Below are 113,414 nucleotides of genomic sequence, written 5' to 3' on the forward strand. Positions count from 1 at the left end.
TGTCCGGCATGTCCGAACCGGATAGATAGGAAACAGAGTGGACCGGATAGATGGGTAACAGTTTTCTTGTCGGCCGGGAGGACCGGCGATGTGGCGAGAAACTGGCATCATGGATGAACGGCTTCGGTTTGTTGTTGAATGTTTGCGGGAGGAGGAGACGATGACGGCGCTGTGCGATCGTTTCGGCGTCTCGCGCAAGACCGGCTACAAGTGGCTTGGCCGCTACCGGGCGCTTGGTGGGCAAGGGCTGCACGATCTGCCGCGGGCGCCGCACCATCACGGGCTGCGGACGCCGCTCGCGCTTGAAGAGCGGATTGTCTCGGAGAAAGAGCTGCACCCGCACTGGGGGCCCAAGAAGATCATCGCATGGCTGCGCCGCAGCCTGCCGGAGCAGGCCTGGCCGGCGCCCTCGACAGCGGGTGCGATCTTGCGTCGGCATGGTCTGGTGAGTGGCCGCAAGCGGGTCCGGATGCGGGCCTGCGGCAATGGCCCCTGGCCGCCTGCCGACAAGCCGAATGCGGTGTGGACCGGCGACTACAAAGGCTGGTTCCGCACCGGCGACGGACAGCGTTGCGAGCCGCTGACGATCATGGATGTCGTGAGCCGCTTTTCGCTGCGGCTGAGCGCCTGCTGGACCACCGGCGACGACGAGGCCTGGCCGCACTTCAGGGAAGCGTTTGAAGAATATGGTCTTCCCGATCGGTTCCGGAGTGACAACGGATCCCCTTTCGCCTCGGCGGGCGTCGTCGGCCTGACGCCGCTGTCGATGCGCTTCGTCAAACTCGGCATTGCGCTGGAGCGGATCGCGCCGGGCAAGCCGCAACAGAACGGGCGCCATGAGCGCTTCCACCTGACGATGCTGCCCTTGGCGCAGCAACCGCAAGCCGATCACGCCGCCCAGCAGCGCGCTTTCGATGCCTTCCGCCACGAATACAACACCGCGCGGCCGCACGAGGCGCTGCACATGGACAGCCCGGCCGAGCACTACAGCCCCTCGACGCGCAAGATGCCGGACCGGCTGCCCGAGCCGGATTATCCGGCCGAGGCCGCGGTCCGGCGCGTCCGCTCCAACGGCGAGATCAAATGGAACGGCGATCTCATCTACGTGTCGGCAACGCTCGCCGGAGAGCTGATCGTCGTCGAAGAAACAGAGCACGGCGAATGGGCCTTGCGCTTCTATGACCACCCGCTCGGCTACGTCGACATGACACGACGCGTGGTGCGCCGCCACAGCGCCTTGCAACCCCGACCAGCCGACGCTGTGGCGGACAATACCGGCGGAGAACTGTAACCCATGTATCCGGTCCACTCTGTTACCCATCTACCGGCTGGACAGGCAGGACAGTGAGGGGCTTCTCGCTACCGGCCAAGATCAACGCCCATGGTACGACCGCACCTCGCCGTTGATCTGCCGCGAAGGCTCTTACGATTGGCGTTCCTCTCCACCGCCCCCGGCATGCCCTTGCAGCATCGTCATGAAAGGCACGACAGCCTTGTCGATCCGCACCCCTGAAGTTCGTTTCTTCAAGTCGATCGGCGCCGGTGCAAAACCGTCGACCCCGGCCTTTTCGGCGACCACAAGCGCGGCGAATTCGGCGGCCGCCCGCCTTATCCTGTCGGAGAGCGATGCGCCGGCCTCGCCATCGCCGAAATCCTCGGTCGAGGCGAAGACTCCGGTCGGCACGACCACGGCGCGCAGATAGCTGAAGAGCGGGCGCATGGCATGGTCGAGCACCAGCGAATGCCGCGGCGTTCCCGCCGTGGCCGCGATGACCACAGGCATGCCGTTGAGCGCATCGGTGTCGAGCAGGTCGAAGAACATCTTGAAGAGACCGCTATAGCTGGCGGTGAACACCGGCGAGACCGCAATGATCCCGTCGGCGGCGCTCACGGCCTCGCGGACTTTCGCGAGCTTCGGCGTCGGAACGCCGCCGGTCGCCATGGCGCTCGCCATATCCATGGCGAGCTCCCGCAGTTCGACCACCTGTATCTCGGCGCTCTCGCCGCGCGCGGAGATCTCAGCGCCTGCCGCCTGGGCGATCCGGTCGGCGAGCAGGCGCGTCGAGGAAGGTTGCGACAGACCGGCGGTGAGGACGACGATTCGACGAGACATGTTGCTGTCCTTGTTCGTGGCTTGGCGACGCCGCCGCGTTCAGGCGGCGGCGTCGAGATTGGTGGCGGGGATCACCTGCCGATGCTTGGACTGAGGCCCTTGCCCGACGAGGGATGCATGGCTCGGCGGATCGCTCGGAACGTCGGACGGCCGGCGCGCCTCGAATTCGCGGCGCAACACCGGGACGACCTCGGTGCCCAGCATCTCGATCTGTTCGAGCACGACGTCTTCCGGAAGTCCGGCGTGGTCGACCAGGAAGAGCTGGCGCTGGTAGTGGCCGACATAGTCGGCAAAACCCAGCGTCCGCTCGATCACCTGTTCCGGCGTGCCGACGGTCAGCGGCGTCATCTCCATGAAATCCTCCAGGGACGGGCCGTGGCCATAGACCGGCGCGTTGTCGAAATAGGGCCGGAACTCGCGCACCGCATCCTGGCTGTTCTTGCGCATGAAGACCTGGCCGCCAAGGCCGACGATCGCCTGGTCGGCGCGGCCATGCCCGTAATGCTCGAAGCGGCTGCGATAGAGCTCCACCATCTGCTGGGTATGTTCCTTGTTCCAGAAAATGTGGTTGTGGAAGAAACCATCGCCGTAAAAGGCCGCCTGCTCGGCGATTTCCGGGCTGCGGATCGAACCGTGCCAGACGAAGGGCGGCGTGTCGTCGAGCGGTGCCGGCGCCAGCGTGAAGCCGCGCAGCGGCGTGCGGAACTGGCCCTCCCAATCGACCACCTTTTCGCGCCAGAGCCGGCGCAGCAGGTGATAATTCTCGACCGCGAGCGGGACGCCTTGGCGGATATCCTTGCCGAACCAGGGGTAGACCGGACCGGTATTGCCGCGGCCCATCATGAGATCGACGCGGCCGTCCGCCAGATGCTGCAGCACGGAGAAATCCTCGGCGATCTTCACCGGATCATTGGTGGTGATCAGCGTCGTCGCGGTCGACAGGACGAGCTTTTCCGTTCGCGCGGCGATCCAGCCGAGCATGGTGGTCGGCGAGGCCGGCACGAAGGGCGGGTTGTGATGTTCGCCTGTGGCGAAGACGTCGAGACCGACTTCCTCCGCCTTGAGCGCATATTTCATCATGGCCTTGAGGCGCTCGTGCTCGCTGGGCACGCGCCTTGTGGTCGGATCCGGCGTTACGTCGCCGACGCTGAAAATGCCGAATTGCATGTTGCTTCCTGCCTTTCCTCTTCTGTCATCCGCAGGACCGGCGCACCGATGCGGCCGGCAGCTTTGCGTTCATAATAAGGAGCACGAAGCGCTTCGTTCAGGCGTCGACCGGTGAACGATCAGTCAATGGCGTGGCGCTCAGGACGGCCTGGTAAACACGAAGGCGAGGCCCGTCAGCATCAGCGCGGCAACGGCGGTCATGAGCATCGGGCCAGGGTTGCTTCCCAGCCAGAACACGAGAAAGCCGAGGCTCGTGCCCACGAGCGCAGCGAGCTTCGCCTTCTTCGGTATCGCCCCGCGCAGGCGCCAGTCGCGCAGCAACGGCCCGAAACGCGGATGCTCGAGCAGCCAGTTCTCGAGCCGGCGCGAGGATCTGGCGAAGCAGGCCGCCGCCAGGATGAGGAAGGGCGTGGTCGGAAGGACCGGCAGGAAAGCGCCGACGAAACCCAGCGCGACGAAGAACAGGCCGAGGGCGAGGTAAATCGCGCGCATGGTGGTCGATCTGTTCGGTTGCCGCATCATGGCAGGTTCGCCACGTGTCATACCCCCCTCTGTCCTGCCGGACATCAAGGGGGGAGATGTCCGGCAGGACAGAGGGGGGTGTGAAGCAGGCGCCAACCGCGCAAAGCCTAAATCCTCACTCGCTCCGGCCTGAAGCCCATGCCGATCAGCCGTCCCGTAAGATGCGGCAGAAGACGCGAGCGGGCAATGAGCCGCATGAAGGCGGGCGGCCTGGCCGAGGGGCGGCCACCGGAGCGTCGACGGCGCATCATGAGCTGGATCTTCTGTGTTGCCTTCGTCGGAAAGCTCCTGCGGCTCTGCACGGCGCGCAGATGCTCGATCCCGAGCTTTCCCTGGCGGAGGGGTGCGGCGAGGATATTGGCGGCCGCGATGGCATCCTGGATGGCGAGGTTCACGCCGACTCCGCCGATCGGCGACATGGCATGCGCGGCATCACCGATGCACAGCAGGCCCGGCCTCCACCATTGCCTCAGCCGGTCCATCCGAACCTTGAGCAGATGCACTTGGTTCCAGTCGGTCAGTTCGTCGAAACGGTCCGCGGGAAGAGGAGCGACGGAAGCCAGTCTGGCACGCAGAGCCGCGATGCCGTCCTGCTTCGTCTGACGGAACCCACCCTTGGCGATGACGTAGCCCAGCTGCCAGTATTCTCCCCGGTCGATCATCACCAGGCCCTGGTTCGGCCCGGCATGGCCCATCGCCTGGGCCGGGTCGTCCTCTCGCCGCGTCAGCTTCATCCAGAGCACGTCGACCGAGGAGCCGAGATCCTCGACAGGAAGCTTCGCGGCCTTGCGCAGGAGAGAGTCGCGCCCGTCGGCGCCGACGACAAGCGCGGCCTCGACGCGGCGCTCGTTCCCTTCGCCGTCCCGCACGATGACGCCCGCGACGCCTCCGCCGCGTTCGATGAGGCCGACCGCCTCGCAGCCCATTTCCAGCCGGAATCCGGGAAAGGCGCGCGCCTTGCGGGCAAGGAAATCGAGAAAGTCCCATTGCGGCATGAAGGCGATGTATTTGCAGCGGGTCGGCAGGCGCGCGAAGTCGGCGATCGTCCGGATTCTGCCGCCGATCTCGGCGTGGAGGGTCGGCGCTTTCTGGTGGGGAAGCTGCAGGAACTCGTCGAGAAAGCCCAACTCGCCCATCACCTCCAGCGTCGAAGGATGGATCGTGTCGCCGCGGAAGTCGCGCAGGAAATCTTCGTGCTTTTCGATGACCGTGGCCCTGACCCCGGCACGGGCGAGAAGCAGCCCCAGCATCAGGCCGGCAGGCCCGGCTCCCACGATGCAGCAATCCTGTTCCGTCATGGCTTCGGCAAACCTCGGCTCGCGCGGCATTGGACAATCGTCGACCGGGCAGCCTTGCTGCCTGGACGATCGGGGTGATGGGATAGAGTTTGGAGCCTGATGCGCCCGGCGATCAATGGGACATAGTGGCCCGCCGAGTCACGGGCGCGTGTTGTCGGCGGGAACGTATGAACCTGTTCAGACCGAACCCGGCAGGCCGCTGGTCACCAGGATAGGCGTCTTGTCCGGCACGCGTTCATAGAGATCGATCACGTCCTGGTTGATAAGCCGCACGCAGCCGGAGGAGACCGACTTGCCGATCGACCACCATTCCGGGGAGCCGTGGAGGCGATAGAGCGTGTCCTTGCCGTCCTGAAAGATGTAGAGGGCGCGCGCGCCGAGCGGGTTCTGGACGCCCGCCTCCATGCCGCCAAGCCATTCGTTCTTCCCGGGCACCTGCCGTGCCCGGTATTTTTCGAGCTCGGGCTGGCGAGCGATCATCTCTTCCGGCGGGAACCAGCGCGGCCATTTCTGCTTCCATTCGATCTCGCCGCGCCCCGACCATTCGAAGCCGGCCCGGCCGAGGCCGACGCCATAGCGGACCGCTTGCCCGAAATTGCCCACGAGATAGAGGCAGTGGGCCGCCGTATCGATGACCACAGTCCCCGGCGCTTCGCCGGTGGGGTCTGGCACGACCTGGCGATAATATCGCGGATCGATCTGCTGATAGGGAACGGCGGGGATGTTGTGCCCTTCGTCGACGACGGCGGCGTACATCATCTCGGGGCTGCCGAAGGCCGGCGTGTTGAACTGAAGACCCGGTTCGGGCAATGGCACCGTGGCTTGCGAGTAAGCCCTCTCGCCGCGAGGCCGGTAGCTCGCGCAAGCCGAAAGCGTGCCGGCGGCCACCCCGGTGGCTGCCATCGCGAGAAGCCTGCGGCGGCTGATTGTCGACATTTGGCCTCCTCACGCGCCGAACCCCGGCAGGACGAATCGAAATCCTACAACGCGGTTAACCTTTTGCGTGTTCCCACGGCTCTGTTCAAGTCTCGGGCGTGTCAACAAAGTCGTGAGCGCGCTCGCCTTCAGGGGCGGATCGAGCTGGAGCGACGTCGAGACGAGTCGTTCGGAAATTCCCTGTGTGCTGGCGCAGGACTTACACCGGCCTAGATCGACAACTAAGAGGCGAGTATCCGATATCGTACAAAAGTACTCTATTATACCCTATACTAATTCGATTTAACTAGTTGATATAAGTACGTTTTTGATTGAGCATCAACTTACGTTATCGACGGCGATCCCGCCGATCGGCCAATAATAACGTTCGGACAAGGTCCGAGCAGGGGGAAAACAATGGACATGGCTGGCATCGCCCGGCGAATCCGTGGGGCGGACGTCCAATATGTTTTTGGGCGCTTCAGAACTGTTCGTGCTGCTTACAGCGGTTACAGGTGGGCGACCGAAGGTCGCCCTTCAGCAGCGAAATCAGGCGAGGGCGCCTGTGCGACCCTCTTTCCCGGTACCGATGTAAACAAGGCGGTGCAGGCCATCAGAGACGACGCCGTTTATGTGGGGCTGCGGCTGCCGCCCGACATCGTCTCGGAGATCCTTGAATTCGCCCGCTCAGAGCCGCTTCATGCGATCTACGATCCCGACGGACCTACGTTCCGTTACGAGGATGTGGTCAACGGGCGAGCAGCGGATGGCAGACCGATGCCCGTCGGCGGCATTCGAGAGCCTTCCCGGTGTCCGGCCGTGCAAGCCGTCATAAACGATCCGGTGCTGCGCAGCATTGTCTCCCGCTACGTCAAGCATTCGCCCCGTATCGTGAAGCCGATCCTTCACTGGAGCTTCGGATCCTCGATGGAGGATGAAGAACGTCGAAGATTGAAGCACATCGTGATCGACTATCATTACGACGTCGGTGGTTTCAATTTCGTCTATGCCAGCTTCTACATAACCGACACCGACCGCTATTCGGGCGCGCATGTCATGATGAAGCGATCGCACAACAAGAAGCCGCTGCGCATGCTTCTTGGATCAGCGGTGGCCAGCGAAGAGGCGGTTCGAAAGCAATTCGGGATCGAGAATGAGATCACCATCGAGGGCCCGGCAGGAACCGGATTTGTCCAGGACACGTCCTGCTATCACCGCGCTTCATCGCCAACGCGAGGTGACCGCCTGATGCTTGCCATTCGTTTCATCAACTGACAACGGACGGCTCAGGGCAGTGGAGGCTCCGGGATCATGAGGCTTACTGAAGCTGCGGTTTCCTCAGGAAATCGCGCCGGTCCGCCGATCTGACGCGCAGCCAGCGTTCGCGGCCGTCGCGAACGATCCTCATCGGAATCTCCGCTCCCGCCGGGCCGCTTTCCCATATCTTGCGATAGAAATCGGCCAGCCCGTCGACGCGGGCATTGCGGATGTCAAAGATGATGTCGCCTCGGCGCAGGCCGGCCCGGGCGGCCGGACCGGCATCGGCCACGCTCATCACGATGACCGAACCGTTGTTTTCCGCCGAAAACGCTCCGAGCCACGGGCGCGGCGGCTTGTCCACCTGGCCCCGGGTGAGAAGGTCATCGAGGATCGGCGGCAAGAGGTCGATGGGCACGACCATGTTGATGTCCTCGCTGTGCCCTTCCCCTGCCATTTGCAGAAGCAGCGAGCCGAGGCCGAGAAGGCGCCCGTCGGCTCCGATGAGGGCGGCGCCGCCCCACGCGGCATGGGCGGGCGCGATGAAGATCGCCTCGTTCAGCAGGTACTCCCAGTAGCCGGCGAATTCCTGCTTGGCCACGATGTTTGCCCGAACGAACCCGCCGCTTCCGTCGGCGAGCACGACGGGGTCGCCGACCTGGACTTTCGCTGTATCCCCGAATTCGAGAGGTGGAATGTCGAGCGGGCTGAGCGCCTGCACAAGGCCGAAGCCGGTCTCCTGGTCGTAGCCAAGCACATGGGCGGGGACGACACGCCCGTCATGGCTCGTCAACCAGACTTCCTCGGCCTCGATGATCAGGTAGCCGATGGTGAGCACGACGCTCCCTTCCCGGATGATCACCCCGCTGCCCTCTCTCCGAGTTCCCAGCGTCGGGGCCGTGAAGGCGTCTTCCGGGATTGACGAGCGCACGGCCACGATAGAGCGAAACTGCTGTTCGATAGTCATGATCTCGCTCCTATGCAACGCAAGCTGCCTGACCCGAAGGGCCGCCAACGACAGCCAGACCATTGCATACAGCTATCTATAGCAGCCGCCGGCCGCGAGGGGAATTGACCTCGACAGCAGGCCCCAGCATCGACAGTTCGCGGCGCGCGGTGACTTTGGACATGTCGCAGTCGCCGGTGGAGCGGTTGGCGCGCTCCGGTATGGCATACCGCTCGAGGGCCTGTTCTGGAGTCGGGCTGACAGCAGGGGCGGCTCTCGATCTGCGGCAGCTTCCGCCTACCGGCCCTATCCGGCCCTGCGGTTACTACCCCTGTCCCCCCTGTAATTAACATAGCAAGATTGTTCAGGACAGGCGCCGGCATGCCATGTACATATGGGCAGACGACTGTATCGTGGAGGAGGGACCCCCGGCATGCGAATTCGTACTCTTATCGCTTCCTTGGTTGCTTCGACGGCGGTCACCGCCGCAACGGCGGCAGACCTCGGGGTCGTATCCGCGCCATCACAGCCGGTTCAGCCCGGGAGCGAATGGACCTTCGCCGCAGCGCCCTATTTCTGGGCGGCAGGGCTGGAAGGCGATGTCGGCGTCTTCGGAGTGCAGCCCGTTCATGTCGATATGAGCTTTGGAGATATCTTCGACAATCTGCGTTTCGGCGGCATGCTGGTCGGCGAAGCACATAATGGGACATGGGGCGTTTTCGGCGACCTGATCTATGTCAAGACCGAGGCCGAGGCGTCGGTTACCCGCACTGTTGCGGGCATCCCCGCGACGCTTGCCGCCAGTGTGGAGACCAGCAGCCTGACGGCGACCATCCTGGGCGAATATCGTGTCGTCGCGCAGCCGACGGCAACCGTCGATCTCATGGCCGGCGCGCGCATATGGAGCGTCGACAACGACATTGGAATTAGCCTCGACTTGGACGGACCGCCGATCAGGTCGCTCAGCGGCAGCGACGGGAGCACCTGGGTCGACCCGATGCTCGGGATCAGGGGGCGTGTCAACATCAATCCGTCCTGGTATCTGACGGGATGGGGGATGATCGGCGGGTTCGGCGCAGGATCGGATTTGACTTGGGATGTGCTCGCCAGCGTGGGCTACCAATGGAACCAAAAGCTCTCGCTGGTTGCCGGCTACCGCGCGCTGGGTGTCGACTATGACAATGACGGATTTGTCTACGACATCGTTCAGCACGGGCCGGTACTGGGCGCCGTCATTCGGTTCTAAAGCATATCGCGCAAAATTTGCGCGACATGCTTTAGCCACTGTTTTTGCATGTCGTTTACCGAAACCGCTGCACGCTTTCGGGAGACATGCTTAGCGACATCAGGGAACGATTTCCCGGCATTCGCCTGCCGCGGGCCTTGGAAAGCTGTGCCGAGACACCAGATCCCCTTGCGGAGCGCCGACGGGCGGGAACCGCCGGCTACCTTCCAGGACAAGTATCTTTCGCGCTCGCTATCTTTTGGACATCTCATAAAGATGATACAAATGAAACATAAAACCATGAGACCTGAAATCATGGAGCCACGTCTGTCGTGTAAGGAGCACGCCGGCAAAGACAGTGGAGGAGACAAGCAATGCGCGAGCCTATGCTCGACGAACTTCTGGAAGAGCCGATCATTCGCAAGGTGATGCTTGCCGATGGCTATAGCGCCGACGATATCCGGCTTCTGATCACGCAGGCGGGAGCCCGCGCCGGATTTCCGGTCCGCTCCGGGCCACGCGACTTCAAAGGCTTCGCGGCGCTCGGATGCTGCGTCAGCCGGGCCGCCGCGAGCCCCGAGCCGAATTGAGAAGGATGGACAAGGAGGGGGCTTCCTTGAGGACCTGCAAGATCGTGCGCGGCGGTGAAGCCTTTCGCGGCAAGCAGGGGCTGGACTATTTCGCCGGCATCTCGGCCGAGAGCGCCGGCTCGGAAGCGCTTTGTATGCACCTGGTCATCCTTCCTCCGGGGGCTAAGGCCAGGCCGCATTATCATGAGAGCCACGAGAGCGCGGTGTTCGTGCTGGAAGGCGTGGCCGAGTTTCTCCACGGTCCCAATCTCGAGCATCGCGAGCGCGTCGAGGCCGGCGATTTCATCTATATTCCGGCCGGCGTGCCGCATCAGCCCTGTAATCCCACGGGGCGGACCGTCAGGGCTTTGATCGCCCGTACGGATCCCAACGAGCAGGAAAGCGTCGTCGTTCTGGATTGAGCCGTGCATCTCCGGTCGAGGGTCGTTTGGTTCATTCACCCCGGAGGCACGACGCCCCTGCAAGCCCAGGCGACCGAGGTGAAGGACCTTGGTCCGTCGGGTCGGCCGCCTTCATAGGCCGCACGCACGGCCGCTTCGGTGCGCGCCCGCAAGTCCGGGTCCAATGTGGCCACATATTTGCCGAGCGGGCCTTCGCCGTCGGCGATCGGCTGCCAATAATCGTCGAAGGAACGGTAATCCATGCGGATCAGCAGCGAGGTCTCTTCGACGTCGAGAAGGCCCTGCTCGATGAAGCATTGCTTCAACTCGCCCGGCCCCATCATGGGTTGGAAGAGGTAGATGCTCCGCTGTTCTCGCGCTCTCTCGTCCAGCATAGCCGCCGTGTCCCACATCATCCGCATCGCGGACATGCCACCGAGATGATCCCAGACTGCCGCGGCGACCACGCCGCCGGGACGGACGACACGCCGCATCTCGGAGACGGCCTTTCCTGCCTCCGGCACGAAATGAAGGACAAGCAGCGACAGCGCGCGGTCGAAACGATCGTCGGGATAGGGAAGGGCGCAGGCGTCCGCCTGCTGAATGCTGATGCGGGTATCCTCGTTGCGTCGCCTCGCGGCCTCGACGAAGACGGGCGAATAGTCGATTGCGGCGACCTCACTGACGTCGGCCGCTCGCGGCAGTGCAAATGTCAGGCTGCCGGTGCCGCAGCCGACATCGAGAATCCTGTCCCCGTTCGCGAGGCCGGCGAAATCGATGAGAAGAGGTGCGAGTCTCTGGCTCCACCGGCCCATGAGCTGTTCGTAGCCGGCGGCACTGTGGACGTTGAAGTTGGACGGCATCGAAGTCCCTCCGGAAAATGGGAAGGAAATAGGTTAGGCCGTCCCTCTGTTCTTGCCAAGCTGCGAGATCATTCGCCTTGCGGTCAAATATTACATGAGTTAACTGCCTCCTGCCCTTCACGAAGTCTGCTTGCGATTTTCTTCTGACTGTCGAATTCGGCCCGGCGCTGTTCTATTTCCCCGGGTGACAGTCGTTCGATATTGCAATAGTCGAGCTTCCAACCGGGGTCGGCGCTCCAGATAAGGGGCGACTGCACGGTGGTGCGTGGGGCGGGCGCGGCTTCCAGCAAGGTCAGGGCCAAGTCCATCGCCAAGGCTTGCGATGCATGGTCCTTCGGGCGGCCCGCGGCATTGCCGAGCGGAAAATCCGAAAACAGGAAACGCGGCACGCCGACATGTTCGACGATGTCCTTGGCGCAACCCATGACGACCGTAGCGATGCCGTTTTCCTCGAGCGCCCGCGCGGCCAGGCTCACGCTCTGATGGCAGACCGGGCAGTTGGGAACCAGAATGGCAGCATCGACGCCGTCCTCCTTGCAGCGGGAGACGATCTCAGGACAATCCGTCTCCAATGTCGTCCGATGGCTGCGATTGGTCGGCAGGCCGTGGAAACGGGGCGCGACCGAGCTTATCCGTCCGGTGGCTTCGGCCTGGCGTAGCGCCGCGAGAGGGAAATAGGACGCCATGTCTTCGGCCGTCGTGTGCTTGCGATCGATGGCGACATGCGAAATGCACAAAGACGGCGGTCCCGCCGTGCTGTCCGAATAGACCTGGTAGAATTTTGCCGCCGAATTGTAGGGCGCGCCCGGCCCCTGGTCGCCCTTGCCGGGCTGGTAGGGCGCCGCCGTCGTGACGATCGCCAGGCGGCAACGCGAAAGCGGCGTCGCGAGCCGATGGAACGGCACTGCCGCATAATGCGCCCATTCGTAGGGGGTTCCGTAGCCAAGCGCCTGGTACCAGGTCCTGGTCCTTTCGAGATAGGGAACCGGCACATCGTGGCCGGGTGCAAATCCAAATCTGCCGCTTCGGTCGGTGCTCATCGATAACCTCGGCTGCCGCCCTTCGCTCCCCCGAACGAGCGAGGTGCGCGGGAAAGACCATGTTAGCCTGGGTTCCTCTCGGTGGGGAGGCCACCGTGCAAATCCTCACGGGATCGTCGGGCAGGTGGAAATGTCATCCCGATGTCAGGACCGAGCGTGATAATCTAAAGGGTTGCCCTATGATCTCTGGCGAGCCGCACTTTCGACGGCGAGGCGCGGTTTCCTCAGGAAAACCATGAAGCCTGATGAGGACTGCCCGATGACCGACCGTGTCTACAACGTCCTGTTTCTGTGCACTGCGAATTCGGCCCGTTCGATCATGGCCGAGGGAATTCTGCGCAAGGAGGGCTCCGGCCGCTTCAATGCCTATTCGGCCGGCAGTCAGCCCAAGGGAAGCGTCAATCCCTTCGCCTTGAAGGTGCTGGCCGCCCTCGACTATCCGGCGGAGGGATACCGGTCCAAGTCCTGGGACGAATATGCGGTTCCAGGAGCGCCAGAGATGGATTTTGTCTTCACGGTCTGCGACGACGCTGCCGAGGAATCCTGCCCTGTGTGGCCGGGGCAACCGATGACGGCGCATTGGGGCATCGAGGATCCCTCTCGCGTGGAAGGAGAGGAGATCGAAAAGGAACGCGCTTTCAGCACCGCTGCGCGTTTTTTGAAAAACCGGATCATGGCTTTCCTCAGCCTGCCGCACCACACGATCGACCGCATGGCGCTCGAGCACCATCTCCAGCTTATCGGCCGTTCGGAAGGCGTGTCATCCGGAGAAGACAGCCAGCCCTGAACGCATGGGTCGGTTCGTAACCGTAACGTACTCCACACAGTCCGGTTGGGGTGTATCTTTCTAAGCGTAGCTCAGGAGGATGCCATGAGACCTCATCGTCCATTGCTCGCCTTGTCGGTGCTGACCGCGTGGACGCTGCCGGCAGGAGCCGAACCGCTCACTACGATGGAAGAGGTGGGTACGAAGATCCTTTCGTGCTGGAGCCCGCCCGCCGGGGCCCAGAACTCCGTCGTTTCGATGCGCTTCAGCTTCAAGCGTGACGGATCGCTGGTCGGCCCGCCGCGCCCCGCCAATATCGACGTCGCCGGCGACGAGGACCAGCGCAAGCAGTTCATCGCCGCCGCAGCCGAAGCCATCAAGCACTGTACCCCCGTCGAGCTTGCTCCCGATCTGGCCCAAGGCATTGGCGGCCAGGTGTTCACGCTGCAATTCGCGACCGGCGACCGGGAGCAGACGCCGATGCCGCAATAGACAGGTTTGCTCGTGTCCTCGGCTCCGTGGTCGCATTGACAAAAAAATTTGTCAATGCGACCCTTGGGTATGCTCGACCTGGAAATCATCGACGACCCCGAGAGTGCGGCCCTGGCGCTCGACCCGATCAAGCGGCGCATCCTGTCGGAGCTTTCGACGCCGGCCTCAGCCGCGTCGCTGGCGGGGCGGGTCGGCCTAACCCGCCAGAAGGTGAACTATCATCTGCGCGCGCTCGAGAAGCACAGACTTGTCGAGCCTGTCGAAGAGCGCCAATGGGGCGGCCTGACAGAGCGCCTGGTGGTTGCCGCCGCCAAATCCTTCGTGGTGTCGCCGACCGCGCTCGGCCCGCTCGCCGCGGATCCGACGCGAAGCGCCGACCGGCTGTCGGCGAGCTATCTCATCGCACTCGCAGCCCGCATCGTGCGCGAGGTCGGCAGCCTGTGGCGACGTGCAAGGCTGAGCGACAAAAGGCTGGCGACGCTGTCGATCGACACGGTCATCAGCTTTGCCTCGCCTGCTGATCGTACAGCCTTCACCGAGGAGCTCGCGAGCACCGTGGCGAGCCTGGCGGCGCGCTATCACGACACGACAGCCCCTGGCGCGCGCCCGCACCGGCTGGTCGTCGCATCCTATCCCGCACCCGACGAGCATTGAAAGGAACACGATATGCCGATCAAAAAGGACGGAACGGGCAGGCGCTGGGTCGAGATGGAGTTTCTCGCACCCGGAACGCCCGAGCAAATTTGGCAGGCCATGGCGACCGGGCCCGGCAACTCCTCCTGGTTCACCAGGACCACGATCGAAGGCCATGTCGGCGGAGCGCTGCGCTTCGAATTCGGTGCGGGAATGAGCACGACCGGGGAAGTCACGTTCTGGGAGCCGCCGCACCGGTTCAGCTATGTCGAGCACGGCTGGAACGGCGATGCGCCTCCGGTCGCGACGGAGATCACCATCGCCGCCCGCTCTGGCGATCGATGCATCGTGCGCATGGTGCACTCGCTTTTCAGCTCCTCGGACGAATGGGACGATCAGCTCGAGAGTTTCGAAGGCGGTTGGCCGGGCTTCTTCGAGGTGTTGCGGCTCTACCTGTCGCATTTCGCCGGGATGAAGGGTGCCTCCTTCCAGGTGATGGCCCAGGCCGATGGCGAAGCTTTGGCGGTCTGGTCCCGCCTCACCCAGGCGTTGGGTGTCGCCGGCGCCGATGTCGGAGAGCAGCGCACAGCGACCTCGGGGCCTGAAGAATTGTCGGGCACGGTCGAGCGCCTCCACCAGGAGCGGAAGCAACGCTATGTCATGCTCCGGTTGCACGCGCCCCGGCCCGCTGTGTTGCTGGCCGGCATCTACGCCATGGGCGAACAGATCAACGCCAGCGTGAGCTTCTTCTTTTATAGCGACGATGCGGACGAAACGGCCGCGGCCAGCGAACCGCTTTGGCGCGACTGGCTGACCGGTGCGGTGCAGGCCCGGCCGGGCTGATCCCACGCCTGACGTTTGTGCGCAAAGCAGGCGTCCGAGATGGAACAGGCAGGCCAGTAGGGCGTTGGAAGGCCGGAGGCAGCCGATGCTCGATTACGAACATGCCCGCCACCGCATGGTCGAAGCGCACATCGCCGGACGCGGCGTCAGCGACCGGCGCGTGCTCGATGCCATGCGCGAGGTTCCGCGCGAGAAATTCGTCGAAGAGGGTTTCGAGGAATTCGCCTATGAGGATTCCCCGCTTCCCATTCTGGCAGGCCAGACGATCTCCCAACCTTTCATCGTCGCCTACATGATCGAGGCGGCAGAGCTCGAAGCAGGCGACCGCGTTCTGGAGGTCGGGGCGGGATCGGGCTACGCCGCCGCGGTCATGAGCCGCGTCGCCGACCAGATCCATACGATCGAGCGGCATGAGGAACTGGCCGAAGCGGCCCGGCGGCGACTCGAGGAACTGGATTACCGCAACGTCGAAGTGCTCGTCGGCGACGGAAGTAAGGGTCTGCCCGAAAAGGCGCCCTTCGATGCGATCCTCGTGGCCGCCGGCGGCCATGCGGTTCCCGCGGCCCTGTCCGAACAGCTGGACATAGGGGGTCGGCTGATCATGCCGATCGGCAAGGAACAGCGGTCGCAGCGGCTTATGCGCATCACGCGTACTGCCGCAAACAAGTTCGAGCAGGAGGATCTCGGCGGCGTTGCGTTCGTGCCGTTGATCGGAGAGCATGGCTGGGCGGAGTTTCCTGCCGGGCCCGTCGGTTCGCGGCGCTGGGTGCCTGAGCTGATTGCCGAGGCGGCCGAGGAGCTGCCGACGCCCGATCGTCCCGATTTCGGAGCGATGTTCGACCGGTTCGGCGACCGCCGCGTCGTTCTCCTCGGTGAATCGACCCATGGCACGGCGGAGTTCTATCGGGCGCGCGCCGCCATCACCCGCCGGCTTGTCGAGGAGCACGGCTTCAACATCGTGGCGGTGGAAGCCGACTGGCCGGATGCGGCCTCCGTCAATCGATATGTGCGCGGCTTGCCGCGGCAGGAGGGCGAGGAACCGCCTTTCCGGCGCTTTCCGACCTGGATGTGGCGCAATACGGAGGTGGCCGAGTTCGTCGGCTGGCTGCGTACATATAACGACCAGGCCGCCGACGAAGCGAAGGCGGGTTTTTACGGGCTCGATCTCTACAATATGAGCGGGTCCATCGCGGCGCTTCTCGCCTATCTCGACGAGATCGACCCGCAGGCCGCGATGGTGGCGCGGGAGCGCTACGGGTGCCTGACGCCATGGCAGCACGAGCCAGCCACGTACGGCCGCGCAGTCCTGACTTCCGGTTATCGCAAATGCGAGGAGGAGGTCGTCAGGCAATGTCGCGAGCTGCTCGAGAAAAGGCTCGACTATGCGTCGCGGGACGGTGAAGCATTCCTCGATGCCGCGCAGAATGCGCGCCTGATCGCGTCGGCGGAGAAATACTATCGGGTCATGTATTACGGCGGCGCCGATTCCTGGAACCTGCGCGACCGCCATATGTTCGAGACGCTCGAATATCTGCTCGCCTCGAAGGGGCCGCATTCCAAGGCTGTCGTCTGGGCGCACAATTCGCATATCGGCGACGCGCGGCTTACCGAAATGGGCCTGATCCGGGAGGAGCTGAACATCGGCCAGCTCTGTCGCGAGAGGTTCGGAGACGAGGCAGCGCTGATCGGCTTGGGAACGCATTCCGGCACCGTCGCCGCCGCCACGAACTGGGACGGTGCGATGGAAGTGAAGACGGTTCGCCCGTCGCATGCCGACAGTGTCGAGCGCTCGTTCCACGCTGCCGGCAAGCCGCGCTGCCTGATCGACTTCGCACGCCAGCCGGCGGTGGCCGAAGCGCTTGCGCTTCCGCGGATCCAGCGCTTCATCGGGGTGATCTATCGGCCGGAGACGGAACTCGCGAGCCACTATGCGGAAGCGTCGATGTCGAAACAGTTCGACGCCTATGTCTGGTTCGACAGGACCCGCGCCGTCACGCCGCTGGCACCGGCCGGGGAGCCGGGCCACGTGCCCGATACCTTCCCGTTCGGGCTGTAGAGCACCGCCAGTATCGCTTGGCGTCGAGGGGGCAGGCCCGAACGGTCAGGCCTTATGTCCCTCACAACGACAGCGGCAGCTCCAGATATTCGGCGTAGATCATGTCGCGATGCTCGAGGAGCTCGGGTTCGAGTGCCGCCCTGGTCGGGGAGTCCAGTGTCTCGAATGTTGCCCTGGTCCGCTCGTCCATCTTGCAGTTTTGGGCCGGGAGCGGCGCGAACATCGCCATGAAGGCCGCGCTGTAGATATCGACTGCCGTCAGCGCGTCGCCGACCAGGAAGCGGCTGCCGGCCTCCCGCTGGGCCTTCAGGCGCAGGGCTAGCATACCGAGCAGGCTCCTTACCCGCGCGCCCGCTGCCTCGCCCGTTTCGGGCGTGTAGCCATACTTCTTGCCGAGATAACGCGCCACGGGCTCTACGAAACCGCCAGCTCCCTGCAATCCCGAATGGATCAGCTGCAGGCGGCGCGCCCAGCCCAGCCCTTCCTCGCCGCAGATCTCATGCGCGAGGCCGAAGACCAGCGCCCGCTCGCCAGGATCGGAAGGCAGGAGAGGCGTGCTCGGGGCGTACCGTTCGGCGAAGAGCAGGATTTCGGCCCAGCCATGGCGCGGGCGTTCTTTCTCATAGATGAGCGCCGGCGCGCTACGCTGGCCCGACCAGGTCTTCAGCAACTCGCTATCATAGACGAGCCGGACCGCCGCCCAGTCGATCCCTTTGACATGCAGGATCCCCTTGGCCGCCTCAGTCCAGGGGCTCGGGAGCCCGCCGACCACGACCATGCGAAGGCCGGGCCGCTCGACGGCTTCCTCCACGCTTATGTATTCGAATGCCATGCGATCGCCTCCCTCGCTCGCGGGAAGCATAACGCCCATGCTTGCCTTCTCAAGGCTTTTGTAACTTAAGGCTGTGGAGATTGTTGTTTCTGCCTATTCGTCCACGACCGCCACAAAGCCGCCGAACACCATGCGCTGGCCATCAAAGGGCATTTCGCCGCCCTCCATGCGCGGGTCCTCCATCGCCTTGGCCATGCCGGTGTCGCGCGTCGCCTTGTCGGGCCATTCCACCCAGGAGAAGACGACGCTCTCGCTGCTCTCGGCCTTCACCGCGCGCTTGAAATCGGTCACCTTGCCGTCGGGCACCTCATCGCCCCAGCACTCGACAACCCGGATCGCGCCATGGTCCCTGAAGACCTGCGCGGCTTTTGCCGCGAGCGCAAAATAAGCGTCCTTCTTTCCCGTGGGAACCGGTACGAGATACCCGTCGATATAGGCCATGGCCTCCTCCATCGGTCTGGAAACAAAAGAAACACTTCCGTGCGGTTCCGGAAAAACCCGTGAAACAGCGGCGGTTTACAGATGGTTCGCAGAACGGCGTGCAACCACTGGAGTTCCCGGATGTCGTCACTATCGCGCAGAATGCAGGCAGCATTGGGATCGATCAAGGATTATCGGGAGCGCCGGCGCCTCGAGCGGACGCTTGCCGCCATGGAGGTCGCGCTGCTGGCAGGCATGGACGCCGGCTGGCCGGAGATCTGCGGCGAAGCCATTGCGCGGGGCCGGCGGCCGTAGGAACGGATGACAGGAGGCGGAAATGCTGGAAACGAAGTTTGCCAAGGGAGCCGCGGACACCCTCGCGCTCCGCTCCCAACGATGGGCGAAGCTGATCGGCAAGCTGCGCTGGGCGGGAATGGAAGACGAGGCGTTTCGGCTCGAGACGATCGTCGCTTCCCTGCCCACCAGGAAAAGGCCGAGCGTCTTCGCCGAACCCTGCGAGACCGATTGAGCATCCAGTCGGGCAGGGGCGAGGCGTCTTCACCATAGACGACGGCCCGTAAGCATTTCCGGAACGCCGCGGAGAGCATGCGCAGCTCTAACATTTGTCGGAACAATAGTCGTGGAGCTCGGTTCGAAGGGCGGATGCGAGCCTTTTCAATGCCGCGCTACTATTTTGACACGAATGACGGGCGGTCGCTGGCGGTCGATCAGACCGGCTTGGACCTTGCCACAATGGAAGAAGTGCGGTGGGCCGCCCTGGACGCCTTGCCGGATATGGCAAGGGATGCCTTGCCGCGCCACCCCGTGCGCGAATTGTCGGTTCACGTTCGGGATGAAGAGGGCCGGGTCGTCTTCACGGCATCATTGGTCCTGATCACCCGCCAGGACGGGAAGTCCATGGATCCCGAGACTTCCAATGGCGTGTCTCCGCCGCTAGCATCCCCTATGATGTAGCCGGGGCCGCCCGGCATGTGATCCGAGGGGACCTCATGCAGACGATCGTCAGGGTAATCTGCGCCATCGGCCAGTCAGGCCAGCTCGGGCTCGACGGCGTGCTGCCGTGGGAAGGCAACAAGTCTCCGGAATTCGTTGCCGACGTCGCGCGTTTCTTCGACATCACGCGCGGGCACGTGCTGCTCGCCGGGCCGAAAACGATCGACGCCATTCCCGGATTCGCGCGCGGCGATCGCGAGCTGTTCGTGCTGCGCTCCTCGATGGATCCCGAGCAGACACTCAGGCGCTTTGCCGGCCGTATCGTCTATATCGGCGGTGGCCCGCCCGTCTGGGACGCCTATGCCCGATTTGTCAGCCATTGGGACGTCACGCGCCTGCCTTATGACGGGCCGGCCGATCGGTGGTTCGACCCGCGTTGGTTGACCGCGTCCGGCAAGAAGCCGGGAACGTCGGCAAGAGCCGTTGGTGAACCGAAATAAAGGAAGAAATCCAACATTTGGGCAATGGGGCTGTTCCCAGTGGTGTATAGAGAAATTCGGCACGTAGCATGCCGGCGCAACACCCGCCCATCATTGATCCGGGGTATGACGATTGCAGAGACCTCTCGATCCACTTGTCGCCGCTTTCTCCAGACGCGACCGGCTGACGGAAGAGGAGAAAGCTATCCTGGAAGGACTGCCAAAGAGACTAAAGGACTATAAGGCCGGCGCCGATATCATCGCGGAGGGAAGCCGTCCCCAGGAGAGCTGTCTCATGCTGGAAGGCTTCACGGCGAGAGCACAACATCTCTCGAGCGGAAAGACGCAATTGACCGCGGTTCATATTTCCGGCGATTTCGTCGATCTGCATGGTTTCCTGCTGAAGCAGATGGATCACGGCATCGTCGCCTTGTCACCCTGCAAGGTCGCCTTCATTCCTCATGCAAGCCTGAGGACGATAACCGAAACCAACCCGCATCTGGCCCGGATGTTCTGGCTCTCCACCGTGGTGGATGGGGCCATCCAAAGGGCCTGGATCACCTGCCTGGGCAGACGTTCCGCGATCCAGCATCTCGCTCATCTTATCTGCGAACTCTATCTGCGGCTGGAAATCGTGGGGCAGGCGGAGAACGGCGAGTTCGAGTTTCCGGTCACCCAGTCGGAACTGGGCGACATGCTCGGCCTCTCCAACGTTCACGTCAACAGGACCCTTCAGGAGCTTCGCGGCACCAAGCTCATCCGCTGGCGCGGCAGCACGGTGAACGTCGATGATTTCGACGGGTTGAGAAGCTTTGCGGAATTCGACCCCCTCTATCTCAATTTGACTCAAGAACCGAGATGAAGCCGCGCTTGTGTGGCTAATGCATGTCGCCCAAAGGTGGGCAGCGGTTTGGGCAGACGACAGGCATAAACCATAGCTTAAAGCATGTCGGCCTTTGCCGGCCGCTGTTCTTTGCCGGTGCGCTCCTCGGCCACGAGTTCCCAACTCACCAGGAAAAGCGCGGCGATCACGGGGCCGAGCACGAAGCCGCTGACGCCGAGCACGGCGAGCCCGCCGATGGTCGAGAAGAGCACGAGATAGTCGGGCATCCGCGTCTGCCGCCCGACGACGACCGGCCGCAGCACGTTGTCCGACATGCTGATCACCAACGTGCCATAGGCGAGCAGGATCGCTCCCTTGATCCAGGAGCCGCCGATGATCAGGAATACGGCGGCTGGGAACCAGATCAGGGCAGCGCCGACTGCGGGCAGCACCGACACCAGCGCCATCACCGCGCCCCAGAACACGGCGCCATTGATGCCGAGAAAGAAGAAGATCAGGCCGCCCAGCACGCCCTGCGTCACGCCGACGACGAACGTTCCCTTGAGCGTGGCGATCGAGACTTCGGCGAATTTGGCGAAGAGGCGCTGCTTCTGGTCGCTGGGTAGCGGGATGATGGCGAACATTCTCCGATACATCTCGTCGCCGTCGCGAAGGATGAAATAGAGCAGATAGACCATCAGAAAGAAATTCATGACGAAGCTGGCGGCGTTCTGGCCGGCGCCGACCAGCAGCGAGAGGGCGAACTGTCCGCCGCGCATCACCGCCGTCTGAACCCTTTCGGTGATCGCGCCGAAATCGACGCCGAGCCCCTCGAGCCACTGCCAGGTCTGCTGCGGGACGAGCTGCTCCAGCCACCCGAGCGTCGCGCCGAGATCGAACTGGCTGCTCTCGATGCGTTGGTAGACCGCCGCGCCTTCCGTGACGATCATCGATCCCAGGATGAAGATCGGTATCTGCACGAAAACGAGGGTCAGGAGCAGCGTTACGGCGGCGGCGAGGCCGGGCCGCAGCCGGAATTTCGCCTCGACCCATTGTTGAATCGGCCGGAACAGGATGCCGAGGACGACCGCCCAGAAGATCGCCTGCCAGACGACATAGAGCACGATCGCAAGCGCGATCGTCGCCGCGATCGCAAGCAGGACCAACGCTGTGGTGCGATTGACTGTCAAACCGGGGCTTCCCGAACCAATGTCTCGAGGCTCGGCATATCCGAAAACATGCCGGGGCGCATCGGACAATCCAGGCAGGCAGCTGTCACGATTTGCGGGCGCGGAGGCGCCGCGCGTTGGCGCGAACCTTTCCGCGATAGCCGCTGACGACCTTGTCGAGGGATCCCCGCCGCATCAGGGTGAAGCTCGCATCCCCGGCCGCGAAAATTTTCTCCGCCACCATGCGCTGCATTTCGAGATTGGCCGAGGCGAGGTCGCCGGCGATCCTGAAGCTGCGCAGCATCATCACCTGCTGGGCCTCGAGCCCCAGCATGCCGAGATTGATCATCGATTTCAGCATGCCTGTTCCTCCTGCCGCATCGGGGCCCAATGGGGTGGCAATCAACTGCCGGTCGCGTCGAGTTGAACGTAGCACATCGGATTTCGCCTCGGGAGTAACCGCGGGTTGGTTGAAGTTTTGCAGCCCTGGGTTACCCTCGCCACTTGGCGGCCCTGTCGCCGCGCCCGGCGGGGGCGCGGCGAGCAGCGGGCAGGTCTTTCAGGGCGAAGATTCCAAGGGTGGTGACGGATGCCGGAAGACCACGGCGGCGATGTCTTGCAGCCCGGCGATCGGGCGCCGAATGTCGTTCTCGAGGCGATTACCCGCCAGGGGCGGATCGCCATCGACGACTATCGCGGGCAGCCGCTACTGGTCGGGCTTTTCAGAGGGCTCCATTGTCCCTTCTGCCGTCGCCATCTCGCTGCCCAGGCGCAGACCGACGCGATCCTGCGCGAGAAGGGGGTCGAGTGCCTCTCCGTCGTAAACACGCCGATCGATCGCGCGCGGCTCTACCTTCGCTACCATCCCATTCCCGGCCTGCTGGCGGCCGCCGATCCCGAGCGGCAATCGCACCGAGCCTTCGGCCTGCCGACTTTTGAATTCACCGAGAACGAAACCGTCTGGCCCCGGAAGGTAGGCCTCGATACGGTGCGCAGCATTGTGGTGGACATGCCCGGCGAATTGCCCGGACCGATGAATCCGATGGCTGCGGCGGAAGTGCTCAACACCAGGGACGGCTATGAGATGACCGATACCGACAGGGAAATGGCCGCGACCGGTGACGGCCAGCTCTTCGGCCAATTCCTGCTCGACCGGGAAGGCGTCATCCGCTGGAGCTTCACCGAGGTCCCCGAAGATGGACGCCGCATGTTCGCGAGGCCCAGCACGGACGAGCTGATCGAGGCTGTAGGGCGGGTCGTGTAAAGAGCATTCCCGCTTACTGTGTCTCCAACCTCGTCAGATGCGCCAAGCCTGCGAGCTTCTGCGGATTCAGCACGCGCAGGACCGACAGGATGCGTTCTCCGTCGGTTTCGAACGAGGTCGCCGCATAGGGGCGGCCGTCAAGGAAGCCGATCGCACCCGCCTTGCCGTTGACGGCAACGATGCGGAATGACAATCGACCCGACAATTTGCCGACGACGCCCACCTCTAGGCGCGCGATCCGCTGGGCTCCGATCACTGGACGCAGCGCGGCCCAGACCTTGCCGCCGCCGTCGCTGACGAGCACCGCGTCGGGCGCGAGCAATTCGGCAATCCGTTGCGCATCCCGCTCATGGACGGCCTCTACATAGCGCATGACGAGCTGCTGGTGAGCCGCCGGCGATACCTCGAAGCGCGGCCGGTCTCTGCGCACGCGCTGGCGGGCGCGATGGACGAGTTGCCGGCACGCCATCTCGCTTTTCCCGAGGGCGCCGGCGATGTCGGGATAGCCGCAGTCGAACACGTCGTGCATCAGGAAGGCGACACGTTCCTCCGGCGACAGTTGCTCCAGCACGACGAGCAGCGCCGTCGACAGGTCCGAGGCGAGTTCCGCCGCGCGAAAGGGAGGCGCCTCCTCGCCGACGAGCGGCTCCGGCAGCCAGGGTCCGACATAAGCGTCCCGCTCGGCGGCAGCCTTGCGCAGGCGATCGACACAGATGCGCGACAAGACGGTCGTCAGCCATGCCTCTGCCGAGCGGACCTCCGCCGTGTCCGTCCGATACCAGCGCAAGAACGCCTCCTGCACCGCGTCTTCGGCATCCTGGCGGGAGCCCAGCATGCGGTAGGCAAGGCCGAACAGGCGCGACCTGTGGGTTTCGATGTCATGGCCGACGAGCAAGGGAATCCATCTCCAAACCTGAACTGCAGCATATAGACGATCGGCAACGGTCGTTGTGACAGTTTCGGTCGATCCGGATTCTGCACCCTTGAACGACTGGCCGAAACGCAACGGAATGGATCCTCATATCGCCATCGCTTCGCTCGGCGTCGGCCCGAGGATCGCTATTGCAATATTGCCGGACGCCAGTCGCCGACGAATGACGGTTGGTATCGACATTGCGGCTTCGTCATCGACGGACCCGAGCGAAGCGAGGTTGATCCGTGGATCCATTCCGCAACATGGCGGCCGGCCGCCCGACGGTCCAGGCGTCGATCGCTAAGGTGGGCCTGAAAGCGGCAAGGTTCGTCGGTCGGCATCGCCGAGGAAATCGCGCAGGCTGTCACAGCGTCGCTTCTCCTTCGTCTTCTTGGGTGCTGGGTCGCGCCCAGGGCGCGTTCTCCCAGGAAGCTTCCTCCCAACCGAAGGAAAAACGACGATGAGCACCAATATCTTTCTGGCCGGCGCTTCGGGCGCGATCGGGCGACAGCTCGTACCGCTTCTGCTCGAGGCGGGCTACCGCGTCTTCGGAACCACGCGTTCCCCGGACAGGGCGCATGCGCTCGAGGCAGCGGGCGCGGAACCCGTGGTCCTCGACGTGTTCGATGTTTCCGCCGTCGACGCGGCCTTATCGCGGATCCGACCCGACATCCTTGTCCACATGCTGACCGACCTGCCCAGGGATCTGAGCCCCGAGGCAATGGTCGAGGGCAAGATACGCAACGCCCGCATCTGGAGCGAAGGCACACGCAATCTGATGGAGGCGGCGAGCAAAGCGGGAACGCGGCGGGCCATCGCCCAGAGCCTTGCCTGGTTTTATGCGTCCGGCCCCGAACCGCATCGGGAAGAGGACGCGCTCGGCACGGCCGATGCCGACCTGCGCGTGGTCCTGGAAGCCGTGCTGGCGCTCGAGCAGGCGGTGCTGGACACGCCACCCGTGGAGGGGATCGTGTTGCGTTATGGGCTGCTTTATGGACCGGGTACGAGCAGTGAACAGGCCCAGGCTCCATATTCGCTCCATGTCCAGGCCGCCGCGCAGGCAGCGCTTCTGGCGATAGAAAAGGGCCGCCGCGGCGTCTACAACGTTGTCGACGACAATGCGTTCGTTGCCGCGGAGAAGGCGCGCCAGGAACTGGGATGGAGCCCGGCCTTCCGGCGCGGATGAACGGATCGCAGTGATGTGCCCGCCGCTCCAGGTTCCCCGACGCGCCGCTTTGTGCTAGGCCCCGCCTCATGGAACATGCAGGCGAAATCCTTATCCTGACCGGTCCTCCGGGATCGGGAAAGACGACGACGGCGCGAGCGCTGGCCAGGGAGCCGGGAGCGGCGAAGGTGCATCTGCATGCCGACGACTTCTGGCATTTCATCAGGAACGGGGCGATCGCGCCCTACCTGCCCGAAGCGCAGGCACAGAATACGGTGGTGGTCGACGTGCTGGCCAAGGCGGCGGAAGGTTATGCCCGCGGCGGTTATTTCGTCGTCGTCGACGGCATCGTCGGGCCCTGGTTCCTGGAGCCATTCAAGAGAACCACGGCGCCGCTGCACTATGTCGTGCTGCGCCCGCCACTCGGCGAGGCCATCCGGCGCTGCCGCGAGCGCGGCGGGAACACGCTTTCGGATCCGGTGCCGATCGCGTCGCTCTACCGGCAACTCTCTTCGCTCGGAGATCTCGAGCGCCATGCGCTCGCGACGGACGGGTGGAGCCGGGAGGAAACGCTGGGCGCGGTCATCCAGGCCGTGCGGAGCCGGGAATTTCTCCTGGCGCGGTGACACGCGCCAGTGGGAGGCAAAACCGAGCAGCAAGACTTCCGCATATGACGCGATCGCTACTTCATGTCTCGGGACCAGAGTGCGCTGGCGTTCTCCTCGGTTATGACAATGCGATCGACACCTAGCCGAGCCCTCTGCTCTTCGGCAAAGGCCAGTGCAAAACGCCGACGTTCGAATGCATGAATTGTGCTCGCACCATCTTTGGTGATGCGGACGAACCACTCGCCTAGGGAGCCGGCGACTTCGACTGAAGTCGACGGCGGGAGGTCGGGATACCCCAGCATGGCTTTGCCCCTTTCTGTTCTCTTGGGGCGAAAGCTCAGATCGTCTCTTTCAATTGGCGGCGCCCATGTCATCAGGCCGGCAACGATCAACCATGAGGCCCTTCGTCGGCCCATACAATAAAGAATGATATAAGTTGGCAGCGGCTCTCTTGAATTGGCGCAGGACCGCCCTGGGGCGGTTGACCGAATCTCATTGGGACTGATCCAGCGCGTGAGGTGGCGGCTGCCCTGGTCCGGGCCTGTTTTGGCCGGCCACGAGCAGATAGACGACAATCGCTGCGATCACCGCCATCACGGCAACCCATAGGGCATGTCTTGGGGCCATGATCCCTCCCGTTTCGGAAGTCGTCATCTCCAGGCGGAACATCGATCCGATGGCGCGAAACAGTGGAGATGGCGGATTGTTCCCATCCGATCGTTCGCTTTTTTCCGGCAATTCTTGGGAGTATCAAGGCTGTGCGCCCGAAGGAACAACCAATCCTCAACAAAATTACCTTAAGATGTGAAAGTAAAATAGATGGTATCCTAGATTCCATAGTTGTTTTTCTATTAAGCTGAAATTTTCCTGAAATTGATTGCCATCAGAATTCGAAACGAATTACGCCTAAAATTTTGTATAGCTAATATCCATGCTATCTACCCTCCATAGTACCTCAATTAGGTAAATACTATCGAATGGCAATTTCGTTTATTCTGGGAGAATGTGTCGTCGAAAAAGATAGGATCGGAAAGATGACTGTCTTGTTCCAGTCTCATGGCGGAAAAGAAAAGGCGAGAATATTCAGGGAATTGAATCTGGAGGCCGGCCCGCCCGCGGGCACGGATATTGCCGTCGACGAGCAGGCGGACTTCGGATATCTCATGCCGCCGCTGGATGCCCCCGAACACTATCTGCCGGAAACCGGTGAAACTGTCGGGGAGTTGGACCAGCTCGGCGACCTCATGGTCGAAGCCGCGGTCGAGACGCCTTCCAACGATTCGACCCTGCCGCCTGTGCTTACTTATTGGGGGCAGTTCCTGGACCACGAACTGACGGCGCGCACCGACCGAGAGGGCGACATCACGAGCATGCTCAATGCCCATCCTCCGGTTGCGTCCTCTCTCGTGGAAAGCAAGCTGAGGAATGCGCGATCTCCCCGCTTCGATCTGGACAGCGTTTACGGCGGCTCTCCCATCGGTCCCGGCGTGACCGCCGATGTCGTCACCGTGATTTCCGGTATGCGCCATCCGACGCAAGTGAACAAGATGCGGGTCGGCACCGCCATCGATCCGGGGCCGCTGCCCGACGGTCTGGACGAACATCGGGACCTGCCGCGCTATGTCCAGGTGCAGGCGTCCGTGCGCAAAGCCGCACTTCGGCTCGCCGAGGCATCGATGAGCCAGGCCGATTTCGAGAAGTTCGAGACCGAACTGGGCCAAAGGGCGTTGATCGGCGACACGCGCAACGACGAAAACCTGGTCGTCGCGCAGTTCCATCTCAGCTTTCTGCGCTTCCACAACAAGGTGGTCGATTTCCTGGCCGGCCACAACACCGGCTGGCTTCCGGACTTCAGTTCCGCGCAGACGCTGACGCGCCTGCATTATCAATGGCTGATCGTCGAAGGCTATCTGAAGGGGCTCTGCGAACCCGCGGTCGTGGACCGGGTGGTCGAAGACCGTGCCTCGCATTTCTTCAAATTCCGTTCCGAATTCGATTCAAGGCGCCAAGGCACGAGGCTGGGCAATGCGCTGCCGCTCGAGTTTTCGACAGCGGCTTACCGCTTCGGGCATTCGATGGTCCGGGCAGCCTATGATTACAACAAGAACTTCGGACGGGGTGCCAACGCCATCATCGACAATGCTCCGCTCAACCTCCTGTTCGGCTTCACGGGCGGCGGTGGCAACATCGCCGACGAAAAAAGGCTGCCGAAGAACTGGGTCATCGATTGGGCCAGGTTCGTCGGTGTCGCGCCGCATGGTTCCGAGGATGGCCTGCCGCCGCGTGTGGCCAGGAAGATAGACACCGAAATCGCGCCGCCGCTCGGCGACATGGTCAAGGAGGGCAACGACCAGCCGGACGAGCAGCTCACCAAGCTGTTCAAGAATCTGGCCCGCCGCAATCTCCGCAGGGGGTACAATCTGAGACTTCCCACCGGCCAGGCGCTCCACAACTACCTGAAGCAGCAGGGCGCGCTGGACACGTCTCCCATAGCGGACGTATCGGCGATTTTCGACCATAAGCCGAACCTGAGAGACTTCCTTCGCAACGTTCCCTCGAGGATGTATGAACGGACGCCGCTCTGGTTCTATCTCCTGGCGGAAGCGGAAGCCGGAGGGGGCGAACGGCTCGGCGAACTCGGAAGCTGGCTCGTCGCCTCGACCTTTGTCGGCGTGCTGCTGGCTGATCCCGACTCGGCGCTGTCTCGAGGATTCATCCCCGAACATAGCCCGCTGCGCATGGCGGACGGCAGCACGATCGATTCCATCGCCAAGTGGATGCGCTTTGCGGCCGTGATGGAATAGGTCGCGACGAGGCCTTGTCAGACAGATCGCCAATGCCCGCATGACGCCGGCATTGGCGCGGCAGTGGTCGTTAGGGGCGAAAGATGGTAGTGGATCAGGAAATCGTTTCGCTGGTCTCCGAGCTTGTGTCCAAACTGGAGGCCATTTCCAGCAGGCGCGATACGGTGCCTGCCCCGGCAGTCGCCACGCCGGAAAAAGCAGACATGAGCGTTTGGCCCAACGGGCATCCGCCTGCCAAACGAGACGCGCCGTTCGTTGAAAAGGTCAATCCGACCGACCGTCCCTTCTCGGATGTGGGAGACGGAGGCGGCGTCGACGATCCCTCGAAGATGCTCAGCGGGTGGACCCTCGAAGCAGCCGTGGGCAGATACGTCACATCGCCCGCCAGCTTGCTGCAAGTGCTCGCCCAAAGGGAGCGGGCCGTCGCTATCGTTACTGCCGAAGGGATCGATTATCAGGAAAACCAGGGCCGATGGAGCGGGACGGGATTTCTTGTCGGGCCAAACCTCTTCCTGACAAATCACCATGTTCTCAACTCGGTGCCGGTCGCCCGCACCGCCAAGGTGGAATTCAACTACGAGATTTCCGCCGAGAATCTTCTGCAGGGCAATGCAGCACGACCCCGGGCGACGCAGACATTCGTTCTCGATCCAAGCCGCCTGTTTGTAACGAGTCCCGCCAAGGACGGCCTGGATTACACCTTCGTGTGGATCGAGAACGCCGCGCATGGCGAATTCGGTTCGATACCGATGGAGCGTTCTTCCTTTACGGTCAATGAGGGCTCGCAGGCATTCGTCATCCATCATCCCGACGGCCAGCCCAAGGAGGTCAGCCTCGACGACACCGACATCATCAGCATCAAAACCAGGATCATCCATTATTCCTCGGATACGATGAGGGGCTCGTCGGGCGCTCCGGTCTTCGACCACCGCGGGAGGTTGATCGCGCTCCATCATGCGAGCCGGCAGGAGCGCGTCAAACTGCGGGATGGTAACTGGACGGACGTCGTGAACGAGGGAATCAAGATCGCGGCAATCGCCCTCGATCTCGAGAACAAGATGCGGTCCGGCGGGACCGACGCCTCGCATGCGGAAACCGTTTTGCGGGAAATCGGCGGCTCCGACACCATGTCGGGCTTTTTCGGCGCTTTGGGTAGGGATCTCCCGTCTGAACGGGTCCGCCCGGAAGCGGTGGTCGACACCTACCGCGGAACGGATCAGGACATCGACATCGGCTTCTGGAACATCGAGTGGCTGGCCACGCGGTGGACGGACGACCGCAAGCTCAATGGTGCCGCCCGCATCATCGCCGACCTGAACCTCGATGCCTGGGGGCTGTCGGAAGTTTCGCCCAATGGCGTGCGGGCATTGGTCGACCGCATCGCGGAGATCTATGGCGACCGATACGAATGCGGTTTCTCCGAGCCCGATGCGCCTGACGGGAAACAGTCGACGGCCATGATATGGAAAAAGTCGTCCCTGTCGGGAAAAACGATGGCGTGGCCAAGCAATGTGGAACCGCTGCTGCGCCGGCGCAGCGACGACCCCGAGGTTGGGCCGGAGGCTCTGCACGGCAAGATATTCGACCGCTATCCCGGACTGTTCCGCTTCAGCACTGCCGGAGACATGCCGGAATACTCGTTCTATGTGGTCCCCTTGCACTTGAAGGCGATGGACGAGGGCAGCCTACGGCGCAGGCTCGCCTCGCGTATTCTGGCGCGGGCGATCGAAGACCTGAGTCAGGAAACCGGGCTCGACGTCATCCTTGGTGGCGACATGAACGCGCCGCTCGCCTCGGAAGACTTCAAGGCGATCGAGGATGCTGGCTTTGCCATTCTCGGAGCACAGGACGAGCGGGAAGGGGCGTTCACCTATCTCAAGGGACCGCAGTCGGCGATCGACAACGTGTTCCTGTCTCCAGGAATGAAGCAGACTGTCGGCTCGGTCGACTATTTCATCGTCGCCAAGGACCGGAGCATGTCGGACTTCATCGACAATATCTCCGACCATCGCCCTATCGCCATGCGGCTTTCGCTCTCCAAGAGGGACAGACCGGTGACGACCGAGGTCGGCGACATCGACGCTATCATCGACAAGCTTCTGGCGTCCGAAAAACCGAGAAACGTCCGCAAGCGCGCCGCTAGGAGGCGATCGGCATGACAAAGCCATTATCGAAGACTTCGGCCAATACGTCCGTGAAACTACCCTACAGCGAGTTCAAGCAGCTGTTGATGGACCCGGATGTCCCGGATTCGGAAATCGCCAACTACCTGACCGCCAGACCGGGGGAAAGCGGGCCGTTTGATCCGAACATCGTTCCGGACCCGTCCAAGGTCGACATGACGCCGGAGGCGGACTTCGACGTCGAGAGCGCGATCCGATGGGGAAACGCGATTGCCAGATGGCGTCGCCAGGCGCGCTTCGATCGCCGCCTCGCCCTTGGTGAGAGAAAGCCCGTGCTCGTCTCGGAAGGGGATTCGTGGTTCCAGTTTCCGTTCCTGATCGACGACGTCATCGACCAGCTCGATCCCCATTTTCTGATCTGGAGCCTGGACGCCGCCGGGGATACCAGCGACAACATGGTCAACCGCAACCCGGAGTACATGCAAGCCCTGGTCAGGCAGAAGGCCAACGGTGTCGGGGGCTTCCTGTTCTCTGCCGCGGGAAACGACGTAATCGGCGAGGATCTGCTGGGTGAACCGGTGCTGGGCAGGCTCCTGAAGCAGCACAGCCCCGGCAAGGATGCCGCGTGGCACATCGACAACGCACAGCTTGCCACCATCCTGACGACGCTCCAGGAAGATTACGCCAAGGTTGTCTCGACGATCCGCAGGGACAGTTCGTTCGCCACCCTGCCCATCTTCATTCATGGCTATGACTACGCCATTCCCGGCGGCTTCCCGGGCGATACCCGCAGGCCGGTCTATGCCAGGCAGGACGAGTGGCTCGGCGGCCCCATGAAGAAAAAGGGCATCGTCGATCCCGGCCTGCAGCGCGACATCATCCGCATCCTGATCGATGCGCTTTACGACATGTTGAGCCGCGTGGCTGGAAAGAGCACGTCGACGCATGTCCACGTCGTCGACGTGCGCGGAACATTGGCTCTCGGCGAATGGGCCGACGAGATCCATGGAACGTCTTCGGGTTTCGGGAAGGTGGCGACGCGTTTCAGAAGCGTGATCAACGGCGCTATTTGATGGTGTGCATCGCGAGAGTGATGGTGATTGGCCGTTTGCGCGAGACACCCCCTCTGTCCTGCCGGACATCTCCCCCTCAAGGGGGGAGATTGGCTGTCGTCAACGACGGCACTTGTTCTGCAGACGATTGGCGAAAGCGAACATGAAGGCCAATCTCCCCCCTTTGTGGGGGAGATGTCCGGCAGGACAGAGGGGGGCCTGCCACACGAAACGGCCAATCACCGACACATTATTCCTTCCGCTTCGCAAACCCGGCCAATGACGCGTAGCCGCGCACGACGCCCTCGCGCTCCTCGTGGGACGCAACCGCGTCGATGTCGCCGAAGCCGTCGGGTGCGCGCGCCTCGACCAGATCGATGACGCCTTCCGGTCCGCCCTGGCGGTTGGCAAGCACGATCCCGGATGTGGCAGGGCGGCGCTCCTGGTCGTAAGCGGAAAGCGCTTCCCCGATCGTGCCCGCCACGCGCAAATGCAACGCGAGGGATTTGGCATCGAGGATGGCTTGGGAGGCGCCGTTCGAACCCACCGGATACATGGGGTGCGCCGCATCCCCGAGCAGGGTGACGCGCCCGAACGACCAGCGCGGCAGAGGTTCACGGTCGCAGTTCGGATATTCGTAGAAGTTCCCCGTCGTTTGGATGATCGCCGCCGGGTCCACGAAGTCGAGGCGGAACCGGTTGCGAACGAAGGGCAGGGCTTCCTCGAGAACGCCGTATCGCGTCCAGTCCTCCCGACGCGAGGGCGATGCGCCTCTTGGGCCAGTCGTCGCCATCACGGCCCAGTTGGTCAGCCTGATGTCGGGCCGCTCCGGATCCGCCGCGATGGGATAGAAGACGAATTTCGCGAAATTGCCGCCGGCGATCGCCATCGTACGTCCGTCGCGCCAGACCGGCCATTCGGCGACGCCGCGCCACAGCATCACGCCGTTCCAGATCGGCGGTCCCTCGTCGGGATAAAGCTGGGCGCGCACTGTCGAGTGTATCCCGTCGGCGCCGATCAGCAGGTCGCCCTGGGCGCGGCCACTTCTCCCGTCATGGCCCGCGAGGCGGACCGAGACACTATCGACAGCTTGTTCGAACCCCTCGACGCGGCATCCGGTCCGTATCACGTCACGGCCGAGCTTTTCGATCACAGCCTCGTGGATCAGGCCCAGCAGCCGCCCGCGATGAATGCTGATCTGCGGCACGTCGTAGCCGGCGTCGACGCCTCGCAATTCCTGCCACACCGTCTGGCCGAAGCGGTTGGCGTAGATGAGTTCGCGCGTGCGGATCCCATGCGTGTCGAGCTCCGGCATCAGGCCCAGACCGGCGAGTTCGCGGACGGCGTGAGGCAGCATATTGATGCCGACGCCGAGTTCGCGCACCGCGTCGGCGCGCTCGAAAATCTCGACGTCGATCCCTGCTTCGCGGAGGAAGAGGGCGGTGATCAACCCGCCGATTCCGGCGCCCGCGATTAAAGCTTTCATGGTGGTCCTCCTTGTCGGGGATATTCGAGCTGCGTGGCAACGAAGTCGGCGGTGCGGGCGCCGTAGCGCTGGGAGATCGCATTCAGCGCTTCGTCCAGTGCCGTCGCCGGTGCTTGCTCCCCAACCAATGAAACGCGCCTGTCCTCGTCCCATTCCGCTGCCACCCGATCGGGAATGATGCGAACACCGTTCTTGGTCTCGATCGCGCCGCCGGCACCGGCAAAGGTCTCCGCGCGCGATCGATAGGTTCGCGACCATGCATCGGCGACCAGGGCGAGCGACACTTCGTCCAGACCAGGCGCGAGTTCGATTCCGAGCCGCTCGTGATCCCAGAAGGCAAGCGTGTTGCCGATCGCAGTCAGCGCGAAAGGACGCGTGAAGTTGAATGCGCTGCTGTCGTGACGCGCGTCCCATTCCGTCAGGCCGAGGCCCCGGGCCGCCGCTTCGGCCTTGCCGCGCCCGCCGATAGCCTCGATCAGCGTGAGCATGGCAGGCATCGAGGCGGTGATGCCGGTGGTCGTGGCGACGTTCTCGTCGGCCACCAGCCGGCGATCCCGGACGTATCGGATTGCGGGGTACCTTTCGCGCAGTTCATCGACATAATACCAATGGGTCGTCGCCTTCTTGCCGTCGAGCAGCCCGGCGGCCGCGACGATCTTCGTTCCTGCGCAGACGCCGATGATAGTGGCGCCCTTCTGTGCCTGTCTTTTGAGCCACCGAAGCACCGCCGGATCATCGTCACGGCTCATCGCGGGAACGATTACATAGTCGGCGCCCTCGGGATGGCGCGCATCGAAATCGGCGAGGGTAGCATCAGGCTCGACCCTGAGGGCGGGGTAGAGCTGCACCGGGCCTGCGCCGGTGGCCAGCATCATCACATCGGCCACGTCGGCGCGGCGCAGAATGCCGTAGGGCATGAGATAGTCGGTGGTCTCGGTGGCGTCGTTGATGCCGATGATCGCGATCAGCGGGCGGGGCCGCTTCGGCGGTTTCAAGGCGTCGATGGCGGCCTCGGCTTCTGCGCTGGCGATCACGGGCGCGGCGGCCGCGGCCGGTGCCGGCGGCAGCGAAAGGAGCCATGCTCCGCCGGCGGCCAACAAGATCGTCGCGGCGCCCAGGCCGCTCCACAGCACGAGCCTCCGCTTCATGGACGCGACCTCATTGAGGATTTCACCTTGACGTAAGCCTATCGCCCCCGTCTTCTGTCCGAAATGACATATAACGGGCAAAAACTGCCATGATCCGTACGGTTGCCATCGTCATCCATCCAGGCTTCCAGCTTCTGGATACGGCCGGTCCGATGACGGCTTTCGAGGTGGCGGAGCGGTTCCGCCCAGGCAGTTACGAGATCAGGCTTCTCGCGCCGGGTGGCGGCGAAGTAGAGAGTTCATCCTCCTTCAAGCTTTCCGCCGAACCGCTGAGCGACGGCCCGTTCGATACGGTCGTCGTGTCGGGCGGCGAGATCGTCCGCTCCATGGCGGCCGCGAGGGAGATCGTCGCCTGGGTGAAACGCATCGGAGCGCGTCGCATAGCCAGCGTCTGCTCGGGAGCCTTCCTGCTGGCCGAGACCGGGTTGCTGGACGGCCGGCGCGCTACCACGCATTGGGGCAATGCGAGCGATCTCGGCCGGCGTTATCCCAAGGTGAGGCTCGAGGCGGATTCCATCTTCGTCAGGGACGGCGATATCTGGACATCGGCCGGCATTTCCGCCGGCATCGACCTGGCGCTCGCGCTGATCGAGGACGATCTGGGGCCGGAAGTGGCTCGCCGGACGGCCCAGCAACTCGTCGTCCATCATCGACGCCCGGGTGGACAGTCGCAATTCTCGGCGCTCGTTGAACTCGGTGGCCGGACGGGCCGCTTCATCGACCTGATCGAGTGGATGCGGGAGCACCTGGCAGAGCCGCTCACCGTCGAACGGCTCGCCGACCACGCCGCCATGAGTCCACGCAATTTCGCGCGGGCTTTCGTCGCCGAGACCGGGACCACGCCAGCCAAGGCCGTGGAACGCCTGCGGCTGGAAACCGCGCGGCTGGCGGTGGAAACCGGCCACGCATCTCTCGAACGCATTGCCGAGAAAGCCGGCTTCGGCGATGCAGGCCGCATGCGGCGCGCCTTCGTCAGGAGCTTCGGCCTGCCGCCGCAGGCCCTGCGCCGGCGCGCGAAATCATCGCTGCCGATACATCAGAAAGAGGTCCGCATTAATCTTAAGATGTAGTTCCACTACAAGTGAAGCACTGAATAGAATACAACGCCTAAGGGGTAGTTGGGTGCGAGGCGGGGATGATCGCGATCATAGTAAGCGAAAGTACGTTCATTCTTAGCGCTCTGGAGCGCAGCGTTCAGGGCGAGTTCAAAGAGATCAGGAAGCTCCGCAAGCTGTCGCTGCTTCGTGCAGCCGAAGGTTGGTCGGATGCGGTGGTGATCTTCGATATGGCGCATGCGGCGCGCGGCATCGATGAGCTCTTTGCCTTCGGCGCCGACAAGCTGACGCGCTGTATCGTGTTGATCAGGGAGGCGGACGATCTCCACGCGCTGACGCCGCTCGTCGGCGTGGTCGGAGCCATAATACTGGACTCGAGCAGCCTGGAGGAGATAGCCCAGGCCGCGCGCATGGTGCGCAACGGCCTCCATATCCTGCCGATGCAGATGATGCCCATGCTGGTGCGGCCCCACGTGCCGGGACGGCTGCCGCGAGAAGCGGCCGCGTCGCTCACACAAAGGGAAAGCTCCGTGCTCTCCCTCATTACCCAAGGCTGCAGCAACAAGATTATCGGCCGAAGGCTGCAGATAAGCGACAGCACCGTCCGGGTCCATGTGAGGTCGCTGCTCAAGAAGCTAGGGGTTCAGAACAGGACCCAGGCGGCGCTTGCGGTGCTCGAAAGGCGAGGGACCCCAAGGCCACAGCTCATGCAGGTCGAGCCTGGCCTGCAGGCTTTTTCCGAAACAGGCCGCCTGACGCCGGCGCATTAGAGCATTTGCAGCCAAGTGAATGACTCGGGCATTGCACAGATGCGGCTAAACAAAGGATAGAGCGCCGTCTCCACGTCAAGGGCGTTGGTCTTTGACCGGTCGCGGGGGCCTCACTGTCCTGCAGGACATCTCTCCTCGTTCAAAAAACCTATGATATTCACACATCTGGAAAGATGCCTTGCTCGTTTCTTGGCAGTTCCCCCTCTCCGTCTCGGCTTCGCCGAGCCACCTCTCCCCCGCGCTGCGCGCAGGGGAGAGGAAAGACGTCAAGCTTGCGGCCGGCGTTTCCTCTCCCTCACGAAGTGGGGGAGAGGTGGCTCGGCGAAGCCGAGACGGAGAGGGGGCCCCGCCGCACACGCCACCCTCATCTGCAAGATCAGCACCGCGCGGGAATGCATGAATCCAATAGGCGAAATACGCGGGGAGAAAGACGACGGCCGCTTGAGTTTCGCCAGTCGCCAACGGCGCGCGATTGGCAAGAGCGAAGACGAAATCGTCCTTCTCGCCGTGGAAAACGGGAAGAAGGTGCAGGCAGGTGGATGAGGGCTTGCCCAAAGGCTAAATCCTGATTGCCGCCGGTACTATCGGCTCACGGCGATCTAGACCGCCTCGGCAATGACCTGTGCTGCGGCATCGAGAGCGCCGGTTCCGTGCGATATCCCAAGCGCGCGCATTCCCGCCTCCATCACGGACAGGACACCGAGCGTCATGTGGGCATTGACATAGCCCATATGAGCGACGCGCAGGAAATCGCCATAGGAGGGCTCGTTTGGGGCTGCCATGCCAAGTCCGATGCCCAGCGTGACGCCGGCGTTCTTCTCCGACCATTCGCGCAATCGAGCGGCGCCACCGCTCCCTATGCGCATCCCCGTCACCGAATGAGATCGCGAAGACCTGGCGGGAACGTTGAGTGCGATGTCGCCTTCTTGCGACCAGGTTTCCACGGCGGCCCACACGCTGGAGGCCAGCACCGCATGGCGTCTCCAGGCAGCTTCCAGCCCTTCCTCTTCGAGCAGCAAGGTCAATGCTTCTCGCAGGCCGTATAGATGGTGGGTAGGTGCGGTCCCGCCGAAGTAGCGATAGAATTCGGTGCTGAGGCTGCGCAATCTCCAGTCCCAGTAAGGAGTGACGAGGTCGGAGCCTTCCGAGGCGGCAAGCGCCTTCTGGGAAAACCAGACGAAGCCCAGACCCGGGGGAGTCATCAGGCCTTTCTGGCTTGCGCCAATCAAGACATCGATTCCCCAATCGTCGAAATACAGTTCGTCGCAGCCGAGGGACGCAATGGCATCCACGACGAGCGCGGCCGGATGCCGGGCGGCATCGATGGCTTGGCGAACCGCTTTGATGTCATTCCTGATCGTGGTCGCGGTATCTGTATGGGTGGCGAATACCGCCTTGATGCGATGCGCCCTGTCGTTCGCCAATGCCTCCTCGACGCGGGCGGGATCGATGGGCTCCTTGCCGAAATCGATCGTCTCGACCTCGATGCCCATGTTCTCCGCGCTCAGGGCCCATGTTCTCCCGAAATGCCCCGTTACGGCGACGAGGATCTTGTCGCCCCGGGAGAGCAAGTTTGCGTTGACGGCCTCCCACGCACCATGGCCGTTGGAGATATAGATGGCGACGTTGGCCCCTTCCGTTCGCGCCACCCGCCTGAGATCCCGCAGCAGACCGGGCATCATCTCCACCAGTTCGCCCTGGTAGATGTTGGGCGCCGCACGATGCATCGCGCCGAGTACCCTATCTGGGATCACGGAGGGGCCTGGTATTGCCAGATAGTGACGGCCGAAAGCGAGGCTCATTGGCGGACTTCCCGGGATGGACGTTGAAAGAGAGATGGCTCGGGCAAGCCGAGCCATCCTATCTCGTTGGCAGTTGCTAGCGTGAATTACATCGTCCACGCCCCACGCCTGTGTGATGCCAGGTCAGCTCAGGATCCACTCCTCGAACCGCTCGGCCAATTCGGCCGGATCGACGCCGAAGTTTTCGATGTCCTGTTCGACGACGGAACTCGCGTAGCGCGCATTGGTGGGCATGCGCTCGGCCTTGGCCGGATCGATGAGTTCCAGAGCCGCCGGATTGAGCGGCCCGTCCTGCTGCGCCGTGGCGAAGCCGGCGAGCGGCTTGGGAGAAGTCGCGAATTTCACGAACTGCTTGGCCGCATCGAGGTTGGGAGTGTCCTTGGCCACGACCCAGTAGGCCTTATCGAGAATGCAGCCGTCCCAGGTCATGGCAACCGGTGCGCCTGCATCTTGCGCTGCAAAATAGCGGGTGTTCCAGATGCCGATCATGTCGACCTCGCCGTCGCGCAGGATCTGCGCCGACTGCTCGCCGGCCGTCCACCAGACGACGACCTGCTCCTTGATGCGATCGAGTGAGGCAAAAGCCCGATCGACGTCGAGCGGATAGAGATCTTCCCTGGCGACACCGTCCGCGAGCAGCGCGATCGGCATGACGCGCGCGGCATAGCGTTGCAGCGAACGCTTGCCGGGAAAGCGCTCGACATCCCAGAAGTCGGCCCAGCTCTTCGGTTCGTTGCCATATTTGTCGGTGCGCCATGCCATGAGCGTACCGAAAGCATGCGAGCCGATGCCGTTCTGCAAGAGTCCGCCCGGATAATATTCCTCGATCTCTTCCAGCAACCCGCTCTGGTTGGCGCGCAAAAGCTCGGCGGCGCCCAGAGTCGTGACGTCGAATTCATAGACGCCGGTCTTCACCTGGGCGGCGAGCTTGGCGAAGGACACCGGCGAAACCGTCTCGACCTTGATGCCGGTTTCCGCCGTGAACGGATCGAAGAGATTGGCGCGTGCAGAATCCAACCACGATCCGCCCCAGGAATTGACGGAGATGCTCCCCGTCTGGGCACGGGATATCGCCGGCATGGCCAAGCCGCCGGCGAGCGCGGCGGAACCGACGAGGAACTGGCGGCGGTTGGATCTGAGGTTCAAAGGCTTTTCCAAAGTAGGTACCTCCCTGGTTGAAAATCCGAGTGTCGCAGTCTTCCCGAGCTTGTCGTGTGGGCTCGGTCGACCGCATGATAGTGTGGTGATTTGCCGTTTCGGCCTTGGCGCGGTTCGCCTATCCCGCCGCGCAGACCATGATCATCTCGATCTTGAGCGCGGGGCTGGCGAGACGAGCCTCGAAGCAGGCACGGGCCGGCGGCGCGATGTCGGCCACCCAGCCGTCCCACACTTCGTTGACGGCGGAGTAGTCGGCCATGTCCGCCAGGATAATGGCGACGAAGATGAGCTTGTCCTTGCCGCTGCCGATTTCCGCAAGCCGCGCGTCGGCCTTGGCGAGCAGCTGCGCGGCCTGGTCCGCCGTGCTCAGTTCGGCATCGTAGGGCGCCTGCGGCGTGACGGCGAAAAAGCCCGTGCCGTTGTGGGTGACGGCGATGCTGGCGCGTTTGCCGACACCGAACCGATTGATCATGCCGGCGATGTCGCCGGCTGCGATGGTCGAGGTCATGAGCTGCTTTCACTGATTTACCGCGGGATCACGCGGCGATGACGTAGACGGAATCGCGCGTCCAGCTGATGCAGCATTCCTCGCCTTCCCTGATGATGACGACGTCCGCGCCAAGGACGCGAACACGCATCGCCTGGTCGCCGACCTTGCCGATGACGAGGGCGTTGTCGCCATAATTGACGATCGTTTCGACCTTCATGCGGACGTTCTTGCGCCCATCTATAGGATTGCGCGACAGCTTGATGTGCTCCGGGCGGATCATCAGCGTGACCGCCGCGCCGTTTGCCGCCTTGTCGGTCTGCGCATATTCGACCGTACCCAAGGCCGCGTTCCCGGCCTCACCCGCGGCGGCATCGGTGATCGTCGCATCGACCAGATTGCTTTCGCCGATGAAGCCGGCGACGAACTTGGTTTCGGGCTTATGGTAGAGTTCGAGCGGCGTTGCAACCTGCTGGACGCGGCCCTGCTCGAACACCACGATGCGGTCGGACATCGACATCGCCTCGGTCTGGTCGTGAGTGACGAAGATCGTGGTCACGCCCAGGGCACGCTGGATGCGTTTGATCTCGATCTGCATCTGCTCGCGCAGGTTCTTGTCGAGTGCGCCGAGCGGTTCGTCGAGCAACAGCAGCGAAGGTTCGAAGACAAGTGCGCGGGCCAGCGCCACGCGCTGCTGCTGGCCGCCGGAGAGCTCCTTCGGGTGACGGTGGCCGAAGCCCTTCAGCCCGACGAGATCGAGCATTTCCTCCGCACGCTTGAGACCTTTCGCCTTATCCCAGCCGCGCATCTGCAGTGGGAAATAGACGTTCTGCGCCGCCGTCTTGTGCGGGAACAGCCCGTAGTTCTGAAAGACGATGCCGATGTTGCGCTCGTGCGGAGCCAGGCCGAATAGCGATTTCCCGGCAACATCGACCGAGCCGGAGGTCGCGGTCTCGAACCCGGCGATGATCATCAGTGTCGTCGTCTTGCCCGAGCCGCTGGGGCCCAGGAAGGTAACGAACTCGCCCTTTTTGATGTCGAGGTCGACTGCTTCGAGCGCAGTGAACTGACCGTAGGTTTTCGAAATACCGGAAAGCTGAAGATAGCTGCTCATGGGATCTCCTGGGGCATGGCAAGCATGCCGCGAATTGTTCTAGGCGGTGCCGAGGCGCGCGCGGCGGCTGCGCCAGCGGGCAAGCAGCAGCGGTGCCGTCAGGCCGATCAGCACGGCCGCGAACAGAAGCGTCGAAATCACGGCGATGACCGGATCTGCCTCCTGCCGGATGCTGTCGAACATCTTGCGCGGCAGCGTCTCGGCGCCGCGGCCCGAGATGAAGATCGCGACCACGGTCTCGTCGAACGACTGGATGAAGGCGAAGAGGGCGCTGATGATCAGGCCCGGCCGCAGGATCGGCAACGTCACGTGGATGAACGTCCTGGTCGGGCTTGCCCCCAGGCTCTGCGCCGCGCGCTCGAGGGTGCGGTCGAAGCCCTTGAGATTGGCCGAGAGCACCAGGAAGGCGATCGGCACGGACAGGCAGGTATGGGCAAGGATGACGCCCAGATGGGTGTGCACGATGCCCATGTCACCGAAGTAGGAATAGTAACCGACGGCCATGACGATATGCGGTACGGCGAGAGGCATCAGCATCATCAGGTCGGCGATGCTCTTGCCGCGAAAGCGGTGGCGGACCAGGGCGAAGGTGGCGGGCACGACGAGCGCCATGGTCAGCACCGTCGTGGCGCTGGCGATGAGAATGCTGTTCCATGTCGGACGCAGCCAGGTCATGTCGGTGAAATAGGCGGTATAGTAGCCGAGCCAGTATCCGGGCGGCGGGAACTGCAGGGAGCGCGCCTCCGAGAATGACATCGGTACGACGATTACCAGCGGTGCAGCGATGAAGACAACGACCGCGATGCCGAGCCAGCGCATGAAGCGATTCATGGTCAACCCCACAGTTTGTCCAGCCCGAAGCGACGATGGTAGATGGTCAGGATCACCAGCGTCACAAAGAGCAGCACCATCGCCATGGCGGAACCCATTCCGAAGGCCAGGAATTCATCGATCTGATTGCCGATGAGGCCGGCGATCATCTGCTCGCGCGGGCTGCCGAGCAGCACCGGCGTCACGTAGAAGCCGAGGCAGATGACGAAGACGAGCACCGAACCATTGGCGATGCCGGGTGCCGTCAGCGGCAGATAGACATGGCGGAACAGCGACAGGCCGCGCGCGCCAAGGCTTTCGGCCGAGCGGATCAGCGTCGGGTCGATCTTCTTCATCACGGAATAGATGTTCATCACCATGTAGGGGGCGAGGATGTGGACCATTGCCAGTGTCGACGAGAAGCGCGTGAACAGCATCTGTGGCGGCTGCTCCATGCCGAGCGCGCGGAGCAGCCAGATCAGCGGTCCATTGTTGCCGAGCAGAACCATCCAGGCGTAGGTGCGGACCAGGAACGAGGTCCAGAAACTCATCGTCACCAGAAGCAGGATAAGCATCGCGGTCCGCGGCTTGCTGTTGGCCATCAGATAGGCCAGCGGGTAGCCGACGAGCAGGCAACAGAGCGTGACGATCGCCGCCGTGGCGAAGGTGTTCACGAAAACGCGCTGATAGAGCGCCGTGGTGAGCACCCGTTCGTAGTTGGCGAGCGTCGGGCGCGGTTCGGTCACGCTCATGACGGCCACGTCGGCGAGCGGCACCAGGAAGAACACGGCCATGTAAATGGCGAGCGGCGCGAGCAGAAGCCACGGCCACAGGTTCTTTCTTGCGCTCAGTGTTGCGATGCTCAGAGCCATCGCTCTTCCCTTTAACTATGCCTTGGTGCTCTGCCGCGCCGTTCGGCGCGGCAGAGCACCAAGGTGACTCGATACCTGATGCCGAAGGGGCCTCAGCCGGCGATCCATTCCTCGAAGCGTTCCGCCACGGCTGCCGGATCGTCGCCGAAATTGGCCATGTCCTGCTCGAAGGTCTGGCTGTAGTTTTCGGGCGATGTCGGCATGCGCTTGGCGGCATCGGCCGGCACGAATTCGTTGGCGGCCGGATTAAGCGGGCCGTAGTCCGCTTGCATCGTGAAGCCCGCCAGCGGCTTGCCGCTGACTGCGAATTCGATGAACTTCCTGGCGTTCTCGGCGTTCGGCGTGCCCTTGGCGACGACCCAGTAGGCGCGTTCGATTTCGCCCTGGTTCCAGGTCATGGCGACAGATGCGCCGGCCTCCTCGGCCTCGTAGTAGCGGCCATGCCAGATGCCGATCAGGTCGACTTCGCCGTCGCGCAGGATCTGGGTCGATTGGGCACCGGCCGTCCACCAGACGCGGATGTGATCCTTGATACGGTCAAGCGAGGCAAAGGCGCGGTCGACGTCGAGCGGATAAAGGTCCTTGACCTCCACGCCGTCGGCGAGCAGCGCGATCGGCAGCACGCGGGCCGAATAGCGCTGCAGCGAACGGGCGCCGCGGAACTTCTCGACGTCCCAGAACTCAGCCCAGGTCTTGGGGCCTTCCTTGATGCGGTCTGTGCGCCAGGCCATCACGGTCGCGAAAGCGTGCGAGGCGACGCCGTTCTCGAAGAGGCCGTCGGGATAGGGCGCTTCGAGATCCTCGATGATGCCTGCCTGGTTGGCGCGTACCAGTTCGCCGCCGCCGAGCGTGGTGACGTCGAATTCGTAGGTGCCGGTCTTGGTCTGCTGGGCAAGCTTGGCGAAGGACACCGGGGAAACGGTGCGGATCTCGATACCCGTTTCGGCTGTGAACGGATCGAACAGATGGGTGCGCGCAGCTTCTTCCCACGGGCCGCCCCAGGTGTTGATGTAGAGCACCTTTTCCTGCGCCCTGGCCACGTAGGGCATGGCGACGGTCGAGGCGAGCGCGGCGCCCGCGCCCTTCAGGAACATGCGGCGATCGGGCGTCCAGAAGCCCTTGTTGATGCGATCGGTCATTGCTTTACCTCCCTTGGCCTTCAGGCTCTGAATGTGGCTTCGTAGAGACGGAGCCAGTTCTTGTGAGTGATCTTGGCGACCTCCTCCTCGGAGAAGCCGACGGCCCTCAGACCACCGGGGATGACGCCCATGTCTTCCACTTTCTGGAACCAGTCGGGTGGCGGGGCCTTGAGCGGCCGCCCAGCGGCGCTGGCGCCATAATCCGCGCCGCGGGTCCAGCGGCCCTGGCGCATCCAGGCATAGTCCGGCGCGGTGAAGTTGTGGCTGCGATCCGTGCCGATGGCGACCGAGTCGACGCCCGCGATCTCGGCCGTGCGCGCGACCATGCCGCACCACGCCTCGATCGAACTGCAGTACTCGTCTCCGGTGATATTGCGGTAGGCGGCGCAGCCGATCACGCCGCCCGTCTGGCCGAGTGCCTTCAATACGTCGTCCGACTTGTTGCGCTTGTGGTCGAACAGCGAGCGCGCATTGGCGTGCGTCACCGCGATCGGCTTGGAAGAAGCTTCGATGGCGTCGAGTGTCGAGCGGTCGCCGACATGGCTGCAATCGACCAGCATGCCGGCGGCATTCATTTCGCGCACGACTTCCCTACCGAAACGCGCGAGACCGGAATCCTCGGCCTCGTAGCAGCTGCCGGCAAGTTCGTTCTGGTTGTTATAGGTGAGCTGGACGACCCGCACGCCGAGTTCCGCGAAAAGCTCGACGAAGCGTATGCGGCCCTCGAACAGATTGGCGTTCTGGTAGCCGAGGATCACCGCCACCTTGCCCTCGCGGCCGATGCGTTCGACTTCGGCAGCCGTGGTCGCGATCTCCGCGACATCGGCGTTCTCGCGCACCAGATCGCGCCAGCGACCAAGCGAATCCAGCGATTCCACCGCGCCTTCCCAGAATCCGCAGGTCACCACGACGCCGCCGACCTTGGCTGTCTGCAGGGACTGAAACGCCTGCCGGTCGAAGTGACCGCATTGCAATCCATCAATGATCATGAGTTGGTGCTTTCCGTTCGAGTTTCGGCGCGGGGCGCTACGAGGAAGCCGACGTCGGTATCGTCATCATTGTCCTTGCGGCCGATGACGGTACCGTCCTGATTGACGATTATCGGACCGGCGTGCCGTCGCGAGACCACGCTGTCGGCGGCAAGCGCCTTCTTGGCCTGATGGTAAATGCGCCACCACAATTCCGCCTGGACCTGCAGCCCGTCCTCGAGCAGCGACCAGAGCAATGGATCGTCGTGCCTGACGTCACCGGAAAGCGCCCGAGGTTTCGCCGTCAGGACTGCCTCGCCGCCCAGGGTCATGGCCACGGACAATCCGTTGCGGTTAGCGAATGCCTCGGCGACCTTGAATTCCTCAGGGTCGAGCGCGTCCGCGACGACGACCTCGGCCTCGCTGAAGCGCGTGGCGAGTTCGCCGAGCAGGTCGATCACCGCCGGCAGCACGAACCAGGCGTGCTGGCCGTTGCCGTCGAGACGCAGCCTGGCAGCCTCCTCGGAGACGATGGCGATGTTTTCCGGGCGCATCCGGCAGAGCTCGTCGAAGCGCTTCTCCAGCAGCGCGAAGCCGCCGAGGCCGAGTTTCTGCGAATACATGGGCACGTCCTGGACGGCGAGGCAGAGACCCTTCGGCTGGCCCGTCAAGGACAGGATGCGTTGCGACATCATGCGCATTTCGCGCGGCATGACGCGCAGGATCTGATCGGACTGGCAAACGCTCATTGGATCGGCTCCGCGGGATAGAACCATGTGCCTGCGAAGCCGGAGCGAATTTCGTCTGGGGTCGGGGCGCCATGGTAGAGCACGCCGCGCAGGTTGCGGTTGAGGAAGTCTCGCGTCTTGTCGACGCCGTGGATGCCGCAGTTCATCAGCCGCACGAGATCGATCGGTACGAAATTCTCTGAATTGATGTTGGCGTGCGGCGTGTGGAACTGCTCATCGCGCAGGCTTTGGATGCGGGCGACGAGATGGCGATGCTCGGGATGCTTCAGCAGCAGCCGCGCGACCGTGGTCGACGGGTCCACCGCCTCGATGTCGGCCATCAGCGCCTGGACGCCGCCGCAGACATCCAGGCCGAGATCGAGAGCGTCCGGCACTTCTTCGCGGGCGCCGCGGCGCGGCTCCTCAGCGGTCTCGGATTTGTACCAGACATATTTATAGGCGCCCGCCGCCGCCATGTCGGTGTCGAGCGCCCAGCGATAGTCTCGACGGATCAGCTCGGAAAGGCTGGCGACCGTCTCGGCGGGCGACACGGTGAACTCGTCGGGTGCGTCTATTCCGGCAAAGAGCGCGTCGGCCTCCTCGGGGACGAGCTCGATGAGGAGCACGAGCAGCGTTTCGAACGCCTCCGGGCTGGCGGTCTTCTCAAAGCGCGAGACCAGCACGTCGAGCGGCGCCGCATGTGTCTCGCCGTGGATGCGGCCGCTGTCGCGGAATGCTGTGAGCGCGTCGAGCGCCTGTGCGAGATCGTCGGCGATGTCGGCGCTGGAGGTGAAGGCCTCGTAGACCATCCGGTCCTGGCGCCGGAATGTGATGGCAGTCTGCAAAAGGTCGATCAGCTGTGCAATGCGCGTGTCGGTAGCCTGGAGTTCGAGTCCGCGCGCCCTGGCGATCGCCGTTTCACGGGCACGGATCCAGGCGTTGATCAGGCGGGGGTGGTTGTGGATGAAGAAGATCAGGCCGAGGGCGGAACCGTTGCCCACGCCGAGATAGCGACGGATCGAGGGGTCGAGCGGCACGGCTTCGTCGGATTGGAGGCGGGCCAGATGCTCGACGAGGTCACAGGAATATTCGCGCATCATGTAGGCGGTGAGCAATTGCGCCTGCAGCACCCCGCCCAGCGGATGGTCGCGGCCGAGCGACGGGAACGAACGGGTGCCGAAAGTGCCGTTGCCGTCGAGGCCGGTGTTGCGCATGAGATAGCACACCTTGGAGAGGTCCTCCATCGCCGGCTGGCGGCCGGCTGCCAACGCCTCGAGCGTCTGGTCGAAGACGCGCATCGAGCGGTTCGAACGGCACCAGATGAGCGCGTTCGGCGTGGCTCGACCGGTGTAGAGCTTCGGCAGCTCGCGTCGAGCCGCTTCGATGTCGGCCTCATCAGCCGGTCCTTCGTTGAGCGTGCCCATCATGTCCCAGGCCTGCCCGATGATGCGGCCGGTGCGAGCGGTCCGGCTCGGCGGACGCGAGAAGGCTATGAAGCTGAATTCGCGATCGGGGGCCTTGATCGAATAGACGACGGTGCCCTCCGCATTCGGCTCGACGTCGAAGCGGACGATCGAGATGTCCCAGCGCTCGCGCAGCATCCTGTTCATGAAGGCGCGCGCCCCGCTCAGGCGCGACGGTTGGCTGGCGGCCAGGCTTTCAGGCCTCATCACTTGCGATCCCGCGCGCATGCGCGCGGTCACGTCCGGCCCGTTGGTGGGCTGCGTCATGTCGGTCATCTCACCGATGTTTTCCCTGCTGGATGCTGGTAATTTCCCCGGCCGCCGCGATCAGCGGCTGCTTGAAAGTATCGAGGACGAAACGCGTCTCCGGCATGACGAGCGATAGCGTCGCGAAACACCTGCCGTTGAGATCGAAGACCGGCGCGGCAATGGCGATGACGCCGCTCTTGGTGTAGCCGCTGGAGACCGCGTAACCGTTGGCGCGGGCCTCGACGAGGATTTCTTCCGGGGCGAAGTCTTCCCCGCTTTGGCGCAATCTTGCCAGCGTCGCCTCGTCGGCGAAGGCGGTCAGGATGCGGCCGGAAGCCGAGCCGCTGAGCGACATCGTCGTGCCGAGCTTCTGCTCGGCCCGCAGCAGGCTTTCGGAATCGACGCGAGAGACGATGAAGGGCAGCCCCCGGTCGATGACCGCGACCGATGCTGTCTCCTTGACCTTGGCTACGAGGGCCTCGAGCACGGGCTGGACGCGTGTGCCGAGGTCGGCCTGTTCCAACGCGGCTCCGGCGAAGCGGCAGGCATGCATGGAAAGCCGATAGCGCATCTCCTGGTCCTGCTCGACCCAGCCCGCCTCGATCAGGGTCAGCAGCCGTTGGTAGGCGGTAGGTCGCGACAGCTGCATGGCGGATGCGATTTCCGGCAACCGCATTCCGCGCCCGCTCGCGGCAAGAACGTCGAGCACGGCCAGCGTCTTGATGACGGTGGACAGCGGCCTGACGCCGCTGTGCTCTTGTATTCTATTCGAATATGACGTATCCATAAAAAATATAATTCAGCCAAGCGTCGGAGCTGTCAACCGCGGCGGCGGTCACTTCGGTCTGTCGAAGAGGCCGTTTTCCGGCAAACGCTTGGAACTACTGGGCAATATTTTTTGGTTTCAGACACGCCGATCGCGTTCTTTTGGCTAAAATTATGGCCACGCATAGGCGGTCCGGCCAGATGCATTTAGGTCGAATCGGAGAACGAGGCTTCGCAAGTCAGGTCGTTTATTCGGTTCGCAATGCTACCGGCATTCGCTTTGTGAGCCGCATGACCGATGCGAGCGGCGTTATGTGTAAAGCGCCAATGGCGAGAAGACAGAATCGGCCCCCTTATCGGCCTTACAGAAATCCCTAAGCGGGACTGAAGTCGGCATGCCCACTTTCCCGGGGCGGGAAAGTTCCTCGGCCCGGAGCTGATCAAGAGGCTGCTTCAAGGTTGCTCAGAATAATGAGCGATGATAATGCTCGCGAACGGGGATGGCAGGCTGCGAGGAGGGCGCTCGTGCCGGGAAATGGCTCGAACGCCCGCAGCGCGCTGCCGGTCCCTCTCTTTTGTTCAGCTAGACAAGGACGAGTGCAGAATGAACGGCGCCGACATGCTTTGCGACGTGTTGCTGGTCAACGGTGTGGACGTCTGTTTCGCCAATCCCGGCACATCGGAGATGCACTTCGTGGCGGCGCTCGATCGCAAGCCACAAATGCGTTGCGTCCTGGGCCTCGCGGAAGGCGTGGTGACTGGGGCGGCGGATGGCTACGCCCGGATGGCCGACAAGCCGGCGGCGACGCTGCTGCATACCGGGCCCGGCCTCGCCAACGGCCTCGCAAACCTGCACAACGCACGGCGCGCTCGGACGCCCATGGTCAATATTGTGGGTGACCACGCCAGCTACCACCTGCGGTATGACGCACCGCTGACCAGCGATATCGAAAGCTTGGCGAAGCCGATGTCGCACTGGGTCGGCCGTATCGCAACTCCCGCCGACGTTCGGGCGAAGACGGAGGAGGCCTATACGGCCGCCTTGATGCGGCGCGGCGTCTCCACCATGATTCTGCCTGCCGACGCTGCCTGGGGCGAGGTGGCGCCCGAAAGCTTATCGGCCGTGACCCTGCCGCCACGGCCGGCAATTGCCGGCGACGCGTTGGCTGCCGCCGCAGAGGCTTTGCGCAGCGGCAGGCGCGTAGCCATCATCCTTGCCGGACGGGCGTTGCGCGCGCATGCGTTGGAAACGGCGGGACGGATTTCGGCGAGCACGGGCGCTGCCCTGTTTTCTCAGACCTCGGATCGCTCAGAACGCGGTGCGGGCCGCGTCGCAGCGCGCCCCATTCCATACATTATCGACCAAGCGGTTGCGGCGTTGGCCGAGTTCGACGTTGCGATCTGCGTCGGGGGGAAGCAGCCGGTCGGCTTCTTCGCGTATCCGGGCAAGCCGAGCACCACGCTTCGGCCCGACTGCGAGATCATAGAGCTGGCGGGGCACGAGAACGATCTCGCGGAGGCGCTTGGCACGTTGGCCGAGGAAATCGGCGTTCGCAAGGATTCGGCCTTCCCAGCCAACCGCTTCACACAGCGCGAGATCGCCGCGCCTGTCGGCGATCTCAACGCCGACAGCGTTTGCGTTGCCGTGGCGCGCGCCTTGCCGGAAAACGCGATCGTCTGCGACGAATCCGTCACTTCCGGTCGCAGGCTGGCCGCACTCGCGCCGGGGCTGGTTCCGCATGACCACATTCCTCTCACAGGTGGCGCGATCGGCGGCGGAATTCCCCTTGCCGTCGGCGCCGGCATCGCTTGCCCGGACCGCAAGGTGGTGGCCATGCAGGCCGACGGCAGCGGCATGTACACCGTTCAGGGTTTGTGGACGCAGGCCCGCGAGAATCTGGACGTGGTGACAGTCATATTGTCCAATCGCGCCTACGCTATCCTGCAAGGTGAGATGCGCAATGTCGGTGTCAATGAATTCGGCCGCAATGCCCGTCGCATGCTCGATCTCGATTCGCCCGAACTGGATTGGTGCTCATTGGCTCGCGGCATGGGGGTCGAGGCGGCCCGTGCCGATACGATCGAGCAGTTCACCGATCTGTTCGGCTCGGCCCTTTCGCGCAAAGGTCCCTTCCTGATCGAAGCCCGGATCTAGGATCAAGTCGCGTCCTGCCATAAGGCCTCAAAAGAGGCGCGGATCGAGCGAGAAGGGTTCCAGGCCAGCGATGCGGATATCAGCCGCACCGGGATGGCCGTGGTTTATCAGCACGTTCAGATCCGAAGAGTTGGCGACAGGCACGATGGCGGAAGGGACGCGCAACAACAGCGTCGAGCGTCCTTCGTGCCATTCATCGCCCCTTTTTTGGCTCCAGGCCTCGTGTCGGCGCCAATCCGACGGAAGGCCTGCCAACCCGACGTCCTCTATCGTTACGGTGTCCGGTAACTCATATGTGACCATGACGAGTTCCGGCAGTAGCGTCGGATCCTCCACATGGACGAGCTTCTCAAGAACACAGAGGGCAGGAGAGGTGGCGCAGTAGGTAACGGCATGGCCAACTGTGTTCCAGCGCCCGTCAAAATGAAGGCCGTAACCGCCATCGAGCGCCTGTGCGTACTGTGTGCCCGACAGGCGCCAGAGCAACATCAGGCGGCAGCACCCCAAGCGATCTTGCCAAGGATGGTCTCGACCACGCGCGCGCCGGCTTCGGTTTGTGCCACAACGAGCGGTGTTTCGCCGGCGAGTTCGATGAGCGGACGACGAAGCCACCGGTTGGCCTTGCTCTGGTCCCCGAAGGTCTGTTCGGCCAGAGACTGGACGCGAAGGAGTCGGACCGCGCGATCGGACTCTTCCACCGTCAGGGGCTGCTGCTTATTTGCGCGGTGACGACGAGTGCGCTGCGGGATCACGAGCCTTTCGATTTCCTGCTCGGTCATTCCTGCCCGGCTAAGGCCGAGAAGCGCAGTGAGTGGAAGCCTGCTGCGGACGGCCAAGGCCAGGTCCGCTTGCGAACGCACGGCCCTGCCGAGCACGCTCTGGCCACCAAGCTTTCGTGCGACCTCCTCGACAATGGCAATCGACATGACGGCCTCCTGCTGATCGGCAATCTGCCACAGATATAAGCAGCAAATTGCCGATCAGCAAGAACAGCAATCCGTCGGGGCCGTGGCGCGTTGGAAGTATGGCGGGACTGAGCCAGCATTCCCCGGATCGATGCGGACGGCCACCCGAGTGATCGGCGCAATCGCCCTGGCAGCGAGCACAACTCTGTTCACGTTTCGTATTCTGCTGCCCGCTCGGCGGATGATCAGTGTGCGACGCCTCTCCTTGAGCGCCGAGCAGCATCAAATACATTGCGGTAACGCTGGGGAACTTCCCGTTTTGTTTATATAAACGCTGGTCCTACCACATTTTGTCCCTGCCAACGCCGGTTTTGACGACTCCTCAGTGCTCGCGTTGCACGCCAACATAGCTAACGAACGGTAAACGGGCGGTCTTTTCGCGGACCGACCTAGGCTTGTGGCCGTGCTCACAGAAGCACACGGGAAGGGGCGGTATGATGGAATTGGACTCGTTTTCAGGCGTGGGCGGTTCTGCGGACGATCAGCCGACAACAGTGGTGGATCTCGTTCAAAGCGCCGGCATGGGCTCGCGCGGCCTGCAGCGTTCGTCCGAGTTCACGGTCTCCATTCCCGAAGCCGGACAGCATGACTTGGTGATCAAGTTCGCCAATGGCTGGAAGCAGGAGCGCACCGCGATCCTCGAAATAGCCGGCCTCGGGGCGAGCGAGCTGAAATTCCCTTCCACGGGCTCGTGGAGCAGTTGGGAGACCAAGCTGTTCACCGTCGATCTGCCCGCAGGCGAGGTCGTGCTTTCCATCGTCAACGTGAACGAGGCTGGCCCGGACATTGCCGATGTGCATCTCAATACGCGTAGCGCTCTGTCCCGCGGTCTTGCGATAGGCGACGACGCGATCACCGCCATGAGCACGGCGGGCATCGCCGCCTTGGCGCTCGCCCTTAAAATGGACGAAGTCCATTCGAAGCAGGAGCCGGAGCCGGACGCCAATGAAAGTCGCGCGGTCTCGGAAGAGCTTTCCTCTCCTGAAACCGACCAGGACGCCCCCCGATACGTTCAGAATCAGAACGCGACTTCAACCTCGGCAGAAGGCTTGTCGGAAGACCCCAACCTGTATCCGGGAAGCTCGTCTCCCATCGTCGCGCGTACAGCTACGAATTCCCCCGATTCCTCGTCGATGGCGTTCGCGAGGATGGCGAATCCGGAAATTCCCGATCTCGACTTCGCGCCCCGCAGCGGAATGCAGCGCGGCTTCGGAGCCCCGTCCGAAGATGGAGGGTTCCAGCCGATGCAGCTCGGATCCGATGCCGGCACGGATGGCACTTCTGACGGTACGCAGACGCCGCCGAACATGATTGCTCCCGAGGGGCCGGGCGGTATCGACCCAGATACGAATGCGCCGGCCGTCGATGGAGCAAACGCGGGATTCCAGCCGATGCGGCTCGAGGCCGAACTTGCGACGCGCGGCAATTCCGGCGGCACCCAGACGACGACGCCCAACATCATAACCGCCGGCAATCCGGGCAACACCGCAACCGACAACGCCAATGCCGACGCAGCGAGCGGTGACGCCTATGTCGATTTTGCCGGCGTCGGCAGCAATTTCAACAGTGGATCGGGCGAATATATCGAATGGACCTTCGAAGTCCCCGAGGCCGGCGTTTACGACCTGGCTTTCGGCTACGCCTTCAATTCCAGCGCGACCGCCGACCGTCCGATGAATCTGAAGGTGAACGGGCAACTCTGGGACCGCCTGTTCGAGATGCCCGCGACCGCGTCGAACACGACCTATTCCGAAGCTCTTACCAGGGTAACGCTCCAGGAAGGCGTGAACACGGTGCGGCTCACGGCAACCGGCTTTAGCGGCGCTAATCTCGACTATCTCGACGTGCGTCCAGCCGATCCCGGCCGCATCGTCATCCAAGCCGAGAGTCTCCTGCCAGCGGCGACCCCGAATGTGGGAACCACCGTCAACCGTCCGATTACGCTGCCTTACCTTGAATCCAATTCGGCGTCCGAGCAGTTCCGCGCGGGCGCCGAGGGCGATTCCTATCTCGACTGGGGAAGCGCTGCCAACCTTGTCACGATACCCGTCACCGCGGCCGTCGCCGGCACGTATGAGATCGTGATCACCTATGCCAACGGAGCCGCGGCGGCGCGCAACCTGCAACTGCTGGCGTCGGACGACCAACTGCTCGGGACGTTCAATTTTTCGCCGACGGCGGCGCTGCCGGCCTATTTCGACGACTACCTCGACATCCCTGCAAATCTCCGCCCGACGGACGGATCCGACGCCGGCACGGTTCCGGATCCGACCGGCTGGGAAAGCTGGCGCAAGGAGAAGCTGTCGGTCAACGTCCATCTCGAAGCCGGTGCCAATCTGTTCAAGCTCTCCGGTACCAACGGTCCGAACATCGACAAGATCGAATTCGTTCTCGTCGACGCCGACAACAACGCGCCGGAGGCCGAAGCTTTCATGATGGCGGCAACCGAGGACACGACAATCGTCATCGACGTGGCCGATCATATCGGTGACATCGATGGCGATGCATTGACCGTGCTGGCGGAAGTGCCTCTCAGCCAAGGCACGGTCAGCGTCAGCGGCACGGTGATCACCTTCATCCCCGCCGCCCATTTCAACGGCGAAGCCACCATCTCCTACACCGTTCGGGATCCGAGCGGCCTGGCGAGCACGGCAAACATCACGGTCACGGTTGCCGCCGTGAACGATGCTCCTGCTATCGCCGGTGTCCTGGAGGACGCAACCGTGTCCGCCGAGGGCGGCTCGATCGACCTGTCGGTTCTCACCAAGGCCGATGCCGACGGCGATGCGACCACATTCGGAATCAGACTTGCAGGCGGAGGCGCGTTGCCCGCCGGCATCACCGTGTCCGGCGCAGCCATCCTGGTGGATTCCTCGGTCGCGGCTGGCGAATACGAGATCGAGGTCTTTGCCAGCGACGGCGCGCTCGAATCCTCTCCCATCTCCTTCACGCTGACCAAGCCGGAAGCCGGGCCAGAACCCGAACCCTTCGACGCGATCGTACTTCAGGCGGAGGACGGCGTCCTCACGGTCCTGGATAGTGACAGCAACACCAACGACACTGTCGTCCGGGATCCGTCGAATCCGGAAGCCGGCAATCTCAACCTGCCGAATAATCTGCGGCCGGGCTTCACCGGTACCGGCTATCTGGATTTTGGCGACACGCCGGGCGACAAGGTGACTCTCAGCTTCACCGTTCCTGCCGGAACCTACGACATCCACATCCGCTACGCGTCGAACACCGCGCGGCCCCTGGCGTTCTCCCTGGATGGCGCGAGCGCCGTGAACCTTCCCTTTGCGAGCACCGATCCCGATGGTGCCGGCCCGCAGGAAGGCTTCAACAATTGGCTCATCCAGAAGACGACGGTCACCGTCGCGGCCGGAAACCATACGATTTCGCTCGCCATACCGGCCGGCGCGAACACCGGTCCCAATCTCGACGCCATCGCCATAACCGCGCCCGGCGAAGTCCCCTCCTTCTTCGTGCCGGTCTTCACCGGTCCCGCCACGGCGAGCTTCGCCGAGAACGGCGTCGGTGCCGTGCTCGACATCGAGGCCACCGACGGTGACGGAGCGGCTCTTACCTACGCGCTGAGCGGCAATGGCGCCGATGATGCGCTGTTCGATATCGATCCCGTGACAGGTATTCTCACCTTCAAGGCGTCGCCCGACTTCGAGACGGGCGGCGACAACGCCTATTCCGTCGAGGTCACTGCCACGGACGGCGTGTCGAGGGTGATGCAGACCGTCACGATCACCGTCACCGACGTCAACGAGGCGCCGACCTCCGTCACCGTCGACGGCATGCTCACTCTCGCCGAAGATGCGGCGGCAGGCACCGTGGTCGGCAGCGTGTCCGGCGTCGATCCCGATGCGGGCGATACGCTGACCTTCACGGTCGACGACCCGCGCTTCACGGTCAACGCCAGCGGCGAAATCGTGGTCGCGGAAGGCGCGCAGTTCGACTTCGAAACGGAGCCCGGCATCTCTCTCACCGTCACCGCGACGGACGGGAGCGGGCTCACCAAGACCCATGACGTAACGCTCGGCGTCACCAATGTCGACGAACAGGTGGGGCCACTCAACGTGACCTTCAGCCCGGCCGGGCTCACCTCCTACAGCCCGCAGGATGTCGGGACGGGAGCATCGATTTCCGATGAAGGTGGCACGCTCAATCTGAACGGCAATCTGTGGAAGCGTGCGGCACTCGGTCAAGACTACACGATCACAGCCGACACCAAGCTGGTGTTCACCTACACGATCGGCCAGTTTCTTCCCGAGATCGTCGCGATCGGCTTCGACGACGACAATTCGCCCTTCGAGAGCACCGACAGGTCGGTCTATCAAATCGCGGGTACGGAGACGCAGCCGGCTTTCGTCGATCTTCGCGGCGGCGCTTCCGGCGCCCCCGGCACGACGGCGACGATCGTGATCGATCTTTCCGCGCACGCCGGCAAGACGATATCCTCGCTGGTCTTCATCGCGGACGACGACTCGCCGGGCAACGGCATAGGCTCGGCAAGCTTCAGCAATGTCCAGCTCACCGAGACGCCCACCGAGGTGGAGAACGTCGCGCCGGACATCGTCGGCGGCGGCATAGCCGATCTCATGGTCGACGAGCGTAGCAGCGTCGAGATCGACCTCCCCTTCGTCGATGCCAATGGTGACGAGCTCACTTATACCTTCGCTGTGACGGATTCGCTCGGCAATCCCGTTTCCGGCTTCGAGGCCTTGAGCGTGGAAGGCGGCGTCTTGGCCGGGCAGATCAACGCAGCGCCGAGCGATGTCCCTTATGTCGTGACCATCACCGCCGACGATGGCAAGGGCGGCACGACCAGCCTGAGCTTCGATCTGACGGTCCAGAACGTCAACGAAGCGCCAGTCATCGACGCTGGTGTGGCCTTCGAGCCCTATTTCGGCAAGATCGGCACCGAGATCCCAGGCATCGACCTGAACCTGTTCAAGGATGCCTTCTCGGATCCCGATGGCGATGCACTGACCTTCACGGTCGAAGGCCTGCCGGCGGGACTGCAGCTCAACAGCGAGGGTGTGATCGTCGGCACGCCGACTGAAGCCGGCACCGGTTCCTTCAAGGTCGTCGCGACCGATCCCGAAGGCCTGCGGACCGAGCTGGTGATCCAGCTAGAGATCGAGGGGGCGGGCGTCGGCGATATCACGGTCATCGAGGCCGAGCACTTCACCGGCCTTTCCTCCGCGACCAACTTCTACCTCGCGGCGACCGCCGGCGCCTCGGGCAACCAGATTATCCGCACCGATGCCAACGAGGCGGGCGCCATCTCGACCAACCTCGCCCAGAATGGGCTGACCGAAGGTTGGTACGAGGTCTCGGTCACCGTCTATGACGAGACCGACGGCACCGCGCATTTTTCGCTCCAGATCGGCGATACGCTCCTTGCCGACAATGTGAGCTTCTCCGAAGGCACGTTCGACAACAGCCTGCCGAGGGGCAATGCCGGCCAAGCAGGCAATCTCAAGACCATCACCTTCACGACGCCCGTCTTCGTCGACGCCACGACGATCGCACTGCTCACCGGCCAGGCCGACGCGGGCGAAAACCTGCGCATCGACAAGCTGTCCTTCACACGGGTCGCCGCGCCCGAGCTTCCGCCATCGGCCGTGGCACTCAGCCCTGCCGCGATCGACGAGAACGTCGTCGCCGGCGTGATCGGCACGCTGTCGGCAAACGATCCGGATGGGGACGAGTCCGCCCTGGTCTACACGACGACCGATGCGCGCTTCACCATCGTCGGCAATGAATTGCGCCTCGCCGACGGGGTCAGCCTCGATCACGAGGCCGGCGAAACGGTGACGGTCGCGATCACCGCGACGGATGCACAGGGCCTCTCGACAACCACCGACATCCAGGTGACCGTCGGCGATGTCAACGAGGCGCCGGTGCTCGCTCCTGGCGCGGCCATCGAAGACGTCACGCTGACCCAAGGCGTATCGCAGACGATCGATCTTGCGACTGCACTCGGCGCCACGGATCCAGATGCCGGCGATGCCGTAACCTATCAGGCGAGCCTCGTTGGCGGCGGCCAGTTGCCTGCCGGCATCTCGCTGATCGGTTCGTCGCTGCAGATCGGCGACACGGTCGCACCGGGCACCTATGAGATCGAGATCTTCGCGTCCGACGGCGATCTGGACTCGGAATCCGTCTCCTTCACGGTGACCGTCGGGGAAGAGGGCGAGCCGGAGCCGTTCCTGCTGACGATCCAGGCCGAGACGGGGGCTCTCACCGTCCTCGACACCGACGCCAACACCAACGACACCACCATCCGCGACCCCAGCAATCCGGAGACCGGAAACAATCCGCAACTGGTCGACGGGCTGCGCCCAGGCTTTACCGGCTCGGGCTATGTCGACTTCGGCGATACCGTCGGCGACAAGGCCACCTACACGTTCGACGTTCCGGCCGCGGGGACCTACACCGTCAATGTCCGCTACGCCAGCAACGGCGCGCGTCCTCTCGACCTTTCCGTCAATGGCGGCGCAGTGCAGCAGCTTCCCTTCGTGGAGACCGGCACCAGCGTCGCCGGTCCCGATGAGGGATTCAACAATTGGGGTATCCAGACCTTCACGGTCGTCCTGCAGGCCGGTACCAACACCTTGTCGCTGGCCATTCCGGCGGGCTTCACCTCCGGGCCCAATCTGGACTCCCTGGAGATCGTCGGAGGAGGGGTGGCGCCCGACACTTCGGCCGACGCGGACGAGCAGCCGCTCTTCCTCAGCGGACCGGATGGTCCGTTGTCGGGCGCGGCCAAGGATTCGATCAATTTCCAACTCGCAGGCATCGATTCGGATATCGTCAAGGTCGAGTTGAGCTTCGACGGAGGGGCGACCCGCGTCGAGGTCTTCCCGGACGCCGACGGCGATTTCACGGTCGACGGCACCGCGCTGAATGCTGGCGACTACGTGGTCACCGCCTTTGTGACCGATGGCGCCGGCAACGTCGCCAGCAAGACCATGGACATCACGGTCGCCGGGTCAGCAGAACCTTTCTCGGTGACGATCGAGGGCGAAACCTTCTCCGCGACAGACTCCGAAGCGACGCCCGACACGGTGGCGCGTACGCCGGCAAATCCGGAACCGCAGGCGACCCCGACCAACAGCGGTCCCGGCCTCACCTTCGATGCCAGCGGCTTGCGGCCGGGCTATGAAGGCACCGGCTACATGGATATGGGCAACGATATCGGCGACAAGGCGTCGTTCACGATCGATGCTCCCGAAGCCGGCACCTACCAGCTCACGATCCGCTACGCCAATGGCGGCACGACGGACCGCCCGATGACGCTGACGGTCGGATCCACGACCCAGACGATAGCCTTCGCATCGACCGCACCGGTCGGCGCAACGACCGATGTCGCCTGGTCGACCTGGGGCGAGTTCACCATCGACATCGAACTCGCGGCCGGCACCAACACGATCTCGTTCACCAATACGATCGCCAATGGCCCCAACATCGACAACGTCACGGTCAGCCGCGATGGGATCGACCCGGTCGACCCGCGCGAGCAGATCCGCTTCGAGGAGGTCGTCAAGATCAATTTCCAGCCGCCTGCCAGCCAGTCTACGCAAGGATTGCCGGCGGGCTACCAGACTCCGGACGGCTATCTCGCCGATGTCGGTCTCGGCTATGGCGAACGCGGCAATGGCTTCAGCTACGGCTGGGTGACCGAGGAGAGCGTCGCCGACGGCACGGCCAACGGCACCATCGCGGCGGCGCAGCCCGCCAATGCCCACTGGTACAAGAACACCGTTTCGGGCGCATCGGACCTGCAGAAAACCTATGCCCATTTCGAATATCCCGGCGGCGGCGTCTCGCGGGCCTGGGAACTCGGCCTGGAGGACGGCACCTACCAGGTGACGCTTTCGATCGGCGACACGGCAGGGGCCTTCGACAGCCTCTATGCCATCAATGTCGAAGGCCAGAAATTCATGCCCAACTGGGTTCCGGCCAACGAACCGACCGATAACACCAATGGCGGCGGCTTCCGGTCGACACTGGTCACCGGCATCGTCACGGTCACGGACGGCAGGCTGACCATCGACTCAATCGGCGGCACCAATACCGAAATCCAGTATCTCGAAGTCGAGAAGATCGAGGATCTGACGCCGGGCGACGGTCGCACCGCAGACCAGGATTATTCCTACTTCGTGGCGCCGGTGGCCGATACGCTCGAAGGCCAAGTGTCGATAGCGCTCGGCCCCAACGGGGAACTGCCCGTCGGCATCGATCCGACTGCCATGTTCGTCATCGGCGTCACCGTCCAGGCGGACGGGAATCGCGGACCGAACATCGCGCATACCGAGAACATCAAGCTGGTCGAGACGCTGACCGGCATCGAAGTCGAGATCGACGTCCAGATAAGCGGCGGCGCGGATTCGCTCACGATCCGGCCGCTCCAGCCGCTGAAGGAGAATACGAGCTACACGCTGAAGGTCCAGGACGTCATGGATCTCGGCTCCATCACCGATCCGGACGCGCCGCTTCGGCAGATGCAGGACCTCACCACGACCTTCGTCACGGGCGAGGCGCCGGAGGACGTAGCGCGCGAGGTCGCCTTCACGACCGATGTCCTGCTCAACGGCTTTGCCGATGGCGCCGGCGGCTACACCTCGATCGAGTTCGGCCCGGACGGCAAGCTCTACGTCGCGACGATCACCGGCGAGATCCATCGCTGGAACGTCAATCCGGACGGCACGATCGACAAGAACTCGCAGGAGACCGTCGCGCTCGACTATCTCGACGCGGGCGGCGGCGAACGCCGCGGCATCGTCGGCTTCGTCTTCGATCCCAACGATCCCAACACGATCTGGATCACCGACAACGCTCCAATTCCGCGCGAGCAGAAAGCCTTCGACACGCCGGAATTCTCCGGGCGCGTCAGCAAGATCACGCTCGGGGCGGGTGGTTCGCTCGAGGACGCCACGGCGGAAACCTATATACGCGGCCTGCCGCGGTCCGGCGCCGACCACCTGTCGAACAGCCTGGAGTTCCGGAGGAACCCTGACTTCGGGGAGCCGGGAGAGCCCGAATATCTGCTCTACATGAGCCAAGGTTCCAATTCGGCCGCCGGCGCGCCGGACGGCGCTTGGGGCAACCGGCCCGAACGCCTGCTCAATGCCGCGATCCTCGAGATCGACCCGACCCGTGAACCACCGGCCGGCGGCTTCAACGTGCAGACCGAGCCGATCTCGACACCCACGACGCAGAACCCGGCCTCGGCCTTCAACGAGGATGGAACCTATCCAGGCTTCTACAACCCGTATGGCGAAGACGCGGTGCTCAAGATCTACGCGACGGGTGTCCGAAACGCCTACGATCTGGTCTGGCACTCCAACGGCCATCTCTACGTGCCGACCAACGGCACCGCCTCGGGCGGCAAAACGCCGAACGATCCGACGCAGCCCGGTCTCGACACGGTGATCGCCAACTCGCCGAAGCAGTACGACTATTTCTTCAACATCGACGAGGGCGGCTATTACGGCCATCCGAACGTGCTGCGCGACGAGTATATCCTGAATGGCGGCAACCCGACCTCCGGCCTCGATCCGAACGAGGTCGTCGGCGGCAATGACGGCAATCCGGGAACCGACGGCTACCAGGTCGGTGTGGATCCGGATCCGGATTACGACCTCGATGGGGTCTACAATCTCGGCTACAACCGGTCGCCGAACGGCGCGATCGAATATACCGGCAATGCGTTCGGGTCGAACCTGAAGGGGGCGATCCTCTTCGCCCAGTTCTCGACCGGCGACAATGTGCGCATGATCCGCGTCGACGCGAACGGCAACATCATCGGCGACGATGTGCTGCGCCGTCCGGACGGCTCGGTGATCAACAACTACATCGATCCGCTCGACATCATCCAGAACCCGGTGACAGGCCAGCTCTACCTGATGACGCTGAACCGCGGCACGGGCGCCAGCCAGCTCATCCTGCTGACGCCTGCGCCTGGCGGCGTGACGGAGGACGTCACGGCGAACGAGGGCGGCGATCTCGCGCTGGTCGCCTTCGACGTTTCCGATCCGGCCGCGGCGGTCTTCCAGATCAACGGGCTGGACGATGATATCACGGCCATCCGCGTCCGCTTCAACAACGGCCCGGAGACGACCGTCACGCTCGATGCCCAGAACCGCTTCACGATCGACATCTCCAACCTGACCGGCCCCGTCACGGCGACCATCCGCGTCACCGACGACGACCTCAACGAGGCGACCACCTCGGCGACCTTCACGCCGGGCGAAGAGCCGGAGGAATACGTCACGCTCGTGACTATCCAGGCGGAGGACAAGACGCCTGGCGATGGCACGGCGGTCACCGTCCCGACCGGTTCGGCCGCGCAGATCCAGATCCGCGACGCCGGCAATCTCGAAACCGGAACCGGCCCCGGCTATGTGAACGGCCTGCGTCCCGGCGCCGTCGGCCTCGACGGCAATACCGACAATACCGACGGCACGCCGGGCGGCTATGCCGATTTCGGCTCGACCAATGCCGATTACCTGACCTTCACCTTCGACGTGCCATCCGGCAGTGCCGGCTCGGCGATCCTGCGCTTCCGCTATGCCAACGGTGCAACCACCGATCGGCCCCTGCAGCTCGAGGTGAACGGCACGATCGTCAACGTGCAGTCGTTCCTGCCGACCTCGCCCGGCGCGACCGTCGACGGCTGGACCGTCTGGGCGACGGTGGAGATTCCGGTCTCGCTCGTGGCCGGCCAGAACACGGTCACGCTGCGTTCGGTCAACGCGACGGGTCCGAATATCGACCAACTCGAAGTCCTCGTGCCCAACGAGTCGGATCCCGGCACGCCCAATGATGGAGAGGCGGTGATCGACGGCGTGACCTACGTCCTCTACGAGGCCGAGAATGCCGCCTCGACCGGCGAGCCTGCCATCGTCAGCGAGGATCGTAACCAGTCGGGTGACTTCGTCGACTTCATCGGCCCGGACAGCGAGACTCTGACCTGGACCGTCGAAGTGTCCGAGGCCGGCGTCTACGGCATCGACATCCTCTACGCGCTGGCCTCCACCAAGGCAGCGCGGCCAATGGGTCTGTCGGTCAACGGCAACCCTGTCGAGACCTTGCCCTTCGTGCCGAACAGCTCGGCGGCGGAGGACGTCTGGGGACCGCAGTCGGCCACGTTGCAGCTCAATGCCGGGGTCAACACGATCACGATCACCGCCCCAGGAGGCGTGGCGCCGAATATCGACCTCCTGCGCATCACCAAGGAGCCGCTGTCGCCCTTCGAGCCGGACTACGTCGAAATCGACGGCAGCGGCCGCATCGAACTCGAGGCGCAGGATGGCTCCGCGCATATCGTCAACGGCAGCACGGTCGAGTTCTACTTCACCGTGGGTACCGATGGCGTCTACAAGATCGACGCGGCAGCCAACGCCAATGCGGCGAACGGCCAGGGGCTCACCTGGTTCCTCAACGGCGTCGAGGTCGACGAGAGCGACTTCCCAGGTGTCGGCCTGGCAGGGGAGGAATCCGTCTATCTGACGCTAGAGGCTGGTACCCAGTACCAGATCAAGATCGTGTCGGACGCTCCGGGAGCCGCAGGCATCGACTATCTCGACGTCAGCCCCGCTGCCGGCAATGCGAACGCCGACATCGCGGTGCAGAGCCTGGATCCCGCCTATCTCGACGACCGGCTGCATTTCAGCTTCCTGGAGAACCCGAGCGCGGTCGACCCGGATGCGCCGCCGCGGGACTTCAAGGACAGCGGGACCGTACGCATCAGCAATACCGGTACGGAGCCGCTCACCTTCACCGAGACCGAACTCAGTGGTCCCTTCGTGCTCGCCAACCCGGCGATCTTCGACGGGCTGACGCTGGCGCCCGGCCAGTCGATCGACGTGACGGTGCTGTTCAACCGCGCCGCCTACACGCCGCCGACCTCCAACGTCGACGCGACTTCGACGATCTTCACCGGGGAACTGACGCTCGTCACCAACGACGCGGACAGCCCGGTCATGACCGTCGATCTCGCCGGCTTCTGGCAGGCTCGCGACGAGGGCGGCCACGAGCCGAACGTCAACGAGATCTGGCGCATCTTCGGCTTCGGCAACGTCATCGAGAACCTGACGACCCGCGGCGGTGGCGAGAACTCGGCGCTCAGCACCAACGACGTCTTTGCCAAGACCGATCCGACCGAGGTGCTGTCGCCCTACTGGCGCATCGCCGACGGCCACACCAGCGCCAAGATGACCCAGCTCGCGGCCTTTCACGGCACGGGTGGCGCGACGATGGGCATCCACAATCCCGGCAACAAGGGCCAGGGGGTCACCTTCTGGAACCATGAGGGCACGGACAACCAGCGACTGCTGCCCAACAGCGGCAACGACACCAGCTTCTCGACCCGCACTTTCACCCGTACGGACGTGCCGGACGGGTGGGCAGGCAACGACGTCTTCGGCTTCACGGTCGCTGGACTGTCGAGCGATCCACGTCTCAATCCGACGGGCGGCGTGATCGTGCCGGGCGCTCAGCAGGGCCACACCGTCAAGATATTCCAGGCGCTGGACGAGGATGGGAACATCATCCCCAACGTGTTCCTGGGGATCATGGACTACACGGGCATCAACTATGACTATAACGACAACATCTTCGTCATAGAGGGCGTCGAACCCGTCGGCTTCGGGCAGGACCTGCGCATTGCCGGTCTCGACGACGCGGCGGCGGACGAGCGTCTGGTGTTCACCAACATCGACAATCCCGCCAATGCGCAGCAGGCCTTCCGCAACGAGGCCGTCCTGACCATCGCCAATGACGGTTTCGCGCCGCTCAACATCAGCTCGATCGTTCTCGGCGACACCGCGAATTTCGAGATCGTCGGCGCTATTCCGTCGACGATCGCGGCCGGCAGCAGCGCGCAGATCACCGTGCGCTACATCGGCACGCATGCGGGCACGACGGCCGGTGCCGACCTGCACACGACCACGCTCACCATCAATTCGGACGACTACGCCGAAGGCGTGAAGGTCATCCAGCTCGCCGGCCTCGCGCAGGAATTTTCCGAGAACAATTCCGAGCCGACCGTGGCACAGATCGTCGAAGCCTTCGGCTACGGTACGGACATGGCTCAGGGCGAGCTCGCCGGAGGCGGCGTGGTCGAGACGATCGGCGACGAAGTCTTGATGCCGTACCTGCAAAAGCTCGATGCGGGTCAGCCGATCCAGGTGATCCAGATCGCCGCTTTCCTCAACCAGGGCAACGTCGCCCGTCTCGGCTACCATCAGCTCAACTCGAGCGCGGTCACGAACCTGTTCGCCAATGACGACCAGCAGGGACAGACCGTGTTGCCGGACCAACTGGTCGCGGGCAGCGGCTCGGGAGCGAGCGTGGCGCGCGGCACCATCACGCAGAACGGGCCGTTCGGCCTCTATATCTCCGTCGATGGCCGGCCTACCTATTCCTCCTGGTCCGACCCGGAAGCGAACAAGATCGATCCGAATTTCGGCCATCTGGTCGGCGACAATCAGGGACACCTGATCCGCTTCTTCCAGGCGCTGGATGCCGACGGCAACGTGATCGAGGGCACCTATATCGGCATCCAGGATTATCCCGGCGCCGGCAATTACGACTACAACGACCACATGTTCGTCATCAAAAACGTCAAGCCTTACGAGCTGACGTCGACAGATGATGCGAATGGCGACGGCGTCAACGACGCGTTGCAGAACGACACCGACAATGACGGCACGGTGAACTTCTTCGATCCGAACTCGAATCCGCCGGGATCCGAACAGCAGCCCTTCGGTGGCGATCCCTTCGTGGTCGACGCCGACGGCGTGGTCATCGATGCCGACGACTACGATATCGGCGGCCAGGGCGTCGCCTATAACGACACGCCGGGCTTGCAGGGCGGCAGCAATGGCGGCCGAACTGGAAGCGACGTGGAGGTCACCGGCAGCGGCGACATCGGCTGGATCGACCCCGGCGAATGGCTCGAATACACGATCGACGTCGACCACGCGGGCGTTCACGATATCGGGCTGCTGCTCTCCAACGGAGGCGGGGCAGGGCGCTCGGCGGTGGTCAGCTTCTACCGGCCAGGCGAGACGACCCCCTATGCAACGAGCGGCACGATCGCCAATCCGCAGACGGCGACCTGGTCGACCTTCGTTAACCGCCCCGGCACCGTTACGCTGGAGGAGGGCGAGCAGATCGTGCGTGTCACCTTCAGCGGCGGCAGCCAGGACTTCCGCTCGCTGTCGCTGAAGCCGGTGATCGTCCAGACGCCGTATGGCGGAACCGCGCCGAGCTTCACCAATGGCACGCTCACCGTCGACGCGACCAATTTCGACGAAGGCGGCCAGGGGGTGGCCTACAACGACAATCCGGGCCTCGATGGCGGCGCTACCACGCCGCGTCCGGGCCGGGACGTCGAGTTCGTCGGCGGCGGCAACGATATAGGCTACGTCAAACCCGGCGAATGGGTCGAATATACGATCAACGTTCCGACCGCGGGGATCTACACCTTCTCGGCCAATGCCAAGACGCCGGTCACCGGCGCCACCATCTCGGTATCGCTCAACGGCACGACGCAGCTCGGCGTGGTGGCACTCGCCGATGGTCACTCGGGAGGCAGCAATTTCGGTAGTGCCGCTTTCTCGCAAAGCGCGCCGATCCAGATTGCCTTGGCCGCTGGACTGCAGACCCTGCGGCTCACCTTCGACGGGCCGCTCGCATCCAACGGCTATGTTCTCGACCTGGCCTCCTTCACGCTCCAGGCGAACGGGCAGCAGCCCTTCGGCGGGATCGCGCCGGTGCTCGACGACGACGGGCTGACGGTGGACGCCATCGACTATGACGATGGCGGCCAGGGCGTGGCCTACAACGACGCGCCGGGCCTGCAGGGTGGCACCAATGGTGGCAGGGCGGGCAGTTCCGTCGAGATCACGTCGGGCGGCGACGTCGGCTGGATCGGCAACGGCGAATGGCTCGAATACACGATCAACGTCGCCGAGGCCGGACAATACGTCTTCAATCTGTCGATGGCGCTCGGCGAAGCCGGCGGTCCCAACCGTTCCGTCACGGCCACCTTCTCGAATGGCGGCAATGTGGAGACGGTGACGATCGCCACGCCGCGCACGGGAACGTGGAGCAACTTCCAGGATACGCAGGATGCCGTCGTCGACCTGCCTGCCGGCACCACGGTCGTGCGGCTGACATTCAACGGCGGCTCGCAAGACCTGGCGTCCTTCACGCTCGAGCCTGCGGCCTCCGCCGCCGCGGCCTTCGCGGTCCCGGAGACGGACGGGCAGGCCGCGATGTTCCTGGCGATGCAGGAGCAGGCCTTCGACGTACTCGATCGGCCTGGCTGGCATTTCGGCCACGAGGTGCCCGAGAACGGCGCGCCGCCGCCCCAGGATCCGATCCACGGCTACGACCTGATGGCTTGAGTGCTTGCGGCCCGGGAGGCATCCCTTCCGGGCCGTTTCGAGGGGTGCAAGGCCCGGGGGCGGAAACCAACCTGACCGACTGAAAAGGTCGGAGCTCGGCCTTGCGGGAATGTAAATGCGGGGGATAGGTCAATGTTCTTGCGTAGCAACAGCTCGGCGGTGAAAGGCGTGCTCCAGGCATGCCGCTCCGCCTTCACCGGCGTGTTTCTCATCAGCGCGGTCATCAACCTGCTGATGCTGACCGGCCCGATCTTCATGCTCCAGGTCTATGACCGGGTGCTCGCCAGCAACAGCGTGCCGACGCTGGCGGTGTTGGCGGGCATGGCACTTGCGCTTTACGTCTTCAACTGGGCGCTCGATCTCTTACGCTCCCGCGCGCTTACGCGGGTGAGCATGAAGGTCTACACCAGGCTCTCCGATCCGGCCCTGCGCGCTCACGCGATCCTGCCGATCGTGGCGGGGCAGAAGGCTGCGGCGCTTCAGCCGGGCCGCGACGTGGACGCGATCAGGCGCTTCCTCGGCTCGCAAGGTCCGGCAGCGATCTTCGACCTTCCCTTCATGCCGCTCTATTTCGTGATCCTGTTCCTGTTTCATCCCACGCTCGGGATGCTGTCGCTCGGCGGCGGCGCGCTGATCTTCCTGCTGGTGCTCGCCAATGAGATGTCCTCGCGCGAGCCGGCGCGCGAACTCAACCGCGCCAGCGGGGCGCAGTCCAGGCTGATGGAATCGACCCGCCGCAACGCCGAGGTCGTGACCTCGATGGGCATGCTGGGGCGCATCCAGGAGCAGTTCGTCGAGAGGGTCGCCGCGCATTGCGACGCGCAGCAGGTCTCCGCCGACAGGAGCAACTTCTATTCCACCGTCATCAAGACCCTGCGCCTCGTTCTCCAGTCCGCGATGCTCGGGCTGGGCGCCTATCTCGCAATCTACCAGGAGATCACGCCCGGGGTGATGATCGCCGCTTCGATCATCATGGCGCGCGCCCTCGCGCCGATCGAGCAGGCCGTCTCGCAATGGCCGTCCTTCGTCGCCGCGCGGCAGGCCTCCGCCCGGCTGGCCGAAACGCTGCGCCAGGTGCCCAAGGACAACGGCGCCCCCGGCCTGCCGCTGCCATCGGAGGAGCTTCGCGTCGAGCAACTCGCGACCACGGCGCCGGGCGAGCCGGTGGTGCTGCTCCAGGGTGCGAATTTCGCGCTGAAGGCCGGCGACGGGTTAGGCGTCATCGGCCATTCGGGGTCGGGCAAGACCAGCCTCGCTCGCGCGCTGGTCGGCGTCTGGCCCGTGGTCAGCGGCTCGGTTCGGCTCGACGGCTCGACGCTCGACCAGTGGGTGGACGGCGACCGCGGCCGGTTCATCGGCTACCTGCCGCAGGACGTGGAGCTTTTCGACGGCACGGTTGCCGAGAACATATGCCGCTTCAGCGCCGATCCGAAACTCGTCGATGTCATCGCCGCAGCAAAGCTCGCCGGAATCCATAAAATGATCGCCGGCCTGCCCGAGGGCTACAACAGCATGGTCGGCGAAGGCGGCATGCGCCTTTCCGCCGGACAGCGCCAGCGCATCGGCCTCGCCCGCGCGATCTATGGCAATCCGTTCCTGGTCGTCCTCGACGAGCCGAACTCGAATCTCGATCAGGAAGGCGAGCGGGCGCTCACAGAGGCGATGCTGGAGATGCGTCGGCGCGGCAGCATCGTCATCGTGATCGCGCACCGAACGAGTGCCCTTGCCGCCGTCAACCATGTGCTGGTGATCCAGAGCGGCAAGCAGGCTCAATTCGGACATCGCGACAGCGTCTTGGGAAATGTCAGCGTCCTGCCCGTTCCGGGCGAGAAAGAGGTGGTTCGCCATGCGGTATGAGGACATCGAGCGGAAGATCACGAGGTCGGCCTCCCGGCAGATCGTTTCCGCGCTGGCGATTTGTGCAGCGCTTGTGGGGGGTATCGGAGCGGCAGCGGCCTATGCCGAAATCGGCGGCGCCGTCCTGGGCTCCGGCATGGTGATCGTCCAGGGGCGCACCAAGCATGTCCAGCACCGCGACGGCGGCATCGTCGGCGAGATTCTTGTCGGCGAAGGCCAGAAGGTGGAGTCCGGGCAACTGCTGTTCCGCCTCGACGACACGGTGGCGAAGGCAAGCCTCGGCATCGTCGACACGCAGCTCGAACAGCTCCTGGCGCAGGAAGCCCGCCTGCTTGCCGAGCAGGCGGGGGGCGCGGTTCCCATCCAGTTTCCGCCGGATTTGACGGATTCGACCGACCCCAGGGCCAAGCTCGTCATGAAAGGCCAGGAAGAACTCTACGTTTCCCGCCGGGCTACGCGCGACGGCCAGAAGGCCCAGCTTGCCGAACAGGTCGGCCAGTTCGAGGAGAAGGCCGCCGCGCTCCAGGCTGAGCGGGCAGCCGTCGCCGACAATGTCGAATTGCTCAAGGAGCAACTCGAGGATGCGACATTTCTTCACAAGCAGAACCTGCTGGTGGATTCGCAACTCATTTCCATCCGCCGCGAGAATGCATCCCTGCTCGGCAACATGGCCTCGCTGGCTGCCGAGGTCGCGGAGGCCCGCCAGGCGATCAGCCAGGCGAAGCTCCAGCTCGCGCAGGTGGACGAGCAGTTCTACGAATCGGTGCTGGTCGAGCTCGACCAGAAACAGACCGAGATCGCCAAACTCAGGGAAGAGCGGATCGCCGCCCTGGACCGCCTCCAAAGGCTCGACATCCATGCTCCGATCGGCGGCTACCTGCATCAGCTGGAGATACACACGATCGGTGGCATCGTCGCGCCGGGCGACCGCTTGGTCAGCATCATCCCGGCCGACGACGAACTGATCGTCGAGGCCAAGATCGCGCCGAACGACGTCGACCAGGTCGCGCCCAGCCAGGAGGCGCGCCTGCGCCTGACCGGCCTCGACCGCAGGACAACTCCGGAACTCTACGCCGATGTGATGGACGTCGCCGCCGACCTGACCACCGATCAGCAGACGGGCATGAGCTACTACGTGGCGCGCCTGAGGATCAACGAGGAGGACATCGATAAGGTCGGCGCCGAGAACCTGCGTCCCGGCATGCCGGTGGAGGTTTTCGTTTCGACCGGCACCAGGTCGATCCTGTCCTACCTGGTCAAGCCGATCGCCGACCAGATCCAGCACGCGATGCGGGAGAGCTGAGAGATGCTTGACGAGGACCATCGCGATCCGGCTGCCCTGTCCAGCAATCTCGGCGCGGAAGTGCCTTTTGTTCGCCCGCCACAGCTGGGCGATGGTGCGCCGACATCCGACCAGGGAGCCGACAATGCCGGTCGCCTCCAGGATTCACGGCCCGTCCGGCTCGGACGCGCTCCGGCCACGGTCGATTCCGCCCAAGTGGGGCCCGGACCTGCGTCCGTGAAGGGCGTGCTCGCCGACATGGCAAATCGCAGATCCGCTGGGAGCGATGTCGCCAAGGGCCTTGCCGATCTGAACGCCAAGTTCGACGCGATGAAGGAATCCTTCGACCTTCTCGAAGCCCATGTCGCGATCGGTCTTTCCCGGTCGATCGCGGACACGCTCAAGGCCGAGGCAGCGACGCTGGAGCAGCAGATCGTGCTGGGTCACCGATACAGAGCCCGCTACAGGCTGGCGCTGGGCATCGCGTTTCTGCTGGCCGCCGCCATCGTCGCTGACCAGTACCGGCCTTTCATCGCCGCTTTGTTCGAACCCCTCCGGCAAGTCGCGGCCAGCGTGGGGTGATGCCGGTGCGCCCCGCTATCGGGCGGCTAAGCTGTGGTTGAAAACGGCATGCGGGGTCCCCACTTGCCTTGCTCGAGGAGCCGTCAGCCCAGTATGCGGTGAGCCAATTGACCCAGAAGCGCGCCCTGCTGCTGCGCAATCCCAAGGCGCGGCGAGGCCAGGAGCCGATCACGCCTATGCTCCAGCGCATGCAAAGCGGCGGGCTCGACGTCACCGTGGAAACCTTCGAAGCGCTGCCTGAGATCGCGCGCGATATCGTGCGCCTGCGGCACATGGCCGACCTCGTCATCGTTTGCGGCGGGGATGGCTCGGTCTCTTCGGCGGCGCTGGCTGCGATGGAAAGCGGCCTGCCTCTCGGGATCATTCCGATGGGGACGGCCAACGATCTTGCCCGGACCCTCGAAATCCCGATGGACCTGGTCGGTGCAGCCGATGTCATCATCCGTGGCGAAACGCGCCCGGTGGATGTCGGAATGGTCAATGGGCATGCCTTCTTCAATGTCGCGAGCATCGGGCTGAGCAGCGATCTCGCGCAAAGTCTCGATCCGGAGCTGAAGAAGCGTTTCGGGAGGCTGGGCTATGCATTGGCTGCCATGAAGATCCTGACCCGTGCGTCGCACTTCAGCGCAAAGATCACCGAGAAGGGGCGGACGATCGACGTGGAGACCTACCAGATCGCGGTCGGCAACGGGCGGCACTATGGCGGCGGCAATGTGGTGGAGGAAAGCGCGGAGATCGATGATGGGCATCTCGATCTCTACAGCCTCGAGATGAAGAACCTCTGGAAGCTGGCGCTCATGCTGCGCTCGTTCCGATCCGGAACCCATGGCGCCTGGAGCGAGGTTCGCACGGCGAGATGCGTCGAGTTCGACATCGCGACCAAAAAGCCCATGCCGGTCAACACCGACGGCGAAATCGTCACATCGACACCGGCCCATTTCAAGGTCCATCCGAAGGCCATCTCGATCTTTGCGCCGGCGGCGGGCAAGCCGGGCAGGACGGGGCGGCCTTCGTTGTATCATCGGTGAGTGATTGAGCGTTTGTGCAACACCCCCCTCTGCCCTGCCGGGCATCTCCCCCTCAAGGGGGGAGATTGGCAGCTTTGGTCCCGGCGTTTCTTCTGCCAAGTCAAAAGATTGGCGAAACCGTGTATGACAGCCAATCTCCCCCCTTGAGGGGGAGATGCCCGGCAGGGCAGAGGGGGGTATGACAGTCGCCGTCGCCCAACTCGGCAGTCCCGCCTTTTTCGCATTGCACAATCGGCGCGCCACGGCAAAATACCGGGATGACCGCCGGCCCCCTTCGAATCCTTGTCATCGACGAAAACCGCATTCGCGCGAGCGTCATCGAGGACGGCCTGCGCGAGGCCGGCTATGAGCGCGTCACGACCGTCCGTGACGTCACGGGCATCGCCAGACGTATCGCCGAGGTCGAGCCGGACGTCATCGTCATCGATCTCGAGAATCCCAACCGGGACATGCTGGAGAACATGTTCCAGCTCTCGCGGGTCGTGAAGCGGCCGGTCGCGATGTTCGTCGACAGGTCGGACACCGCTTCGATCGAGGCGGCAGTTGAAGCCGGCGTTTCGGCTTATGTCGTCGACGGGCTGCGCAAGGAGCGCGTCAAGCCGATCCTGGAAATGGCGATCAGCCGCTTCAACGCGTTTTCGCGTATGGCTCGCGAGCTCGAGGAGGCGCGCGGCGAGCTGGAGAACCGTAAACTTGTGGATCGCGCGAAGGGCATATTGATGCGCTCGCGCGGCTTTTCCGAGGAGGCGGCTTACGCGCTTCTGCGGAAAACCGCGATGAGCCAGAACCGCAAGATCAGCGAAATCGCCCAGAGCCTCGTCACCGCCGCCGGGCTGTTGGACGCGGGAGACGGAAAATGAGCGAGCCGCATCGCATTACGGCCGGGTTTCTGCCGCTTCTCGACAGCGCATTGCTCGTCGCGGCGCGGGAGAAGGGGTTTGCCGAGGAGGAAGGCGTCGAGCTCGTCCTTGTGCGCGAGAATTCCTGGGCGAGCATACGCGACCGCCTGGCCGTCGGTCATTTCGATGTCGCCCACATCCTGGCGCCGATGCCGATCGCTTTCAATCTGGGACTCAGCCCGCTCGCGGCCCGAACCATCGCGCCGATGGCTCTCGGGCTCGGCGGCAATGCCGTCACCGTATCGCTCGAGCTGTGGCGATCGATGCAAGGGTATGGCGCGGCCGGCAGCTTCGATCCCGCTTCGACGGGTGCCGCCTTGCGCAAGACGCTGGCAAGGCGCGCCGTGTCGGGTGCCGGCCCGCTGCGCTTCGCCGTGGTCCATCCGCATTCCGGGCACAATTACGAGCTGCGCTACTGGCTTTCCGCCTGCGGCATCGATCCCGACAAGGATGTCGAGATCGTCGTCGTGCCGCCGCCGCTTATGGCGGACGCGCTGGGCTCACGGCGCATCGACGGCTATTGCGTCGGCGAGCCGTGGAATATGGCGGCGGTAGCGAAGGGCGTCGGCCGCATCGCGACCGTCAAATCGGCAATCTGGAGATCCAGCCCGGAAAAGGTGCTCGGGGTCGCGGCAGCCTGGGCCGAAGCTCATCCGCAGGCGCTGACGGCGCTGCTGCGCGCGCTCTATCGTTCGTCCCGTTGGTGCGGGGAGGTCGCCAATCGCGCCGAGCTGGCCGGGCTGCTGGCCGGGCGAGCCTATGTCGACTGCCCTGCCGAATGGCTGCTGCCCGCGCTAAGCGGCATCGTCGCGACCGGCGATGGAAGCGCCGTCGCCGTGCCGGATTTCTTCGTCCCGCACGCGAAGGGCGCCACCTTCCCCTGGAAGAGCCATGCGCTTTGGTTCTACAGCCAGATGGTCCGTTGGAGGCAGGTCGAGGCGACCGCGGGCAAGGAGGCTACGGCACGCGAGACCTATCGTCCGGACCTCTACCGCGCCGCCTTGCGAGATCTCGGCGTGGCGCTGCCCGGCGCCAACGCCAAGGTCGAGGGCGCGCTTGTCGCGCCAACCCCGGTCGGTTCAGCCGGCGCGAGCCTGATCCTGGGACCCGACGGGTTCTTCGACGGCGCGATCTTCGATCCCGATCGGGTCAGTCCCTACATCCAGAGCCAGCGCAAAGCTTTGCCCGGAATTTAGGCGCCATTGTGCGGTGCACAACTGATGTGCATCGTCCGCCTCTATTTTTGACACCGCAGGGAACGCGCGCAAGGGAACGCGCGCATCCGTCTCCCGATGTGATCTTTGATTTCCTTAAGGAAATGCTGCCAGCTCCCCAACTGGCACGGTTCCTGCTTATTAGTCTGCAGGCCCTAAGCCGGGCCGAAGATTTGCGTCCAAAGGCGGGCGCACAAGGCAAAGCTGCCGATCAGGCCAATACGCGATCCCGGATGGACGGACGCGAAAGGCCTGGCCGGCAGCTTTTTTGTTTTCAGCAACGGACCGGCGTCCCTCCCGCGCCGAGTATGGAGCCAAAGATGAGAGAGCCCATTCCAACCGCGATTGTCCGAGATGGGTCGGCGGCCCGGGCGCTGTCGATGTCGACGATAGCTTTCGCCGTTTGCTTCGCCGTGTGGACGATCTTCTCGATCATCGGCGTGACGATCAAAGCCGAGCTAGGCCTCACGGAGACGCAATTCGGCCTGCTGGTCGGCATGCCGATCCTGACGGGCTCCCTGGTGCGTATGGTGCTCGGCATCTGGACGGACCGCTTTGGAGGGCGTCTTGTCTACACGGCCACCATGCTGGCGGCGGCGCTCGCCACCTTCCTGCTCGCCTTCGCTCATACCTACACGCAGATGCTGATCGCCGCGCTCGGCGTTGGGCTCGCCGGCGGTTCCTTCGCGGTGGGCGTGGCCTATGTCTCGCGCTTCTACGCCGCTGGCAAGCAGGGCACCGCGCTCGGCATCTTCGGTGTCGGCAATGTCGGCGCGGCAGTCACCAAATTCGCTGCGCCTTTCGTCCTGCTCGCCTGGGGCTGGCAGAGTGTGGCGCTGGTCTGGGCGGCAGCGCTGGCCGGCATGGCCATCGTGTTCTGGTTCACGACCGAGGACGATCCGGTGATCCGCCAGCGCCGCATCTCCGGCGCCGGCCAGCCGCGCAGCTTCCTGGCCGAATTCGAACCGCTCAGGGACATCCGGGTTTGGCGCTTCGCCCTCTACTATTTCTTCGCTTTCGGCGCGTTCGTGGCGCTGGCGCTGTGGCTGCCGCGCTACCTGATCGGCGTCTATGGCTTCGATATCGCCACCGCCGGCATGATCGGCGCGGCCTATTCGATCCCGGCGTCGATCTTCCGCGCCTATGGCGGCGTTCTGTCCGACCGCATCGGGGCGCGCAGCGTCCTCTATTGGACCTTCGCCGTCTCGGCCGTCGCCACCGCCGTGCTGTCCCTTCCTCAAGCTGACTATTCGGTGCGCGGCATCGACGGCCCCATCGACTTCCATTTCGAGATCGGGCCGACGGCCTTTATCGCCGTCGCGTTCGTGCTCGGCTTCTTCATGAGCCTCGGCAAGGCGGCCGTCTACAAGCACATCCCCGTCTACTACCCCGGCAATGTCGGTGCGGTCGGCGGCCTCGTCGGCATGATCGGCGGTCTCGGCGGCTTCCTCCTGCCGATCGCCTTCGGCATCCTCAACGACCTCACCGGCATATGGTCGAGCTGCTTCATGCTGCTCTTCGTCGTCGTCGCCGCGTGCTTCGCCTGGATGCATCTCGTCATCCGCAGGATGACGCGCCCGGCGCCCGCACCCGCTCTCGCCCCGGCTGCCGAATAGAACCAGGATCAACGACCATGACCGACAGACTTGTCATCATCGGCAACGGCATGGCGCCGGGCAGGATGCTGGAGCATCTGCTCGAAGCCACGCCGGACCGCTACCGGATTACGATCTTCAATGCCGAGCCGCGCGTGAATTACGACCGCATCATGCTGTCGCCCGTGCTTTCCGGCGAGAAGGCGTTCGAGGAGATCGTCATCCATGGCGACGGCTGGTACATCAAGCATGGCATCGTGCTCTATAAGGGCCACAGGATCGTCGCCATCGATCGTGAAGCCAGGACCGTGACCTCCGACCAGGGCGTCACCGAACCTTACGACAAGCTCGTCATCGCCACAGGTTCCGTGCCCTTCATCATTCCCGTGCCCGGCGCGAGCCTCCCCGGCGTCCTCAGCTATCGCGACCTCGACGACGTCAACGCCATGCTGCTTGCGGCGCAGTCGCGGGCAAAGGCCGTGGTCATCGGCGGCGGCCTGCTCGGCCTCGAAGCCGCCGCCGGGCTCAAGGAGCGCGGCATGGACGTGACCGTTCTGCATGTCATGCCGACGCTGATGGAGCGCCAGCTCGACCCCGCCGCCGGCTATCTGCTGCAGAAGGCCGTCGAGGCCCGCGGCATCAAGGTCATGACCAACGCCAATACGAAGGCGATCGTCGGCGAGGGCAAGGTCGAGGGCGTCGAGCTGGCAGACGGTACATTCGTGCCGGCGACGCTGGTGGTCATGGCGGTCGGTATCCGGCCGAATGCCGAACTCGCCAGGAACGCGGGCCTCGACGTCAATCGCGGCATCGTCACCGACGACCTTTTGCAGACCTCCGATCCCCACATCCTCGCGCTTGGTGAATGCGCGGAGGTATGCGGTCACGTCTACGGCCTCGTCGCGCCGCTTTACGAGATGGCGCGGGTTGCCGCGGCCAGGCTTTCGGATGGGGCGAAGAGGCGCTTCGTCCATTCCGACACGCCGACCAAGCTCAAGGTGACCGGCATCGACCTCTTTTCGATCGGCGATTTCGCCGATGGCGACGACCGCGAGGAGATCATCCTGCGCGACGCCTCGGCCGGCATCTACAAGCGCGTGATCCTGCAGGACAACAGGATCATCGGAACGGTCCTGTTCGGTGAAACGGGCGACGGCGCCTGGTTCAACGATCTCAAGAAGAAAGCCGTCGACATCTCCGACATGCGCGACACGCTGATCTTCGGCCAGACCTTCCAGGGAGGCGCCCTCGCGGACCCTCTGGCGGCCGTTGCGGCACTGGCGGATGATGCGGAGATCTGCGGCTGCAACGGCGTCTGCAAGGGAGCGATCACAGGGGCGATCGCAGCGAAGGGCCTGACCGAGCTGGACGAGGTGCGCGCCCACACCAAGGCCTCGGCGTCCTGCGGAACCTGCACGGGCCTGGTCGAGCAGTTGCTGAAGCTGACGCTCGGCGACAGCTACAATCCCGCCGCCGTGCAGCCCACGTGCTCCTGCACGACGCTCGGACATGATGATGTGCGCCGGCTGATCAAGGCGAAGAGGTTGAAGACCATCCCGGCGGCCATGCAGGAGCTAGAGTGGAAGACCTCCTGCGGCTGCGCCAAATGCCGACCGGCGCTCAACTACTATCTCGTCGCCGACTGGCCGGGCGAATATGCCGACGACTATCAGTCGCGTTTCGTCAACGAGCGCGTCCACGCCAACATCCAGAAGGACGGCACCTACTCGGTGGTTCCGCGCATGTGGGGCGGCGTCACCTCCGCCAAGGAGCTGCGCGCCATCGCCGACGTGGTGGACAAGTTCGGCATCCCGACGGTCAAGGTCACCGGAGGCCAACGCATCGACATGCTGGGCATCAGGAAGGAGGATCTGCCGGCCGTTTGGGCCGATCTGGGCAAGGCAGGCTTCGTGTCCGGCCACGCCTACGCCAAGGGGCTGCGCACGGTGAAGACCTGCGTGGGATCGGAGTGGTGCCGCTTCGGCACGCAAGATTCCACCGGCCTCGGTATCCGCATCGAGAAGTTCATGTGGGGATCGTGGACGCCCGCCAAGGTCAAGATGGCCGTTTCCGGATGTCCGCGAAACTGCGCCGAGGCGACCTGCAAGGATGTCGGCGTGATCTGCGTCGATTCCGGCTACGAGGTCCATTTTGCCGGCGCGGCGGGGCTCGACATCAAGGGCACGGAAGTGCTGGGCCTGGTCAAGACCGATGACGAGGCCTTGGAGGTGATCGCCGCGCTCGTCCAGATGTATCGCGAGCAGGCGCGCTATCTCGAGCGTATCTACAAATGGGCCAAGCGCGTCGGCATCGACGAGATCAGACGCCAGATCCTGGACGACCTGCCGCGCCGCAGGGCCTTCTTCGACCGCTTCGTCTTCAGCCAGAAATTCGCCCAGGTCGACCCATGGTCGGAGCGCGTTTCGGGCAAGGACAAGCACGAGTTCCAGCCGCTCGAGGCGGTCGCTTTTCAACAGGCTGCGGAGTAGGGCGATGAATTGGTTCACCATCGGGACGATCTACGACATACCTCGGCGGGGGGCACGCTGCATCGCTACGCCGCAAGGCCGGATCGGTGTCTTCCGTACCGCGGACGACCGGATCTTCGCGATCGAGGACCATTGCCCGCACAAGGGCGGGCCGCTCAGCCAGGGCATCGTGCACGGCGTGTCCGTGACCTGCCCGCTGCACAATTGGGTGATCTCGCTGGAAACCGGCCAAGCCGAGGGAGTCGACGAGGGCTCGGTCGGCGTGATCCCGGTGAGGATCGAAGAGGGCCGGATCGCAATTGCGCTCGCCGCCCGGCTCGAGGCCGCGGAGTGAAGGCGATGAACTCGCGGGCGGCAGGGTTTCCCCCTCTCCGTCTCGGCTTCGCCGAGCCACCTCTCCCCCACGCTGCGCGCAGGGGAGAGGAAAGGCGCCAGGTTTGCGGCCGGCGGTTCCTCACCCCCACGAAAGTGGGGGAGAGGTGGCTCGGCGAAGCCGAGACGGAGAGGGGGACCTGTCCTACGCACGGCCAGGTTCTTCATTCTCCACAATCGACCACCGAGGAGTCGCAGCGCCATGGCTGACCATCGCGCGGCGCCTGCCGAGGTGAGGACGACCTGTCCCTATTGCGGGGTGGGTTGCGGCGTGCTGGCCAAGGTCGCCGCGGATGGTGCTGTTTCGGTCCGCGGCGACCCCGATCATCCCGCGAATTTCGGCAGGCTCTGTTCCAAGGGCTCGGCCCTCGCAGAAACGGTGGGGTTGGAAGGGCGATTGCTCTATCCCGAGATCGACGGAAAGCGCGCGCCGTGGGAGGATGCGCTCGACCGCGTCGCGCAGCGCTTTTCCCGGGCCATCGAAGAATTTGGTCCGGATTCGGTCGGCTTCTACGTTTCCGGGCAATTGCTGACCGAGGATTATTACGTCGCCAACAAGCTGATCAAAGGCTTCATCGGTTCGGCCAATATCGATACCAATTCGCGCCTGTGCATGGCGTCGTCGGTCGCCGGCCATCGCCGCGCCTTCGGCGAAGATATCGTGCCCGGCACCTATGCGGATTTCGAAGAGGCCGACCTCGTCGTTCTCACCGGTTCGAATGCGGCCTGGTGCCATCCGATCCTCTACCAGCGCCTGCTTGCGGCAAGAGAAAAGCGCGGCACGAGGATTGTCGTCATAGACCCGCGCCGCACCGCGACCGCGGACGAATGCGATTTGCACCTCGCGCTCGATCCCGGCACTGACGTCCTCCTGTTCAACGGGCTTCTCGCGCATCTGTCTCGGACGGACGCGATCGACCGGAGTTTCATCGCCGCCAGCACATCCGGTTTCGAGACCGCTGTCGCCGTCGCCACGGCGGATGCGCCGTCGGCCGAGCACGTCGGAAAATGTTGTGGGCTCAATCCCGCCGACGTCAGGCTCTTCTTCGAGCTCTTCGCGGCCAGGGAACGCGTGGTGACCGTCTATAGCCAGGGCGTGAACCAGTCGGCGCATGGCACGGACAAGGTCAACGCCATCATCAACTGCCACCTCGCGACCGGACGGTTGGGTAAGCCGGGCAGAGGGCCGTTCTCCGTGACCGGCCAGCCGAATGCCATGGGCGGCCGCGAGGTCGGCGGGCTCGCCAACCAGCTCGCCGCCCATATGAACTTCGAGACGCCGGGCGACATCGAGCGCGTCGCTCGCTTCTGGAACGCACCCGGCATCGCACGACGTCCCGGACTGAAGGCCGTCGACCTGTTCTGTGCGGCTGGCGACGGACGGATCAAGGCTCTCTGGATCATGGGCACCAATCCGGCCGTCAGTATGCCGGATGCCGGCCGGGTACGGAGAGCCCTGAAGGCCTGCGACTTCGTGGTGGTGAGCGACGTAACCCGCACCGACACGACGCGCTTTGCCGACGTGCTGCTGCCGGCGGCTGCCTGGGGTGAGAAGGACGGGATGGTCACCAATTCCGAACGCCGGATGTCGCGGCAGAAGGCCTTCCTGCCGCGCCCTGGCGAGTCACGCCCGGACTGGCGCATCATCTGCGATGTGGCGCAACGGATGGGATTTGCCGAAGCCTTCGACTTCGACAGCCCCGCCGCCATCTTCCGCGAGCATGCCGCGCTTTCGGGGTTCGAGAATGGCGGGGAGCGCCTGTTCGACATCGCGGCGTTGGCCGGGATCGGCCAAGACGTCTACGACGAATTCGTGCCGCGCCACTGGCCGACGTCGAAGCCCGGCGCAGCCTCGGCGCGGCTTCTCGGCGATGGCCGCTTTCCTACGGGGGACGGCCGTGCGCGCTTCGTGCCGGTCCGCCAGGAGGGCACGGCGCTGGCGGTCGATGCCGCGTTTCCCATCGCCCTCAACACCGGGCGGCTGCGGGATCAATGGCATACGATGACCCGCACCGGGCGCGTGCCGCGACTGGCGGCCAATGCGCCGGAGCCGACGGTGGAACTCAACCCGGCCGATGCGGCAGGCAAGCTCGCCGACGGCGATCTGGTGCGCGTGGCGAGCCGCTACGGTTTCGCGCGGGCAAAAGTGCGCATCACCGAGGCGCAGCGCCCCGGCCATGCCTTCCTGCCGATGCACTGGAGCGGCGGCTATGCAGCCAATGCCGGGGCAGGCACGCTCTCCACACCCATCACGGACCCGTTCTCAGGGCAGCCGGAGCTGAAGCACGTCCCGGTCAGCATCACGCGCGAAGCGGTGGCCTGGGAGGGCGTCCTCGTCACGAGACGGGATCTCAGACCGACCGGCTTCGTGCATTGGAGCCGCCGCGCGGTCGATGGCGGCTGGATCTATGCCTTCTCCGGCACCGAGACGCCCGACCAGGGCATATTGCTCACGCGCAGATTCCTCGATGCCTTCCGGCGCGATCAGTTGCTCGAATATACGGACCGCCGGGGCCTCAGCTACCGTGCGGCGGCAATCGACGAGGACCGCGCCATGGCCGAGGCGCTGCTCGTCGCGCCGCCCGGGCAACTGCCTGCGCGCGACTGGATGGTGCACTTGCTCGCCTCCCGTCAATCGCTTGACCCGGCGGATCGGCTGGCCCTGCTGTCCGGCCGCTCGCCGGCACCCGTGCCCGCCGCCGGGCGCATCGTCTGTTCCTGTTTCAATATCGGCGTCAACCAGCTCGCCGCCGCCGTGGCCGCGGGCTGCGCGACGCTTGACGAGATCGGCGAGCGGCTGCGCGCCGGCACGAACTGCGGCTCGTGCCGCTCGGAGATAAGGACAATCATCGATGAAGGTCGCATCCAGGCAGCCGAGTGAGTCGGCTCCGCCCCGCATTCAACCGCTCAGCGTTCTTCCGGTGTTCTTCGATCTCAGAGGAAAGCGCGCCGTCGTCGCGGGAGGGACTGAAGCCGCCGCGTGGAAGGCTGAACTCCTGGCCGCCGCCGGTGCCAAGGTGGATGTCTATGCGCCGGCGGACGAGGTTTCCGGCGAAATGCGCGGCCTCGTCGAGCAGGAGCGGACCGTGACACTTCATGGTCATGTTTGGAATGCGCCCTGCCTAGCCGGCGCGGCCGTGGCGCTGGCGGATGCTGGAGACGACAGGGAAGCGGCTGCCTTCGAAGCGGCGGCCCAGAAAGCGGGAGCCGCCTGCAACGTGATCGACAAGCCGGCTTATTGCCACTTTCAGTTTGGCGCGATCGTCAACAGGTCGCCTGTCGTCGTGGGCATCTCGACCTCGGGCGCAGCGCCGATCCTGGGTCAGGCCGTGCGCCGCCGCATCGAGACCCTGCTGCCTATGTCACTGGCCGAATGGGCGGCGCTGGCGCGCCGGATACGCGATCATGTGTGCGAACGCCTGGCGCCGGGCATCGCCCGCCGCGCATTCTGGGAGAGCTTTGCCGACCGCGCCTTCCGGCCTACGCTGCTTGAGGGCGAACGGTTCACAAGGGAGCTGATCGCGGCCGCGGCCCGAAGCCCATCGGGCCATGTGACCTTCGTCGGAGCCGGGCCGGGCGACGCCGAACTCCTGACGCTGAAGGCGGTGCGCGCGCTCCAGGCGGCGGACGTGATCCTGTTCGATGATCTCGTCTCCGACGAGGTGCTCGAGCTGGCGCGCCGCGAAGCCAAGCGCATCCTGGTCGGCAAGCGCGCCGGGCGCCCGAGCTGCAAGCAGGATGAGATCAACGAGATGATGGTCCGGCTCGCCAAGGTCGGGCGTCGCGTCGTCCGGCTCAAATCGGGCGATCCCATGATCTTCGGTCGCGCGGGCGAGGAGATCGCCCGACTGCGTGCAGCGGGGATCGCGTACGATGTCGTGCCCGGCATCACGGCAGGCTTTGCCATGGCAGCGGCGCTCGGCGTCTCGCTGACGCACAGGGACCATGCCAAGTCGGTCCGCTTGGTGACCGGTCACTCCAAAGCGGGCGGGCTGCCCGGGGATGTGGACTGGCGTGCCGTAGCCGATCCCTCCGTGACAACTATTTTCTACATGGGCGGACGAACGGCAGGCGAGATCGCGACGACGCTCATTGACCATGGCCTGGCGCCCGATACGCCTGTTGTGATCGCGGCCGCGCTCGGCCGGCCGGGGGAGCAGCTCTGGGTCACCGAGCTTTCCGGCATCGAGAGCACGATAGCCAATGTCGAGCCCACCGCGCCGGTCGTCATCGGGGTGGGCGAGGTCTTCCGAGTCGCTTCGTTGGCGTTAGGACATTCACAACCATCTATCTTGGCTGGATGACGATGCGCGACCGGCACCTAGAGCGCCGGCGACAGATAGGTGAACGTCCAGTTCTGAGGCTTCCGACCGCTCTCCCGGCAGCTATCGTCGAGACGCGGCGCATCTCCTCGGATCCGGATCGTCCTGTCATTATCCGAGAAGCTGCCTTCGGCCGTGAAGTCGTGCTTGCCGCAGCGTCGATGGAAAATACGCGTCGTGCAGGAAAGCTTGCTTCCGTCACGCGTGCATGTGAACAGGTTGTCGCCCTTGCGCACGCCGACCTGCTGCATCCCCTTGCGCGGCATCTCGTAATCCATGCTCAGCTTCGCAGCCTCGGTTCTCAAAAGCATCGTCGACCCGTTGTGATCCCAAAGCGTCGCCTGTGCCGAGACAGCCGTCGGCCTCGGCGCCGACGGCCGGTCCGAGGTCGGCGCTTGCGACGACATTCCCCCACGATCTTTCAGCGTCCTCAGCTTTGTTTGAGGATCGAACAGGAAATAGGCCGGCGTGTACCCGTCGGGGTCGACGGCGCTCGTGTCGGCGAGCACTGCCTCCGAGGACGGGATGTCGCCTTCCGCGTCGTTCCGGGGTTCGGCGTCGCCCGCGTCGACACTGGTCGTGTCGGCTCGAAGGAAGAGAGTATCGCCGTAAAGGCGCGCCTCGACGGTGCAGCCGGCGATCCCTTCGATGGCCTCTTCGCTGCGCACGGTCAGTTTGTCGCCCAGTGGGATCGGGTCCGAGGTCTGCTCCGGCTCCGCGTCGAAAGACATGTATCTCGCATAGAGCTGCGAGTCGTCGCGCAAGCGCTGATTGCTGCAGACATGTTCGATCTGCTCTCCGTTATGGCAGCCGGGCGCCTATAGCCTGTCAGACCGATATTCCAGGCCGAAAGCTGGCCGACCCGGTCGATCGTGTAGAATTCGTCCGGGCCGACGCGCAGGAACTCGGCGAGAAGGCTACGCGGGAACAGAAGGGGTTCGCGGTCGAGCAGATCGGCCACGGCCTGCACGCCCTCCCTGTAGGATTTGCCGACCAACGCCGGGTCGACGTTTTGGGTCGCGTTCGGCGCGACATAGGGAGCGTGGAAGCCGAGCTTGGCTGATACATCCAGCCGACGGTAGTGCTCGATATAGCCGTCGCCCGAATGGAGATGCCCACCGAGAAAAATCAGCGCGCAGGCGGAATAGCATTCGGCGAGGGGTTCGAGGACCGAGGCGTAGCTCACCGTGCGAAGCGTCTCTGTCAGGAACGTGATGGCTTCGCTGAAGCTGCCGCCGGGACTGTCCAGGCAAAGCCTCGGTATGTCCTTTCCTCCGAAATAGCTGATTTCGGTCTCCATACGGGGGCGCCTGGCGGGCGCGGAATTCCAATCAACGGCCTGCAGCGCAGCAACCAGATTCGATGCATCGCCGGGCTCGATCTCACCCGAGAGGCGCACATCACATCCGGCCGTTCGCCGGTCGTCGATGCTGGCGGCGTCGGCCCGCATTCCCGTCAGCAGGGCGACCGAGCAAGCAAGGAGCACAACCGCAAAAGGCGCACAGGCGAGCGACATCATCCGTCGGAGCCCGGAAGCGCCCACCGCTCACCTCACCGCCGCGAGAGCTTCGCGGAGCTTGGCCATGTCTTCCGGGTTTGCATTGCCCTCGACGTCATCGATGAATGCTTCCAGGTTTTCATGATTGGTTTCGGGTGCGGCCAGCGCCGGAGCGGCATTTCGGCTGCATGCCCCGAAATCGTAGTTCTCGTCGATCACCTCGCATTTGGGGTCCACCGAAGCCTTGCTCCAGCGCGGGCCGAAGCGTTTCACCGCCTGATACATCAGCCAACTCTTTCTCGCCGGAACACCCGAGGTATCCATGGCCTCGTGGAAGACCTGGTGAACGTCGAGGTAAGGACGCGTTTTCACCTGGCAATAGAAGTCGTGCACGACGGAGGCGTTGCGATACAGGCCGTCGAACGGCCCCCCGATGATCGACCAGAAGAACTGGGGAATGGAAGCGCCATCGACCGTGGTGCCGACCGGAACTTTCCAGGAGAGTCCTTTTGGGTCGACATATTCGAACGGTTCCATGAGGGTCATCTCGCGGCCGTCGGCATTCCAGCGGGCTACCACGTTGCCGACAAAGCGGCCATTCTGTGCTTGCGCGGTCGTCTTCGAGGCAAAGACCACCGGAGCAGGGAGTGTGCAGAGAACACCCGCGACAAAATCCCGTCTTCGCATAGGTATGCGCCTCCACAACTCGCTTAGTTGGGCATATGCGCCTTGACGATCTTCTGGCACTCCGGCGTCAGTTCGTTCAGGTGCTCGGCGAGGCATTCGATGATGCGGCCGCCGCCCGGGTGAACGCCTGGACAGTATTTTTCGAAGTCGGCCTGGCAAGCCTCCCGTTCGGCTGCCGTCTGCGCCAAAGCAACCTCTGGCAAAGCCAGAGTTGCAAGGACAAGTAATGATTTAGAAAGACTCATGTTGGTCTCCGCCGTATGTAGTATGATATAAATGTCAATTTTCCATGATAACATAACTTAAAATAGAACAGGAAGCATCTGGAGGGGTCAAAATGCTTTGTACATTGGGCAAGGCCCCGTTGGTCGTGGGCTGGGTGGTCGTCGCGATATTGCTGTCCGCTTGCAGCGAAGAGAACACCTATGTCGCGCCGCCCCCGCCCAAAGTAGAGGTTGCGCTACCACTGAAGCAGACCGTGACGCCTTATCTCTACGCGACCGGCAACACGACTGCAGTGAACACAACGACGCTGGTGGCGCGCGTATCGGGGTTCATCCAGGAGATCGACTACAAAGACGGCGATGAAGTGAAAGCGGGTGCCAGGCTGTTCCTGATCGAGCCGGAACCCTACGAACTGGCCCTCGAGCAGGCCAAGGCAGGGCAGGGTTCGGCCGACGCCTCGGCAAAACAATCCGGTGCCGAACTCAAGCGTCAGCAGGAAATGCTCACGCAGAAGGTGATATCGCAGTCGAGCGCCGACCAGTCCGCAGCTGCCGCTGCCGTCGACGCCGCCAAGCAGCAGCAATCGGCCGTCGACGTGAAGCAGGCCGAGCTCAATCTGAGCTACACCGAGGTCAAGGCGCCGTTCGACGGTATCGTCACCGCCCGCCAGGTGTCGATGGGACAACTCGTCGGCGCCGGCAGCGCCACGACGCTCGCGACCATCGTCCAGCTGGATCCGATCTACGTCAACTTCACCATCAGCGAGCGGGATGTCTTGCGTATCCGTGCTGCCATTGCCAAGCGTGGCTTGACGGCCCAGGACCTCAAGAAAGTGGCCGTCGAAGTCGGGCTGCAGACAGAGACCGGTTATCCCCACAAAGGAACGCTCGACTATGCCGCACCGGAGGTGACGGCCTCCACGGGCACGCTCGCCGTGCGCGCCGTACTGCCCAATCAGGGCCGACCGCTTCTGCCGGGCTACTTCGTGCGCGTCAGGGTGCCGCTCGGGGAAGAGCCGGATATGATGCTCGTTCCTGATCGTGCGATCGGCAGCGATCAGGCCGGCCGCTATGTGCTCGTGGCGGGGAAGGATGACGTCGTCGAGCAGCGCACGGTCGAAATCGGCGAGCAGGTGGGCAATCTGCGCGTCGTCACCTCGGGGATCAAGCCCGAAGATCGCGTCGTCGTGTCCGGCCTGCTGGCGGCCGTGCCCGGCCAGAAGATCGAGCCGCAGGCCAAGGTCCTCGAGGCGGCGGCGACGGACGGCGCAGTTCAATGATTTCCAAGTTCTTCATCGAACGGCCGGTCCTTGCGAATGTCATCGCCATTCTCACCCTCGTCATCGGCATCGTCTCGCTCTTTGCCTTGCCGGTCGCGCAATATCCGGATGTGGTGCCGCCGACGGTCTCGGTGACGACCCGCTATCCCGGAGCCAGCGCACGTACGGTCATCGACACTGTGGCGCTGCCGATCGAGCAGCAGGTCAACGGCGTCGAGGACATGATCTACATGCAGTCCTTCGCCGCCTCGGATGGCAGCTACAACTTGACCGTCACTTTCACGATCGGGACCGATCTCGACCAGGCGCAGGTGCTGGTGCAGAACCGCGTGTCCTCGGCTCTCGCGGCGTTGCCGCAGGCGGTGCAGGTTCAGGGTGTCGTCGTGCAGAAGAAGTCGACATCGATCCTCGAAATCGTGACGCTCACCTCGCCCGATAGCAAATATGACAGCCTCTATCTCAGCAATTATGCCACCATCCGGCTGAAGGACGAGCTCTCCCGCCTGCCTGGCGTCGGCAACGTGAACGTGTTCGGCGCCGGGCAATATTCGATGCGTATCTGGCTGGATCCCGAGAAGATGCAGGCGCGCAGTCTGGCGGTCCAGGACGTGATCCAGGCGTTGAGCCAGCAGAGCGAGCAGGTCACAGCGGGCCAGGTCGGTGCGCCGCCGCAGCCCGACGGCCAGTCCTTCCAATACACGGTCGAAGTGCAGAGCCGCCTCGACGATCCCGAGCAGTTCGGCGAGGTGATCGTCAAGACCGGCGGCAGCGGCGACATGACCCGCGTGAACGATATCGGTCGGGTCGAGCTCGGCGCCCAGACTTATGGCCAGTTCTTCGAACTCGATGGCCAGCCGGCGGCAGGCATGGCTATTTTCCTGTCGCCGGGAGCCAACGCGCTCGACGTTGCCGGAAGGGTCGAGGCCAGGATGAAGGAGTTGGCGCGCGATTTCCCCGCGGGAATCGCTTATTCGATCCCCTTCAACACCACGGTCTTCGTCAGCCAAGCGATCAACGAGGTCTACAAGACGCTGGTCGAGGCCGCCCTGCTGGTGCTCATCGTCATACTCGTCTTCCTGCAGGACTGGCGCGCCATGCTGGTGCCGGCGACGACCGTGCCGGTAACCATCATCGGCGCCTTCGCGGCGATGGCCGCACTGGGCTTTTCCGTAAACTTGTCGACGCTCTTTGCCATCGTGCTCGCCATCGGCATCGTGGTCGACGATGCGATTGTCGTGGTCGAGGGGGCTGCTCACAATATGGAGCGCGGCATGTCGGGCCACGACGCGGCGATAGCCGCCATGAACACACTGTTCGCGCCGATCGTGGGCATCACCCTGGCGCTGATGGCGGTGTTCCTGCCGGCCGCCTTCCTGCCCGGACTCACCGGCCAGATGTACGCGCAGTTCGCGCTGGTCATAGCGGCGACTGCGCTCATCAGCGCCATCAACGCGGCGACGCTGAAGCCGACGCAATGCGCGCTCTGGCTAAGGCCTCCCGTGCCGCCCGACCAGCGCAATTTCTTCTATCGCGGCTTCAACGCGGTCTACCAGCGCATGGAGAACGGTTACGTTCGACTGATCGGCGCCATGGTGCGCCACAGTGCAGTGGCGGCCGTGATCGCACTCCTGATCATAGGCGCTGCCGGCTACGGCATGTCGCGCGTGGCGACGGGCTTTATCCCAGTCGAGGACCAAGGTTATCTGCTCGCCTCGGTGCAACTGCCCGATGGCGCCGCACTCGGGCGCACGCAGGAGACATTACGGCAGGTCACTCGGATCGCCAAGGCGACACCAGGCGTCGACCAGGTCGTGGCCATCTCGGGCATCTCTGCTCTCGACAACAACTCGACCCTCGCCAATGCCGGAGTTGCCTACATCATCCTCAAGGACTGGAGCCTACGCGGCAAGGGCGAAGATCTCGCCTCGCTCTACCAGACACTCAACAGAAGCCTGTCGGACATGGAGGACGGCCGCGTTCTGGTGCTGCCGCCGCCGCCGATCCAGGGCATCGGCAACGCCGCCGGTTTCACCATGCAGATCGAGCTTCGCGACGGCACCTTCGACCTTGCCAAACTGCAGGGCACCGTCAACGCGATGGTGAAAACAGCTGAAACGCAATCGGGCATCCAGCGCCTATCGGCGACGTTCCGCGCCAACGTTCCGCAATACAGCGTCGAGATCGACCGCGAGAAGGTGGAGAATGTCGGACTGACCACGGATCAGGTCTTCCAGACGCTCGCCGGATATCTCGGCTCAAGCTACGTCAGCCAGTTCAACAAGTTCGGGCGCGTGTTTCAGATCTATGTGCAGGGCGATTCACAGTTCCGCCTGACGCCCCAGGACATCGGCCGTCTCACCGTGCGCAATCAGAGCGGCGAGATGATCCCGCTCGGAACTGTGCTGAACATCACGCCGAGCATCGGCCCGCCGCTCATCAGCCTCTACAACCTCTATCCCTCGGCATCGATCATCGGCGTGCAGGCGGCGGGCTTCTCGTCGGGCGACGCGATCAGGCTGATGGAAGGAATCGCAGCCGACACGTTGCCGCCGGGAACCGGTTACGACTGGACGGCGCTCTCCTTCCAGGAGAAGCTCGTCGCCAACCAGATCTACCTGGTGTTCGGCCTCGCGCTGTTGCTCGTCTATCTGGTTCTCGCAGGGCAATATGAAAGCTGGCTCGCGCCGGTCGCGGTCCTGCTCGCCGCGCCGCTATCGCTGATCGGCCCGGTCCTCGTCCTCAACGGCCTCGGCATCGCCAACAATCTCTATGTCCAGATCGGGCTTATCCTGCTGATTGCCTTATCGGCCAAGAATGCGATCCTGATCGTCGAAGTCGCCCGCGATCTGCGCGCGGCCGGCACGCCGATCGTCGAATCCGCGATCGAGGCGGCGCGCACGCGCTTCCGGCCTATCCTGATGACGTCCTTCGCCTTCATCCTGGGCGTCGCGCCCCTGGTGGTGGCGACCGGCGCCGGCGCCAGCGCGCGACGGTCGATCGGCATCACGGTCTTTTCCGGCATGATCGCCTCGACGTGCCTTGCCATTCTCTTCGTGCCCTCCTTCTTCGTGATCCTGCAGGGCCTCGAGGAATGGCGAAGGGCGCGGAAGAAAAAGCCGATGGCGGCCGCCTAAAGCGTGTCCCTGGCAATCGGCTTCGGGTGACACGCTTTAGGTCATTGTTTTTGCCGCATCGCGACGCCGACCGAATCCGGCCGGCTGCGAAATGCTCCAAAGGCGGGACCACCCCGGCTCCATTTCCGTCAAGCGGCCTTTGCCCTTTGATTGGCGGCAGTCTCGGCAAGCTTCGTCAGCGCTTCGTCGGTCTTCTTTTCCTCCGCGAGAGTCTGGTCGAGAAGCTTGACGGCGTCGGTCATGCCGAGTTCCTGCGCCCACCGTTTCAGCGTGCCGTAGCGTGTGATTTCATAGTGTTCGGCAGCCTGGGCGGCAGAGATGAGCCCGGCGTCGAGAGCGGGCGAGGATTTGAAATCCTCCATGATCTCCTCGCCTTCCTCGACGATGCCGTCGATGGCGGGGCAGGTTTTGCCCTGGGCGCGCTTCCCGACGATCTCGAACACCTGCTGCAGCCGCTCGACATGACCTTCGGTCTCGTCGCGATGCTTTTCGAACGCCGCGGTCAGGTCTGGCGATTCGGCGCCCTTGGCCAGCTTCGGCAAAGCCTTCAGGAGCTTTCGCTCGGCATAGTAGACATCTCGGAGGGTTTCGTAGAACAGGTCTTCCAGTTTCTTTTCGGCTTTGGCGGGCATCGAGTGCGTCTCCTTTGAATTAGCCTTGGCAACTCCTTCAACTCCGTCGCCTCGCTTCCGTTCCCGGAGGGTCGAATGCGAAGTATGCCAGTTCGCCCCTTCTGGAACTGTCGGGTTCCCGGCGACTTCTATGTCCATGTTCCACGGCTTCCGAGATGAAATGATCGGACTGCCCGAGGCGACGCTGAGGGTCCGACATGGCGGCTCCGGGCCGCCTGTCCTGCTGTTGCACGGGCATCCGCGCACGCATGCCACCTGGCATCGGGTGGCGCCTATTCTTGCTGACCATCATACCGTTGTCTGTCCGGATCTTCGCGGGTTCGGCAGGTCGACCATTCCTGAAGACACGCGGGACCACCGGGGATCGTCCAAGCGCGCAAAGGCGAGGGATTGCGTTTCGCTCATGAGCCGGCTGGGCTTCGAGCGTTTCGCCGTCGTTGGACATGATCGCGGAAGCTACACGGCCTTCCGGGCGGCCATGGATCATCCCGCCGCCGTGAGCCATCTAGCCATACTCGATGGCGTGCCGATCCTGGAGGCGCTCGAGAGATGTGACGCACGTTTCGCCACCGCATGGTGGCACTGGTTCTTCTTCGCGCAGCCGGAAAAGCCCGAACGGGCGATTACCGCCGATCCCTTGGCCTGGTACGGCGGTTCCGCCGAACAGATGGGCGATGAGGCCTATGCCGAATACAGGGCCGCCATCCGCGATCCGCGGGTGATCCATGGGATGATCGAAGACTACAGGGCCGGGCTTTCGATGGACCGCCATCACGACGCGGAGGACCGCGCGGCCGGGCGTCGTCTCGCCTGTCCTGCTCTTGTTCTGTGGTCCCTGCGGGACGACTTGCAGGATATCTACGGAGACGTGCTCGAAGTCTGGAAACCTTGGGTCGCGGGCGCGTTGTCGGGAAAGGGGCTGGATTGCGGGCATCACATGGCGGAAGAGGCTCCGGACCAGCTCGCGGCCGAGATCCTCGCTTTTCTACGCTCGCAATAGCTCCTCCTCGATGCCGCCGCCGAAAATTTAACTGGCTCACGGACGCGTGGAACAAGGACTTTCGCAGGGAGTTGATGCAGAGCGGGAGGATCGTTCGATGAGCCAGCTGGAGCGTGCGGTCGAGATAGCGGAAGCTGCTCATCGAGGCCAGGTCGAGAAGAACGGAACCCCTTACATAGAACATTGCCACCGCGTTGCTCGGGCTGTCGAAACCCGCGACGAGAAGATCGTCGCTTATCTCCACGATACGCTGGAGAAGGGTCACGGATGGAGCCCGGAACGGCTGCTGGAAGCGGGGTTCAGCCGAAGCGTCGTGAGCGCGGTGGAAGCGTTGACCAAGCGTGCTGGTGAAACCGAGCGGGCCTTCGTACAACGTGCGGCTTCCAACAAGCTTGCACGAACGGTCAAGGTCGCGGATCTCAGGGACAACCTTCAGCAGGCCCGCGAAACGGGAGCGTCGACCGAGCGTTATGAGGAAGCGATCAAGATCCTGGAGGATCAATTCGACATGATGTGATGGCCGACCGGCAGCGATATCCGCTTCTCTCTCCATCGGCGAGACCTATTGGGCCGCTTCCTGGCACATCCGCAGAGCCTTGAAGGCGGCGTCAGTCCCGGTAAGGCTCAATTTGATCGGATCCCTTCCTTCCGGAGTGATGGTCAGCGTCTTTTTCTTGGCAAGGTCATAAATGAATTCGGGGTTGTTAAACTGAACATAGGCCCCCTTGAAGCCTTCCAGTTGTTGGCCGGTGGCCTCCCCGGTGAATTTCTGTCCGTCCACGTCAAAAATGACCGAGACCTTTTCCCCAGCACTGATTTCGGCGCCAGCCCTTGTGTAGAGCGCCATGAAACCCTTTATCTGCTCAGCCGGATTGATGCCCATCTGGAACTGCGTGTCGTCGGTCAGTTCCTTCGCAATCAGACAGCCGCGGGCCTTCCCTTCCCTGACATAGATATCCCAGCCGGCTTCAGTCCCGACTTGCTTGAAATTGTCCAAGGCAACGGCGGTTGACGTGAGAAACGCCAGGACCAGCGAGGTTCCGATTAGCTTCTTCGTGTACATAAGTCTCTCCTCCTGTTGAGATTGGCAGCGATGCCGGCACTGCTGCATTTGGGCGGGTGGAAAGCGATGATGTCCATGCTGCCGGGCAGCGATGCGTTTACCTTGGCTGCCGTCAGATCGGGTTCTCCCTGAACAGCTCGCCGACCAGCCAACTGTCTAGATAGGCGCGAACCTCCACGATCCTGCCGTCGGCGAAGCGGCAGAGCCAGCAATAGTGATTGTCGAACCGCATGCCGTTCCTGGCGGTTGCCCTGGAGCGAAGCTCGACGATCGCCCAATCGCCGTCGACGAGGACGTTCCTGGTCGCAAGCTGCGCCCCCTCCGGCAGCACCTTGGCCAGCTTGTCGAATGTCCCGGCCAGGAAATCCTTTTTCGAATTGTAACGGCCGGCGAGGGGATGCGTGCCCTCGACCGTCCAGTCGACGTCGTCGGCGACATGCTCGAAGAACTTCTCGCCATCTCCGTGCTCGAGATGCGCGAACAGTGCGGTCACCTCCTTTTTGTCCACCGGGTCCTCTTGTCTCTCGATGGCCTTCGTGCCGGCAGGGTCGCGACCATCGCCGGGTCGCGGAATCCAGTATATCACAGGAATGACAACGAATTACGACAATTGATGTTATCGAATATGGCGCAAGTCCGGCAGTTTCCAGCAAACTGAAAAAATAAACAAGAATAATATTCGAGGAAACATAAATATATATTCTTGCTTGGATTGGGCGGGTCGCCTCAGTCGAGCAGTTTGTGGGCCGTCGATAGCGGCGGTGGTCCCATCGCAAAGGCGACGGTGACGCTTTGGCCTGGGGGCGAGTAAGCCCCACCCAGCTGTCGGAGACAAGCACGGGTGACGACGGCGCCTTTCGCGTTGAGTCCGACCTTAGGAAGGCTGGCGGCGGCGCGCTTTACCTGACCGCGAGCGATTCAATCCGGCCAGTCGCGAGATTAAGCAGGAACGTAGGTCAACCTGATAATATCCGCGCCAATCCGATCATGGGTCATGAGGCGGAGCGGCGGTCGAGGTCCGGCGAAATATGGCTTGCCGTGACCAAGGACCACGGGGTGAAGGTAGATTCGATACTCGTCGATCAAGCCAAGTTCGGTGAGGCTTTGCGCCAAGTCCGGGCCCGCAACTTCGATCTCCCCGTCGTGCTCGGCCTTCAACTCGCGGATAGCGCCCTCGAGATCATCCTCAACAAGCCTGGCGTTGGGGCCGACAGACTTCAACGAGCGCGAGACGACCCATTTCGGCTGATTCCGCCACGCTGTCGCGAAGGCATGTTGCTCTGCATCCCATTCAGGATGATCGTCGTCCCAGTAACGCATGATCTCATACATTTGCCGGCCGTACACACTGCCCGCCTGCCCCTGAGCCTCCTCGATGAAGTGGCGGAAGAGCGTGGGGCTTGGCGCAAACGCCATGTGATCGACGTAGCCGTCCAGTGACTGGTTCATTCCGAACACGAGCTTGGCCATGCCCACTCCCTTTCCTTGAATGGCATATCCGGATAGATCCGATTGCATTATGCAATCGGTCGCAAGCTAGATCGACTGATTTTAAATTGCAATCGGTTTTTGGAGGAGCATGAACCCCCACGCTCGGGCTACCCGATCAATCTGACTCTCGAGGCCTGCGGGATCGCTGGAGCCTGATCGTTGTCGGCGACCGATGTTCGGCAACCGCTGTGATGCGCAAATCGAGAATCTACAGCACGGCGCGTGGAGTGGGATTCCCGCAAGGCGCTGTAGTGCGCGACGCGAGGCAGAACGTCGTCACGCCACGTCCTTGCCGGCCGCGGGCTTGAGCGTAAGGCCGGGCGCGAAGAGCTCGTCGTCGACGAATGTCAGGGCGCGCATGGCGCAGCCTTCGCGGATCAGCGGTATCTCGTTCGGCTCGGTGGCGAAGGTGATGGACCCTGAATGCTGCCCGCCCGCGGTCTGGGCGATCGCCTCGCGCAACGCCGGCTCGATCAGGTCGAAAGCGGACGCCCCTTGGCCGACCACGGCCACCGGAGCCGGATCGATGAGAGCGAAGAGGTTGCCCAGGCCATAGCCGATCGCCCTGCCGGCCCGGCGGAAGGCGGCTCGCTCGATCCCTTCGCCTTGTCGCGCGGCAACGGCGAGCGCCTGCATTTCGGCGTCGTCTATGTCGGCGGCCGGCGGGGCATTGTCGTCACCTTGCCGGACATGACGCCAGATGGCGTAGCTGCCGGCGTAGGCTTCCACGCAGCCGCGTCGCCCGCAACGGCACAACGCGCCTTCGGGCTGGTGGATCATATGGCCGAATTCGCCACCCGACGAGTGCGTTCCCGTGAACAGCTCTCCCCTCAGCATGAGTCCCATGCCGATGCCGTGGGAGAGCAGAATCGCGATGAAATCGTCGCGGTAGCGTTCGGGATCGCGCCAGCGCAGCGCCACCACGATCATACTGCAGTCGTTCTCGACCGTGACGGGGATGCCGGTCGCCTCCTCGAGGAGGTCGGCGAAAGGGATGTCGCCATGCGAGGTGATCGGCGACCACAGCATTGCGCGGGCAGCCGAATCGGTGATGCCCTGCACGGCCATGACGATACGCAGGACGCGCCTGCCGGCGGTGCCGCTGTGCCGCATCAGCCGGCATACGATCGCCTTGGTTTCGGCCGTCAGTTCGTTCCGTCCGATGGTGAGGGTCTGAAGCCGCAGATGATCCTCGGCGATCACCTTGCCCGAATAATCGAACAGCGTGGCGGTCAGCGAGTTGAGCGACAGCACGACCGCGATGACGGCGGCAGCCTCGGGGGCCAGGCCGATCGCCACTTGCGGGCGGCCGCGTTTCAGGGTTGGGGCCTCTCCGCCCCTGGCCTCCGCAAGAACGCCCTCGGCAAGAAGATCGGCCGAGATGGCCGATATGGTCGAATGGCTGAGGCCGGTCTTGCGCGCGATCTCTGTGCGGGAAGGCTGGCCGGCCCGGCGGACCGCCGAAATCACCAGGGCGCGGTTGCGCTTACGCAGATCGTCGTGGCGGATTCCGACCGACATTATTCCTTGTCCTCCCGACATGCTTCCGGGGCTCCCGAGCAGGCTTGCGCGGCTTCCTCCTCGCATCACCTGCCTGGTCTTTTATCTCTTGCCGCAGGTTTTTTCCGGGAAACGGTGACGCTTTCCAGAACCTGCTCAGGCGGACCCTTGAAACACGTTCGAAGAGATATTGACACAGGTGATGGAGCGAGTCATTCTTTTTTTCGAAGCTCGAAAAAAAGCTTCCCAGTTATATTGAAAAGATTGGTCATAGCGCTCATCGAGCGCAGGGAGGAAAACATGAAGAAATTCACGGCCGCCGTGCTGGCGGGTGCCGCCATGTCGTTCGCGCTTGCCGCAGTGGCTGAAGCCAAGGACAAGGTAATCGGCGTTTCCTGGTCGAACTTCCAGGAGGAACGCTGGAAAACCGACGAGGCGGCGATGAAGGCGGCGATCGAGGCCGCCGGCGACAAGTACATTTCGGCCGATGCCCAATCCTCCGCCGCCAAACAGCTTACCGACGTCGAGAGCCTGATCAGCCAGGGCGCCAATGCCCTCATCATCCTCTCTCAGGACGCTTCGGCGATAGGCCCGGCCGTCGAGAAGGCGCTGGCCGAAGGCATTCCGGTGGTCGGCTACGATCGCCTGATCGAAAACAAGGACGTGTTCTATCTGACCTTCGACAACAAGGAGGTCGGGCGCCTGCAGGCCCGCGAGGTGTTCAAGGTCAAGCCGGAAGGCAACTATGCCTTCATCAAGGGCTCGTCCGCCGATCCGAATGCCGACTTCCTGTTCGCCGGCCAGATGGAGGTGCTGAAGGAGGCCGTCGACGCCGGCAAGATCAAGAATGTCGGCGAGGCCTATACGGATGGCTGGTTGCCGGCCAACGCCCAGAAGAACATGGAACAGATCCTGACCACCAACAACAACAAGGTGGATGCGGTCGTGGCTTCCAACGACGGAACGGCCGGCGGCGCTATCGCCGCGCTTGCCGCACAAGGACTTGCCGGCTCGGTGCCGGTGTCGGGCCAGGACGGCGACCAGGCGGCGTTGAACCGCGTGGCGCTTGGCACCCAGACGGTTTCGGTGTGGAAAGACGCGCGCGAACTCGGCAAGGCGGCCGCCGAAATCGCGTCGCAGCTCGCCGACGGCAAGAAGATGGAAGAAATTCCGAACGTCGTGGATTTCACGACGCCCGGCGGCAATGTCACCAAGTCGGTCTTCCTGACCCCGATCGCTATCACCAAGGATAATCTCAACGTGGTGATCGACGCCGGTTGGGTGACGAAGGACGTCGTGTGCGCCGGGGTCCAGGCAGGCTCGGTCGCGGCCTGCAACTGATCTTTTTCTCACAAGACGCGCCGCGGTTTGACGAAAACCGCGGCGCGTCCATAGAATGATTGTCCGGCGCCCGGCGAGAGGGAGCCGGCGGGAGGCAGTCATGACGGATGTGACCTCGAATGCGCCGGCGGACCGCGCGCGCGCCGAAGAGCTCGGCCTTGTCCAGCGATTTCTGAAGGCGACTGAGATCGACACCCGCATGCTGGGCATGATTGGGGCGCTGCTCGTCATCTGGCTCGCCTTCCACTTCCTGTCGAACGGCTTGTTCCTGACGCCGCGCAACCTGTGGAACCTTTCGGTCCAGTCGTCCTCCGTGGCCGTCATGGCGACGGGCATGGTGCTGGTCATCGTAACGCGCAATATCGATCTTTCCGTGGGGTCGATCCTCGGCGTCGTCGGCATGGTCATGGGTGTAGCCCAAGCCGAATTCCTGCCGCGGGTGATCGGCATTCCGCTCGGCGATCCCTCGCTGTGGATCATCGCGCTTGGGGCGGGCCTAGTGGTCGGCACGGCGATCGGCGCACTGCACGGTTATCTCATCGCCTATCTCGGCATCCCGGCCTTCATCGTCACGCTCGGCGGCCTGCTGGTGTGGCGCGGCGCGGCGTGGTGGATCACGAGCGGCCGCACCGTGGCGCCGATGGACGCGACGTTCCGGCTGATGGGCGGCGGTCCGGAAGGCTCGATCGGCGCGACCGCGAGTTGGGCCGTCGGAATCGTCGCCTGCATCGCAGTGGTGCTCGTCCTGCTCAACAGCCGCCGGCAGCGCCAGCGCTTCAAATTTCCGCTGCGGCCCGTCTGGGCGGAGATCTTCCTGGGCGCCGTCTCTTCGGCCGCCATTCTGGGCGCCGTCTGGCTCGCCAATTCCTACCCCTGGCCGGTCGGCATCGTGCGTAGATATTACGAGGCGCAGGGCCTGGAGCCGCCGGAGGGCGTTTATATCGCGCATGGCATCGCAATTCCCGTGCTGATCGCCGTCGCGTCGGCTATCGTCATGACCTTCGTGGCGCGGCGCACGCGTTTCGGCCGCTATGTCTTCGCCATCGGCGGCAATCCGGAAGCGGCCGAGCTTGCCGGCATCAACACACGCTGGGTGATCATGAAGATCTTCATGGTCATGGGCTTCCTGGCTGCGGTGAGCGCCGCCATCTCGACAGCGCGCCTGAATGCGGCCACCAATGCGCAGGGCACGCTTGACGAACTGCTGGTCATCGCCGCGGCCGTCATCGGCGGCACCTCGCTTGCCGGCGGGTCGGGAACGGTGGCGGGCGCCATGCTCGGCGCTCTGCTGATGCAGTCGCTGCAATCGGGCATGGTACTGCTCGGAGTCGACACGCCGCTGCAGAACATCGTCGTGGGTGTCGTCCTCGTGGTGGCCGTCTGGCTCGATACGCTCTACCGCAAGCGCGTCGGTTAGGAGATCGAAATGGATCAGCAGCCGCATCCACCCCTCGTCGACATGAGGAACATCTCCATTGCCTTCGGCGGCATTCGCGCCGTCGACGATGCTTCCGTCGATCTCTATCCGGGAGAAGTCGTGGCGCTGCTCGGCCACAACGGCGCCGGCAAGTCGACGCTCATCAAGATCCTCTCCGGTGCCTACAAGCGCGACGGCGGAACCATATTCGTCAATGGCGAGGAGGCGTCGATCTCCAATCCGCGTGATGCCAAGAAATACGGCATCGAAACGATCTATCAGACGCTGGCTCTCGCCGACAATGTCGATGCCGCCGCGAACCTCTTCCTTGGTCGCGAACTGCGCACCCCATGGGGGACGCTGGACGATGTCGCGATGGAAGCCGAGGCGCGCAAGGTGATGGGCCGGCTCAATCCGCGCTTCCAGCGTTTCAAGGATCCGGTGGTCCGCCTTTCCGGCGGGCAGCGCCAGTCCGTGGCGATTGCCCGCGCCATATTGTTCAACGCCCGCATCCTGATCATGGACGAGCCGACGGCGGCACTCGGGCCCCAGGAGACGGCGCAGGTCGGGGAACTCGTCAGGCAGCTCAAGTCGGAAGGCATCGGCATCTTCCTGATCAGTCACGACATACACGATGTATTCGATCTCGCGGATCGCGTGTGCGTCATGAAAAACGGGCAGGTCGTCGGCTCGGCCCGTACCGGCGACGTCACCAAGGACGAAGTGCTGGGCATGATCATCCTCGGCAAATGTCCGCCTGGAGCAACGCCCGGTCCGGGTGCCCTGAAGATCGCGGCCTAACTGCGAAGTATCCGGCCCGATGCGGCCAGTGCGCGGTGAGATGGGTGAATAGCGAATGGGATCTATGGGCTGGGCGAGCCCGGTTCCATTCGCCATCGACCGTTTCACCATCCGCCAATTCAACATTTGCATTGCGCTGCCCGGTCGCGGATAAGTGCGAAAGCAGATGCGGGATCGTGTGTCGTTGAGACGTTATTTGCCCATCGCGGCGTTTCTGTCGGTGGCCCTGGCAAGCCTCGCCATGGCTGGCTTCGCCTATGTCGCGGCCCAGGATGCAACCCGCATCAAATTCGAAGCCACGGCGGACGATGCGCTGAACCGAATCGAGAATCGGCTCGAGAATCATCTTTCCCTGCTCGATGCCAGCCATGCGCTGTTCAAGGCGCGCGATGGCAACGTGTCGCGGGTGACCTTCAAGACATTCTTCGATGCGATCGATTTCGAACGGAATTTCGCCGGTTTGGGCGGCATCGGATTCGTCAGCCTCGTCAAGCCGGGAAACGAAGCCTTGGCGGAAGCGTTGATCGGCGCCAATTACGGCAAAGAACTTCCGATCTATCCCGAGTCCGATCAGCCATGGCGCGCGCCCATCGCGCTGTTTGAGCCGCTCGGGAGCACAGCGGGGATCGGTTACGACATGTTTACGGACGACGAGCGCCGCGCGGCGATCACTGGAGCCTTGGCGACCGACGGGGAATGGGCGACGGGCAAGGTCATGCTCGGTCAACCCGGGAGCACCCCGGCCGTACCCGGCTTTCTCGTGTTCCGGCGTCTCCAGATCGAAGCTCTTCCAGGAGAAGACACCCCGCCCGAGAGCAGGACCGCTGGCTTGCTTTTCGTGACGTTCAGGCTGAGGGAGTTCTTCGATGCCCTGCTTAGCCGGGCGCCCGTCCTGCCGCTCGCGGTAGAGGTGTTCGACGGCTTGCCTGAACCGAACCATCTCCTCTATCGGTCGCAAGGCTGGGACGCGGCGCCGGATGCTCGTCCTGTCACCACGCGAAAAACGGTGGTGGGCGGGCGTCAATGGACGATCCTGTTCCAACGTACCGCCGCCTTCGAACCGCCGACCTCGCGCGCCGTGCCGCTGATTCTCGGCTCGTTCGGGCTGCTTCTGGCCGCGGCAATCGCGCTTGCCGCGCGGCTTCAGATCAAGGCCTACGACGCCGCCCAGGCTCTGCAGATACAGGCCGAAAAATCGCTCTTGGAAAAGGACCTGATGCTTCAGGAGATGAAGCATCGCATCAAGAACTCCATCACGCGCATGCTGGCGATCGCCCGTCAGGCCGCGGTGGGCGCCACCGACGTGAACGAATTCACCAATACATTCGCGGCGCGCCTGCAGGCCATGGCGGCCTCCCAGGACGTCCTGACACGCGCGCGCTGGCAGAAGGCGGACCTCCTCGATCTCGTGAAGATCGAGCTGGGCCAGGTCCTCGGCAACGAGCTTTCCCCGGGCACGCTCTCGGGACAATCGGTGCGGCTCGACGAAACCACCACCCAGGCACTCGGGCTGACGTTCCACGAGCTCGCCACCAACACGCTCAAATACGGCAACGCGTCTGGGTTGAAGGTGAGCTGGGAAGTGGTGCGGGAAGGGCGCAACCGCAAGCTTCAGCTTCATTGGGAGGAAGTCGGCCACACCGGCATGACGCCGCCGCAGAAGTCCGGCTTCGGAACCAGGCTCATCGACATGACGATCGAGCGTGAGCTCGGAGGGAGCATTCGTCGCGAATTCCGCCAGGACGGCCTCAGGATCGACATCGAGATTCCGCTAGGAAAAAAGAAGAGCTGATCCGCAAACCGGGGGCGCTCGGCGTCCAAAAAGAAAAGCGGCGGCATCAACGCCGCCGCTCAGTACTCGACGGCCCCCGAGAGCCGCCAGTGCGGGAACGATCAGCAGCGATCCACGTAAACGCGGCCAGAGCGGCGGTCGCGATATTGACAATAACCCGGACGATCAGCGACGCGCCCGATCAGGTATCCGCCGACGCCACCCACCGCGGCGCCAACAGCGGCACCTTCGATCGAACCGGCCGCGATACCGCCAACGGCGGCCCCAAGGGCTGCGCCGCCGACAGCCGTCTTTTCAGCCGTCGTGCAGCCCGCCAGCGCCGCGACCGCGGCAAGTGCGATAATAACTTTTCTCATCCAACCTCTCCTGAGTATAAGCCGCCCCAACCGTCATGGCAAAGCGGTGTGCCGCTTGCCCGTAAATCAATCCCGGCCAGCGTACCCTTGCTCCGTGCGATGGGAATTTGTCGCAACCGTGACGTCGGAAGGGCCGATCGACGCGATAAGCGTTCCATCTGGCTTCACTTCCCATGTCAGCTCGGCATCTTCCTCTTCCATCGCCGGATCGACGGGAATGCACTGGGCGAAGATCTGCGGGTGCGTGCCGGTGAAACGGCCCATGGCATTGGGCACCTCGGTCTCGCATTCTTCCGCCGTCTCGAAGACGGGAACCGGTGCAGGCAACTCCTGGCATTGGGCCAGATCGTCCGAACAGCCTATGATGAGAAGCAGAGCAGCAATATGTTCCATGACAGCGACCTCTGTCACTGAAACGATGTTGTGCCTCGGCTGGTTCCCTCGAAAACATAGATGTTTTAATACTTCCTTAGCCGCAAGGGGATTCTTTTCGAACCACTTTAGTCGATTTCGTAGCTGCCTTCGGGGACGAGCAGCCTGTACTCCAATTGTCCGGAGCCTACGTCCAGGGTTGCGGTTCCGCCGAGCGAGGCAGGCACAACTCTCTCGAGCGCGACGCTGCCGAAGCGCTTGCTCCTCGCTCCGCCGCTCTCACCGGGCGGTATGGCTTCGGTCCAGACGAGTTCGAGCGCGGGGGGAGGTGAGCCGTCGGCATCGTGGCGGACGAGACGAGCGGTGAGGCTCACGCGGCCTTCGGGCCGGGAAAGCGCGCCGTAGCTCACCGAATTGACGGCTAGCTCATGCAGCGCAAGGCCGATATGGAGCGCTGCATTGGGGTTCAGAAATGGATTGATGCCTTCCAGCCGTATACTCCGGTCCGGATCAGCCGCGTAGCGTCCAACCTGGCTGGAGACAAGCTCGTTCAGGTCGGCCCCGCGCCAGTTGGAAGAGGTGACGAGGTCTTGGGAGGAGGCGAGCGACTGGAGCCGCCCCCGAAAGCGTGTCAGGAAGCCTTCGATCGTCCCGGAGTAACGGCCGGTCTGCGTGGCGATGCTCTGAATGATGGCGAGCAGGTTCTTCGACCGGTGGCTGACCTCCCGCAGCAGCGTTCTCAATGTCTGCTCGCGCCGCTTCTGCTCGGTGATGTCGACAGCCGTCGTCACCACCCCGCCAACATTGCTCTCGTTGCGGTCGGCATCGATCCAGATGTTGAACCACTTGGTACCGCCTTCGGCAGGCACGTGGATCTCGAGGCTCTGGGGATGACCGGATTCGAGCACGGCCCTCTTGGCGCCGATCACGCGCTCGGCTTCCGTCTCCGGCAGGAATTGATCGTCGGTTGCGCCGAAGAGGTCGCCGGTGGACCATGAGGGGGGCACATTCTGGGCCCATAGGACCCGCAGATCCGGATCCTGGTAGAGCACTGAAATGCCGGTATTGTTGAGTGCCCTCAACAAACTCCGCCCCAGCTCGACGCTCGTCTCGGGATGATGCACGTTCACTGCCCCGTTCCCGGCCCTTCTTACGTTCCGTTTTCCTCCGATACCAGGACACATGCAACACTTCGACCGCTGCTACCCCCAACTCGACACGCAGGGCCGCCTGTCCGGGACATGCGCCGCCGGCAACACTTCATCGCTGAAGTGCGTCCCAGCGGCTTCTGAAAACCGCTTGAGGGCACCGGTTTTCAGTATCCTGCCGCGATAGTTAGGTCACCCCGCGCGGCGGAACAGACCCGCCAGCAACGAAAGCACCAGAAAGGCCAGGAAGATGAAGAAGAGGATCTTGGCGATTCCCGCGGACGCTCCGGCTATGCCGCCGAAACCCAGCGCGCCTGCTATGATGGCGACGACGAGAAACACCAAGGCCCAATAGAGCATCTTCGATCTCCTTCAAATCGTAGGAAAAAACGTCTCGCACCCTGAATAGTTCCTCCGGCATTCTCCGTGCCTCGAGAGGGAACTGGCGGAGGGCGGCAAACGGAGGTCGTCAGGCCGCGGCCTTGGCCTGCCGGTCGAAGAAGAGCGCTTGGCTGATAAGCGCCTTCACCATGTCGGGGTTGAAGGGCTTTGTGACAAGGAAGGCTGGTTCCGGCCGTTCGCCGGTGAGCAGGCGCTCCGGGAAGGCGGTGATGAAGATCACCGGCACGGGCGTCTTGGCAAGGATTTCGTTGACGGCGTCGATCCCGGAACTGCCGTCGGCGAGCTGGATGTCGGCCAGAACCATTTTCGGATTGGTGCTTTTGAACAGCGCTGTCGCCTCGGAATGCGTGCGCGCCGTACCGACAACGCGGTGGCCGAGGCTCTCCACCATTTGTTCGATATCCATGGCGATTAGCGGCTCGTCCTCGATGATGAGGACTTCGGTCGCAACCTGGCGCGAGATTTCGTTGCTGGCCTGATTGATGAGCGCGGCGAATTCGCGTTCGGAAACGTCGAGGATCTCGGCCGCCTCCTTGTCGGTGAAGCCTTCCACCGCCACGAGCAGGAAGGCCTGCCGGGGGCGCGGGGCCAGCGCCGACAGGTTGGCGACGGTGCGTTGCTCCCAGGCCGATGCGGGGGATTCCTGCGGGACCTGGATCGAGATGGAGGAAAACAGCTTCGTGAACATCTTATAGAGCGCGATGCGATCGCTGGAGGCCTCCGGGAAGATGTCGACGTCGGCGATGATGGCTTCCAGCATCGCGGCGACGAGTGCGTCGCCGCTGGTCTGCGATCCGGAAACGGCGCGGGAAAAGCGGCGCAGGAACGGCAGATGCGGGGCAATCGTTGCGGACAAGGTCATTTCAGGACGTCTCCCTCATTCGACGTGAAAGGCTTTAAGTCGAGCCGCTCTTCGGGGCTAAACAGTCGGTTTCAACGCGGATTGCAACAAAAAGTTCCGGAGGAGGGAACGAATTCGGACCCGCGGCGTTGTGGGCTGCAAATTGGGCGGCACAATGAGGGCGCCCGGGCTGTTGTCCGTGAGTCGGGAGCGGTTCGGGCTTTAAAAAAACATCAGGGCGATTGGACACATGAAGAAAGAGCCGACTGGCGCGCGCGGCGACAAACCGAAGCGAAACGGACCTGAGCACCTTTTGGGAGCGAATTCAGAAATAGCCCGAAAACTGAACGAATATTACAAAAGTTTGTTGTCGGACGAGGTGCCCGATCATCTCACTCAGCTCCTGCTTCGTCTGGAGCGAGCAGAGACCGAGCAGAAAGGGGGCTGATCGCGCATGGCCGTTTCTCCGGACTTCAAGAACGACCTTCTGGGAGCCATCCCCAGCCTGCGCGCTTTCGCCGTTTCGTTGTCGCAGAATGCCGATCGGGCCGACGATCTCGTCCAGGAGACCTTGGTCAAGGCTTGGGACAAGCATTCGAGCTTCCAGCCGGGAACCAACATGAAAGCCTGGCTTTTCACCATCCTGCGGAACGAATTCTACTCGCAGATGCGCAAGCGGGGCCGCGAGGTGCAGGACAGCGACGGGATCATGACCGGCCGGCTTGCCGTCCATCCGAGCCAGCATGGCCTGCTCGACCTCGACGATTTCCGCGCCGCCCTGGCGCGGCTGCCGGAGGATCAGCGCGAAGCCATCATCCTGATCGGGGCGTCCGGCTTCTCCTACGAGGAGGCTGCCGAAATCTGCGACTGCGCGGTGGGTACGATCAAGAGCCGTGTCAGCCGGGCGCGAACCAGGCTGCAGGAAATCCTCAACATCTCCGGCGAGGCCGACTATGGGCCAGATGCCATCTCCGCGCAGGTGATGGGATCGAACGTTGCCTAAATAGACGTTGCGCTGCGACCGGCGGCAGCCACGGCCTCCATCAGCTCCTTCCCGGCGTAGGGTTTACCGATCACCCTAACGCCAGGAAAGGCCTTGAGGATTTCGTCTATGTCCGTGTAGCCGGACGCGATGACGAAGGGCAGGCCCAGGTCCCATAGTTCGCCGGCAAAGTCCAAGGTGGACGTTCCGCCGAGCAGGAGGTCGAGGATCGCGACATCGAAGCGTTTCCTGACGTCGCCGGCGCCGCCCGTCTCGGAGAGGCTGCGCATGATGACGACATCCGCAGCGCCTTCTTCGCGGCAAAGTTGCTCCACATCCATTGCGATGAGAGGCTCGTCCTCCAGGATGAGGATCCGCCGGCCGGCCAGTGCGTCAGAAGGCAATATCGAACTCCAGTCGGGGGACGTTGAAGCTTGGATTGATGGACGAGTTGAACGCCTATGTCATTAAAAAAAGACATGTACCGCCTTACCCCGGCGGAACCCGAGAAAGGCGCGCACGTTGCATGAGGTGTCCCGAGAGGGGGAGTCAACCCAAAGTGAGTTCGCAGTCGTCTCGTGCGTTCCTGACGCGACAATATCCGTGCGAAGAATGCCCGCTGCGTCCGCTCTCCGTTTTCCGGAATTTCGAGGCCGAGGAACTGAAGTTCGTCGCGGCCATGAAAAAAGGGGAGCTGGCGGTCGAGCGCGGCGCAACCGTGCTGGTCGAAGGCAGCCGCAACGCGCATCTTTATACCGTGCTGATGGGCTGGGGCTTCCGTTACAAGCTCTTGCCGGACGGGCGGCGGCAGATCTTGAATTACATCATGCCGGGGGATCTCGTCGGATTGCAGGGCAGCCTGATGGGCGAACTGCAGCATTCCGTCGAGGCGCTGTCGCCCATGCTCCTCTGCATCTTCGAACGAGGCGACCTGCATGAGCTATACCGGTGTCACCCAGGCCTCGCGTACGACATCACCTGGATCGCAGCGCGCGAGGAGCAAATGCTTGACGAGAATCTGCTCAGCGTCGGCCGCCGCACGGCCCTCGAGCGTGCCGCCTATCTCATCGCCTTCATTTGCGAGCGGGCGAAGGGCGTTGGTCTCAGCGGTGGCCAGCCGGTCGAGGTCCCGGTCACCCAGCAGCATATCGCCGACACGCTGGGTCTGTCCCTCGTGCATACCAATAAGACGCTCAGGAAGCTCGTGAGCCGCAAGCTCATCGCCTGGAACGGCGGCTGCACGGTGCTCGACGCCGAGGGGCTGAAGAAGGTGGCGCGGTGGGAAGGCCTGCCCGACCATTGCCGCCCGCTGGTATGAGCCACGAACGGGCTATTGAGCTACCCCGGCTTGTCTTTGTTTCGCAGCCTTCGTCGCAGGCACGAGCTCGCTGAGTTCCGCCTCGTCGAGGGTTTCCTTCTCGAGCAGCCGCCGTGCCGTCTTGTCCAGCGTGTCGCGCCGTTCGCGCAGCAGGTCGACCGTCCGCTCGAAAGAGTCGTCGACGATCCGGCGCACCTCATGGTCGATCTCCGCCGCCGTCTCGTCGGAGAAATCGCGTTCGCGCGGGCCGCCGGCCACGGGGTTCGGCGTCAAATAGGTCCTCTGGTCCTTTTCGAGCGCCACATTGCCGAGCTTCTCGGACATGCCATAGCGCGTGACCATGGCGCGAGCGATATCGGTGACCTTGGCGAGATCGTCCGCAGCACCCGTTGAAAGATGCCCGAAGACGATCCACTCCGCGGCGCGGCCGCCCAGCAGGACCGACATCTTGTTTTCCAACTCCTCCTTGGTCATCAGGAAACGGTCCTCGGTAGGCCGCTGGATGGTGTAGCCGAGCGCACCGACGCCGCGCGGGATGATCGAGACCTTGTGGACAGGGTCGACGCCGGGCAGGGCGAGGGCGACCAGCGCATGGCCCATCTCATGATAGGCGACGATCTCGCGCTCGCGCGGATTGAGCAGGCGGTTGCGTTTTTCCAGCCCGGCCACGATCCGTTCCACGGCATTGTTGAAGTCGTCCATGGTGACGGCCTCGGCGCCTCGCCTTGTAGCCAGCAGTGTCGCCTCGTTCACCAGATTGGCGAGGTCGGCTCCAGTGAAGCCCGGCGTCAGCGCGGCGATCTTCTCGGCATCGACCTCCGGCGCGAGCTTCGTCTTCTTCAGGTAGATGCCGAGAATCTGGATGCGCCCGAGCCGGTCGGGCCGGTCTACCAGAACCTGCCGGTCGAAGCGGCCCGCCCTCAACAGGGCGGGATCGAGAATCTCCGGACGGTTGGTGGCGGCAAGCAGGACGAGCCCGGTCGAGGAATCGAAGCCATCGAGCTCCACCAGAAGCTGGTTGAGGGTCTGCTCCTTCTCGTCGTGGCCGCCCGCCATCGGGCCGATGCCGCGGGCACGTCCGAGCGCGTCGAGCTCATCGATGAAGATGATCGCGGGAGCCTTCGACCGGGCTTGCTCGAAAAGATCGCGGACGCGGGCCGCACCCACGCCGACGAACATCTCGACGAATTCCGAGCCGGAGATCGAGAAGAAGGGAACGCCTGCTTCCCCTGCCACCGCCTTTGCGAGCAGAGTCTTGCCGGTGCCGGGCGGGCCGACGAGAAGAATCCCTTTCGGCATGCGGCCGCCGAGCCGGCTGTACTTCTTGGGGTCCTTGAGGAAATCGACGATTTCCCTCAGTTCGTCCTTCGCCTCGTCGACGCCTGCCACATCGGCGAAGGTCACGCCCGTGTTTTTCTCCACATAGATCTTGGCCTTGCTCTTTCCGATCTGCATCAGGCCGCCGCCGAAGCGGTCGCCCATGCGGCGCAGGAGGAACAGCCAGATGCCCACGAACACCACGGCCGGCACGACCCAGGAGAGGATGGTGCCGAGCAGGTTGCTCTCGATCTGGCCGCTATATTGGACGCCATAACGCTGCAATTCGTCGGCGATCACAGGTTCGACGCGGGTGGTCATGAAGCGGGTCTGGCCGCCGGGCAGGGGCTCCTTGAAGCTGCCTTGCATGAAATTGTCGGAGACCGCCACCTCCGCGACCTTGCCGTCGCGCAGGTATTGCTGGAATTCGCTGTAGGGGATCGTCGCCACCTGCTGGCCGACCGCATAGAGATACTGCAGCAGGAACAAAGCGCCGAATGCAGCGATCCAATACCAGATATTGAATTGAGTCTTTCCGTTCATGCCTGGTCCCCTGTTCCGGACCGCCAATGCGTCTCGTCCGGATTGGTTGCCCCGCCGAGACCGGGCCAAGAGGGTAAAGCGTCCAGGGCGAGCCTACAATATTTCCGCCGTCGCCGAAAATGTGATGACCTCCGGAGTCAAATGCGAGGTGGATGGAGCGCATTCGCACCTTGCATCCGGCCCAGATCGTGCGGATACACTGCATATGCCTGATTCGTTTCAGGCCTTTCTTCGAAGCTACCGGTACTGAACTCGGTCCGTGGCGAGCCGTCGGCGCGTGGCTGGCGAACGCCTTGGTTCCGAAGTTACGAGGATCGCCATTAACTTTTCGTTAACCATAGCGGACTAGCGTTAACCAATTGGTAAGGAATCGCCCGGCGTGAACAGCGTCCCCTCAATCGAGAAAAAATCGATACGCTTCCGGGCGCGCTCGTTCGTCGCTTTCGCGCTGGTGCCGGAGGCGCCTCTGGGGAACTGGCTGCAGGATCTCGATCGATGGATCGAGAATTCGCCGGGCTTCTTCACCGGTCGTCCGGTGGTGCTCGATCTCAACACACTCAATCCAGACATCGACCAGATCGCCCCTCTCGTCGCACAGCTCGCCGCGCGCGGCATTCGCGTCTACGCTATCGAAGACAAGAACATCAGTGCCCTCGGGGCCGACTTGCCGCCGCTCCTCGCCGGAGCGAAGAGGACCATCGTCGAGGAACAGCAGCCGGACCCGACCAGCCCGGCTCCCGTCAAACCTGGCGAGGCGCCGGCGTCCAATACTCTCATGGTCGAGGCGCCGGTTCGTTCGGGCCAATCGATCTTCCACCCCAATGGCGACGTGATCGTGTTGGGCTCGGCCAGTTCCGGCTCCGAGATCGTCGCGGGCGGATCCATCCATGTGTACGGCACCTTGCGTGGGCGCGCTTTCGCCGGTGCCTCGGGAAATTCCAAGGCGCGCATCTTCTGCCGGAAGAACGAAGCCGAGCTTCTGGCGGTGGACGGCTGGTACCGCACAGCCGAGGAAATGGAGCCGTCTTCTCGGGGCGGGCCGATACAGGCCTTCCTGGAGGACGGCATCATCGTGGTCACGGCGCTGAACTAGAATTGGAGAGAAGGACATGGCCAAGGTAGTGGTCGTCACATCCGGCAAAGGCGGCGTCGGCAAGACGACGTCGACTGCCGCCCTCGGGGCCGCTCTGGCCCAGACCGGAAAGAAGGTCGCTCTCGTCGACTTCGACGTCGGCCTTCGCAATCTCGACCTGGTCATGGGCGCGGAACGGCGCGTGGTGTTCGATCTCGTCAATGTGACGCAAGGGGTGGCAAAGCTGTCGCAGGCGCTGATCCGCGACAAGCGCGTGGACACGCTATTCCTGCTGCCGGCCTCGCAGACCCGCGACAAGGACGCGCTCACCGAGGAAGGCGTCGCCGATGTGATCGGTGCTATGCGCGAGAAGTTCGACTATGTATTGTGCGACAGCCCGGCCGGCATCGAGCGCGGCGCTCAACTCGCCATGCGCTTCGCCGACGAGGCCGTTATCGTCACCAATCCCGAGGTGAGCTCGGTCCGAGATTCCGACCGCATCATCGGCATGCTCGATTCCAAGACGATGAAGGCGGAGAAGGGCGAGAGCGTCACCAAGCACATTCTCGTCACGCGCTTCGACGCGGCGCGCGCCGCCCGAGGCGAGATGCTCAGCATCAACGACGTGCTGGAGATACTGTCGACGCCGCTGCTCGGCATCATCCCGGAAAACCAGGGCGTTCTGCGCGCCTCGAATGTCGGCTCGCCCGTGACGCTCAACGAGCCCAGCAATGCGGCGGCCCGCGCCTATATCGACGCTGCCAAGAGACTGGAAGGCGAGGATCTGCCGGTGGTCCTGCCCGTCGACAAGAGAGGGTTCCTCGACCGGCTTCTGGGAAGGAGGGCGGCATGACCCTGTTCAGCCTTTTCAAACGTCGCAGCACCAGCGCACCTGTTGCGCGCGAGCGCCTTCAGGTGCTCCTGGCCTACGAGCGCAACAATCGCAACCAGCCCGATCTCGTCGCGGTGTTGCGCGAGGAGATCATGGCGGTGATCGCCAAGCACGTCCAGGTCGAACAGGACGATGTGAAGGTGACCATGGATCGCGGCAAGACGACGTCGACTTTGGAAATCGATATCCACATCCCCAATGCGGGAGCGATCCGCGCGGCGGCTGTGTAGGGACGCTTTTCCGCAGCGCGAGGCCGCGACCGGCCACGGACGGCATCCGCGTCTGGACAGGCTGGTAGCGTCCGTTCAGGCATTCCCGGCGACAGTCCGGGGAAGGCGCGGTTTTCCGATAGCGCACTCGAGTCGAGTCCGGTCCCAGCCGGCGCGGTCGGCCGCAGCTTCGTATGTCGACTGGAGGAACTCCATAAGCGTCTTCTCTGGAGACGTCGAGCTTCGTACTGCTTCATAGGGCAACAGGAACTCGCCCAGCTTCCGGTCGAAGCAGGCACCCTCCGGCGCGACGTCGGCCTCCGCGAAACCGGGGGGCGTCGGGTACGCATAGGAATAGAACATCGGCTCATCCACGCCGCCTCCACCAGGCCAGAAACCGGCCGACGAGACCTCATGGCTATAGGCTTCGCCGGTTATGCTGTCGGGCAGGCCGGGCACGCCGCCCGGATGAAGCGGCGCGGATCTCCCAGAGAACCGCGTGACGGCCAGGTCGAAGGAGCCCCAGAACAGATGCACGGGGGATACCTTGCCAAGGAAACCGGTCCGAAACGTGGAGAATACCTGCTCGATCCGCACCAGCGCGTCATGGAACCGCGAGACGGCGTCCTGGTCATAGGGGCGCGGTGCGGTGTCCTGCGCAAAGGGAATGGCTTCCGGCACCTCGTTCGGCCTCCCGTGGATGATGAAGCGCCCGCCGGCCCGCGTCACGATCGCCGCAGCCTCCGCGAGGAACTCCGCCGTGCTCATCGGGCGTAGAGACAGCGCCTCGCGATGCGTTTTGCTCTCGGCGGTCAGCGTGTGATCGGCGAAGTCGAACGAAAGCGTGATCGTCACCTGCCCGTCATGGATAGGTCCGGTGGTGAGGCCTCGCGGCGTTACATAGAGCGTGGCGTGCCACGAGTGATTGAGCCAGGGTGTATGTGCCAGCCGGTACTTGCCGACGATCTGGCACCAGAGGTGAAGTGCCGCGCATGTCTCGCTCCATTCGCCGTATGGTATGGCAGGCCAGTTTCCCGGAACGTCGGGGGCACCGTTCATCTTCGTTCCTCCCTGTGTGACAGAAATTGATCGCACAACCATATGCGCCGGCGGCGCGGCCGTGAACCGCTTCCGCCTCCGATCCACCGGCTGCCGCGCTCTCCGGCTTGCAGCCGATGGTCGTACCCGGTACTTCCCCTGCACGGCGAGACATGGCAGTTATTCGCTCCGTCGACATTGTTGTTCTTGTCGGGGGTGTGACAGGTGGGCGGTGCGCCGATCCGAATCCTGGCTTTGCTCGTGGGCCTGCTGGCGGTCATCGCCGGGGCGGCCGCGGCGCCTGCGCAGACGCAGCCTCCTTCGACGACGGTTTCCGAGGAACTTGCAATCGGCATCAAGGCCGCGCCACCCTTCGCCTTCAAACTCGAGGATGGCTCCTGGTCGGGGCTGAGCGTCGATCTCTGGAAACGCATCGCCGAGCGGCTTGGCCTCGGCTATCGTTTCGAGGAGGTGCCGAACGTGCAGGACCAGATCGCGGGTATCGCTTCCGGCAGGTTCGACGCGGCCACGGCGGCGATCAGCGTCACGGCCGACAGGGAGAAGGCGATCGACTTCACCCAGCCCTTTTACGCGGCCGGTCTTGGCATCGCGGTCCCGCTCAACCGGGAGCCCTCCTGGCGGCCCATCCTGCATGCGCTTACCTCGTTCGGTTTCCTGCAGGCGATCCTGGCGCTGATATGCATATCGCTCGTGGTCGGCATGCTGATCTGGCTGTTCGAACGCCGGCACAACGAAGATTTCGGGGGCGGGGCGGCCAAGGGCCTGTTCAACAGCCTTTGGTGGTCGACGATCGCAGCCACGCAGGCGAGTACCGGAGAGCTCAGTCCACGAACGGTGCCGGGCCGTGCGCTCGCCGTGCTCTGGATGGTGGGCTCGATCATCGCGATCGCGGTCTTCACCGCGGGCGTCACGTCCGTTCTAACCGTCAAGCAGATGGAAGGGCTCGTGCAATCCGAAAGCGATCTCGCTTCCGTTAAGGTCGGGGCTCTCGCGAACTCCTCTACCGACGCCTATCTCGCGGGAACGCATATTCGGCACAGCGGCTATCCATCCGTGCAAGCCGGTCTGGATGCGCTCCGCTCCGGGCAGATCGACGCCTTCGTCTACGACAGGCCGCTGCTCTCCTGGCTGATCGGGAAAGACTACAGCAGCTCTCTGCGCGTGCTCGACGTGAGCTTCGAGAGGCAGAACTACGCGATCGCCTTGCCCAAGGGCAGCCCGCTGCGCGAGCCGTTGGACCTGGCCTTGCTGCAGATCCTCGAGAGCGACTGGTGGGATCAGGCGACGTTTCAATATCTCAACGAGAAGTAAGGCCCAAGCGAGGCCCTATCGATGCATCGGCTCCGTCCAGAAGTCGGCGCCCGGCACGAAGTTGCGGATCATCGCAAAGACGATGAGCAGGGCGGGAATGGCGATGAAGCCGCCGAGCGGACCCCACAGCCAGATCCAGAAGGCAAGCGCAAGCAGTACGACGAAAGGGTTGAGCGTCATCGTGCGGCCGATGACGAGAGGGGTCACGAGCTGAGCTTCTACAGCATTGATCCCCATATAGAGGAGGGGCGGAAGCAGCGCGCCGCCGAGATGGTCGAATTCGGCGAGCCCGACGGCGAAGAGGATCGCCGTCATGACGGCTGGGCCGATATAGATGACGAAGCTGGTGAGGATGGCGAGTGCGCCCCAGAGCGGGGCGGACGAGACGCCGATGAGGTAGAGGCCGACGCCCACCGCCAGCCCCTCGACGATGTTGATCATGGTGATCGACAACAGATATTGCGAAACCAGCTTTTCGACGTCGCGGAATATATGGGCGACGCGCCAGCGCAGGCGGCGATCGAAGCAGAGCCCGAGAATGGCGACGCGCGTGCGGTGTCGCGTCGCCACGAAGAGATAGAGGCTGGCGAAGAACAGCAATATCTGAGCTGCGATGGCCGGCGCCAGCGCGGCCACGCTCGCCACCGGCGAACCGTCGTCGACCGAGACGGCGAGCCCCGGGCCGCCGGTGATCTTGCGAATCTCGTCGCGCGCGCCGCGGATCGCGTCGAGCGGCTGGCGCCAATCGGAGAGCTGGTGCTGGAGCTCAGCCCAAATCTGCGGAATTCGGCCGACCCAGAAGGACAACGGCGCTGCGAGCGCCAGGACAAAGAAGCAAAGCAGGCTCAGGAAGAGCACCACGACCAACGCCGCCGAAAGGGTGGCAGGCAGGCCGCGTCGTTCGAGCACGGACGCGAGAGGTCCCAGCATCAGTCCGATCACGATGGCGAGGCCGATCGGTGCCAATATGTATTCACCGGCATGCAGCACGAAGACCAGTGCAACGAGTCCCATGAAGATGAGCGAGACCTGGCCTCCTCTGGCGAGCATCAGCTCGAAATTCGATTTGGGGGGCAGGCGCACGATTGGCGCCCTTTTCGCGATACGATTTGACATTGCGAATTTCCGGCTGGACTCGCCGGTGAAAACGCACTCTCATGCAGCCCGGTTCCGCCAGAGCGCTGCGCGGCCTCTCGGATGCGCAAAGGTGTCACAGTTGAATCGATGCATCGCGCTTTCCGAAATCGCTGGTTGAAAGCACGATGCCTGGCTGGCTTGCCGCGCCGGCGGAACCTCGCCGGGGATGACGCGTTGATGGTCTCGCAAGAACAAGGAGTTGGACCATGCCGAGTGCTTCAGAAAAGGCCGCTAAATCGGAGAACGGATCGCGGGTTACGGCCCAGAACCTGGAGGCCGACATCGAGCAGTTGAAGGCCGACATCGCCAAGCTTGCCAAGCAGTTCCAGGTGACAGGGGAGCACTCCTACGGAACGGCACGCCGGGCGGCGGCGGAGGGCGTCGACCAATTGCGGACACAAGGCGAGGCAGCGATGGAGAAGATTCGGTCCAACGCCAACGACTTCGAGGCGCAGCTTGCGGCCTCGATCCGTGAAAAGCCGCTGACGGCCCTCGGCATCGCCGCGGGCGTCGGGTTTCTCCTTGCCCTGATGACGCGCCGCTGAATGCTGAGCTCGCTTGTCGCGGCCTTCATTTCGGGTGAGGCTGTCGGTGCGGCGCGCCGGGCGCGTCGTGCCGTGCTGATATATACCTTTGCTGCAATCACCATCCTGACCGGTCTGGGATTCCTGGTCG

At 63.5% G+C, this 113,414-nt stretch carries 100 protein-coding genes (1 of these 100 running past the window's edge); 53 read left to right on the top strand and 47 right to left on the bottom strand.

Features of this window, described 5'->3' with window-relative positions:
- Positions 1-88 precede the first annotated feature (88 nt).
- Entirely contained in the window at positions 89-1,291 is a 1,203-nt protein-coding gene (locus tag ACCO56_RS23620; RefSeq protein WP_433643328.1) for an integrase core domain-containing protein, read from the top strand.
- 132 nt (positions 1,292-1,423) lie between these two features.
- On the opposite strand, the gene ACCO56_RS23625 is transcribed toward ACCO56_RS23620, so the two are convergent.
- From ACCO56_RS23625 to ACCO56_RS23645, 5 genes are all read right to left on the bottom strand, one after another.
- Complete coding sequence (locus ACCO56_RS23625) at positions 1,424-2,113, bottom strand: FMN reductase (RefSeq protein WP_433643329.1); 690 nt, start codon at positions 2,111-2,113, stop codon at positions 1,424-1,426.
- Between the two features lie 39 nt (positions 2,114-2,152).
- On the bottom strand, positions 2,153-3,280 hold the full coding sequence (locus ACCO56_RS23630; protein WP_433643330.1) for an LLM class flavin-dependent oxidoreductase: 1,128 nt from the start codon (positions 3,278-3,280) through the stop codon (positions 2,153-2,155).
- A 138-nt stretch (positions 3,281-3,418) separates the two neighbouring features.
- Entirely contained in the window at positions 3,419-3,772 is a 354-nt protein-coding gene (locus ACCO56_RS23635) for a YbaN family protein (RefSeq protein ID WP_433643573.1), read from the bottom strand.
- A 137-nt stretch (positions 3,773-3,909) separates the two neighbouring features.
- Entirely contained in the window at positions 3,910-5,130 is a 1,221-nt protein-coding gene (locus ACCO56_RS23640) for an FAD-dependent oxidoreductase (protein ID WP_433643331.1), read from the bottom strand.
- Positions 5,131-5,277: 147 nt separating this feature from the next.
- Positions 5,278-6,036: a L,D-transpeptidase gene (locus ACCO56_RS23645; protein WP_433643332.1), complete on the bottom strand. Its 759-nt coding sequence runs from the start codon at positions 6,034-6,036 to the stop codon at positions 5,278-5,280.
- A 402-nt stretch (positions 6,037-6,438) separates the two neighbouring features.
- Here ACCO56_RS23645 and ACCO56_RS23650 point away from each other — a divergent pair, with 402 nt between their 5' ends.
- Positions 6,439-7,290: a hypothetical protein gene (locus tag ACCO56_RS23650; RefSeq protein ID WP_433643333.1), complete on the top strand. Its 852-nt coding sequence runs from the start codon at positions 6,439-6,441 to the stop codon at positions 7,288-7,290.
- A gap of 43 nt (positions 7,291-7,333) precedes the next feature.
- Here the strand turns inward: ACCO56_RS23650 and ACCO56_RS23655 are convergent, their stop codons facing one another.
- Positions 7,334-8,239, bottom strand: coding sequence for a S1C family serine protease (locus ACCO56_RS23655; protein ID WP_433643334.1), 906 nt, complete (start codon positions 8,237-8,239; stop codon positions 7,334-7,336).
- Positions 8,240-8,651: 412 nt separating this feature from the next.
- Here ACCO56_RS23655 and ACCO56_RS23660 point away from each other — a divergent pair, with 412 nt between their 5' ends.
- From ACCO56_RS23660 to ACCO56_RS23670, 3 genes are all read left to right on the top strand, one after another.
- Positions 8,652-9,464: a hypothetical protein gene (locus ACCO56_RS23660; protein WP_433643335.1), complete on the top strand. Its 813-nt coding sequence runs from the start codon at positions 8,652-8,654 to the stop codon at positions 9,462-9,464.
- A gap of 353 nt (positions 9,465-9,817) precedes the next feature.
- The gene (locus tag ACCO56_RS23665; RefSeq protein WP_433643336.1) at positions 9,818-10,033 is read left to right on the top strand and encodes a hypothetical protein; all 216 of its coding nucleotides are present in this window, start codon (positions 9,818-9,820) and stop codon (positions 10,031-10,033) included.
- Between the two features lie 5 nt (positions 10,034-10,038).
- Positions 10,039-10,434 carry a cupin domain-containing protein gene (locus ACCO56_RS23670; RefSeq protein ID WP_433643338.1) on the top strand — a complete coding sequence of 132 codons (396 nt, stop codon included), beginning with the start codon at positions 10,039-10,041 and terminating at the stop codon, positions 10,432-10,434.
- Positions 10,435-10,469: 35 nt separating this feature from the next.
- Here the strand turns inward: ACCO56_RS23670 and ACCO56_RS23675 are convergent, their stop codons facing one another.
- A complete protein-coding gene (locus ACCO56_RS23675; protein ID WP_433643339.1) occupies positions 10,470-11,276 on the bottom strand; it encodes a class I SAM-dependent methyltransferase in 807 nt (268 codons plus the stop codon).
- A gap of 83 nt (positions 11,277-11,359) precedes the next feature.
- Positions 11,360-12,316: a glycine reductase gene (locus tag ACCO56_RS23680; RefSeq protein ID WP_433643341.1), complete on the bottom strand. Its 957-nt coding sequence runs from the start codon at positions 12,314-12,316 to the stop codon at positions 11,360-11,362.
- Between the two features lie 259 nt (positions 12,317-12,575).
- Here ACCO56_RS23680 and ACCO56_RS23685 point away from each other — a divergent pair, with 259 nt between their 5' ends.
- The 5 genes from ACCO56_RS23685 to ACCO56_RS23705 all read left to right on the top strand — a co-directional run bounded on the left by ACCO56_RS23685 (position 12,576) and on the right by ACCO56_RS23705 (position 17,106).
- Positions 12,576-13,103: an arsenate reductase ArsC gene (locus tag ACCO56_RS23685; protein WP_433643574.1), complete on the top strand. Its 528-nt coding sequence runs from the start codon at positions 12,576-12,578 to the stop codon at positions 13,101-13,103.
- A gap of 84 nt (positions 13,104-13,187) precedes the next feature.
- Positions 13,188-13,574, top strand: a complete 387-nt coding sequence (locus tag ACCO56_RS23690; protein ID WP_433643342.1) for a hypothetical protein — start codon at positions 13,188-13,190, stop codon at positions 13,572-13,574.
- 69 nt (positions 13,575-13,643) lie between these two features.
- Positions 13,644-14,228 carry an ArsR/SmtB family transcription factor gene (locus ACCO56_RS23695; RefSeq protein WP_433643343.1) on the top strand — a complete coding sequence of 195 codons (585 nt, stop codon included), beginning with the start codon at positions 13,644-13,646 and terminating at the stop codon, positions 14,226-14,228.
- 12 nt (positions 14,229-14,240) lie between these two features.
- Positions 14,241-15,050: an SRPBCC family protein gene (locus ACCO56_RS23700; RefSeq protein ID WP_433643344.1), complete on the top strand. Its 810-nt coding sequence runs from the start codon at positions 14,241-14,243 to the stop codon at positions 15,048-15,050.
- Between the two features lie 85 nt (positions 15,051-15,135).
- Positions 15,136-17,106: a protein-L-isoaspartate(D-aspartate) O-methyltransferase gene (locus ACCO56_RS23705; RefSeq protein WP_433643345.1), complete on the top strand. Its 1,971-nt coding sequence runs from the start codon at positions 15,136-15,138 to the stop codon at positions 17,104-17,106.
- Between the two features lie 61 nt (positions 17,107-17,167).
- Here ACCO56_RS23705 and ACCO56_RS23710 read toward each other — a convergent pair whose 3' ends face one another.
- Positions 17,168-17,938, bottom strand: coding sequence for a hypothetical protein (locus ACCO56_RS23710; protein WP_433643346.1), 771 nt, complete (start codon positions 17,936-17,938; stop codon positions 17,168-17,170).
- A 93-nt stretch (positions 17,939-18,031) separates the two neighbouring features.
- Positions 18,032-18,379, bottom strand: coding sequence for a DUF1428 domain-containing protein (locus ACCO56_RS23715; RefSeq protein WP_433643347.1), 348 nt, complete (start codon positions 18,377-18,379; stop codon positions 18,032-18,034).
- Positions 18,380-18,499: 120 nt separating this feature from the next.
- On the opposite strand from ACCO56_RS23715, the gene ACCO56_RS23720 reads away from it, so the two are divergent.
- The 5 genes from ACCO56_RS23720 (at position 18,500) to ACCO56_RS23740 (ending at position 20,653) form a co-directional block, all read left to right on the top strand.
- Positions 18,500-18,673: a hypothetical protein gene (locus ACCO56_RS23720; protein ID WP_433643348.1), complete on the top strand. Its 174-nt coding sequence runs from the start codon at positions 18,500-18,502 to the stop codon at positions 18,671-18,673.
- Positions 18,674-18,695: 22 nt separating this feature from the next.
- Positions 18,696-18,887, top strand: a complete 192-nt coding sequence (locus ACCO56_RS23725; RefSeq protein ID WP_433643349.1) for a hypothetical protein — start codon at positions 18,696-18,698, stop codon at positions 18,885-18,887.
- Positions 18,888-19,036: 149 nt separating this feature from the next.
- Positions 19,037-19,333: a DUF6894 family protein gene (locus ACCO56_RS23730; RefSeq protein ID WP_433643350.1), complete on the top strand. Its 297-nt coding sequence runs from the start codon at positions 19,037-19,039 to the stop codon at positions 19,331-19,333.
- 35 nt (positions 19,334-19,368) lie between these two features.
- The gene (locus tag ACCO56_RS23735) at positions 19,369-19,812 is read left to right on the top strand and encodes a diacylglycerol kinase (protein WP_433643351.1); all 444 of its coding nucleotides are present in this window, start codon (positions 19,369-19,371) and stop codon (positions 19,810-19,812) included.
- A 112-nt stretch (positions 19,813-19,924) separates the two neighbouring features.
- Entirely contained in the window at positions 19,925-20,653 is a 729-nt protein-coding gene (locus tag ACCO56_RS23740) for a Crp/Fnr family transcriptional regulator (RefSeq protein WP_433643352.1), read from the top strand.
- Between the two features lie 77 nt (positions 20,654-20,730).
- On the opposite strand, the gene ACCO56_RS23745 is transcribed toward ACCO56_RS23740, so the two are convergent.
- Positions 20,731-21,804 carry an AI-2E family transporter gene (locus ACCO56_RS23745; RefSeq protein ID WP_433643353.1) on the bottom strand — a complete coding sequence of 358 codons (1,074 nt, stop codon included), beginning with the start codon at positions 21,802-21,804 and terminating at the stop codon, positions 20,731-20,733.
- 85 nt (positions 21,805-21,889) lie between these two features.
- Positions 21,890-22,144, bottom strand: coding sequence for a hypothetical protein (locus ACCO56_RS23750; RefSeq protein WP_433643354.1), 255 nt, complete (start codon positions 22,142-22,144; stop codon positions 21,890-21,892).
- Between the two features lie 228 nt (positions 22,145-22,372).
- On the opposite strand from ACCO56_RS23750, the gene ACCO56_RS23755 reads away from it, so the two are divergent.
- Positions 22,373-23,047 carry a redoxin family protein gene (locus ACCO56_RS23755; protein ID WP_433643355.1) on the top strand — a complete coding sequence of 225 codons (675 nt, stop codon included), beginning with the start codon at positions 22,373-22,375 and terminating at the stop codon, positions 23,045-23,047.
- 13 nt (positions 23,048-23,060) lie between these two features.
- On the opposite strand, the gene ACCO56_RS23760 is transcribed toward ACCO56_RS23755, so the two are convergent.
- Entirely contained in the window at positions 23,061-23,942 is an 882-nt protein-coding gene (locus ACCO56_RS23760) for an RNA polymerase sigma-70 factor (protein WP_433643356.1), read from the bottom strand.
- Positions 23,943-24,420: 478 nt separating this feature from the next.
- Between ACCO56_RS23760 and ACCO56_RS23765 the strand changes: the two genes are divergently transcribed.
- Positions 24,421-25,146, top strand: a complete 726-nt coding sequence (locus ACCO56_RS23765) for an NAD-dependent epimerase/dehydratase family protein (RefSeq protein ID WP_433643357.1) — start codon at positions 24,421-24,423, stop codon at positions 25,144-25,146.
- Between the two features lie 68 nt (positions 25,147-25,214).
- Positions 25,215-25,751 (top strand): AAA family ATPase, encoded by a 537-nt coding sequence (locus ACCO56_RS23770; protein WP_433643358.1) that lies wholly within the window; start codon positions 25,215-25,217, stop codon positions 25,749-25,751.
- Between the two features lie 474 nt (positions 25,752-26,225).
- On the opposite strand, the gene ACCO56_RS23775 is transcribed toward ACCO56_RS23770, so the two are convergent.
- The gene (locus ACCO56_RS23775) at positions 26,226-26,360 is read right to left on the bottom strand and encodes a hypothetical protein (protein WP_433643359.1); all 135 of its coding nucleotides are present in this window, start codon (positions 26,358-26,360) and stop codon (positions 26,226-26,228) included.
- A gap of 407 nt (positions 26,361-26,767) precedes the next feature.
- On the opposite strand from ACCO56_RS23775, the gene ACCO56_RS23780 reads away from it, so the two are divergent.
- From ACCO56_RS23780 to ACCO56_RS23790, 3 genes are all read left to right on the top strand, one after another.
- Positions 26,768-28,537: a peroxidase family protein gene (locus tag ACCO56_RS23780; RefSeq protein ID WP_433643360.1), complete on the top strand. Its 1,770-nt coding sequence runs from the start codon at positions 26,768-26,770 to the stop codon at positions 28,535-28,537.
- A gap of 83 nt (positions 28,538-28,620) precedes the next feature.
- Entirely contained in the window at positions 28,621-30,696 is a 2,076-nt protein-coding gene (locus ACCO56_RS23785; protein ID WP_433643361.1) for a trypsin-like peptidase domain-containing protein, read from the top strand.
- Complete coding sequence (locus ACCO56_RS23790; protein WP_433643362.1) at positions 30,693-31,733, top strand: hypothetical protein; 1,041 nt, start codon at positions 30,693-30,695, stop codon at positions 31,731-31,733. Before ACCO56_RS23785 ends, ACCO56_RS23790 begins: the two co-directional genes overlap by 4 nt.
- A gap of 229 nt (positions 31,734-31,962) precedes the next feature.
- Here the strand turns inward: ACCO56_RS23790 and ACCO56_RS23795 are convergent, their stop codons facing one another.
- A complete protein-coding gene (locus tag ACCO56_RS23795) occupies positions 31,963-33,198 on the bottom strand; it encodes a flavin-dependent oxidoreductase (RefSeq protein WP_433643363.1) in 1,236 nt (411 codons plus the stop codon).
- A complete protein-coding gene (locus ACCO56_RS23800; RefSeq protein WP_433643364.1) occupies positions 33,195-34,346 on the bottom strand; it encodes a DJ-1/PfpI family protein in 1,152 nt (383 codons plus the stop codon). Before ACCO56_RS23800 ends, ACCO56_RS23795 begins: the two co-directional genes overlap by 4 nt.
- Before the next feature lie 89 nt (positions 34,347-34,435).
- Between ACCO56_RS23800 and ACCO56_RS23805 the strand changes: the two genes are divergently transcribed.
- Positions 34,436-35,416 carry a GlxA family transcriptional regulator gene (locus ACCO56_RS23805; RefSeq protein ID WP_433643365.1) on the top strand — a complete coding sequence of 327 codons (981 nt, stop codon included), beginning with the start codon at positions 34,436-34,438 and terminating at the stop codon, positions 35,414-35,416.
- 65 nt (positions 35,417-35,481) lie between these two features.
- Positions 35,482-36,171 carry a LuxR C-terminal-related transcriptional regulator gene (locus ACCO56_RS23810; RefSeq protein WP_433643366.1) on the top strand — a complete coding sequence of 230 codons (690 nt, stop codon included), beginning with the start codon at positions 35,482-35,484 and terminating at the stop codon, positions 36,169-36,171.
- 599 nt (positions 36,172-36,770) lie between these two features.
- On the opposite strand, the gene ACCO56_RS23815 is transcribed toward ACCO56_RS23810, so the two are convergent.
- The 11 genes from ACCO56_RS23815 to ACCO56_RS23865 all read right to left on the bottom strand — a co-directional run bounded on the left by ACCO56_RS23815 (position 36,771) and on the right by ACCO56_RS23865 (position 47,748).
- Positions 36,771-37,973, bottom strand: a complete 1,203-nt coding sequence (locus ACCO56_RS23815) for a pyridoxal-phosphate-dependent aminotransferase family protein (protein ID WP_433643367.1) — start codon at positions 37,971-37,973, stop codon at positions 36,771-36,773.
- A 123-nt stretch (positions 37,974-38,096) separates the two neighbouring features.
- The gene (locus ACCO56_RS23820) at positions 38,097-39,119 is read right to left on the bottom strand and encodes an ABC transporter substrate-binding protein (RefSeq protein ID WP_433643368.1); all 1,023 of its coding nucleotides are present in this window, start codon (positions 39,117-39,119) and stop codon (positions 38,097-38,099) included.
- Between the two features lie 130 nt (positions 39,120-39,249).
- Complete coding sequence (locus ACCO56_RS23825) at positions 39,250-39,639, bottom strand: RidA family protein (protein ID WP_433643369.1); 390 nt, start codon at positions 39,637-39,639, stop codon at positions 39,250-39,252.
- Between the two features lie 28 nt (positions 39,640-39,667).
- A complete protein-coding gene (locus ACCO56_RS23830; protein ID WP_433643371.1) occupies positions 39,668-40,732 on the bottom strand; it encodes an ABC transporter ATP-binding protein in 1,065 nt (354 codons plus the stop codon).
- A 39-nt stretch (positions 40,733-40,771) separates the two neighbouring features.
- Positions 40,772-41,563, bottom strand: a complete 792-nt coding sequence (locus tag ACCO56_RS23835; RefSeq protein WP_433643372.1) for an ABC transporter permease — start codon at positions 41,561-41,563, stop codon at positions 40,772-40,774.
- A gap of 2 nt (positions 41,564-41,565) precedes the next feature.
- Positions 41,566-42,414, bottom strand: a complete 849-nt coding sequence (locus ACCO56_RS23840) for an ABC transporter permease (protein WP_433643373.1) — start codon at positions 42,412-42,414, stop codon at positions 41,566-41,568.
- 92 nt (positions 42,415-42,506) lie between these two features.
- The gene (locus ACCO56_RS23845) at positions 42,507-43,553 is read right to left on the bottom strand and encodes an ABC transporter substrate-binding protein (protein WP_433643374.1); all 1,047 of its coding nucleotides are present in this window, start codon (positions 43,551-43,553) and stop codon (positions 42,507-42,509) included.
- 20 nt (positions 43,554-43,573) lie between these two features.
- Positions 43,574-44,542 carry a dipeptidase gene (locus tag ACCO56_RS23850; protein ID WP_433643375.1) on the bottom strand — a complete coding sequence of 323 codons (969 nt, stop codon included), beginning with the start codon at positions 44,540-44,542 and terminating at the stop codon, positions 43,574-43,576.
- Positions 44,539-45,270 carry a hypothetical protein gene (locus ACCO56_RS23855; protein WP_433643376.1) on the bottom strand — a complete coding sequence of 244 codons (732 nt, stop codon included), beginning with the start codon at positions 45,268-45,270 and terminating at the stop codon, positions 44,539-44,541. The genes ACCO56_RS23850 and ACCO56_RS23855 overlap by 4 nt, the downstream gene beginning before the upstream one ends.
- On the bottom strand, positions 45,267-46,988 hold the full coding sequence (locus ACCO56_RS23860) for a hypothetical protein (protein WP_433643377.1): 1,722 nt from the start codon (positions 46,986-46,988) through the stop codon (positions 45,267-45,269). The genes ACCO56_RS23855 and ACCO56_RS23860 overlap by 4 nt, the downstream gene beginning before the upstream one ends.
- Position 46,989: 1 nt before the next feature.
- Entirely contained in the window at positions 46,990-47,748 is a 759-nt protein-coding gene (locus tag ACCO56_RS23865; RefSeq protein ID WP_433643378.1) for an IclR family transcriptional regulator, read from the bottom strand.
- Positions 47,749-48,330: 582 nt separating this feature from the next.
- On the opposite strand from ACCO56_RS23865, the gene ACCO56_RS23870 reads away from it, so the two are divergent.
- Positions 48,331-49,881: an acetolactate synthase large subunit gene (locus ACCO56_RS23870; RefSeq protein WP_433643379.1), complete on the top strand. Its 1,551-nt coding sequence runs from the start codon at positions 48,331-48,333 to the stop codon at positions 49,879-49,881.
- 27 nt (positions 49,882-49,908) lie between these two features.
- Here the strand turns inward: ACCO56_RS23870 and ACCO56_RS23875 are convergent, their stop codons facing one another.
- A complete protein-coding gene (locus ACCO56_RS23875) occupies positions 49,909-50,370 on the bottom strand; it encodes an RES family NAD+ phosphorylase (RefSeq protein WP_433643380.1) in 462 nt (153 codons plus the stop codon).
- Positions 50,370-50,807, bottom strand: coding sequence for a type II RES/Xre toxin-antitoxin system antitoxin (gene parS, locus ACCO56_RS23880; RefSeq protein WP_433643381.1), 438 nt, complete (start codon positions 50,805-50,807; stop codon positions 50,370-50,372). Before parS ends, ACCO56_RS23875 begins: the two co-directional genes overlap by 1 nt.
- Positions 50,808-51,280: 473 nt before the next feature.
- On the opposite strand from parS, the gene ACCO56_RS23885 reads away from it, so the two are divergent.
- The 12 genes from ACCO56_RS23885 (at position 51,281) to cysG (ending at position 81,902) form a co-directional block, all read left to right on the top strand.
- Positions 51,281-66,280 carry a carbohydrate-binding protein gene (locus ACCO56_RS23885; RefSeq protein ID WP_433643382.1) on the top strand — a complete coding sequence of 5,000 codons (15,000 nt, stop codon included), beginning with the start codon at positions 51,281-51,283 and terminating at the stop codon, positions 66,278-66,280.
- Positions 66,281-66,412: 132 nt separating this feature from the next.
- A complete protein-coding gene (locus ACCO56_RS23890) occupies positions 66,413-68,137 on the top strand; it encodes a type I secretion system permease/ATPase (RefSeq protein ID WP_433643384.1) in 1,725 nt (574 codons plus the stop codon).
- Positions 68,127-69,440, top strand: coding sequence for an HlyD family type I secretion periplasmic adaptor subunit (locus tag ACCO56_RS23895; RefSeq protein WP_433643385.1), 1,314 nt, complete (start codon positions 68,127-68,129; stop codon positions 69,438-69,440). The genes ACCO56_RS23890 and ACCO56_RS23895 overlap by 11 nt, the downstream gene beginning before the upstream one ends.
- 3 nt (positions 69,441-69,443) lie before the next feature.
- On the top strand, positions 69,444-70,001 hold the full coding sequence (locus tag ACCO56_RS23900) for a hypothetical protein (RefSeq protein WP_433643386.1): 558 nt from the start codon (positions 69,444-69,446) through the stop codon (positions 69,999-70,001).
- A gap of 107 nt (positions 70,002-70,108) precedes the next feature.
- On the top strand, positions 70,109-71,029 hold the full coding sequence (locus tag ACCO56_RS23905; protein ID WP_433643387.1) for a lipid kinase: 921 nt from the start codon (positions 70,109-70,111) through the stop codon (positions 71,027-71,029).
- Positions 71,030-71,286: 257 nt separating this feature from the next.
- Positions 71,287-71,889, top strand: a complete 603-nt coding sequence (locus ACCO56_RS23910) for an ANTAR domain-containing response regulator (RefSeq protein ID WP_433643388.1) — start codon at positions 71,287-71,289, stop codon at positions 71,887-71,889.
- Complete coding sequence (locus ACCO56_RS23915) at positions 71,886-73,124, top strand: CmpA/NrtA family ABC transporter substrate-binding protein (protein ID WP_433643389.1); 1,239 nt, start codon at positions 71,886-71,888, stop codon at positions 73,122-73,124. The genes ACCO56_RS23910 and ACCO56_RS23915 overlap by 4 nt, the downstream gene beginning before the upstream one ends.
- Before the next feature lie 338 nt (positions 73,125-73,462).
- A complete protein-coding gene (locus ACCO56_RS23920) occupies positions 73,463-74,758 on the top strand; it encodes an MFS transporter (protein ID WP_433643390.1) in 1,296 nt (431 codons plus the stop codon).
- A 17-nt stretch (positions 74,759-74,775) separates the two neighbouring features.
- Entirely contained in the window at positions 74,776-77,226 is a 2,451-nt protein-coding gene (gene nirB / locus ACCO56_RS23925; RefSeq protein ID WP_433643391.1) for a nitrite reductase large subunit NirB, read from the top strand.
- A gap of 4 nt (positions 77,227-77,230) precedes the next feature.
- Entirely contained in the window at positions 77,231-77,560 is a 330-nt protein-coding gene (nirD, locus tag ACCO56_RS23930; protein WP_433643392.1) for a nitrite reductase small subunit NirD, read from the top strand.
- A gap of 240 nt (positions 77,561-77,800) precedes the next feature.
- Positions 77,801-80,479 (top strand): nitrate reductase, encoded by a 2,679-nt coding sequence (locus ACCO56_RS23935; protein ID WP_433643393.1) that lies wholly within the window; start codon positions 77,801-77,803, stop codon positions 80,477-80,479.
- Positions 80,451-81,902, top strand: a complete 1,452-nt coding sequence (cysG, locus tag ACCO56_RS23940) for a siroheme synthase CysG (RefSeq protein ID WP_433643394.1) — start codon at positions 80,451-80,453, stop codon at positions 81,900-81,902. The genes ACCO56_RS23935 and cysG overlap by 29 nt, the downstream gene beginning before the upstream one ends.
- A gap of 17 nt (positions 81,903-81,919) precedes the next feature.
- Here cysG and ACCO56_RS23945 read toward each other — a convergent pair whose 3' ends face one another.
- From ACCO56_RS23945 to ACCO56_RS23960, 4 genes are all read right to left on the bottom strand, one after another.
- On the bottom strand, positions 81,920-82,651 hold the full coding sequence (locus ACCO56_RS23945) for a hypothetical protein (RefSeq protein WP_433643395.1): 732 nt from the start codon (positions 82,649-82,651) through the stop codon (positions 81,920-81,922).
- Positions 82,591-83,220 carry a hypothetical protein gene (locus ACCO56_RS23950; RefSeq protein WP_433643396.1) on the bottom strand — a complete coding sequence of 210 codons (630 nt, stop codon included), beginning with the start codon at positions 83,218-83,220 and terminating at the stop codon, positions 82,591-82,593. The genes ACCO56_RS23945 and ACCO56_RS23950 overlap by 61 nt, the downstream gene beginning before the upstream one ends.
- Before the next feature lie 246 nt (positions 83,221-83,466).
- Positions 83,467-84,105, bottom strand: coding sequence for a DUF1353 domain-containing protein (locus ACCO56_RS23955; protein WP_433643397.1), 639 nt, complete (start codon positions 84,103-84,105; stop codon positions 83,467-83,469).
- A gap of 23 nt (positions 84,106-84,128) precedes the next feature.
- Positions 84,129-84,293 (bottom strand): cysteine rich repeat-containing protein, encoded by a 165-nt coding sequence (locus ACCO56_RS23960; RefSeq protein ID WP_433643398.1) that lies wholly within the window; start codon positions 84,291-84,293, stop codon positions 84,129-84,131.
- A 149-nt stretch (positions 84,294-84,442) separates the two neighbouring features.
- Here ACCO56_RS23960 and ACCO56_RS23965 point away from each other — a divergent pair, with 149 nt between their 5' ends.
- The gene (locus ACCO56_RS23965) at positions 84,443-85,609 is read left to right on the top strand and encodes an efflux RND transporter periplasmic adaptor subunit (protein ID WP_433643399.1); all 1,167 of its coding nucleotides are present in this window, start codon (positions 84,443-84,445) and stop codon (positions 85,607-85,609) included.
- Complete coding sequence (locus tag ACCO56_RS23970) at positions 85,606-88,743, top strand: efflux RND transporter permease subunit (RefSeq protein WP_433643400.1); 3,138 nt, start codon at positions 85,606-85,608, stop codon at positions 88,741-88,743. Before ACCO56_RS23965 ends, ACCO56_RS23970 begins: the two co-directional genes overlap by 4 nt.
- A 128-nt stretch (positions 88,744-88,871) precedes the next feature.
- Here the strand turns inward: ACCO56_RS23970 and ACCO56_RS23975 are convergent, their stop codons facing one another.
- Positions 88,872-89,375 carry a ferritin-like domain-containing protein gene (locus tag ACCO56_RS23975; RefSeq protein ID WP_433643401.1) on the bottom strand — a complete coding sequence of 168 codons (504 nt, stop codon included), beginning with the start codon at positions 89,373-89,375 and terminating at the stop codon, positions 88,872-88,874.
- A 136-nt stretch (positions 89,376-89,511) separates the two neighbouring features.
- Here ACCO56_RS23975 and ACCO56_RS23980 point away from each other — a divergent pair, with 136 nt between their 5' ends.
- The gene (locus ACCO56_RS23980; RefSeq protein WP_433643575.1) at positions 89,512-90,375 is read left to right on the top strand and encodes an alpha/beta fold hydrolase; all 864 of its coding nucleotides are present in this window, start codon (positions 89,512-89,514) and stop codon (positions 90,373-90,375) included.
- A gap of 97 nt (positions 90,376-90,472) precedes the next feature.
- Positions 90,473-90,892 carry an HD domain-containing protein gene (locus ACCO56_RS23985; RefSeq protein ID WP_433643402.1) on the top strand — a complete coding sequence of 140 codons (420 nt, stop codon included), beginning with the start codon at positions 90,473-90,475 and terminating at the stop codon, positions 90,890-90,892.
- Positions 90,893-90,937: 45 nt separating this feature from the next.
- On the opposite strand, the gene ACCO56_RS23990 is transcribed toward ACCO56_RS23985, so the two are convergent.
- The 4 genes from ACCO56_RS23990 to ACCO56_RS24005 form a co-directional block, all read right to left on the bottom strand.
- On the bottom strand, positions 90,938-91,438 hold the full coding sequence (locus ACCO56_RS23990) for a hypothetical protein (protein ID WP_433643403.1): 501 nt from the start codon (positions 91,436-91,438) through the stop codon (positions 90,938-90,940).
- Positions 91,439-91,550: 112 nt separating this feature from the next.
- Entirely contained in the window at positions 91,551-91,946 is a 396-nt protein-coding gene (locus ACCO56_RS23995; RefSeq protein WP_433643404.1) for a nuclear transport factor 2 family protein, read from the bottom strand.
- A 431-nt stretch (positions 91,947-92,377) separates the two neighbouring features.
- Entirely contained in the window at positions 92,378-92,908 is a 531-nt protein-coding gene (locus tag ACCO56_RS24000; protein WP_433643405.1) for a dihydrofolate reductase family protein, read from the bottom strand.
- Between the two features lie 297 nt (positions 92,909-93,205).
- Complete coding sequence (locus ACCO56_RS24005) at positions 93,206-94,450, bottom strand: ROK family transcriptional regulator (RefSeq protein WP_433643406.1); 1,245 nt, start codon at positions 94,448-94,450, stop codon at positions 93,206-93,208.
- A gap of 279 nt (positions 94,451-94,729) precedes the next feature.
- On the opposite strand from ACCO56_RS24005, the gene xylF reads away from it, so the two are divergent.
- From xylF to ACCO56_RS24025, 4 genes are all read left to right on the top strand, one after another.
- Positions 94,730-95,770 carry a D-xylose ABC transporter substrate-binding protein gene (xylF, locus tag ACCO56_RS24010; RefSeq protein ID WP_433643407.1) on the top strand — a complete coding sequence of 347 codons (1,041 nt, stop codon included), beginning with the start codon at positions 94,730-94,732 and terminating at the stop codon, positions 95,768-95,770.
- Between the two features lie 100 nt (positions 95,771-95,870).
- The gene (locus tag ACCO56_RS24015; protein WP_433643408.1) at positions 95,871-97,187 is read left to right on the top strand and encodes a sugar ABC transporter permease; all 1,317 of its coding nucleotides are present in this window, start codon (positions 95,871-95,873) and stop codon (positions 97,185-97,187) included.
- A 9-nt stretch (positions 97,188-97,196) separates the two neighbouring features.
- Positions 97,197-97,988, top strand: a complete 792-nt coding sequence (locus ACCO56_RS24020; RefSeq protein ID WP_433643409.1) for an ATP-binding cassette domain-containing protein — start codon at positions 97,197-97,199, stop codon at positions 97,986-97,988.
- Positions 97,989-98,172: 184 nt separating this feature from the next.
- A complete protein-coding gene (locus ACCO56_RS24025) occupies positions 98,173-99,780 on the top strand; it encodes a CHASE domain-containing protein (protein ID WP_433643410.1) in 1,608 nt (535 codons plus the stop codon).
- 101 nt (positions 99,781-99,881) lie between these two features.
- Here the strand turns inward: ACCO56_RS24025 and ACCO56_RS24030 are convergent, their stop codons facing one another.
- From ACCO56_RS24030 to ACCO56_RS24050, 5 genes are all read right to left on the bottom strand, one after another.
- Entirely contained in the window at positions 99,882-100,136 is a 255-nt protein-coding gene (locus ACCO56_RS24030) for a glycine zipper domain-containing protein (RefSeq protein WP_433643411.1), read from the bottom strand.
- A 66-nt stretch (positions 100,137-100,202) separates the two neighbouring features.
- The gene (locus ACCO56_RS24035) at positions 100,203-100,529 is read right to left on the bottom strand and encodes a hypothetical protein (RefSeq protein ID WP_433643412.1); all 327 of its coding nucleotides are present in this window, start codon (positions 100,527-100,529) and stop codon (positions 100,203-100,205) included.
- A 107-nt stretch (positions 100,530-100,636) separates the two neighbouring features.
- A complete protein-coding gene (locus ACCO56_RS24040) occupies positions 100,637-101,692 on the bottom strand; it encodes a sensor histidine kinase (RefSeq protein ID WP_433643413.1) in 1,056 nt (351 codons plus the stop codon).
- A gap of 156 nt (positions 101,693-101,848) precedes the next feature.
- On the bottom strand, positions 101,849-102,016 hold the full coding sequence (locus ACCO56_RS24045) for a DUF1328 domain-containing protein (protein ID WP_433643414.1): 168 nt from the start codon (positions 102,014-102,016) through the stop codon (positions 101,849-101,851).
- A gap of 109 nt (positions 102,017-102,125) precedes the next feature.
- Positions 102,126-102,920 (bottom strand): response regulator, encoded by a 795-nt coding sequence (locus ACCO56_RS24050; protein ID WP_433643415.1) that lies wholly within the window; start codon positions 102,918-102,920, stop codon positions 102,126-102,128.
- 229 nt (positions 102,921-103,149) lie between these two features.
- On the opposite strand from ACCO56_RS24050, the gene ACCO56_RS24055 reads away from it, so the two are divergent.
- Together ACCO56_RS24055 and ACCO56_RS24060 are read left to right on the top strand one after the other, a co-directional pair.
- The gene (locus tag ACCO56_RS24055; protein ID WP_433643416.1) at positions 103,150-103,347 is read left to right on the top strand and encodes a NepR family anti-sigma factor; all 198 of its coding nucleotides are present in this window, start codon (positions 103,150-103,152) and stop codon (positions 103,345-103,347) included.
- Between the two features lie 6 nt (positions 103,348-103,353).
- Positions 103,354-103,902, top strand: a complete 549-nt coding sequence (locus ACCO56_RS24060; RefSeq protein WP_433643417.1) for a sigma-70 family RNA polymerase sigma factor — start codon at positions 103,354-103,356, stop codon at positions 103,900-103,902.
- Here the strand turns inward: ACCO56_RS24060 and ACCO56_RS24065 are convergent.
- Positions 103,899-104,285 carry a response regulator gene (locus ACCO56_RS24065; RefSeq protein WP_433643418.1) on the bottom strand — a complete coding sequence of 129 codons (387 nt, stop codon included), beginning with the start codon at positions 104,283-104,285 and terminating at the stop codon, positions 103,899-103,901. The genes ACCO56_RS24060 and ACCO56_RS24065 overlap by 4 nt on opposite strands.
- 122 nt (positions 104,286-104,407) lie before the next feature.
- On the opposite strand from ACCO56_RS24065, the gene ACCO56_RS24070 reads away from it, so the two are divergent.
- Positions 104,408-105,199 (top strand): Crp/Fnr family transcriptional regulator, encoded by a 792-nt coding sequence (locus ACCO56_RS24070; protein WP_433643576.1) that lies wholly within the window; start codon positions 104,408-104,410, stop codon positions 105,197-105,199.
- 12 nt (positions 105,200-105,211) lie between these two features.
- Here the strand turns inward: ACCO56_RS24070 and ftsH are convergent, their stop codons facing one another.
- Positions 105,212-107,059, bottom strand: coding sequence for an ATP-dependent zinc metalloprotease FtsH (gene ftsH, locus ACCO56_RS24075; RefSeq protein WP_433643419.1), 1,848 nt, complete (start codon positions 107,057-107,059; stop codon positions 105,212-105,214).
- 379 nt (positions 107,060-107,438) lie between these two features.
- Between ftsH and minC the strand changes: the two genes are divergently transcribed.
- From minC to minE, 3 genes are read left to right on the top strand one after another with little or no spacing between them, the layout of a single operon-like run.
- Complete coding sequence (gene minC, locus ACCO56_RS24080; RefSeq protein WP_433643420.1) at positions 107,439-108,152, top strand: septum site-determining protein MinC; 714 nt, start codon at positions 107,439-107,441, stop codon at positions 108,150-108,152.
- A 16-nt stretch (positions 108,153-108,168) separates the two neighbouring features.
- Positions 108,169-108,984, top strand: coding sequence for a septum site-determining protein MinD (gene minD, locus ACCO56_RS24085; RefSeq protein ID WP_433643421.1), 816 nt, complete (start codon positions 108,169-108,171; stop codon positions 108,982-108,984).
- Positions 108,981-109,253: a cell division topological specificity factor MinE gene (gene minE / locus ACCO56_RS24090; protein WP_433643422.1), complete on the top strand. Its 273-nt coding sequence runs from the start codon at positions 108,981-108,983 to the stop codon at positions 109,251-109,253. The genes minD and minE overlap by 4 nt, the downstream gene beginning before the upstream one ends.
- A gap of 75 nt (positions 109,254-109,328) precedes the next feature.
- On the opposite strand, the gene ACCO56_RS24095 is transcribed toward minE, so the two are convergent.
- Entirely contained in the window at positions 109,329-110,291 is a 963-nt protein-coding gene (locus ACCO56_RS24095; RefSeq protein ID WP_433643423.1) for a DUF5996 family protein, read from the bottom strand.
- 204 nt (positions 110,292-110,495) lie between these two features.
- Between ACCO56_RS24095 and ACCO56_RS24100 the strand changes: the two genes are divergently transcribed.
- Positions 110,496-111,602, top strand: a complete 1,107-nt coding sequence (locus tag ACCO56_RS24100) for a transporter substrate-binding domain-containing protein (RefSeq protein ID WP_433643424.1) — start codon at positions 110,496-110,498, stop codon at positions 111,600-111,602.
- Positions 111,603-111,617: 15 nt separating this feature from the next.
- On the opposite strand, the gene ACCO56_RS24105 is transcribed toward ACCO56_RS24100, so the two are convergent.
- Positions 111,618-112,718 (bottom strand): AI-2E family transporter, encoded by a 1,101-nt coding sequence (locus ACCO56_RS24105; RefSeq protein WP_433643425.1) that lies wholly within the window; start codon positions 112,716-112,718, stop codon positions 111,618-111,620.
- A gap of 227 nt (positions 112,719-112,945) precedes the next feature.
- Here ACCO56_RS24105 and ACCO56_RS24110 point away from each other — a divergent pair, with 227 nt between their 5' ends.
- Entirely contained in the window at positions 112,946-113,284 is a 339-nt protein-coding gene (locus ACCO56_RS24110) for a DUF883 family protein (protein WP_433643426.1), read from the top strand.
- Positions 113,285-113,414: the 5' portion of a hypothetical protein gene (locus ACCO56_RS24115; protein WP_433643427.1), read on the top strand. 335 nt of this gene lie beyond the right edge of the window; only the first 130 of its 465 coding nucleotides appear in the window; the start codon lies at positions 113,285-113,287; the stop codon falls past the right edge of the window. It begins immediately after the preceding gene.

The sequence above is a fragment of the Mesorhizobium sp. 1B3 genome (assembly GCF_050958605.1).
Classification (GTDB): domain Bacteria; phylum Pseudomonadota; class Alphaproteobacteria; order Rhizobiales; family Rhizobiaceae.

What these genes read in the sequence shown, in the direction of transcription:
- ACCO56_RS23965 (WP_433643399.1), top strand. Translation starts at nt 84,443, where the DNA reads ATGCTTTGTACATTGGGCAAGGCCCCGTTGGTCGTGGGCTGGGTGGTC.
- ACCO56_RS24035 (WP_433643412.1), bottom strand. Translation starts at nt 100,529, where the DNA reads ATGGAACATATTGCTGCTCTGCTTCTCATCATAGGCTGTTCGGACGAT.
- ACCO56_RS23920 (WP_433643390.1), top strand. Translation starts at nt 73,463, where the DNA reads ATGAGAGAGCCCATTCCAACCGCGATTGTCCGAGATGGGTCGGCGGCC.
- ACCO56_RS23715 (WP_433643347.1), bottom strand. Translation starts at nt 18,379, where the DNA reads ATGGCCTATATCGACGGGTATCTCGTACCGGTTCCCACGGGAAAGAAG.
- ACCO56_RS23710 (WP_433643346.1), bottom strand. Translation starts at nt 17,938, where the DNA reads ATGGCATTCGAATACATAAGCGTGGAGGAAGCCGTCGAGCGGCCCGGC.
- ACCO56_RS23890 (WP_433643384.1), top strand. Translation starts at nt 66,413, where the DNA reads ATGTTCTTGCGTAGCAACAGCTCGGCGGTGAAAGGCGTGCTCCAGGCA.
- minE (WP_433643422.1), top strand. Translation starts at nt 108,981, where the DNA reads ATGACCCTGTTCAGCCTTTTCAAACGTCGCAGCACCAGCGCACCTGTT.
- ACCO56_RS23810 (WP_433643366.1), top strand. Translation starts at nt 35,482, where the DNA reads ATGATCGCGATCATAGTAAGCGAAAGTACGTTCATTCTTAGCGCTCTG.
- ACCO56_RS23875 (WP_433643380.1), bottom strand. Translation starts at nt 50,370, where the DNA reads ATGTTGCTCTGGCGCCTGTCGGGCACACAGTACGCACAGGCGCTCGAT.
- ACCO56_RS24110 (WP_433643426.1), top strand. Translation starts at nt 112,946, where the DNA reads ATGCCGAGTGCTTCAGAAAAGGCCGCTAAATCGGAGAACGGATCGCGG.
- ACCO56_RS23640 (WP_433643331.1), bottom strand. Translation starts at nt 5,130, where the DNA reads ATGCCGCGCGAGCCGAGGTTTGCCGAAGCCATGACGGAACAGGATTGC.
- ACCO56_RS23675 (WP_433643339.1), bottom strand. Translation starts at nt 11,276, where the DNA reads ATGCCGTCCAACTTCAACGTCCACAGTGCCGCCGGCTACGAACAGCTC.
- parS (WP_433643381.1), bottom strand. Translation starts at nt 50,807, where the DNA reads ATGTCGATTGCCATTGTCGAGGAGGTCGCACGAAAGCTTGGTGGCCAG.
- ACCO56_RS24030 (WP_433643411.1), bottom strand. Translation starts at nt 100,136, where the DNA reads ATGAGAAAAGTTATTATCGCACTTGCCGCGGTCGCGGCGCTGGCGGGC.
- ACCO56_RS23935 (WP_433643393.1), top strand. Translation starts at nt 77,801, where the DNA reads ATGGCTGACCATCGCGCGGCGCCTGCCGAGGTGAGGACGACCTGTCCC.
- ACCO56_RS23815 (WP_433643367.1), bottom strand. Translation starts at nt 37,973, where the DNA reads ATGAGCCTCGCTTTCGGCCGTCACTATCTGGCAATACCAGGCCCCTCC.
- ACCO56_RS23955 (WP_433643397.1), bottom strand. Translation starts at nt 84,105, where the DNA reads ATGCGAAGACGGGATTTTGTCGCGGGTGTTCTCTGCACACTCCCTGCT.
- ACCO56_RS23705 (WP_433643345.1), top strand. Translation starts at nt 15,136, where the DNA reads ATGCTCGATTACGAACATGCCCGCCACCGCATGGTCGAAGCGCACATC.
- ACCO56_RS23750 (WP_433643354.1), bottom strand. Translation starts at nt 22,144, where the DNA reads ATGCTGAAATCGATGATCAATCTCGGCATGCTGGGGCTCGAGGCCCAG.
- ACCO56_RS23855 (WP_433643376.1), bottom strand. Translation starts at nt 45,270, where the DNA reads ATGAGCGTTTGCCAGTCCGATCAGATCCTGCGCGTCATGCCGCGCGAA.
- ACCO56_RS24015 (WP_433643408.1), top strand. Translation starts at nt 95,871, where the DNA reads ATGACGGATGTGACCTCGAATGCGCCGGCGGACCGCGCGCGCGCCGAA.
- ACCO56_RS24095 (WP_433643423.1), bottom strand. Translation starts at nt 110,291, where the DNA reads ATGAACGGTGCCCCCGACGTTCCGGGAAACTGGCCTGCCATACCATAC.
- ACCO56_RS23735 (WP_433643351.1), top strand. Translation starts at nt 19,369, where the DNA reads ATGCAGACGATCGTCAGGGTAATCTGCGCCATCGGCCAGTCAGGCCAG.
- ACCO56_RS23690 (WP_433643342.1), top strand. Translation starts at nt 13,188, where the DNA reads ATGAGACCTCATCGTCCATTGCTCGCCTTGTCGGTGCTGACCGCGTGG.
- ACCO56_RS23800 (WP_433643364.1), bottom strand. Translation starts at nt 34,346, where the DNA reads ATGAAGCGGAGGCTCGTGCTGTGGAGCGGCCTGGGCGCCGCGACGATC.
- ACCO56_RS23680 (WP_433643341.1), bottom strand. Translation starts at nt 12,316, where the DNA reads ATGAGCACCGACCGAAGCGGCAGATTTGGATTTGCACCCGGCCACGAT.
- ACCO56_RS23990 (WP_433643403.1), bottom strand. Translation starts at nt 91,438, where the DNA reads ATGTACACGAAGAAGCTAATCGGAACCTCGCTGGTCCTGGCGTTTCTC.
- nirB (WP_433643391.1), top strand. Translation starts at nt 74,776, where the DNA reads ATGACCGACAGACTTGTCATCATCGGCAACGGCATGGCGCCGGGCAGG.
- ACCO56_RS23755 (WP_433643355.1), top strand. Translation starts at nt 22,373, where the DNA reads ATGCCGGAAGACCACGGCGGCGATGTCTTGCAGCCCGGCGATCGGGCG.
- ACCO56_RS23620 (WP_433643328.1), top strand. Translation starts at nt 89, where the DNA reads ATGTGGCGAGAAACTGGCATCATGGATGAACGGCTTCGGTTTGTTGTT.
- minD (WP_433643421.1), top strand. Translation starts at nt 108,169, where the DNA reads ATGGCCAAGGTAGTGGTCGTCACATCCGGCAAAGGCGGCGTCGGCAAG.
- ACCO56_RS23630 (WP_433643330.1), bottom strand. Translation starts at nt 3,280, where the DNA reads ATGCAATTCGGCATTTTCAGCGTCGGCGACGTAACGCCGGATCCGACC.
- ACCO56_RS24055 (WP_433643416.1), top strand. Translation starts at nt 103,150, where the DNA reads ATGAAGAAAGAGCCGACTGGCGCGCGCGGCGACAAACCGAAGCGAAAC.
- ACCO56_RS23695 (WP_433643343.1), top strand. Translation starts at nt 13,644, where the DNA reads ATGCTCGACCTGGAAATCATCGACGACCCCGAGAGTGCGGCCCTGGCG.
- ACCO56_RS23945 (WP_433643395.1), bottom strand. Translation starts at nt 82,651, where the DNA reads ATGTCTTTCGACGCGGAGCCGGAGCAGACCTCGGACCCGATCCCACTG.
- ACCO56_RS23775 (WP_433643359.1), bottom strand. Translation starts at nt 26,360, where the DNA reads ATGGCCCCAAGACATGCCCTATGGGTTGCCGTGATGGCGGTGATCGCA.
- ACCO56_RS23720 (WP_433643348.1), top strand. Translation starts at nt 18,500, where the DNA reads ATGTCGTCACTATCGCGCAGAATGCAGGCAGCATTGGGATCGATCAAG.
- ACCO56_RS23975 (WP_433643401.1), bottom strand. Translation starts at nt 89,375, where the DNA reads ATGCCCGCCAAAGCCGAAAAGAAACTGGAAGACCTGTTCTACGAAACC.
- ACCO56_RS23865 (WP_433643378.1), bottom strand. Translation starts at nt 47,748, where the DNA reads ATGGATACGTCATATTCGAATAGAATACAAGAGCACAGCGGCGTCAGG.
- ACCO56_RS24020 (WP_433643409.1), top strand. Translation starts at nt 97,197, where the DNA reads ATGGATCAGCAGCCGCATCCACCCCTCGTCGACATGAGGAACATCTCC.
- ACCO56_RS23825 (WP_433643369.1), bottom strand. Translation starts at nt 39,639, where the DNA reads ATGACCTCGACCATCGCAGCCGGCGACATCGCCGGCATGATCAATCGG.
- ACCO56_RS24040 (WP_433643413.1), bottom strand. Translation starts at nt 101,692, where the DNA reads ATGTGTCCTGGTATCGGAGGAAAACGGAACGTAAGAAGGGCCGGGAAC.
- ACCO56_RS23770 (WP_433643358.1), top strand. Translation starts at nt 25,215, where the DNA reads ATGGAACATGCAGGCGAAATCCTTATCCTGACCGGTCCTCCGGGATCG.
- ACCO56_RS23785 (WP_433643361.1), top strand. Translation starts at nt 28,621, where the DNA reads ATGGTAGTGGATCAGGAAATCGTTTCGCTGGTCTCCGAGCTTGTGTCC.
- ACCO56_RS24070 (WP_433643576.1), top strand. Translation starts at nt 104,408, where the DNA reads ATGAGGTGTCCCGAGAGGGGGAGTCAACCCAAAGTGAGTTCGCAGTCG.
- ACCO56_RS23780 (WP_433643360.1), top strand. Translation starts at nt 26,768, where the DNA reads ATGACTGTCTTGTTCCAGTCTCATGGCGGAAAAGAAAAGGCGAGAATA.
- ACCO56_RS23635 (WP_433643573.1), bottom strand. Translation starts at nt 3,772, where the DNA reads ATGCGCGCGATTTACCTCGCCCTCGGCCTGTTCTTCGTCGCGCTGGGT.
- ACCO56_RS24050 (WP_433643415.1), bottom strand. Translation starts at nt 102,920, where the DNA reads ATGACCTTGTCCGCAACGATTGCCCCGCATCTGCCGTTCCTGCGCCGC.
- ACCO56_RS23895 (WP_433643385.1), top strand. Translation starts at nt 68,127, where the DNA reads ATGCGGTATGAGGACATCGAGCGGAAGATCACGAGGTCGGCCTCCCGG.
- ACCO56_RS23670 (WP_433643338.1), top strand. Translation starts at nt 10,039, where the DNA reads ATGGACAAGGAGGGGGCTTCCTTGAGGACCTGCAAGATCGTGCGCGGC.
- ACCO56_RS23985 (WP_433643402.1), top strand. Translation starts at nt 90,473, where the DNA reads ATGAGCCAGCTGGAGCGTGCGGTCGAGATAGCGGAAGCTGCTCATCGA.
- ACCO56_RS23685 (WP_433643574.1), top strand. Translation starts at nt 12,576, where the DNA reads ATGACCGACCGTGTCTACAACGTCCTGTTTCTGTGCACTGCGAATTCG.
- ACCO56_RS23805 (WP_433643365.1), top strand. Translation starts at nt 34,436, where the DNA reads ATGATCCGTACGGTTGCCATCGTCATCCATCCAGGCTTCCAGCTTCTG.
- ACCO56_RS23950 (WP_433643396.1), bottom strand. Translation starts at nt 83,220, where the DNA reads ATGGAGACCGAAATCAGCTATTTCGGAGGAAAGGACATACCGAGGCTT.
- ACCO56_RS23885 (WP_433643382.1), top strand. Translation starts at nt 51,281, where the DNA reads ATGATGGAATTGGACTCGTTTTCAGGCGTGGGCGGTTCTGCGGACGAT.
- ACCO56_RS23830 (WP_433643371.1), bottom strand. Translation starts at nt 40,732, where the DNA reads ATGAGCAGCTATCTTCAGCTTTCCGGTATTTCGAAAACCTACGGTCAG.
- ACCO56_RS23835 (WP_433643372.1), bottom strand. Translation starts at nt 41,563, where the DNA reads ATGAATCGCTTCATGCGCTGGCTCGGCATCGCGGTCGTTGTCTTCATC.
- ACCO56_RS23655 (WP_433643334.1), bottom strand. Translation starts at nt 8,239, where the DNA reads ATGACTATCGAACAGCAGTTTCGCTCTATCGTGGCCGTGCGCTCGTCA.
- ACCO56_RS23650 (WP_433643333.1), top strand. Translation starts at nt 6,439, where the DNA reads ATGGCTGGCATCGCCCGGCGAATCCGTGGGGCGGACGTCCAATATGTT.
- ACCO56_RS23970 (WP_433643400.1), top strand. Translation starts at nt 85,606, where the DNA reads ATGATTTCCAAGTTCTTCATCGAACGGCCGGTCCTTGCGAATGTCATC.
- ACCO56_RS23915 (WP_433643389.1), top strand. Translation starts at nt 71,886, where the DNA reads ATGAGCGAGCCGCATCGCATTACGGCCGGGTTTCTGCCGCTTCTCGAC.
- nirD (WP_433643392.1), top strand. Translation starts at nt 77,231, where the DNA reads ATGAATTGGTTCACCATCGGGACGATCTACGACATACCTCGGCGGGGG.
- ACCO56_RS23900 (WP_433643386.1), top strand. Translation starts at nt 69,444, where the DNA reads ATGCTTGACGAGGACCATCGCGATCCGGCTGCCCTGTCCAGCAATCTC.
- ACCO56_RS23700 (WP_433643344.1), top strand. Translation starts at nt 14,241, where the DNA reads ATGCCGATCAAAAAGGACGGAACGGGCAGGCGCTGGGTCGAGATGGAG.
- ACCO56_RS23665 (WP_433643336.1), top strand. Translation starts at nt 9,818, where the DNA reads ATGCGCGAGCCTATGCTCGACGAACTTCTGGAAGAGCCGATCATTCGC.
- ACCO56_RS23860 (WP_433643377.1), bottom strand. Translation starts at nt 46,988, where the DNA reads ATGACCGACATGACGCAGCCCACCAACGGGCCGGACGTGACCGCGCGC.
- ACCO56_RS23845 (WP_433643374.1), bottom strand. Translation starts at nt 43,553, where the DNA reads ATGACCGATCGCATCAACAAGGGCTTCTGGACGCCCGATCGCCGCATG.
- ACCO56_RS24000 (WP_433643405.1), bottom strand. Translation starts at nt 92,908, where the DNA reads ATGGCCAAGCTCGTGTTCGGAATGAACCAGTCACTGGACGGCTACGTC.
- ACCO56_RS23795 (WP_433643363.1), bottom strand. Translation starts at nt 33,198, where the DNA reads ATGAAAGCTTTAATCGCGGGCGCCGGAATCGGCGGGTTGATCACCGCC.
- ACCO56_RS23625 (WP_433643329.1), bottom strand. Translation starts at nt 2,113, where the DNA reads ATGTCTCGTCGAATCGTCGTCCTCACCGCCGGTCTGTCGCAACCTTCC.
- ACCO56_RS23840 (WP_433643373.1), bottom strand. Translation starts at nt 42,414, where the DNA reads ATGGCTCTGAGCATCGCAACACTGAGCGCAAGAAAGAACCTGTGGCCG.
- ACCO56_RS23725 (WP_433643349.1), top strand. Translation starts at nt 18,696, where the DNA reads ATGCTGGAAACGAAGTTTGCCAAGGGAGCCGCGGACACCCTCGCGCTC.
- ACCO56_RS23765 (WP_433643357.1), top strand. Translation starts at nt 24,421, where the DNA reads ATGAGCACCAATATCTTTCTGGCCGGCGCTTCGGGCGCGATCGGGCGA.
- ACCO56_RS24045 (WP_433643414.1), bottom strand. Translation starts at nt 102,016, where the DNA reads ATGCTCTATTGGGCCTTGGTGTTTCTCGTCGTCGCCATCATAGCAGGC.
- ACCO56_RS23850 (WP_433643375.1), bottom strand. Translation starts at nt 44,542, where the DNA reads ATGATCATTGATGGATTGCAATGCGGTCACTTCGACCGGCAGGCGTTT.
- ACCO56_RS24105 (WP_433643425.1), bottom strand. Translation starts at nt 112,718, where the DNA reads ATGTCAAATCGTATCGCGAAAAGGGCGCCAATCGTGCGCCTGCCCCCC.
- ACCO56_RS24060 (WP_433643417.1), top strand. Translation starts at nt 103,354, where the DNA reads ATGGCCGTTTCTCCGGACTTCAAGAACGACCTTCTGGGAGCCATCCCC.
- ACCO56_RS23980 (WP_433643575.1), top strand. Translation starts at nt 89,512, where the DNA reads ATGTTCCACGGCTTCCGAGATGAAATGATCGGACTGCCCGAGGCGACG.
- ftsH (WP_433643419.1), bottom strand. Translation starts at nt 107,059, where the DNA reads ATGAACGGAAAGACTCAATTCAATATCTGGTATTGGATCGCTGCATTC.
- ACCO56_RS23645 (WP_433643332.1), bottom strand. Translation starts at nt 6,036, where the DNA reads ATGTCGACAATCAGCCGCCGCAGGCTTCTCGCGATGGCAGCCACCGGG.
- cysG (WP_433643394.1), top strand. Translation starts at nt 80,451, where the DNA reads ATGAAGGTCGCATCCAGGCAGCCGAGTGAGTCGGCTCCGCCCCGCATT.
- ACCO56_RS23910 (WP_433643388.1), top strand. Translation starts at nt 71,287, where the DNA reads ATGACCGCCGGCCCCCTTCGAATCCTTGTCATCGACGAAAACCGCATT.
- ACCO56_RS23790 (WP_433643362.1), top strand. Translation starts at nt 30,693, where the DNA reads ATGACAAAGCCATTATCGAAGACTTCGGCCAATACGTCCGTGAAACTA.
- ACCO56_RS23870 (WP_433643379.1), top strand. Translation starts at nt 48,331, where the DNA reads ATGAACGGCGCCGACATGCTTTGCGACGTGTTGCTGGTCAACGGTGTG.
- xylF (WP_433643407.1), top strand. Translation starts at nt 94,730, where the DNA reads ATGAAGAAATTCACGGCCGCCGTGCTGGCGGGTGCCGCCATGTCGTTC.
- ACCO56_RS24005 (WP_433643406.1), bottom strand. Translation starts at nt 94,450, where the DNA reads ATGTCGGTCGGAATCCGCCACGACGATCTGCGTAAGCGCAACCGCGCC.
- ACCO56_RS23660 (WP_433643335.1), top strand. Translation starts at nt 8,652, where the DNA reads ATGCGAATTCGTACTCTTATCGCTTCCTTGGTTGCTTCGACGGCGGTC.
- ACCO56_RS23730 (WP_433643350.1), top strand. Translation starts at nt 19,037, where the DNA reads ATGCCGCGCTACTATTTTGACACGAATGACGGGCGGTCGCTGGCGGTC.